Below are 112076 nucleotides of genomic sequence, written 5' to 3' on the forward strand. Positions count from 1 at the left end.
CCTCGACATCCCGAACCGCGATCACATGCGCGCGGTCGGCGACAAGGTCTACAAGACCGGCGTGCTGGAGTTCTTGTCACGGCGGGGGTGAGGGAGTGGTGGTGAGGCAGTGTGGTTGTTGCCCCGATTGTTTCGAGGTGTCTCATCACGAGGGTTGCCCCCTGGGGCGGAAATCAGGCGTCATTTCGAAGGAGATAGGGACGTCGGCAACAAGCTACGACCGGACTCGCCAGCAACCAGGCAGAAGAACTAACGGCGTTGGGTGCGGTGACTGGATCACGCGCCGACTTCCGCGTCAGCAGCACGGCTAGTTGACAGTTCTTTGCAAAAAAAACTAGTGTGATTGCGACGGTTCTCCTTCGGGAGATCAATAGGGAATACGGTGCGGGGGTCTCCCCCAACGCCGTGGCTGCCCCCGCAACTGTAAGCGGCGAGCCTTCGCCAAACGCCACTGGGCCCTGCGGGCTTGGGAAGGCGGCGACAGGCAACGACCCGCGAGCCAGGAGACCTGCCGTCAGTCGTGGTCACACGCGAGCACATTGGGCGGGGTGTCCTGGTGGGTGTGGAGCTGCCTTCCTCTCGAGGCAGAGGCCAAACTGCGTTCGCGGTGACGTGCCACGTTATCGCGAGTCCTGTTTATGACCTCCCATACGTTTTTCGCGCCACGGCATCGCCGTGTGTCGTTCCTTTCGGTTGCATTCTCCTGCCTCGTTCTGTCGACCGATGGCTGGGCACAGTCCGAAAGGCCGGGCCAAACACTTGACCCTGTGGTGGTACAGTCGCCGGCAAGGCCTCCGAACGCTCGCAGCACCCGCCGCAGCAGCGATGCAACGCGCGCCGCGCGCTCACGCCAACAACCAAGCGCATCGGCCGACGCGCGCGCTCCGGCGCTCAACCCGGCAGGCCCCGTGTTCGCCGCACCGACGCTCAACCTGACCGGCGCAAGCACGGCCGGCAGCCGCCTCGGCTTGACGCGGCTGCAGACGCCGGCCAGCGTGGAGGTGATCTCCGCTGAAACCATCGCCGAACGCGGCCAGCAGAACATCCTGGACGCGGTGACGCAAAACGCGACCGGGTTCACGGCGAGTCCGGCACCGGGCAACGGCGGCGTCTCCTTCAACACCCGCGGCTTCACGGGCCTTGGCTCCGTGATGACGCTGTACGACGGCACCCAGCTCTATATCGGCGCCGGGACGGTGACTTTTCCGTTCGACACGTGGTCGACAGAGCGCATCGAGGTACTGCGCGGCCCTGCCTCGGTGATGTACGGCGCGGGCGCGGTCGGCGGCGCCATCAACATCGTTTCGAAACTGCCTTCGTGGGTCCCTCGCAACCAGGCAGAAGTTTCGCTGGACAGCAACATGACCCGCCGGATCGCCGTGGACAGCGGTGGTCCGGTCAGCAAGGACGTCGCCTATCGCATCACCGCTTCCGGCAACATGTCAGACGGATGGGTCGATCGTGACAACACTTCGAATGTCGCGCTTCATGCCGTGGTGCAGATCAGGCAGAACGAGGACGTCACCTGGACGCTGTCGACGGACTACGGCGACCGCCACCCGTCGCGCTACTTCGGCACGCCGCTGATCAACGGCATGCTCAATGAATCCCTCCGCTTCAAGAACTACAACGTCAGCGACAGCCACATCCGCTACCAGGATAGCTGGAACCAGGCCAAGACCGAATGGCAGGTCGCCGATGGCATCTCGCTTCAGAATACACTGTACTATCTGAACTCCAAGCGGCACTGGAAGGACGTCGAAAGCTACGCCTATAATCCTGCCACCGGCCTCATCAACCGAACCAGTTATATCGAGATCTTTCACGATCAGCAGCAGGTCGGCAATCGCATGGACGCGAAATTCCGCGGCCATGTGCTGGGCATGGCCAACGAATTCTTGGCGGGCTTTGACGTCAACAGCATCAATTTCACCCATACCAACAACTCGCCTTATGGCGGCTCGTCATCCGTCAACCCGTACAGCTTCGTTCCCGGGGTGTTCAACAGTCCGAACCCCACGGTTCCCGGCTACGGCAGCGTGACCAACCAATACGCGCTGTTCGCCGAGAACCGGCTGTCGGTCACCGAGCAACTGTCTTTGATTGCCGGTATCCGCCAGGATGAGCCGACGATCACGCGCACCGACTATGTCACGCCCGCCAACAGCTTCGAGAAGTCGTTCTCCTCCACGACCTGGCGCGTCGGCGCGGTCTATACACCCGTCAAGGACCTCGCTTTCTATGGCCAATATGCCACGGCCGTCGATCCCGTCGGAGGACTGATCTCACTGTCATCGGCCAACAAGAGCTTCGAGCTAGCCACCGGCAGACAGATCGAAATCGGCGTCAAGCAATCGTTCTGGGGCGGACGCGGTGAATGGACTCTGGCCGGCTACGAGATCGTGAAGAACAACCTGCTGGCCCGCGATCCCAACATTCCGTCGCTGACCGTCCAGGTCGGCCAGCAATCATCGCGCGGTGTCGAAGCATCGGTCGGATTCCTGCTCGACTACGGCTGGCGTATCGATGCCAACACCGCCTTCCTGCGCGCGAAGTACGACGACTTCGTGCAGTCGGTCGGCGGCGTAGCCGTGAACTATGCTGGCAACGTGCCGGTCAACGTACCACAGACGGTCTCCAACATCTGGGCGACCTGGGCCTTCGCGCCGAACTGGTCGGCCCATGCGGGCGTGCAGGTCGTCGGCAAGACCTATGCGGACAATGCCAACACGATGACCCGTCCGGCCTATAACATCGTCAATGCCGGCGTGCAGTGGAAGCCCGATTTCAACACCACCGTGTCGTTCCGCGTCTACAATCTTTTCGATGAGATCTACACCACGTCGGGCGGCACGACACAGTGGCTGCTCGGCATGCCGCGCACGGCGCAAGTCGCAGTGAACGTCAAGTTCTGAACGTGGCACGCCCCTTGAGACGCGCACTCCGGCGGTGGCTGTATATCGGCCACCGCTGGGTCGGCATCGTCACATGCCTGTTTTTTGCCATGTGGTTCGTGTCCGGCGTGGTGATGATGTATGTCGCGTTTCCAGCTCTTTCCGACAAGGAAAGGCTGGCAGCGCTTCCCGACATTCAATGGGAGAAGGTGACGCTTTCGCCCGACGAAGCGATGAAGATCGCAGGCGCGACGCGCTACCCGCGCGATCTCCGGCTTTCCATGCTGGCGGACGAGCCGGTCTATCGGATCACCGGCTGGGACGGTCAACGGCAGGCGATCTCCGCAGCCGACGGCCGCGTCATCACAGAGGTTTCCGAACGGCAGGCACTCTCGGTCGCGCGACATCATCCCGCGAGCAGTTCGCCGCGACTCGAAGATATCATCGATCGCGACCAATGGAGCGTCACTGCCCGTTACGATCCGATGCGACCACTCTACCTCATTGCGCTCGGCGACGATGCCGGCACCAAGGTCTATGTCTCCTCACGGTCCGGCGAGATCGTGCTCGACACCAACCAGACCGAGCGCGTCTGGAATTGGCTCGGCTCGATTCCGCATTGGATCTATCCGACCGTGTTGCGCAAGGACGGGCCGCTGTGGCGTCTCGTCGTGCTTTGGATCTCCGGCATCTGCCTCATCGTTGGCGTCACCGGCATCTGGATCGGCATCCTGCGCGTGCGGCTGAAGCGGCGCTATGCGAGTGGCAGGATCACGCCCTATCGCGGTTGGATGGCCTGGCACCACGTCACGGGCCTGATCGCCGGCGCCTTCGTGCTGACCTGGACGTTCTCTGGCTGGCTTTCACTCAATCCCGGCGAATATTTCGCAAGCCGCAACACGGCGCGGGAGGTGCTGCAACGCTATGCTGGCCATGATGCGCCGACCATCGCGACGAGGCTGCCAACGCCGCAATATGCGAGGGTCGAGGCACGCTTTGTGTGGCTCGACGGCAAACCGATGATGATCGCCGCATCGCGTGACGGCATGCAAAGACCGCTGGATGCGGGAACCGGCCGGACTACGACCCTTCCGCAGGATCGTCTTTGGACCGCCGCAGCGAAGTTGCTGCCGCAAGCTCACCTCGCCGAGCGGCTGCTGCTCGAGGAATACGACTCCTATTGGTATGCGCATCATCACGACCGCGAGTTGCCGGTCTTGCGCGCGGTGTTCGATGACGACGCGAGAACATGGTTTCACATCAGCCCGATCACGGGCGACGTCCTTGGCCGCGTGGACAGCAGCCGTCGCACATATCGCTGGCTGTTCAACGCGCTGCACAGTTTTGATTTTTGGTTGCTTCTGACGTATCGACCGGCCTGGGACATCGTGGTGTGGTTGCTGTCGATCCTCGGGACCATCGTCTCGGTGAGCGGGGTCGTTGTCGGCTGGCGGTATCTGCGCAATTGAGAGGAATCGGGTCATCGGAAATGTTGGCTTCGAGTACAAGAAGCTTGCAGCGCGCCTGCAGTCTGCGAAAGCCCTTTGCCGGACTCTGATCTGCCGACGTGAGAGGCGGTTGAACACCAGGTCCTTCCTGGGTGTTCCTCTCGATGAATGCGATCGCTGACCTACGAAACCAAACGCTCATCGCCCTTTGACGTCATCGCCGAACCGCTTCCCCAGCGCCGCCAGCACCACAAACGTCGCGACCCACACCATCCGCGCGCCATAGCGGTCGTGCGGGCCCGAGATCACGCCACAGATGAAGGCGTTGCCGAGCAGCGCCAGTGTCACCGTTGTCGCCAGCAGCGTCAGGTCGTCGAGCCGGCGGTTCGCCAGCGCATGCGCGAGGAGCAAAACCAGCCCCAGCATCGAAACCAGCGCGACGGGAACATGCAGCCAGTTCACGGTGTCGAAATTGACACCCCAATGCTGCTGCCGCGCCGCGCGCATCGGCGCGGCCTGCGCGGGGATGTAGCGCTCGATGATGCCGCGGGTGTGCGGGATCCAGCCGTTGGTGCCTTCGCCGGTCGCGACATGCAGCAATTGCTGGCCCATCGCCCGTAGCGCCGCGCCGGCCTGCCAGGCCGGATAGTCCGCCAGCGAATGCACGACGATGTAGCCCATCTCCTCGTTCATGCCCTGGAAGCGGCCGAGCGTGTTGAACACGCTCTTGCCCCACAGGAACTCGTCGGCGCTCGCCGGAAGCTCGTTGCGATAGGGGCACAGTTTGTAACTCTCGCGCGGGCAGCGATCGTTAAGATAGCGCGCAACGATGCCGTCCTGCATCATGCGGCCGAAGGCGACGCCATAGCCGCCGGGCGTCCAGGTCCATTTGCCCGACAGCGCATAATTCGCCGACATCAGCATCAGGCCGCCCGCGACGATGGTGAGGCTCGCCTGCGCCAAGCCCGCCAGCGGAAGCCGAGGTCCGAGCAGTGGCCGCGCCATCCAGCCGGCAGCGCACAGGCCGAGCAGCACGCCGAGGGTTGCGCTGTGGGTCGCCGCCGCAAAGGCGGTGAAGACGAACAGCGCGATCTTTTCGAGCGCCGAGGTGCGGTGTGCTCCGATCACCAGCAGGAACATCGACAGCACCGACAGTCCCGCAAAGATGTCGGTGAGCAGCATGCTCGCGAGCCAGGGCAGGGCAGTCGACAGGATCAGGGCGAGGCTGATCGCGACGAAGCGGAACGTTTGCATCAGGCCCAGCACGCGCAAGGTCAGCTGCAACAGCCACAGCGTCGCCAGCGATTGGACCGCGAGATTGATCCAGAAGCCGAAGCTCTCTCCATAGTGCAGATAGATGCCGAACACGGTGGAGCGGCTCGGGACGAGATAGCCTTCGTACCAGCGCGCCAGATAGCCGCCCGTATCCCATTGCAACAGCGGATAGCCATTCCAGAATGCCGGCGCGATCATCAGGAGGGGCAGGGCCATTGCGGCCAGCCGCAGCCAAAAGGAAGCCGCGGCGCGCGTGCGCAATTGGTCGGTGGTGATGCTCAAATCTGCTTTGCCCCCGCTCGGATCATGCCCGCAATAACGGTTGGGGGAGAATTCACCAATAGTTTGACGCCGCCCGGCTTGAATTTGGCAAAACTCTGACCACTTTGAGCCGACGTTCCCATCCGAGGGGTGCAAGGCACTGTTCACTCTCAGGCAAGCCCGTCAGGACTTCGTCGCCTAGACTGTGCTATAGAGCCAGCAAAACCAGCCCATTCGAAAGAGCAGATCCATGGCAGTGCATCAGGTCAATCCGGGAGGAAAGCTCGCTTCGCTCGATCCGATCTGGGACCGGATCCGCAGCGAAGCGGAGGACATCGTCCGCCGTGAGCCGGAGCTTGCGACCTTCATCTATTCGGCGGTGCTGCATCACGGCCGACTGGAAGATTCGGTGGTCCACCGCGTCGCCGACCGGCTCGATCACTCCGCGCTGTCGGGCGACCTCGTGCGCCAGGCTTATATGGAGGCGCTGCGCGACGATCCTGATCTCGGCAACGCCTTCCGCGCGGATCTCGTCGCCGTCTACGACCGCGATCCCGCGACCTCGCGCTTCATCGATCCCTTGCTCTACTTCAAGGGCTTTCATGCCATCCAAACCCATCGCCTCGCGCATTGGCTCTATCTGAAGGGCCGCAAGGATTTCGCGTATTATCTGCAGAGCCGGTCGTCGGCGGTGTTCCAGACTGACATCAATCCCGCCGCGCGCATCGGCCGCGGCATCTTCCTCGACCACGCCACCGGCTTCGTCTGCGGTGAGACGGCGGTGATCGAGGACGATGTCTCGATCCTGCACGGCGTCACGCTCGGCGGCACCGGCAAGGAGAACGAGGACCGTCACCCGAAGATCCGCCATGGCGTCCTGATCGGCGCCGGCGCAAAGATCCTCGGCAACATCGAGATCGGCCATTGCGCGCGCATCGCGGCGGGCTCGGTCGTGGTCAAGCCGGTGCCGCACAACGTCACGGTTGCGGGCGTGCCCGCCAAGATCGTCGGCGAAGCCGGCTGCGCCGAGCCGTCGCGCACCATGGATCAGATGATCAACGCGATGGGGCTTTGAATCTTGCGAAAAGGGCGGATTTTCTGCCCTTTTTTCGTCCCCAAATTGTTTGGCAATTCATGCTGGCGGTTCGTTGCGTCTCGTCCTAAAACCCGCCGACCCATTTCGATCGGAGACTTGCCGTGGACGTCAAAGAAGTCAGAAAGCTGGACGCGTATCTGAAGCGCGTATTCGGCAATCCCAAGATCCGCGTCGTGCCGCGGCCGAAGAAAGACGATTCCGCCGAGGTCTATATCGGCGAGGAGTTCATCGGCGTGCTCTTCGTCGACGACGAGGACGACGACCGCTCGTTCCAGTTCCAAATGGCGATCCTCGAAGACGATCTCGTCGATCAGGAGTAGTTGTTCCTCGGCGCTCATGTCCCGGACGCACTGCAACGCTCTTGGCCTTGCAGTGCAGAGCCGGGACCCAGAATCTCTGCGAGCGCATCTCTGCAACATAGGCCCCGGCTCAGCAGCGCACCGTCGAAGAGACGCTGCGCTGCGTCCGGGGCACGCCGCAGATTGACGTGCGCTTTCTCCACACGTCATTGCGAGCGAAGCGAAGCAATCAAGGAATCTTTCCGTGGAGGGATTCAGAATTGCTTCCACCTCCGCCCAAAGCTTCCTCGGACAAGTCGCTGCGCACGCAATGACGAGCGCTGCTCCATCCTGCCATCATGCCCCTGTTTTGCCCGACGCATCAACCTGATTTCTAAAAACAGAAGCGCTGTGGAGCGCTTTTGAGATACCAAGTCGCGCCAAGCACTTGGCTACTGTGCATGGGGTTGTTTTCGCGGTTCGTTTTGAAAGGCACCAAGCCAGCCCGACCGCTCAGCCCTTCGGCCCGCGCAGCTGCGCCGTCAGCTTCTCCATCGCCTCCGCCACGTCGCGCCATTGCGACAGCCAGCTGCGCGGGAAGCGGAAGGTGAGGTCGGCGCCCCCGACGCGGCGCTCGGACAGGCACATGCCCGGGGTCGCCGCGTCGCGGGTGCAGCGCGCGGTCAGGGCGGGGCTGGTGGCGGAATAGAGATCCTCGCTGCCGTAGGGCGTGTCGCTGCGGAACATCCGCATCGTCAGGCCGTCCTCGGATTTCGTTGCGGCCGGGTCGAGATAGCGCGGATAGATCGTGGCCGTGCGCTGTTCGGGCGCGAGCGCATCGTGATGGGCCGCGATCGACAGGAAGATGCGGTCGATCGAGTGCACCGCTGCCTCCACCGTGTCAGCGGTGACGTGCTTGGGAGCGCCCGGCGGTTCCAGCGAGGGATAGAGGAAGTCGAGATCGATGCGCTCCTGCGGCCCGGAATGGCGCTGGATCTTCATCCGGATCGCCGTCACGGGCAGGTTGAACAGCGTGCCGCCGACGCTCACCGGCAGCTTGTCCGGGGCGTTGGCGCCGCGCGTGCCCCAGGTCGGCCACAAGAGATAGGCGACGAGCCCCACCGCGCAGGCCGCAGCGATGCCGCCGAGCACGATCGGGACGACGTGCGCGCGGGTGCGCGTCCGGGGAAAGCGAGGGGAGGCTGCCGAAAACACCGTCATGAGCTAGCGCAAGAGAGCCGGACGTCGGCCGCTGGCCGACGAATCAGCGGCGAATATGCCACGCGGCAGCGATTTGGCGGAGCGGTTCCCGCTGCGGGGCAAGGGGGAGGGCCCTGCGCAGGCCGGCGGGCGGCGTTAACCTTCCCTTAAGGATAATGTAGCGTTAACCCGCACTCTTTGTCACAGGAAGGCGGTGGCGTTGCGTAAGGGCGGACTTCCGATGACACCTGAAGCTCTCAATACCTTCTTTTCGATCTTTATCGGTTTCGCGCTCGCGGGCGCGCTCGTGAACGGATATCAGGCGTTCGCCCAGCGTCCCGCCGGCTTCGGGCTGCTGCAGGATGGCGTCGCGCCGAAGACCTTCGCGGCGGTGCCGTTCCTGGTGTTCGCAGCGCCCTTCATCATCATGCGCAACACCCTTCGCGGCATGCGAATGGAAAGCCGCCGCGCCGAGTTCGTGATGATGGCGACGGTCATCGCCGGCTTCTGGAGCATGATGAGCGGCACCTTCTTCCTGATGACGCTGCGCGCCGCCGGCGTGCTGGGCTGACGCCCGCCATTCGGCCCTTTGCGTCCAGGCTGCCGTTTCGCTATGCCAGGATCATCCTGACAGGAGACCCCCATGGCGATCTACGAGCTCGACGGGCAGGCGCCCGACCTTCCCGCCGACGGCAATTATTTCATCGCGGAGACCGCCACCGTGATCGGCCGGGTGCGCCTGAAGCCGGGCGCGAGCGTCTGGTTCGGCGCGGTGCTGCGCGGCGACAATGAGTGGATCGAGGTCGGCGAGGGCGCCAATGTCCAGGACGGCTCGACCTGCCACACCGATCTCGGCTTTCCGCTTCACATCGGCAGGAACTGCACCGTCGGCCACAACGTCATCCTGCACGGCTGCACCATCGAGGAGGGAGCGCTCGTCGGCATGGGCTCGATCGTGATGAACGGCGCCAAGATCGGCCGCAACAGCATCGTCGGTGCCGGCTCCGTCATCACCGAGGGCAAGGAGTTCCCCGAGCGCTCGCTGATTATCGGCTCGCCGGCGCGCGTGATCCGCACGCTTGACGACGCGCAAGTCCAGAAGATGGGAGGTGCGGCGAGGTTCTACGTGGCCAACGGTCCGCGGTTCAAGAAAGGCCTGAAGCGGATCGGTTGATCAGCGGCCTTCGGATTCGCTTGCTTCAATTGCGCCTGCAATCCGCTCGTGACCGGCTGCCCACAGTGCATGCTCGTCGCTGCCGTTCGAATACGGATTGGCCTCAGCCGGAATGTTGTCGCGCGCGGCGCGCTCGCCTTCGGCAAAGGGATCGCGATCGGTCATGGTGATTGGCCTCCTCGCAGTCAAGCTGATGTGAGGTCATTTGTTCCGGAACCGGTCTTCACCGCAGCGGTTGACCGCCAAAGGGAGAACTCCGATGGCCCGATCGTCCGCAACCGCTCCAATCAAGTCTCTGATCGTGATCCTCGCACTCGCAGCGATCCCGGCCGCATCGTTCGCGCAAGCGACCGGCGGCGTCGGCGGGTCGGCCGGAGGCCCTGCGGGATCGACCGGAGGTGTCGCCAACGCGCCGGCTCCGCCGCCCGGGACCAACAGCCTGGGCACGGCTCAATCGTCCGGCCCGGGCGCCGGAGTCACCACAGGCAGCGGCACAGGCGGAGCGGCCGATGCCACCGTCAACGCCGAGAACAAGCAGCTCGACAAGAAGATGAAGAGCATCTGCCGCGGTTGCTGACGCTCGCGCGGAAGTGAGACAGTGTGGCTGTCACGGATGCCCGACTGGCATTAGCTTGGTCCTGCTTTGAAGCGTGGAGCGTGTCCACGCGGAGGATCGAGTGATGTTACGGAAGATGATGATGGCGGCGCTGGCCGTCGCGGCTGTTGGACTAGCGGTGCCGCAATCGGCTGAGGCCCGGGGCTTCGGACATGGCGGCTGGGGCCACGGCGGTGGTTGGCGTGGCGGCGGTTGGGGGCATGGCGGCCATTGGCGTGGCGGGGGATTCTGGCCTGGAGTGGCCATCGGCGCGGGCATTGCCGGCGCCGGCCTCTACGGCGGCTATTATGAATATGGCTACGGCTACCCCTATTACGGTGGTCCGACCTATTATGGTACCGGCTATGATGATGGCTACGGTGGTTGCTACGTCGCCCGGAAGCGCGTGATGACGCCTGCGGGTTGGCGATACCGCAGCGTCGATGTCTGCGAGTGAGGCGGGAAGATCGGCCGGACTGACCAAAAAACAAGGCCGTTGACGCAGTATACCGTCAACGACCTTGCCAGCCCCGGACATTGAAATCGGCTCACGCCATCCGGTAACCGCGAGCATCGCGCGGAATCACACGGGGGAATGTGATCCAGTTCACAAGTCGGCAAATTAAAGCGGCGCTGAAGCCCGTGATCAGCCGCGTGAGCGCTTGCGCGCGCTGGCATTGACGCGGTGCCGCGCCGGTTTCCTGCGGTTAACTGAGGGCGTCTCGACCTCGGTGGGGCGTGCGCTGGCAAAGGATTGCCGCAAACCGTCGATGGACTCGTTCAATGCCGCGACCTGCTCGGACAGGCGTTTGGTGTCGGCCTGCTGCGCCGCCATCAGCCGTTTCATGGTCAAGAGCTGGTCTTGCACGACTTGGAGCTGATCGATCGATTCCTGCTGGGTCGCCTCCAGCCCCTTGGTCTTCTCGACGAGCTGCTCGGACGCCTGCGCCGCGCGGGCCTGGAGCTGCCGCGATGCCACCACCCGGTCGGCCTCCGGGGCCGCACCGGTATAGGCACGCCAGATCGCGATCGATGTCACGCCGGCGATCAGCAGGAGAAGGGCCGCGGCAGTCAGCGCGATCGGTTGCGCTCCAAGGCGAAGGAGCGGGTTGGACGGTGTGTCCTGGGCGAGATCGATCATCGCTGACAAAACCCAAATTGAAACTTGGTGAGTGGCGAAGACCGGCAACCCTTGGGCGGCCGGGGCGTCCCGAAAGCGTCAGGTTTCCGCAAGGAATGGGACCAAAAAGAGGCTAAAGGCAAAAAAACCAACAACTAGCGGGCTTTATCAGCCATCGAATGCCGTCAGAGACGCGGATCAGGGCTGAAACGGCGAAAACGGCCCGGAATACGTCTTTGGCCGCGGCACGGCGTAGGGGCCCAGCCGGGATGTCGTCAGCCCCAGCCGCACCAGTGATTCCGCCAGCGTGACGGCGGCGGCGACGCCGTCGACCACGGGCAGGCCATGCGCGGCGGCGAGCTCGCCGGCGAGATCGGCCATGCCGGCGCAGCCGAGCACGATGGCCTCGGCGCGGTCGTCGCGGATTGCGGCGGTGATCTCCGCCGAGATCTTGCCGACCGCGTAAGCGTTGCGCTCCTCGAGCGCGAGCACCGGGACCTCGGCGGCGCGGACGCGGGCGCAGCGCTCGGCGAGGCCGTATTTCCGCAAATTGTGCTCGATCGGAACGATGGAGACACCGAGCGTCGTCACCACGGCAAAGCGTGCGGCGATCAGGCTCGCCATGTGGAAGCCGGCTTCGCCGATGCCGATCACGGGAGCTTTCGCAACCGCGCGCGCGGCGTCGAGGCCGGTGTCGTCGAAGCAGGCGATGATGTGCGCATCCGCCCCGTCGCGATCGGCCTCGCGGATGCAGCCGAGCATGCCGGGCACGGCAAAGGCCTCGTCGTAAAATCCCTCGATCGAGACCGGCCCCATCGCCGGCTGGCGCGCGTCGATCACGGTGTCGGGCAGGGCGACGCTGCGCGCGGCAGCGGCGATCTTCGCCGTCATCGACGCGGTGGTGTTGGGATTGACGACGTGCAGGCGCATTTCGATCAGACCAGTCGCTTTAGACGAGCCCCTTGCCGGCGTCCGAACCCTTGGCCGCCTGCCGCTTGTTGAGCACGTGGATGGTGCCGAGCGCAAGCGTGATCACCGTGAACGAGACCGCCGAGATCACGGTGCCGAGAGCATAGATGTCGGGATTCGTGACGGTCGTGGTGAGCCCCTGAAGATCCAGCGGCAACGTATTCACCGCCCCGATCGCCTGGCTGGAGCGGGCGAGCTCGTCCCAGGAGAGCGTGAAGCCGAACAGCCCGATGCCGATCACGGACGGCAGGATGATCGGCAGCACGACGTGGCGGAAGGTTTGCCATGGCGTCGCGCCGAGATCGCGCGCGGCCTCCTCGAGCCTGGGATCGAAGCGGTTGAAGATCGCGAACATGATGAGCAGGCCGAACGGCAGCGTCCAGGTCAGATGCGCGCCGAGACCCGAGGTGAGCAGGCCCATCGAGGTTTCGAAATTCTCGTTCCAATGTGCCTTGATCAGATCGTCGATGATGCGGAATTCCAGGGAGATGCCGAGCGAGGTGATGATCGAGGGCACGATGAGGCTGGCGATCGCCGAGTAGAACAGGACGCTCTGCGCCTTGAATTTGCGGCGAAACGCCATGCCGGCGGCGACCGACAGCACGACGGTGACGATCATCACGATCACGCCGAGCAGCAGCGAGCGGCGGAAGGCCGCGCCGAGATCGACGATGCCAGTGCCCTGGAACAGCTTTGCGATCCAGAAGGTCGACACGCCGTTCATCGGAAAGGTGAGGCCGCCCTGCGGCCCCTGGAACGACAGCACGTAGATCGCGATCATCGGGCCGTAGAGGAAGAGCACATAGGCCGCGAAGAAGATCGCGAGCACGTAGAAAGAGCGCGGGCGTCCTTCCGTCATGCTCTAGAGCTCCTTCTTAATGTCGACGATGCGCGACATCATGGTGATGATCAGGAAGGTGATGACCAGCAGGATCACGGCGTTGGCCGCGGCGGCGGGGAATTGCAGCGCGTTGACCCGCGTCTCGATGATCTTGCCAGCGGCGGCGATCTGCTGGCCGCCCATCACGCCGATGGTGATGAAATCGCCCATCACGATGGTGATGACGAAGATCGAGCCGATCACGATGCCGGGTTTCGACAGCGGAATGATGACGTTGACGAGGGTCTGAAAGCCGCTCGCGCCGGCGTCATAGGCGGCCTCGATCAGCGATTTGTCGATGCGTATCATCGAGTTGAAGATCGGCACCACCATGAAGAAGGTGAAGAGATGGACCAGCGCCAGCACCACCGAGAATTCGGAGAACAGCAGCCATTCCACGGGGTGATTGATCAGCCCCGTCTTCATCAGGCCGGAGTTCACGAGGCCGTTGCGCCCGAGCAGCGGAATCCAGGCGATCATGCGGATCACGTTGGAAGTCCAGAACGGGATCGTGCAGAGCAGCGACAATCCCATTTGCCAGGTCTTGGACTTGACGTGGAAGGCGAGGAAGTAGGCGACCCAGAAGCCGATGAAGAGTGTGATGGCCCAGACCATGAAGCACAGCTTTAGCGTCTTCAGATAGGTCTTGCCGATGGTGCAGAGCTCGGGGAGCTGCGCGAGGCAGCCCTCGAAGGTGTCGGTGTAGCCGCGGCCGGAGAAGTGCGGCAGCAACTGGTATTCGTTGTAATCCCAGAACGAGACGATGACGACGAAGGCCAGCGGAATGAGGAAGAAGGCGAGAAACACCAGCATCATCGGCCCGGCCTGGAGCCAGGAGATGAAGGATGGCGACAGGCGCGTCGGCTTTGCCGCGCGCGCTGTGCCCGACCCCGGGATCAAGCCCGGGGATGCCTGTTGCAGGACTTCTTCCGACATGTCCGTTACGCCGCGATGAACTCATTCCATTTGCGGACCATGTAGTCGTTCTCGTCCATCACCGCGTTCCAGCAGGCGACGCCGCCCATGCGGTCCTCATAGGAGCCGCCGTCGCGCACCGCGCCGGCCTTCTCCAGCAGCGAGCCGTCGGGTGCCTTGATGTCCTTCTCGGCCGGCTTGCCTTCCATCCAATAGGCCCATTCGTAGGGCTCCATATGCGCCTTCGCGGTCGAGAGCACGGCGGAGTAGTAGCCCTGGCGGTTGAGATAGGCGCCGGCATAGCCGGACAGGAACCAGTTGACGAACTCGTAGGCCCATTCGAGCTTCGCACCCGAGACGCCCTTGGAGACGCAGAAGCCCGACGCCCAGGAACGATAGCCTTCCTTGAGCGGCTGGAAGGTGCAGGCGATGCCCATCGAGCGCACCTTCGTCACCGCCGGCGACCACATCGACTGGATCACGGTCTCGCCCGAGGCCATCAGGTTGACGCTCTCGTTGAAGTCCTTCCAGAACGCACGGAACTGGCCGGCCTTCTTGGCCTCGGTCATCACCTTCATGGTGAGATCGATCTCCTCCTTGGTCATGTTGCCCTTGTCGGCATATTTGTACTTGCCGGAGGCTTCCACGACCATCGCGGCGTCCATGATGCCGATCGAGGGGATGTTGAGGATCGAGGCCTTGCCCTTGAACTCGGGATTGAGCAGCTCGGACCATGAGCTGATCGGACGCTTGATCAGGTCGGGGCGGATGCCGAGCGTGTCGGCGTTGTAGACGGTCGGGATCAGCGTGACGAACTCGGTCGCCGACGTCGCGAACTTCTTGGAGTCCTTGCCTTCGAGATAGAGCACCTTCCAGGGCGCGGTGCCCTGGCCGCCGATCTTCTTGCCGCCGGGCGTCTCGCCTTTGGTGAAGACGGGCGTAATGTTGTCGAACTGCTTGATCTTCTTGGCGTCGAGCGCAAGGATGTTGCCCGAGGGCACGATCTTCTTCAGCGAGAAATATTCGGTGTCCAGCACGTCGAAAGAGTTCGGCTGGGTCATCACGCGCTTGGTGACGTCATCGGTGGTCGCGGTGATATACTCGATCTTGATGCCGGTGTCCTTCAGGCACTGCTTGGCGATGTCGTCGCCCTCGTTTACGGCGGTGCCGAGATAACGCAGCACCTTCGCATCGGCCGACTTCACGTAGGGAAAGCCGGTGATGGCGCCGGAGCCAGCGGCAAGGCTTGCGAGACCCGCGGTGCCCTTCAATAGCGTGCGGCGGCTGACGCCGGTCGTCCTGGTCGTCTCGGTCATTTCGCTCACTCCTCTGTGTTGCGCATTCTCTGTCGTGAAGGGCGCTATTGCAGACGTTGCGCCTTGCTGGGGTCCCAGGTGGCCAGCACGCGATCGCCCGGACGGAACGGATGGATGTCGAAGGCGGCCTCGGGAACGTGGGAGAACAGGGCGGTGCCGTCGTCGAGCGTGAGCGAGACGGCAATGTAGGAGCCCTGGTACTCGGTCTGGGTCAGCAGCGCCGGCGCGCCGAATGCGCCGTCAGCGAACGGCACGATGCCGAGCTGATCGGCGCGCACGGCGATGAGCTTGCCGGCGTCGCTGAGCACGTTGTGACCGCCGATGAAGCGCGCCACGAATTCCGTGCGCGGGTGGTGGAAGATGTCGCGGGCCGAGCCCTGCTGCTCGATGCGGCCGTGGTTCATCACCACGATGTGGTCGGCGAGCGCCATCGCCTCTTCCTGGCCGTGGGTGACCTGGATGAAGCTGATGCCGAGCTCACGCTGCAGGCGCTTCAACTCGCCGCGCATCTTCACCCGCAGGAAGGGGTCGAGCGCGGAGAGCGGCTCGTCGAGCAGGAGGATCTGCGGCTCGGTGATGAGCGCGCGGGCAAGCGCGACGCGCTGCTGCTGGCCGCCGGAGAGCTGCGCCGGGAGACGGCCCGCATATTGGCTCATCGCCACCAGCTCGAGCAGTTCGCCGGCGCGCTTGTGCCGTGTCGGCTTGTCGATGCCACGCATCTTCAAGGCGAAAGCGACATTGTCGATCACGGAAAGATGCGGAAACAGCGCGTAGGACTGGAACATCATCGCCGTGCCGCGCTCGGCCGGCGGCAGGTCGGTGACGTTCTGCACGCCGAGGATGATGTCGCCCGCGCTCACCGCCTCGTGGCCTGCGATCATGCGCAGGGTCGAAGTCTTGCCGCAGCCGGAGGGGCCGAGCAGGCAGCAATAGGTGCCGGCCGGGATCTTCAGGTTGACGTTATCGACCGCGAGCGTGGCGTCGTAGCGCTTGGTGACGGCGACCAGTTCGAGAGCGGCGGGAATGGCCATGGCGTGTCCCACAGGAGGGCGGTGCTTCCGGCCTCTCCCGCAAGGTCCGTGCCAACAGCTCTTGTCTGCCCGAATTCCCAAAACTGTACAGCGGAGTCAGATCGTTAGATCGAATCCGATCGATCCGGGGCGCCTGCCGGCTGTGCGGATACCTGCACACAAAATGTGCGAATATTGTATAAAGTTTCGCCTGTGATTGGATACAGGTCGTCGACTAACATCTGCATTCGAACGTTGCCGATGAGCCCCCGAACTCGACGCCTGCACCCATGGCTGCCAGAACCCGCCCCAGATCCGACGCGCCAGACTCCAGTGATCGCGTCAGCCGCATCAGGGAGGGCGTGACCGCCGCGATCCTGGAGCATCGCCTGCTGCCGGGGACGAAGCTCGGTGAGGACGAGATCGGCGACATCTATGGCGCGAGCCGTACGCTGGTTCGCACCGCGCTGCAGCAGCTCGCGCATGAGGGTATCGTCAACATCGAGAAGAATCGCGGCGCTTTCGTCGCGCGCCCGACACCCGCCGATGCGCGCGAGGTGTTCGAGGCGCGTCGCCTGATCGAGCCAACGATCGTGGATCATGCCATCGATGCCGTGTCGCCGGACTGGCTCGATCGTCTCCAGCAACATCTCGCCGAGGAGCGTCAGGCGGAGCTGCGCGGCGACGCGCGCGCCTCGGTCCGGCTCTCGGGTGAATTTCACAAGCTCGTCGCCGAGATGAGCGGCCACAGCATCTATCTCGGCTTCCTGAAGGAGCTGATCGCGCGCTCCTCGCTCATCATCCTGCTCTATCGTCGCCACGACACGCCGGCCTGCGGCACCGATCATCACGCAGGGATCGTCGCCGCCATCCGCAAGGGCGACAGGGAGGCCGCGCGCGCGCAGATGCTGTCGCATCTGACCGAGATCGAGGCCGAGCTGTTCCTGAAGGATCCGGCGGCCGATGAGCTTCGGCTCGCGGATGTGCTTGGCGTCTGACCCGAACGGAAATCGCAGCCGGAGCTGCGGCCCCGACTCAGTGGCTCAATTTACTTTCTGCGGCGAGCCGTCCCTCTGGGGTGATCTCGTAGTCGCCGTTTCGCTTTGTCATCAACCCTGACCTGACCATCTCACGCGCAAGCTGTACCGAGCAGACCGGATTGCTGCCTCCGGGGTAGTACAGCCTGTCGTTTCGGACCTGCAGGTGGCCGTACAGTTGGGCCTGCCGCAATGCCCTACGCATTCCAGGTGATGGATTTGCCATGCCGGTTTAAGCGCCGGTGCAGTGAAGGTTCCTAATGGACGTGGGGGACCCGCAATCGCGTTTCCCCTCGGCAGGGCAGGTAGGAACCGCCGTTCTGCTGCATCGTTCTTTTTCTAGGGAGCAGCGTCATGAACGTACGGGACGAGTATACGCGATCGCTCTGGATGGAAGTTCCGGTCGCAGAGGCTCAGGCGCTGTCGCAGACGGTCGGCGTAGACGTTGCCGTCATCGGATCCGGAATCGCCGGGCTGTCAGTTGCTTATGAACTCGCCAGCCGCGGACGTTCGGTCGCGGTACTCGATCGCGGCCGCATTGGCAGTGGGATGACGGCGCGCACCACGGCGCATCTGGCGACGGCGCTCGACGATGGCTATGACGAACTGGTCAGGGTACGCGGCCCCGATTGTGCGCGGCACTATCATCAAAGCGTCGAAGCGGCAATTGACCGCGCCGAGGCCATTCAGCGAGCCGAGGACTTCCACTGCGATTTTCGTAGGGTCGACGGCTACTGGTTGTTGGCGCGCGAAACGTCCGCATCTGAGCTGGATCAGGAATTTGATTGCTGTTGCCGGCTCGGGATCCCCGTCGAAAATTGCGTCGAGCGGACCGCATTCCATTCCGGAGGTCTGGTGCGTTCGTTGCGTTTTGCCCGCCAGGCGCGTCTGCACCCAACCAAATATCTCGCCGGGCTGGCCCGCGCGCTTCAGCGCCGCGGGGCGCAGCTCTATGCCGACACCTGCGTAGCGAACATCCGTCAGGAACGTGGCGACATGGTCGTGACGACCGCCTCGGGCCGCGAAGTCCACGCCGCAGACGTGGTCGTTGCGACGAACTCGCCCGTCAATGTGCAGGTGGCGATCCATACCAAGCAGGCGCCTTACCGCACCTATGCGCTCGCCGCCAAAATCCCGGCCGGTGCGATAGAGGATGCGCTGTACTGGGATACGCTCGACCCCTATCACTATGTCAGACTTCAGCCCTTCTCCGCGGACGAGGACTTCGTCATCATTGGCGGAGAAGATCACAAGTCCGGTGAAGCGGACGATGGCTCACTGCGCCTTGCCCTGCTCGAACGCTGGGCGCGCGAGCGATTACCGGCGCTGCGCGAGATAACTCATCGATGGTCCGGTCAGGTGCTGGAGCCGGCCGATTTCGTCGGCTTCATCGGCCGCAGCCCCGGCGAGGAGCACCTCTTTATCGTCAGCGGCGACTCCGGACAAGGCATCACGAATGGGCTCGTAGCGGGCATGTTGATTGCAGATCTCATCATGACTGGCGCGAGCCCATGGGAGGAGGTCTACGCCCCGGCACGGAAGATTCAGAAGAACATCGGCACGTTCATCAGCGAGAACATCACGCCGCTGAAGAATCTCGCCGAGTATCTGACGGCAAGTGAGATCGCGAGCGTCGAACGCCTGCGGCCCGGGGAGGGGCGCCTTGTCCGCAGCGGCCTGAAAAAGGTTGCGGCGTGCCGGGACCGGAACGGACATTTGCATCTGCGTTCGGCAAGCTGCACCCATCTCGGCTGTGTCGTGCACTGGAACGCGCTGGAGCAGTGCTGGGACTGCCCGTGTCACGGGTCGCAGTTTGCCCCCGACGGCACCGCGCTCAACGGCCCGGCTGTTTCGCCGCTCGGCGAGGCCGACAAGCCCGCCAATCTTGAAGCCGCGGAGTGAGCGGCGGTCTCCGCACCACCCTGACCGAGCCTGCGATCGTCGATCATGCCATCGCTCTATCGTCGCCAGGACACGCCGGCCTACGGCACCGATCATCACGCTGGCATCGTTGCCGCAATCCGCAAAGGCAACAGAGAGGCCGCGCGCGCAGATGCTGTCGCATCTGACCGAACTCAAGGCCGAGCTGTTCCTGAAGGATCCCGCCGTCGGCGAGCTGCGGGTCGCCGACGTCCTTGACGCGTAAGCGAAGCGCGTCCGCTGCCTACGGCAACGAAGATCCTTCGTTTCGTCTGACGATCTTTAGTACGAGTAGACCTGCGCCAAGCACCAGGAAGATAACGCCAAAGAAGGTCATGCTGCCGGATTCGAAGGTCACTCCGACCGCGGTCAGCAAGCATCCGACGACGATTGCGATGAGTCCGCCGAGCTTCTTGACCAGCAGGACACGTCCGTCACTCGCTTGTGCCACCATGTTGGGCCTCGTCCACTTGATGCGGGCTGCCGTAGCGTCTCTCTTCGCAGCCCGTTGCATGATCGTACTCCGGCGCGAGAGCAATGCAATCTGGCGTTGATGCCGACCTCTTTTGTCTTCCTACTTTAAATAGAGTTCGATGTATGCGCGACAGTGGGCCTTACGTATGTGCCAGAATTTCCCGGTGGACTTGCTCAGTCGTGCGTCTGTCATGGAAGTCGTATGGCAGAGTTGCAGAATCGCCTTATGGTTGCAAATTGACTTTGTGGGGTTTGCGGAATCAACTGGCTGGGAGCGTCGAGTTCTAGAACGGAGCCGACCTGCGTGGAATCCGTTCTACGGAGTAGTGCCATGGCGCGACCTCTGGCTGACGAACGAGAGACAGCTTACGTCTCGACTGGCCATCTGCCTGGTCCGGAAACGGTGCAGGCACTGGTGGCCGAGGCGCAGCGGCGCTTTCAATCAAACCGTGATGGGACCAATTCGCAGGTGTATCCCGCGCTCGCGCGCGTGCCCAGCGAGTTGTTCGGCGTCTGTGTCGTCGGAACCAGCGGTCGGGTCTATGGCGCCGGCGAAATCGACTACGAATTTTCAATCATGAGTGTGTCAAAGCCGTTCGTGTTCGCGCTGGTCTGCGAGACCATCGGACCGGAGGAAGCGCGCACCAGGCTCGGCGCAAATGCGACGGGGCTTCCGTTCAATTCGCTTGCGGCCATCGAGCAGGGCAGCGGCCGCACCAATCCCATGGTGAATGCTGGTGCAATTGCGACCACCAGCCTCACGCCCGGCGCCAATGCCGCGGCGCGGTGGGAGTTCATTCATGACGGACTGTCGCGCTTTGCCGGTCGTCAGCTGCCGCTCAATGAAGAGGTCTACGCATCGGCATCGGAGACCAATTTCCGTAACCGCAGCATTGCGCGGTTGCTGGAGAGCTATGACCGCATTTATTGCGACGCAAAGGAAGCGACGGACCTCTACACGAGGCAGTGCTCGCTCAACGTGAACGCCCGTGACCTCGCCGTGATGGGCGCGACACTGGCCGATGGTGGCGTCAATCCGGTAACGAAGCAGCGCGTGGTCGACGCTTCGGTCTGCCATTATGCGCTCGCCGTCATGATCACAGCCGGGCTCTACGAGACCTCGGGCGACTGGCTCTACGACATCGGCCTGCCTGGCAAGAGCGGGATCGGCGGCGGCATCGTCGCGGTATCTCCGGGCAAGGGCGGCTTCGGCACTTTCGCACCGCCGCTCGATGCCGCCGGCAACAGCGTGCGGGGACAGCTCGCAGCAAAGTTCCTGTCGCAGCGGCTGGGAATGGATCTGTTCGTGTCGAAACCGGAAGAATGATCGATGCCGGGAGGAGCGGCGGGCTCACAGCTGGGCCGGTCGCAACGCCGATTTGAGCCGGAGGACGTCATGGCGACCACGCAGACAATGTCGATGGGCACCGTCCACCAGGAAGAGCGTGCATCCTGGGTTCCCATGATCGCAATCGCGCTCGGCCAGATGATCATGTCGTTCAACGTGGCTTCGCTGCCGGTGGCCATGGGCGGCATGGTCGCCAGCTTTGGCGTCGCACCCACCACGGTCGCGACGGGTATCGTCGCCTATTCGATGCTGGTAGCCGGTTTCGTCATGCTCGGCGCCAAGCTCGCCCAGCGCTTTGGCGCGTTGCAGGTGTTCCGCGGCGCCGTCGTGCTGTTTTTCGTCTCACAGCTCATGATGACGTTCAGCCCGTCGGCCGCCGTCATGATCTCGGCGCAGGCGCTGTGCGGCGCCGCAGGTTCGGTCATCGTGCCCTCGCTGGTCGCTCTGATCGCAGAGAATTATGCCGGTCGCCAGCAGGCAACGGCGCTCGGCGCGCTTGGCTCGGCCCGCGCGGCAGCCGGCGTGCTCGCCTTTGTGGTCGGCGGCGTGCTTGGAACGTATATCGGCTGGCGACCAGCATTCGGCATTCTGATCGCTGCGTCCGCGATCGTGTTCCTGATGAGCTTCCGCCTGAAGCCTGATCGCGGCCGCCCCGATGTGCAGATCGATCTCGTCGGCGTGGCGCTCGCCGCGAGCGCGATCATCCTGATCAGCTTCGGCTTCAATAATCTGAACGGCTGGGGTCTCGCGGTGGCGACGCCGAACGCGCCGTTCGATCTGCTCGGGTTCTCACCTGCACCGGTCATGATCGTGCTCGGGGTCGTGCTCGGGCAGGCGTTTCTGCTGTGGACGCACCGGCGGCAGGCCGCCGGCAAGACGCCGCTGCTGGCGCTGGAGGTGATCGATTCGCCGGAGGAGCGCTGCGCGGTCTTCGCGCTGTTTGCTGTGGTCGCGCTGGAAGCTGCGTTGAACTTCACGGTGCCGCTCTACATCCAGATCGTGCAGGGGCGTTCGCCGCTTGCCACCGCAATCGCAATGATGCCTTTCAACCTCACTGTCTTCTTCTCGGCGATGCTGATCGTCAACGTCTACGAACGGCTGACGCCACGCCAGATCGGCCGCTATGGCTTTGCGCTTTGCACCATCGCGCTGGTCTGGCTCGCCTTCGTCGTGCGCAACGACTGGAGCGAGATTCCGGTTCTGTTCGGGCTCATCCTGTTCGGCATCGGCCAGGGCTCCCTGGTGACGCTGCTGTTCAATGTGCTGGTGACGGCCTCTCCAAAAGCGCTCGCTGGCGATGTCGGCTCCCTGCGTGGCACGACGCAAAACCTTGCCGCCGCAGTCGGGACCGCAGTGGCCGGTGCCCTTCTGGTCGGTCTCCTCAGTACCATCGCGCTCGGCAAGATCACGGCAAGCCCGGTCCTCACCCCCGAGCTTCAGGCCCAGGTCGATCTCGACAACATCACCTTCGTCAGCAACGACCGCCTGCGTAGCGTCCTGGAAGGCACACGCGCATCGCCGGAGCAGGTCGGGGAAGCCGTGCGCGTCAACACCGAGGCGCGCCTGCGTGCGCTCAAGATTGGGCTCCTCATCATGGCGGGTCTCTCGCTGATCGCAATCATCCCGGCGGGGCGGCTTCCAGCCTATCTGCCGGGCGAGATTCCGAGTGATGAGGCCGCCGCGAAGACCTGAGTTGAGAACAAGGAGCAGGGGATTGGTCAGGGAGAACTCCGGCTATGAAATCAATGCGTGAGGTGGATCGACGCGACGCGCTGCGCCATTTGTTCGGGGGCGTGATCCTGATGGGTGCGGGCGTGAGCCTGTGGCAGCGGGAGGCTTCGGCCCTGTCTGCGATGTCGCCAATCGATCTTCCCGTTCCAGCCAAACGCGAGCCCGCCGTCCGCAGCTTTGCGCAGCAGGATGCCCGTCCATTGCCCGGACCGGACCGTCGTCCACCGCATCGGCCGCCACACCGGCCGCCGCCTCGTCCGCCATCATGGCGTCGGCGGCGTCGACGCTGGGAGTGCTGGTGGCATCGTGGGCGCCGTCATTGCGGATGGCGCTGGAGATAAACGAGGAGGAATGTCATGACGACTTACGACCACAGCGCGCCGATCGGCGCGACCGGGCTGCCGCAACCACCCCGCTGGATCTGTGTGCTGCTGGGTCTCTTCATGGCGTTCGCCGGGCTGATGGTGCTGGGCGATATCGCGTTCTTCACCGTGGTCAGTGCGCTCTTCATCGGCTGGATGGCCATCGCCGCCGGCGCGTTCGAAATCTTTCACGCGTTCTGGACCAAAGGCTGGGGCGGCTTCGTCTGGCAGATCATACTCGGCATCCTCTACATTGCCTTCGGCATCATACTGGTCAGCCAGCCGCTGACGGGAGCGCTCCTGCTCACCTACGTGCTTGGCATTGCACTGCTGGTCTCGGGGCTCGTGCGCATCCTGATCGGGATCGGCAGGTGGAAGCAGGGAGGCGGGATCATGGTCGCCTCCGGGCTGTTCGGCGTTTTGGCGGGTCTCGTCATCCTCACCGGCTTTCCAATGACCGGGCTCTGGGTTCTGGGCTTGCTGCTGGGCATCGACCTTCTGTCCCACGGCATCGGATGGCTGACTTTTGCGTGGCTTCCTGTAGCCAAGCCTGCATAGCTGCGGAGATCGGCGATGTTGATCTGGAGGAAAGCGCGCTCGCGTGTCGCCACGCTGCTTGGCCTTGCCGGCGCGATCTTGGGGCTGCCGTCACCGTCACCGGCGCAGCACGATTCCGCAGTGCTGTTTCGGAACGTCCGGATTTTCGATGGCAAGAGTGGCTTGCTCTCCGGGCCGTCCAGCGTCCTGGTCCGGAACAAGATTATCGAGAAGATCTCGTCCGGCGACCTGACCGCCTCCAATCAGATCATCGACGGCGCGGGCCGCGTGTTGATGCCCGGGCTGATCGATGCGCATTGGCATACGATGCTGGTGCGTCCGACGCCGATGGCTGCGCTTGCGGGCGATATCGGTTACAACAATCTGCTTGCGGCGGCTGAGGCGACCGCGACGCTGATGCGCGGCTTCACCACCGTGCGCGACATGGGCGGGCCGAGCTTCGGGCTCAAGCAGGCGATCGACGAGGACCTTGTCGTCGGTCCCCGCATCTATCCGTCCGGCGCCATCATCACCGTCACCAGCGGTCACGGCGACTTCCGGCAGCTCTCCGATCTGCCGCGCACCATCGGCGGCATGCTCAGCCGCATGGAGCGGATCGGCGGCAGCATGGTTGCCGACAGCCCCGATGAGGTCCGCGTGCGCGCGCGCGAGCAGCTCATGCAGGGCGCTTCGCAGGTCAAGCTCACCGCGGGCGGCGGCGTCGCGTCGCCCTTCAGTCCGCTCGATGTCTCCACCTTCACCGAGCCGGAGCTGCGCGCGGCGGTCGAGGCCGCCGACAATTGGGGCACCTATGTCGTCACGCACGCTTACACGCCGGTCGCGATCCAGCGCTCGATCGCGGCCGGCGTCAGATGCATCGAGCACGGCCATCTCATGGACGAGGCGAGCGCGAAGCTGATCGCCGAGAAGGGAATCTGGCTCAGCACGCAGCCGTTCCTGGATCTGTCCGCCGCGGCTGGGTTGGGACCAGCGGAGCAGGATAAGCTGCGGCAGGTCGTTGCCGGCACCGACCGTGTCTATGCGCTGGCGAAAAAGTACCGCATCAAGACCGCGTTCGGCACCGACGTGCTGTTCTCGAAGGAGCTGGCGGACGAGCAGGGCTCGATGCTGGCCGCGTTGACGCGCTGGTACACGCCGGCCGAAGCGCTGACCATGGCAACGTCCACGAACGCGGAACTGCTGAGCCTCTCGGGCCCGCGAAATCCATACCCCGGCCGGCTCGGCGTGGTGGAGGAAGGCGCACTCGCGGACCTCTTGCTAGTCGACGGTAACCCGCTCGACGACATCAGGATCATCCAGGATCCCGCGAAGAATTTCGTGGTGATCATGAAGGATGGCAGGATCTACAAGAACACGCTCGCGCACTGACGCGCGGTCATGTTGGTTTCGAGCTCGGCGCGATTCGCTATCGATTCGATTGCCTGACGGTGGCGCCGCAACAATTTTAGCTCGTCGTGTCGCATCGCATTGTGACAACTTGTCCGATCCTGGCCCCTGGCGCGTCATGTGAATGCCGGGAAAGCTCGAGGCTACTGTTCAGCGCGGGCCAGTCCGGCTATATGCTGATGCTCGGTCATTGAACTGTCATGTTACCGTAGATGCTGAAATCAGACGCAGCGCCGCTTCGCAAGACACCGAGCGCGCAAGACGCCAATCCTGTTCCCAAGGACAACAAGAGAACGCAAGTCGCTGCGGGCTTCCTGAGGCAAATTGAGGACGGCGCGGAACCCGCGAATACCGAGGGCGCTGTGATTGATCAGACGCCATCGCAAGACGCGACCCCTCCGTCAACTCGGTGGGCCGCCACCGCAAAGCCCGCCGGCGAAATCGAGCTCAAGCTCATCGTCGATGCCGATCGCATGGCGCATTTCAACGCCGCGCCAGTCATCGCGGCGCATGCGCGCAACAAGGGCTCGCGGAAGCATCTGAAGTCCGTCTATTACGACACGCCCGAGCGGACGCTTCGGCGCAATGGCCTCAGCCTGCGGGTACGCCAGAGCGGGGCGCGCTTCGTGCAGACCGTGAAGACCGATGCCGCGGATGATCCGCTGCGTCGTGGCGAGTGGGAGGCGAGCGTGCCTTCGCTCGCGCCCGATCTTGCTTTGGCGATGCCCTTCGTCCCGGAGAAACTTCGCGGCGTTCTCGAAGCGCAGCCGCTCGAAGCCGTCTTCACCGCCGATATCCATCGCCACGCCCGGATCGTCGATTTGCCGTCGGGAACGGTGGAGGTCGCCTTCGACCGTGGCGGGCTGGCGGCCGGCGATCGGTCGATGCCGGTGAGCGAGATCGAGCTGGAGCTCAAGGATGGCAGCGCGAGCACGATCTACGAGATCGCGTTGCGGCTGGCCGAGCACGGGGTGGTGAAGCCGTCCATCCGCAGCAAGTCGGCGCGCGGCTTCGATCTGGCCATGGGCGCGCCGCCGACGGCCCGCCGTCCGCGAAAACTTCGCCTCGATCCTTCAGTCACGCTCGACGACGCCTTCGCGACGATCCTGCGCTCCTGCTTCCTGCATCTGCTGCAGTCGCTGCCGGCAGCAGAGGACGGCCGCAATCCGGAGGGCGTGCATCAACTCCGCGTCGCGCTGCGTCGGCTCCGGTCGGCGCTGGACCTGATGCGATCGGTCGGCACGCTCAGCAATCTCGATGCGGTGCGCTCGGAAGCCAAATGGCTGGCGCAGGATCTGTCCGCTGCGCGCGATTGGGACGTGTTCCAGCTCGAAACCCTGCCGACGATCGCGAAGGCCTGTCCTTCCGTCGCCGGCTTCGATGCGCTCGGCCGTGCTGCGGCCCAGCGGCAGTCCGCCGCCTATCGCAAGGCGCATCATGCGCTCGCCGATCGCCGCTGTGCACTGTTCCTGCTCGGCCTCGGCAATTGGATCGAGGCGCGGGGCTGGCGCAGCGATGTCCCTGCCGAAGATCTCGGCCGGCTCGCCGAGCCCGCGGTCGATTTTGCGCAGCGTATCCTGTCGGAGCAATATGCGAAGCTGCTCAAGCGGGGCCGCCGTTTCAAATCGCTTTCCGTGGAACAGCTGCATCGGGTGCGGCTCGCGACCAAGCGGCTGCGCTATCTCAGCGAGTTCCTGCTGCCGCTGTACGAGGATCGCAAATCCACCAAGCGCTTCTCGCGCCGGCTCGCCGCTCTGCAGGAGGAGCTCGGCGCCTTCAACGACATGGCGGTCACGGCATCGCTGCTCGATGGGCTCGATACCGAGCCCGACAGCGCCGTCGCCGCCGCTGCCATCGCCGGCTGGCAGGCGCACGCCTCGATCGGCGTCCAGTCGTCATTGCACGGCACGTGGCGTGATTTCACCGCCGCGCGGGTGCCGTGGGCGGCACAGGGCTGATAGCGCATCCCCGAAAAAGTTGCGGCCAGGCTTTGGGGGAAGCCTGGCCGCGCGCGAACCGGTCTGGGACGGGGAGGGGTGGGGATGTGACCGGGTCGCGTAACCTGTTGTCTCGTTCCTAATCTCTCGCGCTGGCGGTGGAGACCGCCGGCTTGGTATCGCCGAGCGAGACCCAGACGTTGGGATCGCTCTGCGACTGGCGCTTGACGAAGCGGTAGCCCGTCTCCGTCCAGGCCAGGACGTTCTCGTTCTGATTGTCGAGAACGAACTCGCCCTTGTCGGTTTTCACCGTCAGCACCGCGTGGCCTTCGCCCTTCTTGTCGCGCACGACGGTGATGAGCAGGGCCTCGCGCGGCCATCCGGCATCCATCAGCATCTTGCGCTTCAACAGCACGTAGTCTTCACAGTCGCCATAACCGTCGGTCGGCAGCGACCACTTCTCGATCACGCCCCAGTGCTCCTGATCGGTCAAAGGCTTCACGGTCTCGTTGACCCAGCGATTGACCTTGACGAGGTCGCGCCATGCCGCCTGCGACATCACGATGTCGCGTGCCTGCGTCGGCGCGCCCTTGCACTGGGCGGCGTTGTCCGCACAGAATTCGACCCAGCCGATCGGCGCACGCGTGGGGTCGCCGAGGCTCGCATAGAGCAGTCGGCTGTCGCCGGCCTGCGCTGCTGCGCTGATCCCGAAGAGCATGGCGGCCAGCGCCAGTCTCTTCCCCTGTCCCCTGAAATCAAACATTGCGGCCCCCGTTTCTTGTTGGGACCACATTTGACAGGGAGCATTTGAGTTGCCGCTAAGTCGGTCAAGTCAAGTCGAGACGAATACAAGTAAAAGGCGCGGCGAATTCGATCTATACTTGAATCGAATTCTCATAAAATTTGAAATGACTGCAATTGATTCAAATTTTATGCATTAACGCGCAGACGCTGGCGGAACCGTCGTTTGCGCGCAATTGCTCGCTTGCGTTAACTCGCATCGGGATGGCCGCAACGCACGAAAAAGGCGGCGTCCGCATCGCGGAGGCCGCCTTCGAGGCTTGAAATACAGAGATTTTGGTGCTCTCCGGCTTTACCGCGCGGTAACGCTCTCTTCGAGAGTCTCGATCGGCTGCTCATGCATGAACTCAAGCGCGAAGCCGTCTTCGAGGTTTCGGACCACGCGGCCCTGGACCCGGCCGAGGAAGACCGTCGATTTCAGCGGCGGGCGGTTTTCCGCGGCGATGGCAGCGCCCGACAGCGAGAGGTCGATGATGCGGCAGGTCATCTTGGTGCCGTCCTCGAGCGTCAGCACCGCGATCGGGTTGCGCGGCACGATACGGTCGTGGCGGCGGTCCTCGGGCAGGTTGAGGATGTCGCGGTTGGCGAGCCAGGTCAGCTGGGCCGCGAGCTTGTCGCGCTTGCGCGGCGTTGCGCCGATCGTCATGGCGAAGCCGTTGTCGATGATGCGGGTGATCTTGCCCTCGACCCGGCCGATATGGTCGAGATAGGCCACCACGCGGTCGCCGACATTGCCGATGCCGGGGGCGAGCAACGCGAGCCCGCCCGGCGACATGTTGATGACCTGGCAGGGGAATTCACGGCGGTCCGGCAGCATGTAACGGCCGAGCAGGTGTACTTTCACCCGCTGGAAACGCCGACGCTCCTCGGCGGCCGGAAGAAATTTTTTGTTCGCCAACGCCATTTTCAACACCCGACCCCCCGCCCGGGCGGAGTCGGCACGACCCTAAGGTGCATAGGGTTAATGCCGCGTTAGGATCGGGCGCGCCGCTCACGGACAGACACAATACGCTCGAAAAGCAACATCAGGGGCAGGCAGGCCAGCACCGTCAGTGCGCCGAGGTCGAACGCAGCTGCGGCCGTGCCGGCCGACTTGGCGAGCCGGCCCGCGAGAGCCGGCCCCAACATCATCGCGGCATAAAAGAGGGTGTAGAACACGCCCATCCCGAGGGCGCGCGTCTCCGGCGCAAGGACGCGGGCGGCGAGGCTCATCATCGGGCCGGCTGGAAGGCCGCCGGCCAGTCCGCCCAGGATCAGGATGGTGATCACGGCGTCGGATCGGCTCAGCCAGGCCAGCAGGGCGGCCACGACGAGGCTGGCCGCGATCGTCAGAACAAAGGGCTTGCCGCGATCGGCGAGGTAGCCACCGGCCGGTACCGATATCACTGACAGCCACATCACGACGCTGATCGCCGAGCCCGCCGCCGCGATGCTCCAGCCGCGCTCGGTCAGCAGCGTCGGGCCGAACGAGAAGATCATGGCAAAGGCAATATTATAAAGGCCCCAGATCATGCCCGCGACGATCACCGCCAGCAGGGCAAGAGCATCGGGCCAGCCGGAGGCGGCAGCGCCAACCGTTACCGCCGGGGGCGGCTGGTAGAACATGATCAGCGCAATACCGATTGCGGTCAGCACACCTGCTGCCAGGAACACCGCGCCTGCGCCATAGGCGGTGCCGATCGAAGGCAGCACCAGAAGCGAGATCCCAACGCCGACCGGCCAGGAATTGACGAAGATCGCCATCGCGGTCGCGATCTCCCTGCCGGCAAACCAGTCGGTGGCCATCTTGGTGAGCTGCACCGTCAGCAGCACGCCGCCGGCGCCCGAGGCCAGGCGGCCGGCTATCTGCCAGCCCCAGATGTCGGTTGTGGCCATGACCAGGCTGCCGGCCGTCATCAGCAAGAGCGCCAGGATCGTCGTCGGCTTGTCGCCGAGAGCCCGGCCGATCGCGCCGCTTGGCAATGCCAGCACGATGCCAGGCGTGAAATAGAGCCCGATCAGGATCCCGATGTCGGCAATCCCGACGCCGAAGCTCCCTTGCAGCAGCGGCGCGACCGCGGCCACGCTCTGAAATTGAAATGCGATGGTGAGGCGCACGACGAACAGGATTGCAAGAATGCTCCACCGATTGCGCAACGTGTCGTCTCCCCGGCCGCCGCTGCAAGCGTGCGGCGGAGACAGGCGGGTGTCAACCGGGCTTGCTTCGCTACGTCGGCTTCGCAGCGCGCAGTTGCAGCAGAAGAAGCAGCGCGAGCAGCACGGCGGCCGACAGGCCGAGCGACCAGTGGATGCCGATCGCGGCGCCGGACAGCCCGACGGTGATGCCGCTGAACGCCCGCATCCCGAGCCCGGCCATATTATAGAGACCGACGACGCGGCCGCGGATGTCGTGCGGCGCGTTCAGCTGCACCAGCGCCTGCGCCATGGTGTTGAACGAGAGCTCGAAGAAGCCGGCAAAGAACAACAGCACGATCGCGACAGGATAGATCCGCACCAGGGCGAAGCCGAGCAGCGCCACGCTCCAGAGCATCGCCAGCATGATCGCGGTGCGCGGGCTGCCCTTGAGGCGCCCCCAGGATTCCAGCGCGATGCCGGCCAACAGCGCGCCGGCCGCGTCCGCCGCGAGCAGCACGCTGTAGGAGACGCCGGGATCGCCATGACCGAGATCGCCGGCATAGCCTGGCATCTGGGCGTGATAGGCGTTGCCGATCATGAAGGAGGTCAGGCCGGCGAGCCACGTCATTGCCGACAGCACCGGCTGGGTGCCGATCGCGCGCATCGTCAGCACGATGTCGGCAAGGCCGCGCACCGCGAAGCGCCGCACCGCCACGCTGCTGTCGCGGACCGGTGCCCAGAACAGCCAGAGCAGCATCGGCAGATAGAACAGCGTGTTGAAGATGATGCCGTGCGACGTGCCGAGGGTCAGCATGATGACGCCGCCCACCGCAGGCCCGACCAGGATGCCGAGATAGCGCGCCATCGCGTTCAGCCGCACCGCGCTCGGCAGGTCCGCAGGCGCCACGAGATCGTAGAGCAGGAGCTGGTTCGGCGTCTGCCAGAGCACGCCGGCGCAGCCGTGAATCACCAGCAGCAGCATCGCGTGCCACATCTGGATGGTGTCGGTGATGAAGAAGAAGCCCCATCCGGCGGACGCCACGATGAACAGCAGCATGCCGAATTGGATAATGCGGCGCGGATCGAACCGGTCGGCGAGCCCGCCGACCGCGACCGAGAACAGCAGGAACGGCAGCCAGTGCGACAGCACGGCAAAGCCCGCCAGCGCCGGCGAATGGAATTTCTGGAACACCACCCAATAGCTGATCACATGCTCGATGTTGTCGGCCATCATCGCCAGCACATAGGCCGTGAACTGGAGCCGATACGGCACGGACCTCATGGCCGCGAACGAGCCGGACGCGACGACGGGATTTTGGGGAAGGGGGTTCAAGGGAGCACCAGGAAAGGATGTCATCCGGCCATACACGCTCGTTGATGAGCGCTCAAGACAATTGGATGGATGGGGTTATCTGCCATGCACTTCCCTACACACTCCACGTCATCCTGAGGTGCGAGCGAAGCGAGCCTCGAAGGATGGGCTACAATCCCCTTGGTCCATCCTTCGAGGCTCCCCTCGCGATGCCGATGCATCGCAAGGCTCGCACCTCAGGATGACGGTGGTGGTTGTGGCGCGCCGTAGTTCAACTGGAGCCAGCGTATCCGGGACCACCGTTCCGCTTTTCGTCTCCGCCTCCGCTAGTTGGGCTACGGCGACAAGCTCTTGTGCAGGTCACAAGATTATCCGCTACGATGCCCTATGGAACAGAGCAGCCTCTACGAGCGCCCGGATCTCTATGACTTGATGGCCCCGCGAGATGCAATCCTCGAACGCTTTTATGTCGAGATCGCGCGCGAAGGCGGCAACCGCGTCCTCGATCTTGCCTGCGGCAGCGGTCGCCTGACCATTCCGCTGGCGCAAGCCGGGCTCGAGGTCGTCGGAGCCGATCTGTCCCCGGCGATGCTGGAGAGCGCGCGCAATCAAGCCAGAGCGCACGCAGTCGAGCCCGGCTTCGTTCAGGCGGACATGCGCGATTTCGATCTCGGGGGGCGGACCTTCGAGACCATCATCGTCGCCATGAATTCGGTCCTGCACCTGCATAGCCTGGACGACTTCAAAGGCTTCTTCGGATCGGTCGGCAGACACCTGTCGCCGAACGGCAGGCTGGTGTTCGACGCGTTCTTGCCCGATATCGCCCTGCTCAACGCAGACCCCGACAAGCGCGAGTTGATCGGCACGGTCGTCCACGACGATCTCGGCATGATCACGGTCGAGGAGACCGCAAGATACGAGCCGCTCGCGCAGGTCAGGCATGTGGACTGGTACTGGTCGAGCGAGGCCGAGAAGGACTTTTGGCAGGTGAAATTGCCGATGCGCAGCATCTTCCCGCAGGAGATGCCATTGCTGATCGCTTCGGGCGGCTTGCGCCTCATCACGCGCTTTGGTGATTTCGACCGCGGTCCGCTGGCTGCGGGCAGCATGCGGCAGATCTGTCTCTGCGGTCTCTAGGCGAGCGACTTGGCATAGACGGCGTACGGCACCCCCAGAATATCGGGCGCATCCCGCACCCTCACGAATCCCATACGCAGATACATCGGCAGCGCGACCGTCATGATCGTCGTGGTATGCAGCGCAATCACCGGCGACTGGTCGCGCTCGGCGCGGCGAACGCATTCTTCCGTCAGTTGTCTGCCGATGCCCTTGCCGCGCGCGGCTGGATCGACCACCAGCATGCGGATGACCGGCCATGCCGGATCGAAGAAGGCCGGCTTCGGCGCTTGCGGTCCAACATAGGCCACAGCGCCGACGATCTCACCACTTTCTTCGGCGACGATGATCTCGCCGGCTTTTGAAAGCTCCGGCATCTTTGCGACATGGGTCGTAAACAAGGGCCAGTCGGAATAGTGCGGCTCGAACTCCGCGAACGCGGCCAGCGCGACGCGTACGATCGCTTCCGCATCTGTGGATCGAAAGTCACGCAGCATCGGCGTTGTCCTCGAACGTGGCCCGGACGAGCGTAGCAATCCGGGGGCGCTGCTCCCCGCATGTCGCTATGCTCTTGCGGGCGACGAGACTGCACCTTGGCACGACCGCGCATCTCACATACGCTTCGTCTCAGCCCGCACTATCAATCATAACAGACGGGCATCGAGGAAACAGCCATGCAACAGATCCGCGTCTGCACCCACGCCGGCCCCGGCACCGAGCCCGTCATCCGCACCGTGCCGTGGCCGAAAGTCGGTAAGAAGGCCGCGCTGATCAAGGTCGGCGCCTGCGGGGTCTGCGGCACCGATCTGCATATCCTGAAAGGACATTGGCCGAAGCCGCTGCCCTGGCCTTTCACGCTCGGCCACGAGATCGGTGGCGTCATCGTCGAATGCGGTGACGAGTTCACCGAGGATTTCATGAGCAAACCGCTCAAGGTTGGCTCCAAGGTGATGATCCCGCCGCTGATGCCGTGCGGCCATTGTTATTACTGCATTCATTATCCGCAGACTGCGAACAAGTGCCTGACGCCGGTCTATTACGGCCGCTATCTCGGCTTCGACAAGGCGCCGCACATGTGGGGTGGCTGGGCCGAATATGTCTATGTCGATCTCGAGATGCTGCCGGGCACCAAGATCTACAAGCTGCCGGACGACATGTCGCTGCGCTTGGGGGCACTGTCGGAGCCGCTGACCTCCTGCATCCGCGCCTTCAACCGCGCGACCCGCGCCGGCGGTTTCACCTGGGGCGATACGGTAGTGATCCAGGGCTCGGGCCCGATCGGCATTCTCGCCGTCGCGGCCGCCAAGGAGATGGGGGCAGGGCGCGTGATCTGCGTCGGCGCGCCGGAGGAGCCGCGGCTCAAGCTCGCGCGCGAGTTCGGCGCAGAGGCGACGGTGAACATCGAGGAGATCAAATCGCCGCAGGAGCGCATCGCGCGTGTGCGCGAGATCGTTGGCGGCTTCGGCGCCGATCTGGTGATGGACTGCTCGGGCCATCCGACCGCCGGACCCGAAGGCATCGAGATGCTGCGCGACGGCGGCACCTATGTCGAGATGGGCCAGTTCACCGACGCCGGCTCGATCGACACCTCCTGGCATCGCATCTGCACCAAGGACCTCAACGTGCTGGGGTCCTGGGGCTTCACCGGCAATGACCTGCCGCTCGGCGTCGACATGCTCTACCGCACCGCCGACAAATATCCCTGGCTGAAGATGCAGACGATCTATCCGTTCACGGAAGCGGGCGTCGCGCAGGCAGTCAAGGACGCGATGGCGATGAAGACGGTGAAGTCGACCATCGTGCCCTGGCCGGAGCTGGTGGAATGATGGCCTGTCGCGGGTGATCGTAGCCCGGATGAGCGAAGCGATATCCGGGGGTGCGTCGGATGAGGTTGTCCCGCATGTCGCTGCGCTCATGCGGCTTCGTGCAGGCATTTGCAACGAGGGCCACCATGAAAGATGAACCGGACGCGCGCGCTTGCTCTCCCTTCCGAGCCATCCGCGCGATCGACTACACCGTCATCTTCGTGCGCGACATGGCGGCGATGCGGCGTTTCTACGAGAACGTGCTTGCCTTGTCGCTGCAGCGCGAGCTGTCGCCGAACTGGATCGAATACGGCCTCGGCCCCAACACGCTGGCGCTGGCGAAGCCGGGCCGGACTGCGGCCGATGCCCCGACGCCTGAAGGCAGCGCCTCGCTGCAACTGGCCTTCAGGGTGTCTGCGTCCGAAGTCGATGCCTGCGCCGACGAGCTCCTGCGCCAGGGCGTGGTGCTGCTGTCGCCGCCGACGGACCAGCCCTTTGGTCATCGGACGCTGTTCTTCCGCGATCCCGACGGCAATCTGCTGGAGATCTACGCGGAGATCTGAAGGACGCTACGTCACGTATCCGGACAACATGGCCTGCGCCCATCTCGGGTGGTCGTTGGCGAGCGCACGTGCCGACGCGGCCTCCCAATCGTATTCGAGGGCGAGTAGTTCGACTTGCCAGCCCCTTCTTCCCTTCGTGATGATCGCGTAGCGGGCGTGAGGCGAGCGATATTCAAGCTTGGCCGCGACGGGAATGTCGGCGAATACCGGGCAGCCGACGCTCCCCGGATTGAGAACCAGGCAGTCGCCGGGGCCATGAACGACCGCCTGGCGGTGGCTATGACCACACAGCACCACGCGGGCCGCCGGCTCGCTTGCGAGACGCGCGGCCAGCACGTCGCGGTGTGCCGGCACATAGCGGCCGTCGTCCAGTATTTCCTCCAGCAAACACGTCGTATCGTCGTCGGGCGTGCCATGGCAGGCCACGACCCCATCGTCCAGCCGTAGTTGGGAAGGCAGGCTGTGGAGCGCGCGGCGCTGCTCTGCCGTCAACGCGTTGCGCGCGAACAGTCCTGCCGGCGAGAGCTTGTCGTCGGGAAACTCCTCGATCCAGCGATCATGGTTTCCGCGCACGGTCGGCAACGACAGCGACTGGAGAGCTTCGAAGGTTTCCTTTGGCCACAACGGGCTGGTGACGCAATCGCCGAGGTTGACCGTACGATCGACGGTGCGCGTCTTGATATCGGCCAGCACGGCCTCCAACGCGGCGAGATTGCCGTGGATATCGGAAATAACTGCCAGTCTCATCGTTGCGCTTTCCTATGTACCCAGGCCTGACGTGGCTCGGCGGCCGGCCGACCCAGCCGCACCGAGGTTAATCGAGGTGACTGCAAAAATCCGCTGCAACCTTGGCGCGGCACTCTCCACCAAGCCATGCATCACGGCACTGGCGATTTCCGGGCGCTTGGCGTAAAGAGCGCCCAGATCAAATCCAGCGTGCGGCCGGGCCGTTGCCGCGCACGCAGCTTTGGGCGCCTCGGCTCGCTGTGCCGCGCCTGAATTAACCAAGGTTTCCCATCTCGTGTCTCTTCCGGCCCTGACCCCGCCGCTCGCCCGCGCTTTGGCCGAGCGGAACTATGACTCACTGACGCCCGTCCAGCTCGCGGTGCTCGCCCACGAAGCCACCAGCCGCGACCTTCTGGTCTCGGCGCAGACCGGCTCCGGCAAGACCGTCGCCTATGGGCTGGCGATCGCCAGGAATTTGCTCGATGACGCCGAGCGCTTCGAGCAGGCCGCCGCGCCGCTTGCCCTGATCGTGGCGCCGACCCGCGAGCTCGCGCTTCAGGTGCAGCGCGAGCTTGCCTGGCTCTATGGGCATGCGGGCGGCCGCGTCGTCTCCTGCGTCGGCGGCATGGATCCGCGCCGCGAGCAGCGCGAGCTTGCGGCCGGTGCGCACATCGTCGTCGGCACGCCGGGCCGGCTCTGCGATCATTTGCGCCGCGGCCGGCTCGACATCTCGGAGCTGAAGGCAGTCGTTCTCGACGAGGCCGACGAGATGCTCAATCTCGGTTTCCGCGAGGACATGGAGTTCATCCTCGAGACCACGCCGGAGACGCGCCGCACCCTGCTGTTCTCGGCGACGTTCCCGCGCGGCATCGTCGCGCTGGCCAGGCAATATCAGCGCGACGCATTCCGCATCGAGGTTGCCGGCGACGAGGGCGGCCACGCCGACATCGAGTACCGCGCGATCCGCATCGCGCCCGGCGATGTCGAGCATGCCGTCGTCAACGTGCTGCGCTTCTACGAGGCGCCGAGTGCGCTGGTGTTCTGCAGCACGCGCGATGCCGTCAGGCATTTGCAGGCGGCGCTACTCGAGCGCGGCTTTTCCGTGGTCGCCCTGTCGGGCGAGCTGACGCAGAACGAGCGCACCATGGCGCTGCAGTCGCTGCGGGACGGACGTTCCCGCGTCTGCGTCGCGACCGACGTGGCCGCCCGCGGCATCGACCTGCCGAGCCTCGACCTCGTCATCCATGCCGATCTGCCCAATGACGCCGAGGTGATGCAGCACCGCTCCGGCCGCACGGGACGCGCGGGCCGCAAGGGCACCAGCGTTCTTCTCGTGCCGCCGGCACGGCGGCGGCGCGCCGAGCTGCTGCTCGATCTCGCTGGCGTCGAAGCCGCCTGGGACACCGCGCCGCAAGCCGAGGAGATCCGCAAGCTCGACCACGCCCGCATGAAGGACGTGCTGTTCACGGAGGAGACCACCGCCGACGATCTGGTGCTGGCGCAGGCGCTGTTGGCCGAGCGGTCGGCGGAGGACATCGCCGCTGCGCTGGCGCGGCTCTATCGGGCACGGCTGCCATCGCCCGAAGACATCATCGATCCCGGCGAACGCAGCGGCAAGCCGCGCGAGGATCGCGGTCGCGACAAATTTCGAGGTGCGGAAGACGAGGATCGTCCTGGCAAGTCGCGATCGAAGTCCGGCAAGGCATCGTCGAAGCACAATATGGCAGAGGGCAGCGTCTGGTTCCGCGCCGCGATCGGACGGCGCAAGAATGCGGAAGCGCGCTGGCTGCTGCCGATGATCTGCCGCCGCGGCGGCATCGACAAGCGCGACATCGGCGCCATCAAGATCATGGACACCACCACCGAGTTCGAGATTTCCGAGCGCGTCGCGGAGTCCTTCGCCGCCAGGATCAAGCGTCCGGACAAGGAAGACAGCATCCGCATCGAGCCGATGGCGGAGGCGCCGCAGCGGCAGGCGCCGTCGGAGGAGAGGTCATATACGCCCCGGCGCGAGAGCGCTGATGCCGATCGCCGCCCGCGTCGCGAAGATCGCGCACGCGACACGAAAGCATTCAAGCCGCGCGACAAGGCTCACGGCGAGCGCGGTCCGAGAGTCGACGAGGCTGCTTCCTTCGGAAGGAAGAACAAGCAGCGAAACAAGCAGGGCCACGCGGAGCCTTCAGTCACGCCATGGCCCATCAAGGGTGCGGGAGGCAAGAAGGCGAAGAAGAAGCGGCGCGGGTGAGCCTTGCCATCCAGCCCGGACGGCAATGATGCCGCCGGGTCGCACCGGCGACATCATCCCAGAATTCCGGCAGTGAGTTCAGCGGCCGCCGCCACCACCACCACCGCCACCTCCGCCGCCGCCACCACCGGCGTCATGCAGCACCGAATTGTAGCGCGGGTCGGTCTGCTTCATGTAGACGGGCGAGATATCGGGAGCGGTACGAGCGCGTCGTCCGCCCTGGTTCGGCACCTCGACCAGACCGGCACAGCCCTCGAAGAAGGCGAACTCGCAGCCGTAGGCCCGGTACTGCGTGGCGTTGGCACTGGTCGCGCTGAACGCGGCCGTCGCAGCGAATGCAATCAAAGCAGCTTTCGACAATGTGAGCTTCATGGACGTTCTCCAGTCTCGGTTCGGCGAGACCGGAACGGTCCGCACGCTTCTTCGACGGAGGCCGGCCGAAGCCGGTTCGAGCGAGCGGCTTCACGCCCGCGTGAGCCGCGACCGGGGAGGGCGTCACGTCGCAACGAGATCGCGCAGCATGTAGATCGCACCCTCGCCGTAGGAGACGAGCTTGACGCGCAATTCCGCATCCGCCGTCACGGCCCGAAAGCCGAGGCGCTCCCATAGCGGCTGCGTGGCATAGACCGAGACCAGCGCGAGCGCCGTGATGCCGGATGCGCGCGCGAGTTGCTCAATCCTCGCGATGTAGTCGCGTGCGACACCGCCGCGGGCGCCGGGCAGCACGGCGACATCGTGCACGTAGAAGCAGTCCGCATCGTCTGGCAGCCTAATGAGGAATCCGTCGAGCGGCGGAATTTGATATTGCCTCCAGGGATGGGCGAGCCCGTAGCCGACGATCGCTTCCTCCGCAGCGAGCACGTGGCAGCCATCGGGACAAAGCCGTATCTTCTCTGCGAGCACGTCAGGGCGTTCGAACAGATCGGGATGGATGCGCGCAGCGATCGCGCTGATCGCAGCAAGGTCGGATGCGCGCGCGGGACGCCAGTGCGGCTTGCTCATGTCGAACAAATCTTTACTGCCGCTATCGCGGATATTCCAGCTGTATCGCCACGAAATCGGCCGTGCGCGATCCATAGCGCGTCTCGATCGCGCGCAGCGTGTCGTCCAAGGCCTGCGCCGGCGGCGAGGTGACGGTATCCGGCAGCGTCTGCTGTGCCGGCCAGTCCGCGGCGATCCGCTCCGGCACGATGCCGAGACCTCCGCGGCTCGTCTGCGCCTGCGCCGTCGCGGCGAAGGTGAGGGCGCGCGAGCGATAGGTTCGCGACCACGCATCGGCAATCAGCGCGAGCGAGACCTCGTCGACGCCGGGCGTCAAGGCGATGCCGAGCTGCTCGCGGTTCCAGAACGCGAGCGTGTTGGCGATTGCGGTCAGCGCGAAGGGGCGCGTGAAGCTGAAGGCGTCGCTGCGATGGCGCGCATCCCACGCCGCAAGGCCGATGTCGCGGGCGACCGCCTCGGCCTTGGCCCGGCCGGCGATCGCCTCGATCAAGGTGAGGGCCATCGGCATGGATGCGGTGATGCCGGTGGTCGTCGCGACGCCCTGGTCGACGACCAGTCTGCGGTCCGGCGCATAGCGGATCGTCGCATGCTTCTGGAGGTCGCGCACGGAATACCAATGCGTGGTGGCCCGCTTGCCGTCGAGCAGCCCGGTATTGGCAACGACGGTGGCGCCGACGCAGACTCCGATCACGATCGCGCCTTTGCCGGCCTGGCTCCTGATCCATTGCAGGACCGTTGCGTCGTCGTCGCGGCTCATCGCGGGCACGATGACGTAGTCGGCGCCGTCCGGATGCGCCGCATCGAAGTCGGCAATTGTCGCGTGGGGCTGCACCTTGAGCGCAGGATAAAGCGTGACCGGCCCCGGCTGCGTTGCCAAGGTGAGGACGTCGGCGATGTCGGCGCGTGCGAGGATGCCGTAGGGCATGAGATAGTCGGTGGTCTCGCTCATGTCGTTGATGCCGACGATGGCGATCAAGGGGCGCTTTCGTTTCGGCGGTTTCAACGCGGCCAGCGTCGCCGCGGCTTCCTCGCTGGAGATCGCAGGCGCGGTTCCCGATGCCGGCGCGCCGGGCAGCAGAAGCAGCCATGTTCCGCCGATCGCGGCGAGCAGTGCCACGCCGCCGAGTACGGTCCAGCCCAGAATGCGCCAGCTCATGATGATGTCATCCGCTCGTCGTCTCACGCGGCGCGGAAGCTAGCCGCTCGCGACGACTTCAGGAATGACGCAAATCCGGCAAAAGCGGCCATGTCGCGCGGCGATCGACACGGTCGCCTGCGCTTTCGAAATTAGCGCAGCCCCTCATACACCATCAGCCCACGTGCGATCTGCAGTTTGCGGATTGCGCGCGGCAGCAGCTTCTCCGGCTGATGCAGATAGCGCCATGAGGTGAGGGTGAAGGCACTGAGCGTGCCGCATTCATCGTCGAACGGTGCGAGCACGCCGGTTACGCTAACGGGTGTGTGCGGGCGGGCGTTGAAGGGAAGCAGCAGCAGCTCGAGATGCGCCTTGCTGCCGTCCTCGCGCGCGGCGGTGAGGCCGGCGATCGCGCCCAGCGTCTCGTCGGCGACGATGGTGGTGATCTCCTCGATCTCGCCGCGGGTTTCCGGCGTGAACAGCGCCGCAAAGCTCCGGTCCTTGAGGTCGCCCCCGGCGAGCGCGCAGACCCGCGTGCCGGCCACGCGGAACGGGAAGCCGAGATTAAGCTCGCAGGACAGCACGAAGATGTCGCTGAGCAGATCGCGGACGGCAGCCGGGTCGATGTCGGCCCGATCAGGCGCCCGCGCGGTGCCACGCTTCTTGTCCCAATACGCGAAGAACGCGCGGCTCGACGGATGTTTCATGACTGAACGCTAACCCCGGGGTGCAACCCCACGGGACAAACCTGTCCCGCTTCAGTGCACCCGCGATCCCTTTGGTTGTTGTGCAGGAGGGGATTTGCAGCGTCCATGCCGCGGGCGTGTTTTAGGCCCCCTGGGAGCATTCTTTGCACCGTTAACGTTAAATTAACTATGCGCTTTGCGCCGCCGCCCCGCCTGCTATGGTGACCGCGGTCGCAAGCCCCGCCGGTTTTCCAGGTTCTCGGCGAGGCCTGTACACAGGGCGTCAAACAGTTTGGTCACGGGCCGCGGGGAGGGGTGGGGATACACCTTATTCCTTGGAGTACCGGAAGACCGACATGGACAGGCAGGGCTCCCCAGGGCCCTGCCTTTTCCTTTTGTGCACTTGCGCAGGGGCGGCAAAGGCGACTATCTCCAAGCATGTCGCTCCGATCGCGCTGAAAGCGAAGCTGCCTTGGATTCCCCGCCAAATTCTCCGCCGCAGGAGTCTCCGGATCTGCCGGCCGTCCATGACGAGCCTCCGCGCGAGCCGATCCTGACACTGCCGGCGGCGCTGACCGCCTATATTGTCCTGCTCGCGGTGATCCATCTGCGGGTGCTGCTGCCGCCGGAGCTCGAGAACTGGACCATCGACGTCTTCGGCTTCATTCCGAAGCGTTACGATTCCTCGCTGCTCAATCTGCAGATCCCGGGCGGGACGGGGGCGAAGGTCTGGACCTTCGTCACTTATTCGCTGCTACACGCCAATCTGACCCATCTCGGCTTCAACGTGCTGTGGCTGCTGCCGTTCGGCAGCGCGCTGGCGCGGCGGTTCGGCGTCGTCAGGTTCTTCGTGTTCATGGCGGTGACGGCGGCGGCCGGCGCGCTCGCCCATCTCGTCACCCATGAGCATGCGGTGGCGCCGATGATCGGCGCCTCAGCTTCGGTGTCCGGCGCAATGGCGGCAGCGATCCGCTTCGCATTCGCCCGCGGCAGCTTCCTGTCGTTCAGCCGCTCGGACGCCGATACCGCCGCGAAGGTTCCGGCGCTGCCGCTCTCGCGCGCGCTGCGCGACGGGCGCGTGGTCGGCTTTCTCGCAGTCTGGTTCGGCGTCAACATCATTTTCGGTCTCGGCGCGATCGGCGTCGATGCCGAGACAACGAGCGTGGCCTGGCAGGCGCATATCGGCGGCTTCTTCGCAGGGCTCCTGCTGTTCGCGCTGTTCGATCCCGTGCCGCGCGTGCGAAGCGATGCTGCGGATGCGTCATCACGCGACGTTTCAGACCATATTTGAAGCGGCGCTTGCGGCGTCGCCCGAATTCATCCATCATTCCCCGGAAGAATGTTCCGAAGCGGCAAGCCCATAGCGGCAGCGCTTCGCAAAGCGCACGAGCGTGAAACCGGCGCTGTAACTGTTAGTTGAAGACTCGCGAACAAGTCCGGACCGCCGCACGCGGACGGCTCCGATTCTGGGAGGCGACAATGACGGTACGTTCCATTCTCAATACCAAGGGCCATCAGATCATGAGCGTCGAGCCCGACGCCAAGTTGTCGGCCGCGGTCAAGCTGCTCGGCGAGAAGAAGATCGGTGCGGTGCTGGTGATGAACCAGAGCCGGCTCGAAGGCATCCTGTCCGAGCGCGACATCGTGCGCGTGCTCGGCGAGCGCGGCGCCAGCGTGCTGGACGAACCGGTTGCCCAGGTCATGACTCGCAAGGTCGTCACCTGCAAGGAGACCGATACGGTCGCCGAGCTCATGGAGACGATGACCACGGGCAAGTTCCGCCATCTGCCCGTGATCGACAACGGCAAGGTGGTGGGCCTGATCTCGATCGGCGACATCGTCAAGCGCCGCGTCCAGGAATACGAGTCCGAGCAGGAAGCCCTGCGCGACTACATCAAGACCGCCTGATCGGACCTCACTCCTGTGCGGTGGGCGCTGCCCCTTCAGGCGGCGGCGCCAGCACGTGGATCGCCTCCTGGATCGAGTCCAGCGCGCGCTCGGCGGCGCGCGTGCCGTGCGCGATCAGGTCCTCGGAGCGGTGGAAGTCGAACCAGCCGAACTGGCCGACGCGCGGTGTGATCAACAGGTCGGGCGGATCGCCGGCAAGGCGGGCGCGCGTGATGCGGTCCTGCATGATGTTGAAGGCATCCACCATCACCGAGGAGATGCCGGGCCGTCCGCCGCCGCCGAAGAACTCGCGCTTCATGGTCTTCTCGGGTGAGAAAAATCGCGGAAAGCGCCGCTTGGCAGTCGACACTTCGGGTACGACTGCCACTGGCGCGGGCATCGCACCGTGCGAATAGATCGTCGTGGAATGGGTGAAGATGTCGCTGGAAAGATTTGCGGCGATGACGATTTCGGCGCCGAGCGCGCGGGCGGCCGAGACCGGCACCGGATTGACCAGCGCGCCGTCGACCAGCCAACGGTCGCCGATCAGGACGGGCGCGAAGATGCCGGGCAGCGCATAGGAGGCGCGCATCGCATCGACCACGCGGCCGCGTGTCAGCCAGATCTCGTGGCCGGTGCGGACCTCGGTCGCCACGGCGGCGAACTTGATCGGGAGGTCCTCGATCAGGGCCTGTCCGACCGCCTCCTCGAGCCGGGTTGCCAATTTCTCGCCGCCGAGCAGGCCGGAGCCGTTGAGGCGGATATCGAGATAGCCGAGGATGTTGCGCATGCCCTGCAGGCTGCGCCCCCAATCTTCGAACGTATCCAGCCGGCCGGCCGCATGAAGTCCGCCGACCACGGCGCCGATGGAGGTGCCGACCACGACGTCGGGCACGATCCCATTGGCGATCAGAGTTCTGATGATCCCGATATGGGCAAAGCCGCGCGCCGCGCCACCGCCGAGGGCAAGGCCGATGACCGGCCGGCGGGTGGTGCCGAGCCCCACCTTCTCCCCCGCTTTTTCCCCGTTGGAGCCGTTCGCGCCCCGACCTTTCAAAATTTCCAGCACCGAAAAACTCTCCTGCCCGGGCCAGCCTCACACCAGAGTAGGCGCCGCACCTCCGCTCCGCCATAACGAGGGTGAAGCATGGTTTATACCGTTCGGGAAGCAGGGGGCAGCAGTGTGGCGACGGCTGGTCGTCCTCGGCCAATCACGCAGGCGGCAATCGGGTTCCCCAGAACCGTATTTCCTTGGGGGTTCCGAGGCTTGAATTTGCCGCGTTTTCGGTGAAAAGCAGGAGGCATGACACGCGGGGGTGACGGCATCATCGGATGGCGGCGCAGCGTTCGGCTGCTGCCGGCGCTGAGCCTTGCCGCCTGCCTCATGGTCTTGGGCCAGAGCGCCGCTCAGGCGCAGCTTTTCTCCGATCGTCCGCCGCCGGTGCCCCCTGCTTCGGTGCCCGATCCCGGCGCCGCCATCAATCTGGCCGCACCCTCCGGGCCGGGCGCCGGCCCTCCGAGCCTGCCGCCGACGCTGATGCAGCCGCTCTCGCCCAGCATGCCGCCGCCCGCGGTCACGACCGTACCGCCGGCCGCGCCGCTGAATGCAGCCGTGCCGGGCCAGGGCGTGCTGTCGCTGACCGCGAGATACGGCAAGGATTCGCCCGCTATCACCAGCGGCCTGGTCTGGCGCGTGTTCGCCGACCGTCCCGACGAGAACGGCACCTTCAAGCTGATCCGCGAGGACCGCAATGCCGCGCCCAACATCGTGCTGCCGCCGGGCAATTACGTCGTCCACGTCGCCTTCGGCCTCGTCAGCGCGGTGCGCACCGTCAGCCTGAAGGCGGAGACGGATCGCGAATCCTTCGTCCTGCCCGCCGGCGGCCTGCGCATCGAGGGCCGCGTCGGCACCAGCCGCATTCCGCAAAACCAGATCTCGTTCTCGATCTACAAGGGCAGCCAGTTCGAATCCGGCGAGCGCGCCTCGCTGGTGCCCAACGTCGCCGCCGGCGACGTCGTGCTCATCCCGGAAGGCACCTATTACATCGTCTCCAACTATGGCGACGCCAATTCGGTGGTGCGCTCGGACATCCGCGTCCAGGCCGGCAAGCTCACCGACGTCACCATCACCCACCGCGCCGCCGTGATCACGCTCAAGCTCGTCAGCGACAGGGGCGGCGAGGCGCTCGCCAACACCGCCTGGTCGGTGATCACCCCGGGCGGCGACGTCATCAAGGAATCGATCGGCGCCTTCCCGCGCGTCGTCCTCTCCGAAGGCGAATACCGCGCCATCGCCAAGAACGAAGGTAAAGTCTACGAGCGCGGCTTCAACGTCGTGAACGGCGTCGACGGCGAAGTCGAGGTTGTCGCGCGATAGACCTTCGGCAATGCCGCATGCCATGCGCCGCCTTTGCCTTCAGGCGCGATATCTCTCATCTGGCGCACGAACGATCTACCCCCAGTTACCTTCGTCGTCGCGTGTCGGGTGAGCGGATGCTCACCGTTTGCCGCTTCTTGTGTACCGCCTTGAATACGCTGTGAGCGCTATCAGGCTGCCGCGAAGGACTTGAACGAACACCGTTCGCGCCGTCTTATTCCAGCGCTCCGCGAGTTCGCCACGGCGGTGGAAGAGACCAATTTCCGATCATCAATTTTATTCTCTTTCCATCCTGCTGCGTTATATGTCGGGCATCCGTCTAACGGGGGAGGCCGGAGCAGGCGCGTGCCTTGCGAGACCGGCAGGAGCAGGGGACCTAGCCCGTCGGCATGTTCGAAGTGATCCTCACCAGGCGCAAGCGGTTCGGCTGGCGATGGCAAGTGTGCGGCCAGTCCGGCAAGGTCTTTGCCGACGGCTTCGAGCGCACCCGGCCGTCCGCCAAATATCAAGGCGAGCGCGCCTTGTTCTTCCTGTTGTCGCAGGCCTATCTGCACAACCGCTCCGCCGCCTCGAGCGAGGATTAGCGGCGTTCCTGCGCGCACATTCCCGTAGCCCGGGTGAGCGACTTGTCCGCCGTAGCTCAACGAGCGAAGGCGGAAGCGATACCCGGGACGCTGCCGGCAGAATCCCGGATGTCGCTGCGCTCATCCGGGCTACAAGACCTTGCGTTGCCCGCCGGGCAAAACACGCCAGTCGTAGGTCAACGGACACCGTCAAAAACATTCTTCTTTACCGAAATTCGGAAACGGCGTACGTATCGCCGCAACCCGGCCCAACGAAGAGGGGCGTATCGCGATCGTCACGAACGCGGGCCGGGCGGCGGTGGACGTGGGTCACACTGGCGCGAAAAGCTTCGCAGGGCGGGCAACCGTGAGCGAACGCGTCGCGTCAACGACGGGTGCGGTTCGCGTACGGTAAAATCGTGTCGTCCTGGCGCCCGGGGTCTGTGCGCCAAGTCTTGCGGTGATGTGGCGGCCCAACCGGGCGCGCGCATCAGCCATCCGCAAGGCGACGGGGGCAATAGTGCATCGCTCCCCAGGGAGAGCACGACATAAGCCGTAAAACCACTGCGCAGGGAAGGCCGGTTGCTTGGCTTCACCTGTATGCCGCTGTGCAATCTTGTAAAGCACACGCTTTCGCACAGTGGACCGTGGGTGCCCGGCCGGCACCCGGTCTTCCCAGCGCCCTTTTCAATCGAGGGTGAGGCATCGACGCAAAGCTCGGGCGAGATCAGCCGCGAGGCTGCGAAGGTATGTCTACAATCAAAGATGCGAACGATGAAGCGACCATGTCGCCCCATTCGCTCCGCTCGCAATGACGGCGGAGGTTTCCGTGCGCCAAACTCCACTCTCGTGCCCCGGACGCAGCGCAGCGTCTCTTCGACGGTGCGCTGCAGAGCCGGGGCCCATGCACCAGCCAGTCCTGCGGCGTCCTGGGTCCCGGCTCTGCGCAGCAACGCTTGCGCGTTGCAGCGCGCCCGGGACACGAGAAGTGATCGTCGCGATACACCGCGTCATCGCGCTCTGCGTGGCAGTTTGCACAACCGTCATAGTCTCTAACCCCCACTAACCAACGCCTGACTTAAAACTGTCATAATCACCGAACGGAACCCGCGTCTGCGTTGCTTTTACACGCCGTTAAGTGCCTCCGCATTGGATGCGCCGGGATAGTGCGTTGGGGACTGCCATGACTGCCGCGAAGAAAGTGTCGGGAAAACCGGCCGCCGAAATGTTCGATGACATCCCGGTGCTTCGGCGCAAATGGCGTGCCGCGTTGAAGCCCGGCGAACGGTTGCCGCGCTACGAGGACGTGATGCTCGGCAGCCTCGGTCGGCTCGCCGACCATATCGCGCTGCTCAGGGGTGAGGGCGCGCTCGAATTGTCGCGCAGCGGGCGTTACGTGCAGAAATGGCTCGGCGAGGAGCGCTGGGACAACTGTCGCCCGATTGCGCCACGGCGCTGACGGAAGCCGCTTCCATCGCGCTCGCAACGGGGCAGCCGCATCACGCGAGCGCGCATTGCGTGCGCGACGGCATGGTGAGGATCTACGATCTGCTGGCGCTGCCGACCGCCTCGCGCTGGGGCGCCACGCTGGTCGGCGCCTACGTCAACGAGCGCGGCACGCAATATAATCTGCTCGACGCGATATTCTCGGCGACGGACGACGCGGTCATCTCGCTGGCAACGCTGCGCGATGCCGCGGGCAGGCCGTTCGATCTCCAGATCGTGCACCACAATAGGAGCGCAGGCGCGCTGCTGAAGGCCGCGGCCGGAAGCCTGTTGTGGCGGCGGGTCCGTGAAGGCGATACGCTATTGGCTGCGCCCGAGGTGATGGAATTTCTGCTCGAGGCCGTCTCGGGCGGCCGCGGCGAACAGCTCGAGATCGAGAACGAGGGCCGCTACCTCAGGCTCAGCGCCATCGCCTTCGCCGACGTGGTCTCGCTGACGATCTCCGACGTCACCGCCTTGAAGCGGCGCGACGCCTCGTTCCGCCTGCTGTTCGACAACAACCCGATGCCGATGTGGGTGTTCGATGCCGAGACCAAGCATTTCCTCAGCGTCAACGACGCCGCGGTCCAGCATTACGGTTACAGCCGCGCCACCTTCCTGCGCATGAGGCTGCACGAGATCTGGCCCGAGGACGAGTGGGAGAGCCACGCCGAGGCGCTCGAGCGCGTTGGCGATTCCTATCATTCCTCGCGCAACTGGCGGCATTTGCGCGCCGACGGCAACGAGATCGAGGTGCTCACCTTCGGCCGCCGCGTCGCTTTCGGCGATCGCGACGGCTATCTGGTCGCGGTGGTCGACATCACCGAGCGGCGCAAGGCCGAGGCGCGGATCGCCCATATGGCCCATCATGACGGGCTCACCGACCTGCCGAACCGCGAACAATTCCAGGAGCGGTTGAAGCAGGCGCTGGACCAGGCCGGAGGAAAACGGGTCGGCGTGCTCTATATCGATCTCGACCTGTTCAAGAACATCAACGATTCCTTCGGCCATCCGGCGGGCGATCGCCTGCTCAAGCAGGTTGCCGAACGCCTCACCACCGCGGTCCGCGGTGCCAATCTCGCGGCCCGGCTCGGCGGCGACGAGTTTGCCGTCATCCTCGCGGCTGACGTCTCGCCGAACGAAGCCAGCGCTTGCGCGACCCTGCTGATCGACATGCTGAAGGCGCCCTACGACATCGACGGCCAGGAGATGGTGATCGGCGCCAGCATCGGCATCGCGCTGTCGCCGGGCGACGGCACGACGTCCGAGGAGCTGATGCGCAATGCCGACATGGCGCTGTACCGGGCCAAGTCCGACGGCGGCGGCATGCACCATTTCTTCGAGCGCGAGATGGACCTCCAGGCACAGAAGCGCCGCGACATGGAGCTCGATCTGCGCCGCGCCTTTGCCAATGGCGAGTTCGAGCTGCACTACCAGCCGCTGGTGTCGATTGCCTCGGATCGCATCTCCGGCTTCGAGTCGCTGCTGCGCTGGCGTCATCCGGAGAAGGGCATGATCTCGCCCGCCGAGTTCATTCCGGTCGCCGAGGACATCGGTCTGATCACCCAGCTCGGCGAATGGGTGCTGCGCGAGGCCTGCGCTGAGGCCGTCAAATGGCCGGCCGACGTCAAGGTCGCGGTCAATCTGTCGCCGGCGCAGTTCCGCAGCCGCAATCTGGTTCAAATCGTGATTTCGGCCCTGGCGCAGTCCGGCCTGTCGCCGCGGCGGCTCGAACTCGAGATCACCGAATCGATCTTCCTGGCGGAGACCGAGGCCAACCTCGCCATCCTGCATCAGCTGCGCGAGCTCGGCGTCGGCATTTCCATGGACGATTTCGGCACCGGCTATTCGAGTCTGAGCTATCTGCGCAGCTTCCCCTTCGACAAGATCAAGATCGACCGGTCCTTCGTCAAGGATCTGGCGCAGCGGCCCGATTGCAGCGCGATCGTGCGGGCGATCTCCGGTCTCGGCCGCAGCCTCAACATCACCACGACGGCGGAAGGCGTCGAGACCGAGGATCAGCTCGACTGGCTGCGCGCCGAAGGCTGCAACGAGGTGCAGGGCTTCCTGTTCAGCGCGGCGCGGCCCGCCGCCGAGATCGCAAAGCTGCTCGTCGATTTCGGCCAGCGCGCCTCACGGGCGGCGTAACGCTTCCGGGTAGCAGTCGTAGACCAGCGCCTTGAACGCGGGTGTGATGCGGCTGCGCTCGTTCTGGGTTTGCTGCATCATGAGGTAGACCATGTCGAGCTTGGGATCGACGCCGAAATAGGTGCCGCTGCCGCTGTCCCATTTCAGCTCGCCGAGCGAGCCCGGCGGCGGCGGTTTGGCGTTGCCGGGATCGGTTCGCACCGCAAGGCCGTAGCCATAGCCGAAGCCGTCACCCGGGAAATAGAAATAGTCGCGTCCGACGCCGGAGTCGGGGCCGATGTGATCGGTGGTCATGGCCTTGAATGCGGCAGGGCTCAGATAGCGCTTGCCCTCGAACTCGCCGCCGTTGAGCAGCATCTGCGAGAAGCGCTGATAATCGGTGATGGTCGAGAGCAGCCCGCCGCCACCGGACTGCCATTCGGGATGGCTGAGGCGCTCGCGTTCGGCAGCGAGCAGGATGAAGTCGCTCGGCAACGGCCGCGCCATCCGCGCCAGCTCGTCCTCCGTCGGCAGTGCGAATTTGGTGCTGCTCATGCCGAGCGGATCGAAGATGCGCTGTTTCAGGAACGCGTAGAGCGTCTGGCCCGAGATGATCTCGATGACGGCGCCGAGCACGTCGGTGGAATGGCCGTAGCGCCAGAGCGTTCCCGGCTGCCGCGCCAGCGGCAGCTTGGCGATGCGGTCGGCGAACTCCCTGTTGTTGAAGGGGCCCTCGAAAATGTTGGCGGCCTTATAGGCCTGCTCGACCCATTTGCCGCCGATATAGTCGTAGCTGATGCCCGAGGTGTGCCGCAGCAGATCCTCGATGTTGACGGGACGGACCGGCGGGACGAGGTCGAGCTCCAGCTTGCCGTCCGGCTTGGTGATCTCGAGGCCCACCTTGGTGTCGGCGAAGAGGGGGACGTATTTCGACACGGGGTCGGTCAGCGCGAGCTTGCCTTCGTCGATCAGCATCATCGCACCGAGGCACGTGATCGGCTTGGTCATCGAATGAATGGCGAAGATCGTGTCCGGCGTCATGGCAAGGTCGGTCGTGACGTCGCGTACGCCGAAGGTCTTGAGGTAGACCGGCTTGCCGTGCTGCTGGACCAAGATCACGGCGCCCGGCAGCCGGCCGCTTCCGACCTCGTTGTTGAAATAGGCGGTGATGCGATCGAGACCGTCGGGCGACGGGGCGGGGATGTTGGCGGCGGCGCGGCTTCGTCCCATCGAGCCGGCCAGCAGCGCGGCCCCGACCAGAAATTCACGGCGTCTCATCCGGGCTTCCTCCCTGGTCGGGAACAAAGCCGCAAGACGTCGGAGGCGTCAACAAGACTTCGATTAAAAGCGCGTCACGATTTCCGAAAGGAACGGTCGCGGACGGTCTTCGCTCGGCTTGGTCGGCGTGCCCACATGGATGAAGCCGGCGAGCTTTTCGTCCGGTTTGAGGCCGAGGCCATCGAGGACGTCGCGGTCGAAGGAGAACCAGCCGGTCAGCCAGCACGCGCCGTAGCCGAGGGCGGTTGCGGCCGTGACGATGTTCATGGCGCTGGCCCCCGCCGACAATTCCTGCTCGAAGGCCGGGACCTTCGGATGCGGCTTGGTGAAGCTGACGATGCCGATCACCAGCGGTGCGTCCATGAGGCGCTTGCGTTCGACCTCGACGTCGGCGGCAGGGGCGCCGGGATTCTTCCGGGCGAAGACCTTCGCGATCACCTCGCCGGCACGCTGGCGCGCGTCGCCCTCGAAAATGATGAAGCGCCAGGGCGCCAGCTTGCCATGATCGGGCACGCGCGCGCCGATGGTGAGGATCGTCTCGAGCTCGGCTGCGGAGGGGCCGGGCCCGGTCATCTCGCGCGGCTTGACCGAGCGGCGGGTCTTCAAGAGTTCGATGGCATCTCGCACTGCGTTATCCTCTTCAGCTGGTCGGCGGACGTGCAGACCCGAGATAGGCATGCACGCCCGCAACCGGAAGCGAGTTTAGACAGATTTCAGGGATCAGACGGCGCCGCGCGCCCGCCGGACGTCCGGCGGGGTCGCCTCGTCGAGCAGGGCGGTGATCGCCTCTACCGTCGTCATCACCTTCTGGCCGTCGCTGCCGAGGCGGCGGACCGAGACCGATTGCGTCTCAGCTTCCTTCTTGCCGACCACCAGCAGCGCCGGGATCTTGGCCAGCGAGTGCTCGCGGACCTTGTAGTTGATCTTCTCGTTGCGCAGGTCGATCTCGACCCGAAGGCCTGCGCGGCGCGCCTGCTCGACGACCTGCTTGGCGTAGTCGTCGGCCTCGGAGGTGATGGTGGTGACCACCACCTGCACCGGCGACAGCCAGAGCGGGAAGTTGCCGGCATAGTGCTCGATGAGGATGCCGATATAACGCTCCATCGAGCCGCAGATCGCGCGATGCACCATCACCGGCGGCTTCTTGCCACCGTCATGGTCGATGTAGAAGGCCCCGAACCGCTCCGGCAGGTTGAAGTCGACCTGCGTGGTGCCGCACTGCCAGTCGCGGCCGATGGCGTCGCGCAGCACATATTCGAACTTCGGCCCGTAGAAGGCGCCTTCGCCCGGATTGATCTCGGTCTTGATGTGGTTGTTCTGCGACTGGATCTCGCGCAGCACCGTCGCCATTACCCGCTCGGCGTGGTCCCACATCGCATCGGTGCCGACGCGCTTTTCCGGCCGGGTCGACAGCTTCACGGTGAGATCCCCGGTGAAGCCGAAGTCCGCATAGGTGGACAGGATCAGATCGTTGATCTTCAGGCATTCATCGGCGAGCTGGTCCTCGGTGCAGAAGACGTGCGCATCGTCCTGGGTGAAGCCGCGCACGCGCATCAACCCGTGCATGGCGCCGGAGGGCTCGTAGCGGTGCACCACTCCGAATTCGGCAAGGCGCAGCGGCAGGTCGCGATAGCTCTTCAGGCCGTGCTTGAAGATCTGCACATGACCGGGGCAGTTCATGGGCTTGAGCGCGAACCAGCGCTTGTCCTCGGCCTCGTCGCCGGCCGACTGCGCCGCGAACATGTTCTCGCGATACCAGCCCCAATGGCCCGAGGTCTCCCACAGCACCTTGTCCAGGATCTGGGGCGCGTTGACCTCGCTGTAGTCGCCGGTCAGACGCCGCCGCATATAGGCGATCAGCTGTTGGAAGATGGTCCAGCCCTTCGGGTGCCAGAACACGACGCCCGGACCTTCCTCCTGGAAATGGAAGAGGTCGAGCTCGCGCCCGAGCTTGCGATGGTCGCGCTTTTCGGCTTCCTCGATCTGCTTGAGGTAAGCGTCGAGGTCCTCCTGCTTGGCGAAGGCGGTGCCGTAGATGCGGGTCAGCATCGGATTGTTGCTGTCGCCGCGCCAATAGGCGCCGGCCACCTTCATCAGCTTGAAGGCGTTGCCGACCTTGCCGGTCGAGGTCATGTGCGGGCCGCGGCAGAGGTCGAACCAGTCGCCTTGGTAGTAGATCTTGATCGGCTCGTTGCCGGGAATGGCATCGACCAGCTCGACCTTGAAGGCCTCGCCCTTGTCGCGGAACACCTGCTTGGTCTTTTCGCGATCCCAGACTTCCTTGGTGAAGGGTTTGTCGCGCGCGATGATCTCGCGCATCTTCTTCTCGATCGCGGCAAAATCTTCCGGGGTGAACGGCTCGTTGCGGAAGAAGTCGTAATAGAAGCCGTTCTCGATCACCGGGCCGATGGTGACCTGGGTGCCGGGCCAGAGCGATTGCACGGCTTCGGCCAGCACGTGGGCGCAGTCGTGGCGGATCAATTCGAGCGCGCGGGGATCGTCGCGGTTGATCAGCTCGATCTTGGCATCGGCTTCGATGGGATCGTCGAGGTCGGCGATGACGCCGTCGAGCGCCATCGCGACCGTGCGCTTGGCCAGCGACGGCGAGATGCCCTTGGCGATCTCGAGGCCGGTGATGCTCTTGTCGTATTCGCGCCGGGCGCCGTCCGGGAAGGTGAGGGTGACTTTGGCGGCGGGGGTCACGGGCTTCAGATTGCTGAGGGAGTACTGGAAGCCGGATTCGGATTTGGGCTGATCGGTCATTGCTTTACTCCTGAGGCTCACTCCTGCGAACGAGCGCAGGTAAGCGGGAACGAGCGATATATCAGGCGATTCGGCCTGCGCAATCGGGCATTTCCAAGAAAATCCGCGCGCAATGCCGCCGCGCGCGCCAACTATTTCGCGAGGGGCCTTTCATTGGCTGAGCGCCCGCTTACATGCATTTGCATGGAAAAGCCCCGCGCTCCTCGGTTCGCGCCCACCGCCCTGATGCTCGGCAACATCGTCACCGGCTGCTCGGTGCTGGCGCCGGCGGGCATGCTGCCGGAATTGGCGAGCGGGCTCGACGTCAGCATCCATGCGGCCGGGCTGCTCATCACCTTCGGTGCGATCACGTTGTGCATCGGCTCGCCGCTGACGGCCTGGCTGACCAGCCGCATCGAACGGCGGACGCTGCTCACGACCACGTTGGCGGTGCTTGCCATCGGCAATCTCGCCTCGGCCTTCGCGCCCGACTATGCGAGCCTGCTCGCGATCCGTCTGGTGATGCTCGCGATCGGTGCGCTCTATACGCCGCAGGCCGCGGGCACGGCGGCGCTGATCGTGCCGGTGGAGCGGCGCGGCAGCACCATCGCCTACATCTTCCTCGGCTGGTCGCTCGCTGCGGCCGTCGGCCTGCCGCTGATCACTTTCATCGCCAGCCGCTATGGCTGGCGCGCCGCCTATGGCGGGATCGGAGCACTCGGCTGCATCAGCTTCCTGCTCTTGATGCTGCGTCTTCCGGTGGACCTGAAGGGCACGCCGGTGGACATCAAGACCTGGGCCGCGGTCGGCCGCAGCAAGACGATCCTGCTCCTGCTTGCGATCACCATGCTGCAAATGTCCGGACAGTTCGTGGTGTTCACCTATATGGGTCCGCTGCTCAACAAGCTGACCGGCGCCGGTCCCGATGCCATCGGCATGGTGTTCGCGCTCTACGGCATCTGCGGCTTCCTCGGCGTCGCCGTCGCGACCCGCATCGTCGACACCTCGGGCCCTTACCGCACCTCGCTGCTGTTCACCTCTCTGCTGCTTGCGGGCATCACGGGCTGGGCGCTCGGCGCCGGCACGTTGGTGTTGATGGCGGGCGCGGTCGCGGTCTGGGGCCTCGGCTTTGCCTCGACCAATTCGATGCAGCAGGTGCGGTTGGTCGCGGCCGCGCCGTCGCTGGCGTCGGCGACCGTCGCCCTCAACACGTCCGTCCTCTATATCGGTCAGGCGGTCGGCTCGGCCATCGGCGGGCTGCTGTTCGCCCGCGAGCTCCTGCACACGCTCGGCTTCGTCGCGGTCGGTTTCGTCGTGACGGCGCTGATCCTGGTGGTCCTGACCCGGCCCCGGCCGGCTGCTGCCGCGCTGGCCTGAATCCCGCGCTTTCCCGTGCGCAAGGTGCTTGGCAAACCGCGCGTGAGGGCGCTAGAAGGCCGGTGATGGGGACCAAAGAGAGTGGACTGAAATGAGGATGATTCTGGCGGTTGCCGCGGTGCTCTATTCAGCCTCCGCGTTCGCGCAAGCCGATAAGCCACCGATGGTGGGGGACAAGCCGCTGGTGCAGGTCAAGCCGAAAGGGACCAAAGAGGCTGCCGCCGCCCCGAAGGGCAAGCCGCAGTCGATCGCGGTGCGGCTCCAGGCCTGCCTCGAGATCGATGACGGCACCAAGGACCGTCTCAACTGCTACGACGCCGTGATTCCGCCGGCCCCGAAGCCGAAGCCGGCGAAGGCCAAGGGCTACGCCGATTGCCGTTTCTTCAAGGAAGAGGACGAGCGACTGGCCTGCTTCAACGGCTTTGCCGAGAGCATTCCGAAGCTGCCGAAGACCTGAGGTCGAGCAGGCTCGTGCTCGGCCGATACGGCCGAGCGATCGCGGCCGAAAGCATGACGCGGAAAGCTGCGTAGCGGTTTTCCGAAGAGATCATGCTCAAACGACAGGCCACAGCGCGATGACGATTCATCCAAGACTCATCGCGCTTAGCGGCTCGATGCGGATGGATTGGTGGAGGCGACGCGCGTCAGCGCGAGCGAAGGCGTCGCCGACATCTTCACCAGCACGTCCTTCAGCGGATCCCGCGTCCAGGCCCGCGTGACGTAGTCGCGATGGGTGATGCCTTCGCCGGTCTCCACGAACACGACGCTGCCGGGGCGCAACGGCCCGTCCATGTCCTCGGAGACGCTGATGCCCTTCTGCCGCAGCATGCTCATCAACTCGCGGTCGCGCCGCGCAGTGTAGCGCGTGTAGGCGCTGACGAAGAAGCCGGAGCGATGGCTTTCGATCCAGGAGGCGAACTTGTCCATTTCGCCGTAGACCGCGTCGAGCAACACGACGCCGCGGACTCGATCGCTGATGCCGCCGACCTCCAGGCTCCAGGCCGTCGGCAGGAAGCCACCGCTATAGCCGACGATCACGATCGGCATGGTGGCGAAGGCGCGCGCGCTGTTGGGATCGCCGGTGAGCCGGGCCAGATGGGCGGCCGACTCCTCCATGAAGCGCTTGAAGCCGCCCGCCTGCCAGAATTTTCCTGCGCTGGAATCGGCGGCGTCGACCGCCATCTGCGGCGCCAGCAGGATCGCATTGGCACCGGAATCGGTGATCTGTTTCGGCACCATCTGCCGGTCGCGCACGTCACGCTCCAGCGTCGCGCCATTGCCGTGGAAGAACACCACGATCACGCCGGGCTTGCGCACGTCGAAATGCTCGGGGATGTGCACCAGCACGCGGCTGTCATTGTAGGTTTCGTCCTGCCAGTAAACGCGCCCCGAATAGCTGCGGTGACCGCGGCGGTCGCCCTTGGAGATGTTGAGGAAGGGCGCGTCGGAGGCGGGGGTGTTGCCGAAATAGGGGAAGGCCGACGATTTCATGCTGACGAGCGTCGTCAGGTCCTCGCGCGGTGGACGCTTGTAGGGGAGCTGCGGTTCGAGCGAAGCCACCTTGTAGGGCGCCTGCTCGGGCTGCGGCTGCACGGCACGCTTGGGCGAGAAGTCCGACATCTGCCGCTGCAGAAAGCTCTCGCTCGTCGAGGGGAAACGCTCCCTAAACTGCGGGGCAGGGAAGCGATCCTCGAACGTGTCGGCGCTTGCCACCCGCGTATTCGTTTTGGCGACCACCTGGACATTGGCCTGCGAGTTCGCCGCGAGCGCCGCCGGATCGGGCGCCTTGCCGCATTGAGCCAGCGTCAGAGACAGCGGCACCAAGGCTGGGATCAGGCTGGCCCGGAGCAAACGACCACGCGCGCCGGACGTGGTCCGGCCGGCACGCGTGTCAGCTCTCGATTTCGGAACGGCCCCGACCATCCACCCATGACCCCGAAGTCACATCAAGTCACGTCCATCGGCATTTCTAGACAATTGAGCCGACTGGCGTTTAGGCGACGTTAAGCGTCCGGAGAAACCTCCCCACATCCGGAACGCTTAGGGGACCATGCAATCGTGTCGTGATTGTGGGGAAGGAGACGTCATTGTCCGGCGGCGGTGCAGGCTTCTTGCCCATAAAGGTGCCAAGATACCCGGCTGACTTGCCTCATTTAACCCTTGTTAACCCTGCTTGAATTGACTGGAGCAATCTGCACGATGGCTCCCACGAGGGGTGAGGCCTGAGGTTTGAGGACCCCGATGACGGCATCAGATGCGGGTACCGCGCCCTGGACCGGCCGGCTGACCGGAAGCGGGTCGGGGGTCTCCGTTCCCGTCGCAACCGCCATCGTCGTTGCCGACATGATTGGGGTCGGCGTCTTCACCAGCCTCGGTTTTCAGGTCAAGGACATTCCGTCCGGTTTCTCGATCCTGCTGCTCTGGACGGTCGGCGGCATTGTCGCCCTGTGCGGGGTGTTCTCCTACAGCGAATTGGGTGCGATGTTTCCGCGCTCGAGCGGCGAGTACAATTTCCTCGGCCGCGCCTATCATCCCGCTTTCGGCTTCCTCGCCGGCTGGGTGTCGGCGACGGTGGGGTTTGCGGCGCCGGTCGCGCTCGCGGCGATGGCGTTCGGCGAATACGCCAAATCGGTCGCGCCCGATCTGCCAGCGATCCCGCTCGCCATCGGGGTGGTGTGGCTGGTCTCGCTCGTGCAGCTGACCGGCGTCAGGCATTCCGCCACGTTCCAGCTGATCTCTACGATTCTGAAGGTGGTGCTGATCGTCGCCGTCCTGGTGGCCGGCTTCGTCATCGGCGTGCCGCAGCAGATCGCCTTTACGCCGCAGCCGGGCGATCTCGTCCACATCGTCAGCGCCCCCTTCGCGATCGGGCTCGTGTTCGTGATGTATTCGTTCTCGGGATGGAATGCCGCGACCTACATCATCGGCGAGATGAAGACGCCGCAGCGCAGCCTGCCGCGCGCGTTGCTCCTGGGCACGCTGATCGTGCTCGTTCTCTACGTCGCGCTGAACGCGGTGTTCCTTTATTCGACACCGGTTAGCGCGCTCGCCGGCCAGCTCGACGTCGCCAGCGTCGCCGGCAGCGCCATCTTCGGCGATCTGGGCGGCCGGATCGTCGGCGCCATGATCTGTGTCGGCCTGATCTCCTCGATCAGCGCGATGATGTGGATCGGCCCGCGCGTGATGATGACGATGGGGGAGGACATTCCGGCGCTCCGCGTATTCTCGAAGCGATCGATGAGTGGCGCGCCGGCCTATGCCATCCTGTTTCAGCTCGCCATCGCCAACCTGCTGCTGTTCACGCGCAGCTTCGAGGCGGTCCTCGACTTCATCCAGTTCGCGCTGCTGTTCTGCTCGTTCTTCACCGTCGCCGGGGTCATCAAGCTTCGCATCACGGATCCCGATCTTCCCAGGCCCTATCGCGCCTGGGGATACCCGTTCACGCCACTCGTTTTCCTGCTCGTGACCGCGTTCATGATGTACTACCTCTTGACCGAGCGACCGTTGCAGTCGCTGTCGGGGATGCTCGTCATGCTCTCGGGCCTGTTGATTTATGCTGTTTTCCGCAGGCGGCCGGTCGCCGTTGCCGCTTCACCACATCGCGAATAGAAATGGTCCGAGCCTTCAGAATTGCGACCGTCGCTCTTGCCCTGCTGGCAGCGGTCGTCTCGTCCACGCATGCGGCGGAGGTCACCTTCGACGACACCGCGCGCTTCCTTGCGGGCATGCAGCCTTCGGCGGACTCGCCGCTGCTGCCGCTCACCAGGGACCCCGCCTGGCAGCGGCACGCAAAATTCTTCGACGGCGCGTTCGCCCAGCTCGAGCAGCGGCAACTCTCGAAGATCCGCAGTTGGGCCGACGTCAATCTGGCCGCGCCCCGGCCGACCATGTTCTACTTGTTCAGCGGTCCGGATTTCCTCTACGCCAACACCTTCTATCCCAAGGCCAGCACCTATGTGCTCGGCGCGCTCGAGCCAGTGGGGGCCGTGCCCGACCTGACGCGGCTGCCACGCGGTTCGGTCGGCGCCGCGCTCTACAATGTCGAGCGCTCGCTCGGCTCGATCCTGAGCTTCTCGTTCTTCATCACCAAGCAGATGAAGGTCGACTTGAGCGCCAACCAGGTCAACGGCACGTTGCCGATTCTCTATGTCTTCCTCGCCCGTTCCGGCAAGACCATCCGCAACGTCGAGACGGTCGCGCTCGACGACAAGGGCGGGATGCATGTCGGCGGCGACAATCCGGGACGGAACGCGACGCGCGGCGTCCGTATCACCTTCGCCAGCAGCGAAGGGGAAGCGCGCACGCTGTACTATTTCTCGACCGACCTTTCCAATTCCGGGGCACGCGCGACCGGTTTCCTGAAATTCTGCGAGACGCTTGGCCCCGGCAACAGCCTGATCAAGAGCGCGTCCTATCTCCTGCATTCCGGCAATTTCACCGTCGCGCGCGACTGGCTGCTCGCCAACAGCGCCACCATCCTCCAGGACGATTCCGGCATTCCGCTCGCGAACTACAATGCGCGGCAATGGCGACTCTTCCCATTCGGTCGCTATCTCGGTCCGATCGATGAATTCCCCGGCCGCCACCAGGAGCGCTACGCCGAGCTGTTTAGGCGCGCCCAGCCGGTCGATTTCGGCGTCGGCTATCGCTGGCGCACGCACGAGTCGAACCTGCTGCTGTCGGTGAAGGTGCCGGGCAGCGAGGCTGCGCCGGCGGCGGAAGCCACCTCGTCCGCCGAGCCGCCGCCAAAGCCGCCGCGTCCGAAGCGGCTGCGCCCACCGGAGTCGATCCCGCCGCAGTCCGGACGGTCCTTCTGGTTTCGGTAGCTACCAGTGCACGCTCTGGCTCGGCACGATGAATGACGTCGTGCTCGGGGCTGTCGCAAGGCTCGTCGACAGGTACCAGCCGGAGCCGAGTATGAGGATCAGCAGGGCGATGATCGCGAGCAGATCGATGGTTCTGGGGTCGTGATGGCCCGCCCGACCGCGGCTGGGCCCAAGGCCGAAGGGAAAATGGGGGCTCATTTTCCAGCGCATTGTTGTTTCCTCCCTATGGGAGCAGCACATCAACGCGAGAGCAAATTTCCTGTTCCAGGAGAGGCAGCGATGCGCAAAGCACTGCAGCAGGCTCAGGATGAGTTGACCCCGCGCCAGCGGCCGTAGCGCCAGGGCAGATACCAGCGCGCGCCCTGCGGGGGTGTCAGCGGCACGTTGTCGATGCCGGATGTGCCGAAGGGATTGCAACGCAGCAGACGCGCCAGCGTCATCCATCCGCCGCCCCAGAGTCCGAACCGTTCGATCGCTTCGTCGCCGTAGACCGAGCAGGTCGGCAGGTGTCGGCAGTTGTAGCCGACGAGGGGCGACAGCGTGTGCCGATAGAGCCAGATCAGCGCACGACCGAATCTGCGCGGGAGCCGAAGTGCGCCCGCGACGGGAGTGGAACAGTGCTGGCAGACTGAATGCTTCATGTGCGCTTTGCTGCGATCGTAGGCGATGCATTGCTCGGTTCCGATGCAGGGAACAGCAAGCTGTTGTTTTCGCGCCATATTTTCCGTGCTTTTTGGGAGCACTGCAGCAAGTCCGTGTAGACGAGCTGTATTCCCCCGGATACCATTTTTATGACACTCGTGAAAACATACGACTGTATGATGGACTCATCGAGCGCGAAGCGGGGATAATCGCGCCAAATGGGCTTGGGGAAGGGATCAGTTTGAAACTTCTGACGTCGCTCAACCTTCGCGGCTGGTTGCTGGTGGGAACCGCCGTTTGTGGAGTCGCGCTGGCTGGTGCCGTCGCGACATTCGGGTCGTCGGCCCGGGCGGGTAGCGCTCTCGAAGAGCGCAAGCTGCCGATGAAGTTCAATTGGGTTGCCTGTGAGCCGAACTGCCGTGGCTGGGTCAGCGCGGTCGGCATCATCACCGCCGATACGCCGAAGGACTTCGAGGAGTTTTCCCGCGGACGCCAGCTCGGCGGTGCCACCGTGGTGCTCGATTCCAGCGGCGGTTCGGTCAATGATGCGATCACCCTCGGTCGGCGCTTCCGCAATCTCGGCCTCCTGACGACGGTCGGCATCAGCCTCCAGAACCGCGGCGGGCAAGGCGCCCGTCCGGCGGTCGCGCCCCAAGCCTATTGCGAATCCATGTGCGTGTTCCTGCTGCTGGCCGGCAAGAAGCGCTACGTGCCGGAAGCCGCTCACGTCCGGGTGCATCAGATCTGGATGGGCGATCGCGCCGACGATGCGAAGGCTGCGAGCTACAGCGCGCAGGACCTGATGATCGTGGAACGCGATATCGGCCGGCTCGCCAAATACACCTTCGACATGGGCGGCACCGGTGATCTCTTGTCGCTCGCGCTCAGCGTGCCGCCGTGGGAGGATCTGCACCGGCTCGACGCCGGCGAGCTCAAGCTCACCAACGTCGTGACGACGGATCTCGTGGCCGACGTCCTGCCGCACGTGGACATCTCAGCGCCGGCAGTGGCGGAGCTTGCACCGAAGACGCAGGCGAGGTTCGGCACGGAACCGGAGCAGGCGCAGCCTGCGAAATCGACCAAGACCGCGGAAGCCTTGGTGCCCACGGGCGGGGTGGCGGCCCCGGCTACACCAGCGCCGCAGAAGTAAGTTCTAAAATCTTGATCGTCGTTCCGGGGTGCGCAGCGCGAACCCGGAACCTCCCCCTGCAATCTCCGGATTCCGGGTTCGTCGCTTTGCAACACCCCGGAATGACGTGGGTGTTCAGCCCTGCGCTGCCGCCGGCTGCTTCGCCTTGGCTTCAATCTGACCGATGGCATCGACCACAGCGTCGAAGGTGAGCAGCGTCGAGGCATGCCGCGCCTTGTAGTCGCGGACCGGCTCGAGGAACTTGATCTCTTCCCATTTGCCTTCAGGAGGGGCGCCGTTCTCCTTCAGCATCTTGCGAACGGTTTCGCGTAACTCACGGAGTTCGCTCGCAGTCGAGCCGACCACGTGACTTGCCATGATGGATGAGGAGGCTTGTCCGAGTGCGCAGGCCTTCACGTCATGGGCGAAGTCGGTGACGGTGTCCCCGTTCATCTTGAGGTCGACCTTCACGGTCGAGCCGCACAGCTTGGAGTGGGCCGTGGCGGAGGCGTCGGGGGCCGACAGCCGTCCGAGGCGCGGAATATTCCCGGCCAGTTCGATGATCCGCTTGTTGTAGATGTCGTTCAGCATGTGATGGAGTCCAACACGTCCACGCCCGCTTCCGGGCCGGATCGGCCTTGGCGGGCGCCGTTCACGGTCCTATATAGGGACGGAACTGGCGGAAAAATAGTCCAGCGATGCGGCGGCAGTGATCCGGATGCTGCGCTGTCGACGTTGTGACTCAGGACCTTCCGCCGATCCTTGTTCTGTTCAGGCGTCCGGCGGCTTGCCGCCCCGTCTGCCGGTGACACTCCGGCCTTTGAGGCCGTCGAACGGAGTCGATATGGACGCTGCGATCCAATCCATCCGCCCCAACAAGCCCTCCGACCGGCAGCCCGAGAGCCGCCCGGCCGAGCTCGATCCCGCCGAATTCCTCGCGGCCGCCGTCCGCGCCGACCAGCCGCGCCCAGCCCGTGCCGAGGCGGAAGCGGCGGTGAAGACGCTGCTCGCCTATATCGGCGAGAACACCGAGCGCGAGGGCCTGCTCGATACGCCGCGCCGCGTGGTCGAGGCCTTCGACGAGCTCTATCAGGGCTATCACCAATGCCCGGCCGAGGTCCTGGACCGCACTTTCGGCGAGACCGCCGGCTATGATGATTTCGTCCTGGTGCGCGACATCGAGTTCACCTCGCAATGCGAGCATCACATGATGCCGTTCTACGGCAAGGCACATATCGCCTATACGCCGGTGGAGCGCGTCGTCGGCCTGTCCAAGCTCGCGCGGCTGACCGACATCTTCGCCCGCCGGCTCCAGACCCAGGAGCACCTGACGGCGCAGATCGCGGCTGCCATCGACGAGATCCTCAAGCCGCGCGGCGTTGCGGTGCTGATCGAGGCCGAGCATACCTGCATGTCGGTGCGCGGCGTCGCCAAGCATGGTGCCTCCACCTTCACCAGCCGCTTCACTGGCATGTTCCGCGACAATCCGGCGGAGCAGGCCCGTTTCCTGTCCCTGGTGCGAGGCCTCCAGCGCTGACCTCGCGCAGTTAGGCCCGCGAGGTCGCCTGTGTCCGCTCACTCCCATGAGATCGAGGAAGGGTTGTCCTTCCAGCCGCGCTTCGACGCCAGCGGCCTCGTGACCTGCGTCGCGACCGACGTCGCGACCGGCGACGTGCTCATGGTCGCCCACATGAACGAGGAGGCGCTGCGCAAGACGATTGCCACGGGCGAGGCCTGGTACTTCAGCCGCTCGCGCAATGCCTTGTGGCGAAAAGGTGAGACCTCAGGTCAGACCCAGCGCGTGGTCGAGATGCGCACCGATTGCGACCAGGACGCGGTCTGGATCCGCGTCGAGCAGATCGGCGCGGCCTGCCACACCGGGCGGCGGTCGTGCTTCTACCGCAAGGTCGAGGAAGCGGGCGGGGGAGCGAAGCTGGTCCTCGCCGATGCCGAGCGGCTGTTCGATCCCAGCGACGTCTATAAGAAATAGCTCTCCGTCATTCCGGGGCGCGCGCAGCGCGAGCTACGGTGCGCAATTGCGCACCTGAGAATCAATCGTGCGGCATCACGCGCGGTGGAATGGATTCCGGGCTCGCACCTACGGTGCGCCCCGGAATGACTCGGGGGAGGGGCCGAACACCCGTATTAACCCCGCATTAACCATACCTGTCCCACGGTAGACGACAGGGTGCCGAATTGCCGGCGCCGCTCAATGCCGCGCGGGGCGGGCACCTCATCATGTCGGTCGACAATTTCAGTGCGACGCGGACGGCGGGCCTCGATCCGACGCGCGCGCGCGTCGCCGGTGCCATCAAGCAGGCCTCGAACGTTTCCGGCGTCAGCTTCCAGTACATGCTGACCACGGCCAAGATGGAATCGGACTTCAATCCGACGGCCTCCGCCACCACCTCGTCCGCGCAGGGACTCTATCAGTTCATCGACCAGACCTGGCTCGGCACCGTGAAGGAGGCAGGTCCCCAACTCGGCTACGGCAACTACGCCGACGCCATCACCAGGACCTCGTCGGGCACCTACACCGTCGATGATCCCGTGAAGAAGCGCTCGATCATGAAGTTGCGCGATGATCCCGAGGCGGCATCGAGCATGGCCGCGGCGCTGACGCAGTCCAACAGCTTCAAGCTCACCGGCCTGCTCGGGCGCAGGCCGAGCGACAGCGAGCTCTACATGGCCCATTTCATGGGCGTTGGCGGCGCCGCGAAACTGATCGTCAATGCCGAGGACAATCCGCAGGCCGTCGGTGCGCGGCTGTTTCCCAACGCGGCCGCCGCCAACCGTTCGATCTTCTACGCCAGGGACGGTAGCGCCCGCAGCGTCTCGGAAGTCTATTCGGTACTGGATGCGCGCTACGCCAGCGCAGCAAACGCGAAATCGACGCGCAGCGCGATGGCGATGTATGGCGATACGCCCTCGACCACGCAGGTCGCGAGCGCCAGCGGCGTGCAGCCGACCGCGCCGGTGATCGACAACGCCGCCTATCTCCAGACCTTCCCGAATACGCGCGCGGCAACGCCCGTCAGCGCGACGGCGCCGACGAGCCTCGCCGACAATGCGCCGATCGCACCGGTATTTCGCTCGATCTACCAGCCCGGCGACGCCACCCAGCCGGTCTCGACCACCGTGCAGAAATTATGGGGCAACAACGCCTCACTGACATCAGTCGCCTCCGCGACGCCGGATGTCCGCCCGCCGCAACCGCTCGATCTCTTCAGCGATCGCAGCGGCACATTCTCGAGCTGATATTCTCAGCGAACAACCGCTCTCGTGGCCCGGACGCGCTGCATCGCGTACACACGTGGCGGGCTTTGTTCCCTTAACAAAACGTCAATGAAACCAGCCTGTTATGGTGAACGCTTTGTTAAGCGTCGTGGTTTATTTTGTGTTGCAGGTGACGAGCCGTCACCATTTTTCCGTTCGTTGTGTAAGCCGGAAGCAGCATGATTGTTCGGCAGTTCATCAATTGGATCAGGACGGCATCCGCCGGTGAGCGGGCCGAGGCGACGCGGGCATTGGCCCGGGCCTGGCTGATCTCAGACCTTTCTCACGACGATCGCCTTGCCGCCGAAGGCGCGCTTCTGATGCTGCTCGACGATCCCTCGCCCCTAGTGCGGCAGGCGATGGCCGAGGCGTTTGCGCGTAGCATGGATGCGCCGCCGGCGATCGTACGGGCGCTGTCGGCGGACCAGCCGACCGTCGCGCTCCCCGTGCTCGAACATTCTCCGCTCCTGATCGACGCCGATCTCGTCGACATCGTCGCGACCGGCAATGACGAGGTGCAATGCGCGGTCGCTCGTCGCATCGCGCTGCCCGTGTCGGTCTGCGCCGCCATCGCCGAGGTCGGCTGTGCGGCTGCGGCGCTGGAGCTCATCGAAAACCCCCACGCCGAGCTCGCCCCGTTCTCCTGGAATCGCATCGTCGAGCGTCACGGCCATCTCGCCGCGATCCGCGAGGCGATGCTGATGCTGGACGAGCTGCCGGCCGCAACGCGTGCGGCGCTGGTGGCCAAGCTGTCGGAGACGCTGGCCCAGTTCGTCGTCGCCCGCAACTGGCTGAGCGCCGACCGCGCCGAGCGTATCACGGTCGAGGCGCGCGACCGTTCAACCATGAACATCGCGGCGCGCTCGCGCGGCGAGGACATGCAGGGGCTGGTGCATCATCTGCGCGTCACCGGCCAGCTGACCGCTGGTCTCATTCTGCGCGCGTTGCTGTCGAGCAATCTCGACCTGTTCGATGCGGCGCTGGCCGAGCTCGCCGATGTGCCGCTGGCGCGCGTCTCGGCGCTGCTGCATGACCGCGGCGGCAATAGCCTGCACGCGTTGCTTCGCCGCGCCGGGTTGCCCGAGGCGACGTTCGCCGCATTCCAGGTTGCGCTGGATGCCTGCCACGAGCAGGGCTTCGTCGACAGCGACGATGGCGCGGCGCGGCTGCGCCGGCGCATGGTCGAGCGCGTGCTGACCCATTGCGAGACCGATCGCGGCGCCACCGAGCCGCTGATGGTCCTGCTCCGTCGCTTCGCCACCGAATCCGCGCGCGAAGAGGCGCGGCTGTTCTGCGACGAGCTGGTTGCCGATGATGCGATCGATCCGGTTTATGACGATCTGATCGCGGCGTGACGAGACGCCGTAGGGTGGGCAAAGGCGCGAAGCGCCGTGCCCACGATCTTCCGTGCAGTTCATGTTGATTGGTGGGCACGCTTCCGCTTTGCCCACCCTACGAATTCGGTTCGTGGCGATAGAGCGGGAATCCCAACTCCGTCATTGCGAGCGCAGCGAAGCAATCCAGAAATCCCGCCGCGGGAAAAGTCTGGATTGCTTCGCTGAGCTCGCAATGACGAGAGGAGAGAGCCTTGCTATTCCGCTGGGGCGATGCTCGGCGCCAGGATCACCTCGAGATGCTCGGGGCGGTCGCGGTTGACGTGGGCGAGATATTCGTCCGCGACCTTGCGCAGGCGCCGGCTGAGCTCGGCGGAGACGCTGATACTGTCGAGCCTGGTGTTCTCGTGCACGATGGCGAGGATCGCGTTGATGTGGTGCGTGAACAGCTCGGCCGGCACCTTCGAAAGGTCAGGCGCATGCTCGATGACGCGGCAAAGGCTCTCGGCGATTCCCGCTGCCGACGGGAAGCCGAACGTCGCCGCATCGCCCTTGATGTCGTGCGCGGCGTGAAACAGCTCGTCGCGCAGCGTCTTGCCGAAGCCATCCTGCTGCACGGCAGCCCAGGCAGCCGATAGTCTCTGAACCTCGATCGTCATCCAGTCCTTGAACTCGCCGGACAGGCCCGCCAGCGCCTGCTCGGCGCGGGCGACCGGATCGTCCATGTCCTTTTCCTCGACCCGGCGCAGAACCTTGCGCAGCGGATTGGGCTGCGTGATGACGTGATGCGTGGCGAAGGCCTTGACCTCGATGTCCTTTGCGTTGTTCTTCGCCATGATGCCTGCCTCGTCTGAAGACGTTGCGCTAGATGGAGGAGCGGGCCTTGTCGAGCAGCGAGGGCTGTTGCAGCACCTCGTGCTTTTCGCCGACGCGGCGCTCCGGGCCCATATAGGCGGAGTTGGTGTTGCGGCGCCGGTCCGGGCCGAAATAGGTCTTGGTCTTGATGAAGGGGCGGGGATTAGCGACCACGTTGAGGATGCGCTGATAGAGCCCCTTGGCCGAGATCGGCTTGGCCAGGAATTCGGTGACGCCGGCATCGCGCGCCACCGTCACGCGGCGCTTCTCGGAATGGCCGGTCAGCATGATGATCGGTGCGTAGGGATTGCCCTTCGATTCCGGCTGCCGGATCATCTGTGCGAGCTCGAGCCCGTCGAAGATGGGCATCGCCCAGTCGGTGATGACGATATCGGGCACGTAATGGCTGTACATTTCCAGCGCGGTGGCACCGTCCTCGGCCTCGTAAACCTCGCGTGCGCCGAACGAATGCAGCAGCGTCCGCAGGATGCGGCGCATGTGCGGATTGTCGTCGCAGACGAGAAAGCGCAGCTTGTTGAAGTCGATACGAAACATGACGCCCGGGCCAAAGCGGTCAACCTTCGTTAACCATATCGTGCCGGGGGTTAACGAAGGGTTGCGAACGGGCTTTGGGAGGGGTTGGCCGGCGGGCTCAGTAGCCGAACTGCTCGCGCAGGATCCGCTCTTCCAGGCTGTGGCCGGGGTCGAACAACATCCGCATCGAAATGCTCTTGTCCGAGAGCACCTCGACCCGCCGAACCCTGCGCACTTCCTCGTGGTCGGCGACCGCGGCGACGGGACGCTTGTCGTCTTCCAGCACCTCGATCACGACATAGGCGGTATTGGGCAGCAGGGCGCCGCGCCAGCGCCGCGGCCGGAAGGCGCTGATCGGTGTCAATGCCAGCAGGGCGGCGTTGATCGGCAGGATCGGGCCTTGGGCAGAGAGGTTGTAGGCCGTCGAGCCTGCGGGCGTCGCCACGATGATGCCGTCGGCGATCAGCTCGGGCATGCGCTCGCGCTCGTCGATCAGGATCCGCAGGCGGGCCGCCTGGGACGTCTGGCGGAACAGGTAGACCTCGTTGATGGCGTGGTGCAGGTGAACGCGGTCGTTGACGTCGGTCGCGCGCATCAGGAGCGGATTGATCTCGGATTCATGCGCGGTCTCGAGCCGTTGGCGCAGATCGTGCGTCGAGTACTCGTTCATCAGGAAGCCGACCGTGCCGCGGTGCATGCCGTAGATCGGCTTTCCGGTACGCATGTGGTGGTGCAGCGTCTGGAGCATCAGCCCGTCGCCGCCGAGCGCGACCACGACGTCGGCCTCGTCAGGATCGCAATTGCCATATTGCCCGGTGAGCTGGCCGAAAGCGGCCTGGGCCTCGCTGCTCGGGCTGGCGACGAAGGCAATCTTGTCGTATCGCGAGGACTTGGTCATGGCTTCCCAGGCAGGTGCCGCTGGCTCGAGTAAGTTCCGCCGCGCTCGTCTATACGAGGTGGGCTGCCATTGTCGAGGACGACCACCGTTCAAGGCAAATGGCGACCGCCGGATCCCGGGAGAAATCCAGGGCGTTTCGAGCCTGATCGGGCTCGATCCCCCAAACCGTCGCAATTCCGCGCTATCTTCCCGTCCTCACCGGCTCTCCCAGCCGGCAGGGAGAACGATCATGGCCACCAATCTGCCGATGCTCTGCCGCGCGACCCTGGTGCTGGCGGTGTCGGCCTTGATGTTCTCAGGATTTGCGCACGCGGACGATCCGCAGCCGCGCGCCGAGACGACGGCGCCGACCGGACAGAAAGGCGGACGCGGCAGCGCAGCGCAAAGTTCATCCTCGACCGCCGAGCTGCATCGTCTGCCGCCGGATTCCACCACGAAGCAGACGCTCGATCTGCCCGGCCGCACCCTCAATTTCGCCGCCACTGCGGGCTCGATCCGCGTGTTCGACGGCAAGGGCGAGCCGCTCGCCGACATCGCTTACACATCCTACGCGCTCGATGGGGCCGACCGCGCCACGCGCCCGGTTACGTTCCTGTTCAACGGCGGGCCGGGCGCGTCCTCGGCCTGGCTCCAGTTCGGCGCCGCGGGACCCTGGCGGCTGCCGTTCGATGGCGACTCGTTGTCGCCATCGGCCTCGCCCGAGGTGAAGCCGAACGCCGAGACCTGGCTCGACTTCACCGACCTCGTCTTCATCGATCCGGTCAGCACCGGCTACAGCCGGTTCGTTGCCAGCGGCGAGGACGCGCGCAAGTCGTTCTATTCCGTCGACGGCGACGCCAATGCGATCGCGCTCGTGATCCGGCGTTGGCTCGAGAAGCACGATCGGCTGGTCTCGCCCAAATACGTCGCGGGCGAGAGCTATGGCGGCATTCGCGGACCGAAGGTCGTACGCCAGTTGCAGCTCCAGCACGGTGTGGGCGTCAGGGGGCTGATCCTGGTCTCGCCGCTGTTCGACTTCCGCGAGTTCACCGGCACGAGCCTCCTGCAATATGTCGCGACGCTGCCGAGCTATGTCGCGGTGGCGCGCGAGGCCAAGGGTCCGGTCAAGCGCGCCGATCTCGCCGATGTCGAGGCTTACGCGCGCGGTGAATTCCTGGCCGACCTCGTCAAGGGCGAGGCGGACAAGGAGGCGACCAATCGCCTCGCCGACAAGGTCGCCGAGCTCACCGGGATCGACCAGGCCGTGAGCCGCCGGCTCGCCGGCCGTTTCGACGTCGGCGAATTCCGCCGCGAATTCGATCGCAAGAACGGCAAGGTGACGGGACGTTACGATGGTTCCGTGCGCGGCTTCGATCCCTATCCGGATTCCAGCAGCTCACGCTTCGGCGATCCTTCCGGCGATGCGCTCCAGGCGCCGCTGACGAGCGCGGCGGTCGATGTGCTCACGCGCAAGCTCAACTGGCGGCCGGACGGCTCCTATGAAGTGCTGAACGGCTCCGTGGAAGGCCATTGGGATTTCGGCCGCGGCATCAACCCGCCGCAATCGGTGTCGGAGCTGCGCCAGATCCTCGCCACCGATGCGAAGCTGAACGTGCTGGTCACGCACGGCCTGTTCGATCTCGCCACGCCCTATTTCGGATCCAAGCGGGTGCTCGATCAGTTGCCGGCCTTTGCGACCCAGCGCGTGAAATTCGTGGTCTATCCCGGCGGCCACATGTTCTATTCGCGCGACGGCTCACGGCAGGTGCTGCGGAACGAGGTAGAAACTCTCATTCGGGAATAGGCCGCCGCTTGCGCGGCGGGTACCGGCGCGCGATCTCGCGCGACACGACACGCTCCGGCTTCACATTGGCACCTGCGATCCAGATGCTACCGACCTTGCCGCGCTTGTCGCGCACGCGGCGGACGGGCTCGCCGTGGCTGGAATAGCCGGCAGCCCAGGCGAGCTTGCCGGTGTCGCGGCCGGTGACCTCGATCTCGGCGGCATCCATGAAGGGGTTGTTGAATTGCGGGTTGGCGACGAGCACGCGGTTGCCCGCAGGCACGAGATCGCTGGCCCCCCAGATCGTCCACCAGCGGCCGGTCCAGTCGCGCGTGCGCCGGTCCGGCGCGCCGCGGGTGTTGAAGACGCGCAGGATCTGCATCGCGCCGTCCATCCAGAACGGTGCCGCGCCGTCGATGGAGTTGCTGAGGATGCTGATCGCAAGCTCGCAAGAAGGTATGGCGCAGGTCCGGGAAATATAGCCCTGGAATCCGCCGCTATGGCCGAACCAGTCCCAGCCGTCGGTCTTGCCGGCATTGACGCCGAGGCCGTAATAGCCCTCGAAGCTCTGCGGGATGCGCCAATGGTGGCGCGTCATCTCGCGGCGGCTCGCGGCCATGAGCACGCTCTTCTTCGCATTGGGCGCAAGCTGCGCGAAGAAGCGGGCGGTATCGCCGGCGGTCGCAACGAAGCCCGCAGCAGATGCCATGGTCTGCGCGGGATTGTCGCCGGGGATCACGCATCGCTCGCCGAACGGCAGCTTTCGGGTATGGCCGCGCGCGAACGGCGTGCCTTTGGCAAGCGGTGCATTGGGCTCGGTCTCACGCAAGCCGGTCGGCTCGATGATCTCGCGCTTGATCCAGACCGGGTAGGGCTCCTTGGTCACGGCTTCGATCACGAGGCCGATCAGGGCAAAGCCGTGATTGGAATATTTGAAGCGCGTGCCGGGCTCGATCGCGGTCGGCAGCTTCAATTCGGCGAGCAACTCCTCCGCGTTCAGATACGGACGATTGTCGATGAACTGGCCGGAATCGGCGCCGTCGCGCGTCAATCCCGCGCTGTGCGAGAGCACCTGCGCGATCGTCGTCTCGGCGACGCGCGGATTGAGGCCGCCGACATATTGACCGATGGGGTCGTCGAGCCGGAGCTTGCGTTGCTCGCGCAGCTTCATGATGCCGGCGGAGGTGAAGCTCTTCGAGTGCGAGGCGATGCGGAAACGATGACGCGGGGTGAGCTTCTCGCCCGTGTCGAGATCGGCGAGGCCGAACGCATGCTCGGCGACGACCTCACCGCGATGGGCGAAGGCGACAATGACACCCGGCTGCTGCAACGTCCTCTGTTGGTATTCGATCCATGAGCCGATGTAGTCGATCGCGGATCGCAGCCACTTGTCCATTGCGCACCAATTTGCGGGGAAGGTGCGCGAAGCTAGCCGAGAAAGCGGAGCGGGCACAACCCAAAGGTTGTGCCCGCTCGTTCGAACGCAACGAGGCGATCGTCAGTAGACGAGCGTCGCGCCGGTCGGCTTGTCGAGCGCAGCGGCGAGCGAGCGGTACTCGGAGCTGCCGGTGCCGGCGAGCGAGGCGATCTTGTTCAGGTGATATTGCGCCTGTTCGCGGTTGCCCTGCTCGAGCTGCCAGAGGCCGTAATACTGCCAGGTGCGGACGTGGTTCGGATCGTCCTTCAGCGCCAGCTCGTAATAGGCCTTCGACGACTGGTAGTCGCCGAGCTTGCGATAGGAGTAGCCAATCAAATTGGCGACATCGGCGACGTCGTCGCGCTTGAGCGATTTCAGCTGGTCGATCGCGCCCGTGTAGTCGTGGCGGTCATAGATCGCGGTGTAGGCGGTGCGATAGGCCGCCAGGAATTTGGGATCGCTGATGGACGAGCTCTTCTTCTTCCCCTTCTTGGTCGAGCTGTCCGACTTCGGTGGCGGCGAGGGTTCGTCGCTGCCGGCGGCATAGGCGCTGGTCAGCATCGGCCCAGCCGCCAGCGCCATCGAGACCAGTCCCGGCACCAGAAGCATTGAGAGTCTGCGCATTGATGTTCTCCCGTATGGAACGTGGCGATCCTACACGATTGCCCGAAGACCGGAACACCCATGGGGCCAAAACATTCCCGCTTCGCACGATCTATTCGCCCCGTGGCGGATGACAAACTTGTCATCGAGATGAACGGAAGCCTGCAATGGCCTTCAGAACGGGTTCAGTGCGCGGCCCCTAGGCTCCCACCCACGATCGAAGGGGTAGGCAAGAGGGCGCCGCTTCGAGATCCTTCCAAGAGAGGAGACCTACCATGTTGAAGACCATTTCCGCAGCCTTGCTCGCAGCCTCCGTGATCGCAGCCCCGGCCTTCGCGGCTGAGACTGGCAAGACCACCACGACCGCACCGGCGATCAAGGCGGACCAGAGCCAGACCAAGGCGGCGACCACTGCGGTCAAGCCCGAGGCCGGCATCAAGGCCGACGCCAAGGGCTCTGACATCAAGGGCTCCGACGTCAAGGCCGATGCCAAGGTCGACAGCAAGTCGAATGCGATGAACGCCAACGCCGCCGCGAAGCCCGACGAGCACAAGGCCGCAGGCAAGCATCGCCATGAGGACAAGCAGGTCTCCGAAAAGCAGTCGCAGAAGGCGCAGCCGGACGTGACCAAGCCGGCAACGACCGACAAGCGCAACTGAGACTGATCCCGCGCGGCGGCATCCCTGGCATTGCCCTGCCGCCGCGTGTGGAATTCAGGCCCGGTCCGCTCGCCACGTCTGGCGGCGGGCCGGTGCGCTGTTGCGTCGCTGGAGGCGAATTCCCTTCGCGCAGGCTTGGAGCTAAGAACGTCTTCGAGTCTGATCGAGCGGAGAGCGGGGCCTGTGGGGCGACTGGCGAGATGTGCGGTGATATTGGCGTTGCCGTTGGCGCTCGCGGCCTGTTTCGGCAGCGACACTGACCGGCCGTCGCTGTGGGGTGGGGGTCAAGCCGGAGGGCCGCAGCCGTTTCCCGATAATTTCCGCAGCGACACGCTCGCCCTGATGCGGACCTATCTCAACAACCCGGTCGGCGTGCGCGAGGCCAGCATGGCCGAGCCGGTGCAGCGCGAGGTTGGCGGGCGCCAGTTCTACGTGAGCTGTCTGCACTTCACCCCGCGCGAGACCGACGGCAGCTACAAGGGCATGCGCGAGCGGGCGGTGATCTTCGTCAACGGGCGGGCCGATCGGGTGGTCGATCGCACCAATGAGCTCTGTGCCGGCGCGGTTTACGCAGCCTTTCCGGAACTGGAAAAGATGACGCGGTAGCGCAAAGCCCGGCTTCATTCCCTCGTGCTACGACAGACCGCGCCGGAGCCGCTGGATCACATTTTGGCGAGCTTTGAACTGGGTGATTTGGCCTTGCGACAAATCGTTACGGCAGGCCTCGCGCTGACGAAAAAATAGTCGGGGCAGGCGGCAGGACGGAACAAAATCGCGTTGTTGCCGCCCCGTCACAGTAACGAACGATCAACGTTCCGGCATCGCCGCGAAGCAACCCAATTCAGGCCACGTTGTTTCCTGAGTGTCGTTTATGAAAGAACGGGGATGACTATGAGAAAGATTTTGCTGGGCGCAGTCGCTCTGCTGGCGCTGGCCGGACCGGTCGCAGCCGCCGACATGCAGCCGCGCCCTTACACCAAGGCGCCGGCCTATACGCCGCCGCAGGTGATTTACAATTGGACCGGTTTCTACATCGGCGGCCATGTCGGCGGCGCTTTCGCCGGCGACAGCAGCTTCCAGTCGAGCGACGCCCGCTTCCTCGGCGGCGTGCAAGGTGGCTTCGATTACCAGTTCGCACCCAACTGGGTGGTGGGTATCGAGGCTCAGTATTCCTGGTTGCCGACCAACAACAACGGTGTCACCTTCCCGCTGGGCACGCAGGTGACGTCCAACACCGACCAACTCGGCTCCGTGACTGGCCGCATCGGCTACACTTGGGGACCGACGCTGCTCTATGCCAAGGGTGGTTATGCTTGGCGCAATAATGGCCTGGGCGTGAACATCGCAGGCGTGCCTCAGGCCTTCACCACCACCGGCAATAGCAAGGACGGCTACACCGTCGGCGCCGGCCTCGAATACATGTTCGCGCCGAACTGGTCGGCCAAGGCCGAGTACCAGTATTACAATTTTGGCAGCACGACCTTCACCTCGGGTCCCGCGGACATCGTCGGTGTCCGCGGCCGGGAGGACGAGCATACCGCCAAGGTTGGCGTGAACTACCGCTTCGGATGGGGCGGTCCGGCGGCCTCGCGCTACTGACCGACGCCAACCTCCACGATCTGACAAAGGCCGGCTTCCCGCCGGCCTTTCGTTTGCCGGACGCTTGTGACCCGGCGCGTGTTTGCTTTGCGTGAACCATCTGGCGCGTCATTTGCTTGCAAACGATGCTGGCGCGCCTTCTCACGCGCGTCATGGGGGCCGGGGTAAAGTAAAAATAATTTTTGCGATTTACGGAACTCGCGCTCCGGAACGCGTTATATGAGAATTACCGGGCTGGTGGGACGACGGACATGCGTATCTTGGTGTCGGCAGTGGTATTTTCGTGCTCCCTCTGCTTGCCGTGCTCTGCACAGACAATCCTCAAATCCGAGCCGCTGATGCTGGCGCCCTATGAGGTGGCCTTCGTCAAGGACGACTCCTGTCCCTCGGGCAAGGTGATGAAGGTCACCGGGGCGATCCGCGGGCTGCATCGCCGCAAGGCCTGCGTGCCGATGCCGGGGGAGCAGGCCTCGCTCGTGGCCGCCACGCCCTGAGCGCCTTCCGGTTTCGTGCCGGAAATCAGGAATTCAGCTCGAGCTCCATCCGCGATTGCTGGTCGGCCTCAGCCTTGTTCTGGGCGGGGTCCTCGCCCTGCGCCGCTTGGCACGGTGCAATCTGGTAGTCATTGTCGAGCACCCGGCGCGGTCCTGTCCGCTCACCGTCCGCGATCACGTCCACGACGAGACCGCTCCGCTGCGCGAGCTTCCAGACGTCGGATTCGCTTGGATAGGCCTTGCTGATCTGGGCGTCGTTGCAGAACAGGGCGTAGGGCATGTCTTCCCGCTCCAGGAAAGCGGTTTAACGAGTTCGCGGGGGAAGGAGTTCCGGCCTGCGGCCCGATCACGGGGCCGTGATCAATCGCCCCGCCCTTGAGTCCTTAACGAGTCCTGAATCCTGGAAAAAAGAATCCCTGGGACTCGCCGGCCGGAATCAGCGGATGTTTTTGGCCATGACGAGCGACCTGGAAACCTCCTGCGGGCACATGCTCCTGCCCCTGACGCTGGCGCTGTTTGGCGCCTGCGCGGCCAATTTGTGGCTGGTTTGGTCCTGGCTGTAAGCCCCTGGCCCTGGCCGGAGCCTGCCTCAATCTTCGGCCGGCGGACGGGCAGAGGGGTTGTGGATCGCGGCACGCAGTTTGGTCAGGGTGGCCGCGCAATATTCCTCCCGCTCGCGCTCGAATCGCTCCTGATGTTTGCGGAAATTGGCGATCCGGGCCTGCATCTCGCTGCGGAAATCGCCGATGGCTCGCGCTGGCGGGGCTTGAGGCTGCGGAGAGGGCTGCGGCGGCTCGATCTCGACCGTGACCGTCTTGAGGGTGACGGCCTCGACGGCGACGAGCTCGTCGCTTGCCCTAGGTGAATCCGGCGGCGCGCCCGGCTGAAGGACGTGATCCGTCTTGCCGGTTACCGATTGGACGAAGGCCATGGTTTGCGCGATCAGCGCGTCGCGTTCTCTAATCCACTTCATGATCCACCTCAGGCGCGCCCATTCCAGCAAACCGGCTGCATGGAATCAAGATTTGTCCGCAAGGCATTGCATATTTTTCCCGATCGGCCGACAGTGATCGGATGGATGCCGAAGACGAACGGGTGGACGAAGCGGAGGGCCTGAGGCTCATCCGCGCGTTCCTGTCGCTGCCGCCCGACAAGCGTGCGGAGGTGATCGCGTTCGCTGAGGGATTGGCGCGTGTCCATGGCCGGCCCGAGAAGGGTACGGAGACCTCGCCGACGTAAGCGCTATCGCTGCCGCGGATTGACGTTGGGCTCGAACGGCGCGCCGACGACCCGAACCGGCGTCTGGGCGGTGGCGTCGATCGCCATGCGCTGGGCAACCTGCTGTGCCGGACCGGGTGCTGCCGCCGGTTCGAACAGGGCAACCGTGCCGGCCACGGCGCCACAGCACAGCGTCACCGTTGCCAGCAGAAACATGTTTCGGTTTTCTTCCCGGATCCGCATGGGTCGGAAACGAACGGCGCACGCCTTGGTTCCGATCCGGCCCGATCGGAACAGCCCGCCTCCGAGACCGCCCCGAAGTGAGGAATGATCCGCGACTGGCTGAACGATCATATCGGAAGGCTTTGGCGGGGCCGTGTGCGCTGGATGCATTTGCGCGGGCGTATGTCCGCACTCCTATGCGACCTACAGCGCCAGCAGAAATCCCATTGCGATTGTGAACAGCATGGCCGTCATCACGATGGCCGTAGCCGCACCGGCGACGATCCTGGCTTTCTCTTTGCCCGTGGTGGAGCGCATCTTATGCTCATGCTACCTCAGGGTCCCGTATTTCCACATCATGGAGTGGCAGAAGCCGGCCTGAGGTCGATGCCGGCGAGCTCGGAGACGCCGGCGTCTGTACAGTGCAAGCGCGACGGAATCTTGCTGTGAGCTTTGCCAGATGATCACCCATCGTCCTCCCGTGCTCGCCCACGAGCGTTTCCTCGCCGACCGCGAGAATTTCGCGGGCCTCGATCTCGCCGCCCGTTTTGAGCGGATCGAGCGGACCAATCTTTGGGGTGCTTCGACGTCGGTCTCCGGCCTCGGTTCGGAAGATCCGGCGACCGCCGCGATCCGGGAAGCGCTTCCACCGCTGCTACAACGACTCGGCGCGCGCTCGCTGCTCGATGCGCCCTGCGGTGATGCCGGCTGGATCGGCCGCATGAAGCTCGATGTCGATTACACCGGCATCGACATCGTGCCGTCGCTGATCGAAGCGAACAACTAGCGCGCGTCTCGCGACCAACTGTCCGGCCGGTTTCTCGTGGCCGACATCACGCGCGATGCGCTGCCGCGTGCCGGCGTCATTCTCTGCCGGGACTGTCTGGTGCATCTGAGCTTTGCCAACATCGCTCGCGCGCCTGCGCAATTCCGGATGAGCGGCGCGCGCTTCCTGCTGGTCACCACCTTTCCCGAATGGCAGGACAATCGGGATTGCGAGGACGGCGATTGGCGTGCGCTGAACATGGCGAAGGCGCCATTCGACTGGCCGGCGCCGCTCGCGCTGATCAACGAGCGTTGCGAGGAGGGTGGCGGCGGCTGGCGCGACAAGAGCTTGGGGCTGTGGCAGCTGGATCAATTGCCGGATGCGAGATGATTGCGCTCGAAATAGCGATGCGCTGAAGACGCGAACTCGCGCGTAAAGCTGGTGCCGGCTGAGGGGATTGAACCCCCGACCTTCGGTTTACAAAACCGCTGCTCTACCGCTGAGCTAAGCCGGCGACGCCTGGGATGCAGGACAGGGCTCGGCTTGCGCCGGAGCTTTCTGCCCGTGCGCGCCGCAATACCAGACTTGATTGGAAAGTGCCAGAACCGCGAAGTTGCCCTCGCAAGACATGAATCAGGCGGCCTTGCGGGCCGCCTGATGTATCGCGCTCGATAATGGGCCGCTTACTGGCAGATGTGTCGGCGGCCGTCTGCGCCCTTGAACCAGGTGCCGGGCGTGCAGACGAACCCGTTGCGCTCGGCATAGCTGCGTCTGTCCCAACCACGATTGTCCCAGCCGCGGTCGTCCCACGATCGGTCGTAGGCGTAGCTGTTGTCCAAGCCGCGGAACGGAGCGGTTGCGATCGCGCCGGCGGTGCCGATTGCGGCGCCGGCTACACCGGTCGCGACATCGGTCGGCCAGAAGCCCGTGCGGCTCCTGTTCCAGTCGTTATTCCAGTCGCCGCTATTGGCCTGGCGATAGGCCGCACGGCGGTTGCGGTAATTGCTGTCGGTGTAGGGATTCCCCGGTCCGAGGTTCTGGCAGTTGGCGTTGGGGAATTGCGCCGAGCAGCGGCCGGGGTTGGTGACCACCGCCTGCGCCATGGCAGAGCCTGCCAACATGGTTGCCGCAATCGCAGTAGCCCCGAGAAGTTTGATGTTCATGGTTGTTGGCTCCCGTCTTGAATTGACCGGGGCTTAAACGCTGACGACGCCGGACGTTCCGGTGAAACCGGCCATTTTTTCGCCCTTCCAAGGTCAAACGGATGTGAGCATGCGGGGTGGTTCCGACGACAAGTCGGCTGCCGTTAACGCTTCGCTAGTTCGCTTGGCAGCATTTGAGCAGCGCGCAATCCTTGCACATTAGGCTTACCGGAAATTGGCGAGCAGGCCTTAACCCTCTCTGCGCTGCGATCGGATAGGTTGCCGCCGGATCACCGGGGTTTTCCTCATGCGCGTTGTGGCGCTCGCCGCCTTCCTGATCGGACTGCCCGCGACGGCGCTTGCCGGCGGCTTCGAGATCGTCGTTCCCGGCCGTCCGGGCGTGCCGATCATCATCAACAACATCGACGCTTCCTACGCCGTGGTCGAAGGCACCTGGGGCCTGGGCAAGAACCAGCAGGTGCAGCCGACGATCTATGGCGGGCGCTATATCGCCGAGCGGCAGCCCGACGACGTCAGCCATTATTATCCGACGCTGGGCCTGCGGCCCGGCTACGGCCGGCTCGAGGTCGAGCCGCCCGCGAACCGCAAACTGCCCAAGCCTGCCGAGAGCTATCACCAGAGCTGGGGCGCGTCGTCCGCGCCGTTGCCGGCGCAGATGGACCCGCCGGTCGATCCGCCGGCTGTGATCTACGCGCCCGAGTTCAACGAGCGTCCGCGACCGCCGCGACCGCGGCCGCGCACAGAGATACCCGGCAGGCCGCCGGGTTGAGAAACGTGAAAATCCAAAAAACGGAAATCAACAGGAGAGAGTTATGCGTCAAATGATTTCGGGACTGGTCGCGGCGGCTGCCGTGATGTTCGCCGCCACCGCGCCCGCCGCGGCCTGCGGCTTCACTACGTGCGCGCCGGTCGCGCCGGTCTATTCCGGCTGCAACAACGGCTGCGGCGGCTATGGATATGGATATGGTTATGGCGCCTTTGCGCGTCTCGCTGAGCCGACCACACAGTACTACTACGTCAACCAGGGGCCGACCTATACCGGCCCGGGCGCCTTCGCCCCTTATCCGACCTACCGTGAAGACGCGGTCGTCGCGCCCGCCAATTACGGCTACGGCTATCGCGCTCGCGGCTACGGTTATCGTGCCGCCGTCGCTCCGTATCATCGCCCGTATTTCCGTCCCTATCGCTACGGCTACGGCCCGCGCTACGGCTATCTGCCGCGCGTCCATTACGGCCATGCTGCGAGATACGGCTACGCCCATCGCCACGCGCCGCACTATTACGGCGGCCACCGCGTGCTGCGCCGCTATTACTGATCGCTGATCGGTTCAGCCGACGAGACGCCCGTTCGCGCGATGCGGACGGGCGTTTTGTTTTCTGGATTCGATCATAATGGCGACAGCCCGCCTACGCCTACCGCGTGGCAGCCTTCGCTCACTTCGCGCAATGATGTTGTGAGAGGTTTGCTTGTCTCAGTCCGTCTTCGCCCTACGGGCTTCGCCGGACACCACGCTTCACCTTTCGGCTATCACGTGGCTGCGCCACGCGTAGCCCGAAGGGTGAAGCGTGGTGGGGGAGGCAGGACTCGAACCTGCGAAGCCATGAGGCGGCTGATTTACAGTCAGCTCCCTTTGCCACTCGGGACACTCCCCCGCTCGACGGCAGCACAATCGGGCCGGACCTTGCCGGCGGACCGAAGACGGCCATGGAACGTGAAGGCCGCGGCAACCCGGATCGGGGCGCGACCGGGCGCGTTTATGGGCGAAGCAGTGGGGCAAAGTCAACCGAGGCGAACAGCTAAAATCGCCCCCGAAGGCACCCAAATTGCCATATTCCGGCGCCCATGACACAAGCGAGCGCATGAAGGATCGAAAATTCGGCCCCAAGGGGCCTCGCGGCGGGGCTAAGCCCTTCAACAGGCCCGGGAAATCGGCGGGCCGCGCGGCCTGGCGCGAGCGCGATTCGCAACCCGATGGGCCCGTCATTCTCTATGGCTGGCACACCGTCACGATGGCGCTTGCCAACCCGCAGCGGCGGATCCGCAAGCTGACGCTGACTGAGAACGCGGCGAGGCGGCTTGCGGAAGAAAACATCGCAACCCGCATCGCGCCCGAGATCGTTCGGCCCCAGGAGATCGACCGTCTGCTGTCGCCCGACGCCGTGCACCAGGGGCCTGCTGGCGGAGGCCGATGCCCTGCCGTCGCCCGACATCGAGACCTTGAAGCAGGAAGGCATGGTGCTGGTGCTCGACCAGATCACCGATCCGCACAATGTCGGTGCGATCCTGCGCTCGGCCGCGGCGTTCGCGGTGAAGGCGATCGTCACCACCGCGCGCCACAGCCCGGAAGCCACCGGCGTGCTCGCGAAAGCCGCCTCCGGGGCGCTCGAGCTTGTGCCCATGATCACCGTCCAAAACCTCGCCCGCGCGCTCACCGCGCTGAACGAGCGCGGCTTCCAGACCGTGGGGCTCGACAGCGAGGGCAGCGAGGACCTCAGCAACGTCGCGTTGCGTGAGCCGCTGGCGCTGGTGCTCGGCGCCGAAGGCAAGGGCCTCCGGCAATTGACCCGCGAGACCTGCAGCGTCGTGGCGCGGCTCGACATGCCCGGCGAGATCAAGAGCCTCAACGTGTCCAACGCCGCCGTGCTGTCGCTCTATGTCGGCGCGAGCCGGCTCGGGCTGATGAAGCCCGGCGCGGCGTCGTAGACCGAAGGCTGGCTTTACCCCAGCATCTCCCGCACCATTGGCACCACCTTGCGCCCATAAAGCTCGATGCTGCGCATCAGCTTCTCGTGCGGCAAGGGGCCAGCCGAGTACTTCAGCTGGAAGCGCGAGATGCCAAGCGCCTTTGCCGTCTTGACGATCTTGCGCGCAACGGTCTCCGGCGAGCCGACATAGAGCGAGCCGCGCTCGGCCTCGCTCACGAACTCGTCGCGGCCCATCGGCGGCCAGCCGCGCTCCTTGCCGATGCGGTCGCGCATGGCCTTGTAGTCGGGCCACAGCTCTTCGCGCGCCTGTTCGTCGGTCTCGGCGACATAGCCGGGCGAATGCACGCCGATCGGCTGCGCGGTGCGGCCGAATTCCTTGAACGCGCGGTAATAGAGCTCGACAAAGGGTGCGAAGCGCGCGGGATCGCCGCCGATGATGGCGAGCATCAGCGGCAGGTCGTAATGCGCGGCGCGGACAACTGATTGCGGGCTGCCGCCGACGCCGATCCAGGTCTTCAGCCTGCCGTTCTCCACCGGCGGATAGACCAGCTGATCGCGCAGGGGCGGACGCAGCTTGCCTTCCCAGCTCACCGGCTGCTGCGGCAGCAGGGCCGCGAACAGGTCGAGCTTCTCCTCGAACAGCTCCTCGTATTTGCGCAGGTCGAAGCCGAACAGTGGAAAGGACTCGGTGAACGAGCCGCGGCCGAGGATGACCTCGGCGCGCCCGTTCGAGAGCGCATCGAGCGTCGCAAAGCGCTGGAAGACGCGGATCGGATCGTCCGAGCTCAGCACCGTCACGGCCGAGCCGAGCTGGATGCGCTTGGTACGCGCCGCGATGGCTGCGAGCACGGTCTCGGGCGAGGAGATCGCGAAATCGCCGCGGTGATGCTCGCCGAGCCCGATGAAGTCGAGGCCGAGCTCGTCGGCGAGCACGGCTTCGTCGACGACGTTGCGGATCACCTGCGCATGGGGAAGCAGGGCGCCGGAAGCGTCCTTGGTGACGTCGCCAAAGGTATCCAGTCCGAATTCGAGCGGTGCGGTCATCGATCAGGTCTCTGTGGGATGATCGGACAGACTTAAGGGATTGCGGCCACCCAACAAGGCGGCTTTCGGAAATGCTCGGTTTCCGTTTGTGAATGCTACCGCGCGATCCGCACCACCATCTTGCCGAGCGCAGCGCGCGTCTGCATCGCCTTGAACGCTTCGCGAAAATCTTCCAACGCGAAGATTTGGCCGACCACGGGCTTCAGCTGGCCATCGGCGAGCCAGCCCGTCAGCTCCGACATCAGGCGCTTCTGCAACTCGGGCTCGCGCACGCCAATCTGCGCGAGGTCGACGCCGAGCAAGGCGCCGCCCTTCAGCAGCGGCAGATTGAACGGCAGTGCGGGAATGGAGCCTCCAGCAAAGCCGACCACGAGGTGGCGTCCGCGCCAGGCGATCGATCGAAACGCCTGCACCGAGATCTCGCCGCCGACGGGGTCGAAGATCACGTCGGCGCCATGCCCGCCCGTCAGCTCCTTGAGCATGTCGCGCCAGCCGGCCTGCGTATAGTCGATGACTGCGTCGGCGCCATGCGCCTGCGCGAACTCGCGCTTCTCCGGCGTCGATGCCGCCGCGATCACGCGGGCGCCGAGCAGCTTGCCGATCTGGACGGCTGCGATGCCGGTGCCGCCGGCGGCGCCCAGCACCAGAAGCTGCTCGCCTGCGACCAGCGAGGCGCGCCCGCTCAGCGCGTAGAGCGCGGTCAGATAGTTGGCGCGAAACGACGCTGCGACCTCGGGCGCGACGCCGTCCGGCAGCGGATGCAGTGCCTCAGGCTTGACGACAATCTCTTCAGCAAGCGCGCCCGACCGCGTCATCCCCATCACGCGCATGCCGGGCTGGTAGCCGCCCGGTGCGCCGGGCGCGTCCGTCACCACCCCCGCGAACTCCGTCCCGGGAATGAAGGGCAGGGGGTCCTTGGTCTGGTAGCGGCCCTCGATCTTCAAACCGTCGACGAAGCCGATGCCGGCAGCCTCGATCCTGATGCGCAACTGCCCGGGCCCCGCGCGCGGAGACGGAACGTCCTTCAATTCAATCTGATCGATGGGAGCATATTGCTCGACGACGACGGCTTTCATGTCGGACCTCTGCTGTTCCGGTCATCCTGACAGGTCGCGACGACGGCCTCTTGTGTCTACCGCCACATCCCGCGCATCTTCGCGCCGATGTCGATCTTCGGGCCCTGCGCCGCAGCACGTGCCCCGGCCGCCGCGGCCTTCGGCCAGGCGGCGCGCTCGAACAGGTAGACCAGCTGCTCCGGAATGAAGCGGGTGCGCGAGGCGTAGACGTGGCGGTCGCCCTTGGCGGCCTGGCCGTGGACGAAGAAGCGCTGCGGGACGACGAGGTGGAGATCGTCCTTGGCGCGTGTCATCGCGACATAGAGCAGGCGGCGCTCCTCCTCGAGCTCGGCGCTGGTGCCGGCGCCGAGATCGGACGGCATGCAGCCGTCGACGACGTTGAGCACGAACACCGACTTCCACTCCTGGCCCTTGGCCGAATGGATGGTGGACAAGATCAGGTAGTCCTCGTCGCGCAAGGGCGGACCGGATTTGTCGCTGGTCGCATCCGGCGGATCGAGCGTGAGCTCGGTCAGGAATTTCTCGCGCGAGGCATAGCCGCTGGCGATCTGCTCGAGCTGCATCAGATCGGCGCGGCGCGTTTCGGAATCCTCGTGGATGCGATCGAGATGCGGCTCGTACCACAGACGTACGCGCTCGAGATCGGCCGGCCATTCCGAGTAGCGCAGATTTTGGGTCGTGCGGACGAAGTCGGTCCAATCCGCGCCGCTACGCGCCGGCACCGGAAGCTGGCCGAGCGCGGCAAGCGGATCGGTGCTCTCGGCCATCTGATCGAGCACGCGCTGCGCGGTCGCGGGGCCGATGCCGGGCAAGAGATGCAGGATGCGGAATCCGGCGACACGGTCGCGCGGGTTTTCGGCGAACCGCAGCAGCGCCAGCACGTCCTTGACGTGAGCTGCGTCGAGGAATTTCAGCCCGCCGAACTTCACGAAGGGGATGTTGCGCCGGGTCAGCTCGATCTCCAGCGAACCGGAATGCGAGGACGTCCGGAACAGCACCGCCTGGTGCTTCAAGAGCGCACCTTGCTCGCGGTTCGCCAGCACCTCCTCGACGATGTAGTGGGCCTGGTCGGCCTCGCCGTGCACAGTGACGAGCTGCGGCTTCCGCCCAGAGGTGCGATCGGTCCAGAGATTTTTCGTGAAGCGCTCGCGGGCCAGGCCGATGACGCCGTTGGCGGCGGCAAGTACGGCTTGCGTCGAGCGGTAATTGCGGTCGAGCGTGATCATCTCGGCGCGCGGCGAGAAACTCTGCGGAAAATCCAGGATGTTGCGCACAGTGGCAGCGCGGAACGAATAGATCGACTGGGCGTCGTCGCCGACCACGGTGAGGCCGCGGCCATCGGGCTTGAGCGCGAGCAGGATCGAGGATTGCAGGCGGTTGGTGTCCTGGTATTCGTCGACCAGCACGTGGTCGAAGCGGCCGCCGATCTCTTCGGCGATCAGCGCGTCGCTCATCATCTGCGACCAGTAGAGCAGCAAATCGTCGTAGTCGAGCACGTGCTGAGCCTGCTTGGCCTCGACATAGGCCGCGAACAGGCCCTTCAGCTCGGCGGCCCACCCTGCACACCAGGGATAGTGCACCCCTAACACCTTCTCGATCTCCATCTCGGCGTTGACACAGCGCGAGTAGATCGACAGGCACGTGCCCTTGGCCGGAAAACGGCTCTCGGTCTTCGACAGGCCGCGCTCGTGCCGGACCAGATTCATCAAGTCGGCGGAATCCTCGCGGTCATGAATGGTGAAGGCGGGATCGACGCCGATCCGCTCGGCATATTCCCGCAGGAGCCGCGCGCCGATGCCGTGGAAGGTGCCAGCCCAGGTCAGCGCATCGCGCATGATCGCGGCGTTGTTCTCACCGAGCACCTTTCGCGCGATACGCTCGACCCGGCCGGCCATCTCGGCCGCGGCGCGGCGGGAGAACGTCATCAGCAGGATGCGACGCGGATCGGCGCCTGCCACGATCAGATGGGCGACGCGGTGGGCGAGGGTGTTGGTCTTGCCGGAGCCGGCGCCGGCAATGACGAGCAGGGGGGCGCCCACGGTTCCTCCTCCGGCCACGCCATGCTCGACGGCGCGGCGCTGCTCCGCATTGAGCGTGTCCAGATATGTCGCCACGAATCGCCCCGGTGAAAGGCTGAGAGTCGGCGATCCCGTCGCGAATCGCAATGCAGCTGGACGAAACCGAGGTTAGGATTTAGGGGGAGGGACGGCCCGAAAGTTCCAGCCCGAAGAGTGCGCGCCCCGATATGACCGAGCTCAAGCCCGACCTGTTCGAGATGCGGCGGCTGGAGTCGCTCAGCAACACCATTTTTGGTGTCGCCATGACGCTTCTGGCCTACGACCTGCCCAAGGCCGCGGTCTTCAGCGCCGCGCCCGACTGGCACGATCTCGCCCGAGTCTATTCCGGAAAGCTTGCCGGTTTTGCGCTCAGCTTCATCATCGCCGGGGTGTTCTGGATCAGCCATCACCGCCGGCTGGCGCGCCAGCCCGTCGGCAGCCGCGGCATGGTGGTCCTCAACCTGTTCTTCCTGCTCTCGATCGTGCTGCTGCCGGTGACCAACGGCCTCTACACCAATTTCGCCATGAGCAGCGCGGTCTCGGTGCTCTATGGCCTGCACCTGACCGCGATCGCCGGTCTCAATGCCTGGCTGTGGTGGACGATCCTGCGCGGCTGGGGCCGCGAGATCATGGCCTCGATGTTTCCGCTGTTGGTGTTCATCCCGGGCACGATCGTTGCGGCATTCGCCCCGCAGATCGCGCCCTTCGTGTGGTTCATCGCCTTCGGTGGGCTCCTGATCCAACGCTTCTACGTCGCGCCGAACCCATCGGCCGGCACGTAAAGCTTGACCGGGCGGATTTCGTAGACCGCCGTCGGATTGACCGCACGCAGCTTCCGCGCCGCCGCGATCGCCTCCTCCTCGGTGCTGCATTCCATCAGATGGAAGCCCAGAAGCTGCTCCTTGGTCTCGGCAAACGGACCGTCCAGCACTATGCCCGCACCGGGGCCGCGCAGGGTACGGGCCTTTCGGGTCTCATCCAGGCGGGCGGCAGGTCCGAACTGTCCGCTGGCCCTCAGGGGCGCCTGAACCTCGATGACTTTGGCGACGACCGCGGCATCTTGCTCCGGCGTCCAGGACAAGACCTCGTCTTCCACGTGATAGGCCAGGATGGCGTAGAGCATCGTCACCTCTTCTTTTTCTGGACAGATCCCAAGGACGTAGCACGGCCGCTCGTGCCGACAATCCCGACCAAAATATTGCGCCGCCGGCAAGCGACGAAACAGTCTTGAAACCCGATTGCGGCCTTGCCTTTCGAACGCGGCCGGAACTGGCGGCGACTGATGACCACAACAACAAGGTTCGCGCTGGAGGCGGCAATGTCGGGTCACACCATCAAGACCGTTTGCAAGATCATCTGCGACGCGCGGCGGGCGGGGCTATCGGAGCCGGCCGATCTGCACGACCAGACCGGCCATCACCGCTATTACGGCAGCTCGGCCGAGAACGGCGGCGAGCGGATCGTGGAGAGCCGGCGCGGCAAACGCGCGCGCGTGTTCGGTATCTTCGGCTTCTGAAGCCATCCGCAGGGCCGCGGCTCAACAATGGAAATCCTGCAAATATCGCCCGCGGCAATGCCGTTCCTGCTCTCGCTGGCAAGCCGGACCGCCAAGGTGATCGCACCGTGCCTGCTCGCCAGCATCTTCACGGTGGTCCTCGGCGCGGAACCTCAGCGTGCCGTCACGGCCTGGTGCGCCGGTATGCTGATCGCCGCCGTCGCCCTGCGCGAGCGGCTGCGCACGAGTCTAAGTGGGCGAGCGGCTCATCCTCAAAACGAAAAGGCGCGGCGGGAAGACCCCCGTCGCGCCCGATTTCTTGCTCGCTGGTCCAGGGCTGAGAGCGCCCCGATGCCAAGCCCTTGGTCTAGAGCTTAGCGGGCGATCCCAGCGAGGTGACAGCGCTTGAGATAAGACACTGGATCACCTCCTTTCGTTGGTTTCGGGAGATTTCAATATAGGTTGCAATGCCCCTGCTGTTAAGGGGAGGCGGGCCGGCCGGAACCGAAGCCTTTCCTCGGGCCAACGAGGCGCCGAAAACTCGCCGTCGCGGCAGTTGAGACCGCCGTCCGGCCGTGTTAGGGAGCCCCTGATGCGGGTGTAGCTCAATGGTAGAGCAGCAGCCTTCCAAGCTGAATACGAGGGTTCGATTCCCTTCACCCGCTCCAATGTTTTCAACGGCTTAGCCTGTGATCGCTTGTCGCTCCGACAAGCCCGCGCACTCCCGTTTTTACAAGCCCCACTTTGCTGTCGCTGGCTTTGCCAAGCGTTGATGCGCTTCATTTGCGCATCCTGCTTGGCCTCGTCATGGGCTCGCAGATCGTGCGCCATCGCCGCAGGCGATGACCACTGACCATGCATCCTTCATTGAGCGCATCTCCGTCGGCCTGAGTGCGCTTGCCCTCAGTCGTCCCGCCATGGCGACCGAACGGCAACGCAGGCTTCAAACCTGCAGCTCAGTAATCTTTGTCGTGATGCGCTAGACCTGAGTACGCATTCACCACTGCCGAGCTTGGGCAGGTTGCTGCAAAACATGCGCAAGATCAGAACGTCGGTCGGGCGCGGCTGTTTGATCGTGTCGAGCTCTGCCATCGGCTGCAGGCTAAGCGTCTTGCCCGTGGCATCGAAGTGTTAGGCTTGCTGCGGCGGTGTTAGAGTCGCTCGACGAATCCAGCCTCATTGTGACGCAGCGCGACCTGCTTCAATCGGAGGAGGCTAACTCATTCGCGACGGCATCATCAATCGCAACGTCGAAGCCCGGACGGCGAGCGAGCGATGCGAGCGAAGCCTGTTCTGATCAGCGCAACACGCTGCATAGATTTGCTGCATGGCGATATGAATTGGAGCAGTCTGCGCTGCAATAACGCGCTTGACTTCGCTTTCGATCTCAACGACCGTATCGTCCAAGCGTTGGGCAGCTCAGCCCGTCAACGCGACGAGTTCAAACCATTTCCAACACCACGCGCTGCGCGTGTTCGGTTGGCGGCGAGGGCGCCCTCGGCTTAACGGCCGGCGGGCGCTTTTTGTTTTTGGATCGAGTGATGGCACGGACGCGATATCGTATCGGTGTGATGTTCTCGACGACGGGCTCGTACAGTGTCGTCGCGCGTTCGATGCTCAACGGAGCGCTGCTGGCGTTCAATGAGATGAACGCCGGCTCCGAGACGATCACGCTGGAGCCGGTCGTGGTCAATCCCAACGGCGATCTCGCCGGCTACCGCTCGCTTAGCCTGGACTTGCTCAACTCCGGGATCCGTCACGTCGTCGGCTGCTACACCTCCTCGAGCCGCAAGGAGGTCATTCCCTGCTTCGAGAAATTTGACGGCATGCTCTGGTATCCGTCGCACTACGAAGGGTTCGAGAGCTCCGACAACGTCGTCTATACCGGCGCCGCGCCAAATCAGCACGTGCTTCCGCTGGTGGACTATCTCGCCACGCGCGTCGGCAAGCGCGCCTTCTGCGTCGGCTCCAATTACATCTGGGCGTGGGAGAACAACCGCATCTTCCGCGAGGCGCTCGCCGCACGCGGCGGCACCGTGCTCGCCGAGCGTTACCTCTCGGTCGGAGATACCGAGGTCGAGCAAGTCGTGGCGGCGATCATCGACCAACGGCCCGACTTCGTCTTCAACAATCTGATCGGCACCAGCGCCTACGCCTTCTTCCGCGCGTTCCGCGCCGCCTGCCGCGCGCGCGGCATCGACCAGGCTGCGGAGATCCCGGTGGCGAGCTGCACGCTGTCGGAGCCGGAATTGCCGGAGATCGGCCTCGATGCCGTCGATGGGCATCTGTCGTCGAGCGTCTATTTCTCCTCGCTGAACTCCCCTGAAAATGCCGCCTTCATCGCCGCCTATACGCGATCCTTTCCTGATGGACCGGTGACGTCCGCCGATGCCGAAGCCTCCTACATCGCCGTCAAGCTGCTCGCGGCGGCCTTGTCGCAGGCCGGCACCGACGACGCCCGCACGGTGCGGGCCGCGGTTGCGGACCAGCGGCTGCGTGCGCCGCAAGGGGAGGTCCGTATCGACCGGCAGACCCTTCACGCCTGGCTCACGCCGCGGATCGGCCGCTCTTCTGCCGACGGGCAATTCGAGGTGCTGCTGGAATCGCGCGAGCCGATCGCGCCCGATCCTTATCTCGTCCAGTCGTCGCCGCGCTTTGCCAGCGCGATGCGCTCTCCGCTGTTGAAGGTGGTGCAATCATGAGCTCCCGACTGCTACAGAACTTCAAGGGCGGCCGCGCGATCGTCGTCACGAGGCGAGGCGGATGGGAGAGCACGCTTGAAACCACGCTGGCCAAGCTCGGCGTCTCCACCGAATATCCTGAAATCGTCGACGGCCGCGCCCGGATCGACGTCTCCAGCCTGCAGGCCGATCGCGACATCCTGTTCGTCGACGGTGATCTCGAAGGCGCGGTCGCGCTCGAGGTCAACCCGGCCTCGCGGCTGCCGCCGGTGCCGGTGATAGGTCTCGTCGGCGTCGAGGCGCCGAGCCGGCTGAAGGCGCTGGTCAACCTCGGAGCCACCTCGTTCCTGCGCAAGCCGGTGCATGGCGGCGCGGTTTACACGTCCCTGTTCATGGGCATCAACCAGTTCCTGCTGCGCGCCGAAATGTACGAGCGCCTGCAGGGCCTCGAAGAGCGTCGCCGCGGCCGCCGCGCGGTGATCCGGGCGGTCGTCCTGCTGATGCAGCAGGATGGTCTCGACGAGGAAGGTGCCTATTCCCAGCTCCGTCGCGACAGCATGCGCGCGCGGCAGAACATGGAACTCTATTGCGAGGAGTTTCTGAGCAAGCGGGCGAAGCCGCCCGATACGTCCGGCCGCACGACCGGCATCACGCTGCAAGGCGGCAAGAAGCAGGCCATCTAGGAGAAGCATCATGAGCAAGTCTGTATTGCGAGGGCTGCGCGCCGCAGCCCTCACGGGGACGCTTGTCCTCGGATCATCCCTTGGATCACAGGCGGGAGCGGCCGAGAACTCGATCAAGCTCGGCGTGCTGGAGGATCAGTCCGGCGACTTCGCCGCGGCCACCATCGGCAAGGTTCACGCCATCCAGCTCGCTGCGGAAGAGATCAACAAGGCTGGCGGCATCATGGGCCGGCCACTGGAGCTCGTCACCTACGACACCCAGTCCGACAACACCCGCTATCAGGAATTCATGCGGCGCGTGCTCCAGCGCGACAAGGTCGACGTCGTGTTCGCGGGCTTCTCCTCGGCCTCGCGCGAGGCATATCGTCCGATCGTCGACCAGTTCAACGGCTTCGCCTTCTACAACAACCAGTATGAAGGCGGCGTCTGCGATGGCCACATGATCGTCACCGGCGCCGTGCCGGAGCAGCAGTTCTCGACCCTGATCCCCTACATGATGGAGAAGTACGGCAAGAACGTCTACACGCTCGCCGCCGACTACAATTTCGGCCAGATCTCGGCTGAATGGGTGCGCAAGATCGTCAAGGAGAACGGTGGCAAGATGGCCGGTGAGGAGTTCATCCCGCTCGGCGTGTCGCAATTCTCCCAGAGCATCCAGAACATCCAGAAGGCGAAGCCCGACTTCGTGGTCACCCTGCTGGTCGGCACCGCGCAGGCTTCCTATTACGAGCAGGCGGCGTCCGCCAACGTCAACCTGCCGATGGCATCCTCGGTCAATGTCGGGCAGGGCTACGAGCACAAGCGCTTCAAGCCGCCGAGCCTGAAGGACATGTACGTCACGACCAACTACATCGAGGAGATCGACTCGCCCAAGAGCAAGGAGTTCTACGCCAAGTTCAAGGCGAAATTCCCGAGCGAGCCCTATGTGAACCAGGAGGCGGAGAACTCCTACCTCGCCGTCTACCTCTACAAGCAGATGGTGGAGCGCGCGAAATCGACCAAGCGCGAGGAGATCCGCAAGGTGATCGCGCTGGGTGACGTCTGCATGGACGCCCCCGAGGGCAAGGTCTGCATCGACCCGAAGAGCCAGCACATGTCGCATACGATCTATCTCGCCAAGGTCGGCGCCGATCACTCGATCTCCTTCCCGAAGACCTGGGAAGACATCAAGCCGTACTGGCTGGGTGAGGCCGGCTGCGATCTCACGAAGAAGGATCCGATGGCCCAGTACACGCCGTCGAATCCGCCGCCGAAACCCTGACCGGCGGCTGATCGCTCCGGCGCTTCCGGCACCAGCGTTGCCGGCGCGCCGGGGCGATCACGGACATCTTCACGGCGTCTTCCCTCAAATTGGTTAGTTCATGGACATCGCGACCCATCTCTTCTCGGCACTCTATCAATTCGGGGACGCCTTCGCGTTTCTGGTGCTCTCGGCCTGCGGGCTCGCGGTGATCTTCGGCATGATGGGCGTGATCAATCTGGCCCATGGCGAATTCATCATGTGCGGCGCCTACGTCACCGCCGCGACCGTGCATGCGGGCGTGCCGCTGCCGTTGGGAATTCTGGCCGGCACCCTGGTGTCGGCGCTGGTCGGCGTCGTGGTGGAGCTCGCGGTGATCCGCCATCTCTACGACCGGCCGCTCGATACCATCGTCGCCACCTGGGGGCTCAGCCTGATCGCGACCCAGGGCACGCTGATCATGGTCGGCTCGACCATGGCCGGCGTCGGCACGCCGTTCGGCAGCTTCCAGGTCGGCGACTACTCCTATTCGATTTATCGCATCGTGCTGTTCTGTGCCGCGCTCGGCGTGCTCGCCGCGCTCTACGCGCTGTTCAACTGGACCCGCTTCGGCGTGCTGGCACGCGCCACCATCCAGGTGCCCCACATGGCGGCCGCGCTCGGCGTCGATACGCGCCTGATCTACAGCCTGACCTTCGCCTGCGGGGCGGGACTCGCCGGTCTTGCCGGCGGGCTCTACGCGCCGACCATGACGCTGGTGCCGACCATGGGCGCGACCTTCATCATGGAGGCTTTCGTCACCGTGGTGATCGGCGGCGCCGACGTCTTCCTCGGCACGGCGCCGGCCGGCGCCGTGCTCGCGGTGGTGAAGTCCGTGATGACCTCGTGGCAGGGCCAGCTGTTCGGCCAGATCGGCCTGCTGGTCGCCGTCATCATCGTCGTCCGGGTGTTGCCGAAAGGCATTTCCGGCTTCGTGCTGCGTGAGCGCACCTGACGGAGTGATGGCGTCGTGACCGGTCTCCGCGCAATGTTCCGCCGTCTCGAAGGCCCCCAGACCGTCGGTCGCGGTCCGGCCTTCTGGGGCCTGTTCGCACTCGTGCTCGCCGTCGCGTTCGCTTATCCGCTGTTCAGCGACGGCTACACGGTCGGCAACACCGTCTATTTCTTCGTCTGGGTGTTCATTGCGCTCAGCCTGTGCCTGATCTGGGGCTATGGCGGCTCGCTCTCCTTCGGCCAGACCGCCTTCTTCGGGATCGCGGGCTATGGCTACGGCATCCTCACCATCAATTTCGGCTCGGCTTACGGCTTCACACTGCTCGCGCTGCTGATCGCGGTGGCGATCGCCGCGCTGTTCGCGGTGCTGCTCGGCTATTTCATGTTCTTCGGCCGCATCGCCGGCGTCTTTCTCGGCATCGTCACGCTCGCCGTCACCTTGATGCTCGAGCGTTTCATGGCGCAGACCGCGGGACCGGAATGGCGCATCGGAGCAGCGCGCCTCAACGGCTTCAACGGCATGAGCGCGATGCCGCCCTTGACCATCCCCTGGCCCGGCGAGCCGATCGTTCTGTTCGCTGATGTCGGACTCTACTATTTCGTGCTCGGCCTGCTGGTCTTGGTCTATCTGGCCTTGCGCATCCTGATGAACTCGTCGTTCGGCAACGTCATCGTCGCGATCCGTGAGAACCCGGAAAGGGCGGAGATGCTGGGCTACGACGTGCGCAAGTACCAGCTCATCACCTTCGTCATCGGTGCCGCGCTCGCAGGGCTCTCCGGCGTGCTCTACACGGTGTGGGGCCAGTACATCACGCCCTCCAGCATGGGCATGACGGCCGCGGCGCTGCCGCTGATCTGGGTCGCCGTCGGCGGCCGCAGCGATCTGACGTCGACCGTGATCGGCACGCTGGTGGTGCTCGCCGCATTCCAGGCGCTCACGATCTACGGCAGCCAATACGCGCTGGTCTTCATGGGCGTGCTGCTGGTGCTCACGGTCCTGATTGCTCCGAACGGCCTCGTGCTCGGGCTGATGCATTGGCTCGGTCGCCTTGCGGCCCGTTTTACGCAGAGGGCCGGCTGATGTCGCTGCTCGAGCTGCGCAAGCTGAACAAGCATTTCGGTGGCCTGCATGTCACCAACTCCGTCGATCTCACGCTGCAGGCCGGCGAGATCCATTGCCTGATCGGCCCGAACGGGGCCGGCAAGAGCACGCTGTTCCGCCTGATCCTCGGCGAGCATCATCCCGGCAGCGGCGACATTGTCTTCGCCGGAGAGAACATCACGGCGCTGAAATCCTTTGCGCGGATCCACCGCGGTCTCTCGGTCAAGTTCCAGGTGCCCGGCGTTTTCAAGGGCCTGTCGGTCCTTCAGAATCTGGAGATCGCCTTGCAGATTCGGCATCGCGGAGCGGAACTCGAGGCAGAGATCGACCGGCTGCTGAGCTTCCTCGGCCTAGAATCAGAGCAAGAGCAGACGGCCGGCAATCTCAGCCACGGCCAGAAGCAATGGCTCGAAATCGGCATGGCAGTCAGCCTGAAGCCACGCCTTCTGCTGCTGGACGAGCCCACTGCCGGCATGTCGCCGGAGGAAACCCACCTGACCGGCGAAATGGTGCAGCGGCTCAATGCCGAGGGCATGACGGTGCTGGCGATCGAGCACGACATGGCCTTCGTGCGGCAGGTTGCGCATCGCGTCACCGTGCTGCATCTTGGCCAGGTCTTCGCGCAAGGCTCGATCGACGAGATCGTGGCCGACGAACGCGTCGCGGCGATCTATCTGGGGCAGGCCCATGCTTGATGTGCCGCGCAAGGAAGTGATCCTCGCAACGCTGGGCCTGCGTGCCGGCTATGGCGGCAAGCCGGTGCTGCAGGGCCTCGAGATCGAGGTGCGGCAAGGGGAGATCGTCGCCGTCATCGGCCGCAACGGCGTCGGCAAGTCCACGCTGATGAAGAGCCTGATCGGCCTCGTGCCGGTGATGAGCGGCTCGATCGTCTATCGCGGCGAGGCGGTGGAGTTACTTCCCGCGCACAGGCGGGCGCGTCTCGGCATGGGCTATGTGCCGCAAGGGCGCGACGTGTTTCCGCGGCTGACCGTGGGCGAGAACGTCGCGGTCGGCGCGGCGATCAAGGGCGGCGGCATTCCCGAGGCGGGCCGGCGCAAGATCGTCGAGGCCTTTCCAATCCTGGAAGAGCGCTGGCATCAGCGCGCCGGCACCATGTCCGGCGGCCAGCAGCAGCAACTCGCGATCGGACGCGTGTTGATCGCCGACCCCAACCTCATCCTGCTCGACGAGCCCTCGGAGGGCATCCAGCCCAACATCGTCCAGGACATCGCACGCAACATGGTCGAGCTCAATCGCAGGACCGGCGTGACCATCATCCTGGTCGAGCAAAACCTCGACATGATCCGCGCCATGGCGCAGCGTTGCTACGTCATGGACAAGGGGCGCATCGTCGCCAATCTCGATCGGGCGGCGCTCGACGACGCGGCCGAGATGCGCCGTCATCTTGCGGTTTGAAGACTGAAAGCCAACGACAGAAGGAGAAAAGCAAATGTCCTGGCAGAAAGACTCCATCATGGCCCGCAAGGGCGTGGCCAAAGGCGAGCGGCGCAGGGAGCACACCATCACGGAAAGCGAGCAGGGCAAGTACCATTATGTCTACGGTCCCTACGTGCAACCGGTGCTGACCGTCGATCCCGGCGCCGTGGTCTCCGCGGAGACGCATGACGCGTTCGAGGGCGCCATCAAGAAGGAGACCGACAGTCCGTCGAAAATCCTCAACTTCCCGTTCCTCAATCCGCAGAACGGACCGATCCACGTCAACGGCGCCGAGAAGGGCGATACGCTCGCCGTCTATATCGAGAGCATCGTGCCGCGCGGGCCGCAGCCGCGCGGCACCACGGTGATCATGCCGGAGTTCGGTGGCCTCGTCAGTACGGGCAACACCGCGCTGCTCAATCCGGCGCTGCCCGAGCGCGTCAAGAAGCTCGAGATCGACGCCAAGACCGGCACCAAATGGAACGATGAGATCACGCTGCCTTATGAGCCCTTCATCGGCACGATCGGCACCTCGCCGGAGATCGAGGCGATCTCCTCGCTGGTTCCGGATTACTATGGCGGCAACATGGACCTGCCGGATGTCGGCGTCGGCGCCGTCATCTACCTGCCGGTCAACACCAAGGGCGCGCTGCTTTATCTTGGCGATTGCCATGCCGCGCAGGGCGATGGCGAGCTCTGCGGCGTCGCCATCGAGCATCCGACCGTGACAACGGTCCAGGTCGACCTCATCAAGAACTGGACCATCGCCTGGCCGCGTCTGGAAACCAAGGACTTCATCATGACAATCGGCTCGGCCCGACCGATGGAGGACGCCGCGCGCATCGCTTATCGCGAACTGTGCCGCTGGATGGCGGCCGATTACGGCTTTGAAGAAATCGACGCCTATATGCTGCTGACCCAGGCCGGCCGTGTCAGGCTCGGCAACATGGTCGATCCCAAATACACCTTGGGCGCCTCCATCAAGAAGTCCTATCTCGGTTGAGGCAGGCCGGATCATGTCCCCCGTTCACAAGGTCGCCGCCATCCAGTTCGAGCCGATCATGTTCGAGAAGGAGCGCAACGTCGCGCGTCTGCTCGAGCTCTGCGAGCAGGCGGCGGCGGCCGGCGCAAGGCTCATCGTCACGCCGGAGATGGGAACGACTGGCTATTGCTGGTTCGACCGGGCCGAGGTCGCGCCGTTCGTCGAGACGATCCCGGGGCCGACAACGAACCGTTTCGCCTCGCTGGCGCGCAGGCATGATTGCTACATCGTCGTCGGCATGCCCGAGGTCGATGACGACAACATCTACTTCAACACCGCCGTCCTGATCGGGCCCGATGGTGTCGTCGGCCGTCACCGCAAGACGCATCCTTACATCTCCGAGCCGAAATGGGCCGCGGCGGGCGATCTGCACAATCAGGTGTTCGAGACGCCGATCGGGCGGATCGCATTGCTGATCTGCATGGACATTCATTTCGTCGAAACCGCACGGCTGATGGCGCTGGGCGGCGCCGACGTCATCTGCCACATCTCGAACTGGCTGGCGGAGCGCACGCCGGCACCTTACTGGATCAGCCGCGCCTTCGAGAACGGCTGCTACGTCATCGAGAGCAACCGATGGGGGCTCGAACGCACGGTGCAGTTCAGCGGCGGGAGCTGCGTGATCGCGCCGGACGGGCAGGTCACGGCCGTGCTGGACAAGGGCGACGGCGTCCTGATGTCCGAGATCAATCTCAACGCCGCGCGCGCGCGTCGGGTGCTCGGCGAAAGGGTGTTCGCACAGCGGCGGCCGGAGCTCTATCCGGAGCTGCTCACCGACACGTTCAGCTGGAAACCGCGCGATTTCTTCGGTCTTTATGGCCACGAGCCGTGGCCGGCCGGCAAGACGTCGAGGGTCAGCGTCGCGCAGTTTGCACCCGCCGATGATGTCAGCCAAAATCTTCAGAAGATCTCGGTGCTCGCGCGCGCGGCCAGCGCCGAAGGCGCGGAGCTCGTCGTCTTCCCGGAGCTCGCTCTGACCGGCCTGGCCGATCCCCCAGGAACGGCGCAAGCGGTCCCGGGATCGGCGACCGACAGTCTTGGCCAACTCGCCGAGGAGCTCGACCTCTATCTCGTCTGTGGCCTCGCCGAGCGCGATGGCGATCTCATCTACAACAGCGCCTGCCTCGTCACCCCGGATGGCGACATCTCGGTCTATCGCAAGACGCATCTCACCGCCGACGAGCGGAGCTGGGTGACCGCCGGCGACGGTTGGACCGTCGTCGATACGCCGATCGGCCGCATCGGGCTGTTGATCGGTCACGACGCCGCGTTTCCGGAAGCGGGCCGGGTGCTGGCGCTGCGCGGCTGCGATCTCGTCGCCTGTCCCGCCGCCATCAAGGGACGCTTCAGTTCGTCGCATCCTGGCACACAGGTCGAACAGCCGAAGCCGATTCCGACCGGCCCGGATCCGCTCCACTGGCATCATTTCCGTGTTCGGGCCGGCGAAAACAATCTGTTCTTCGCCTTCGCCAATGTCGTCGATCCCGAACGTGGCTATCCCGGGCTGAGCGGCGTATTCGGCCCCGACACGTTCGCGTTCCCGCGACGGGAGGCGATCGCGGCCGGCGGCGCGGGTCTTGCAACCGCGCTGGTCGACACCACCAATCTCGACAGTGTCTATCCGACCAATGTCGTGCGGCGAAAGGACCTGGTGTCGATGCGCATGCCGCACAGCTATCGCGGATTGGTCAAAGTGGTGGCAAACAACTACTGAACCGAGAAGAGGAGACGACCATGGATCTGGGACTCAAGGGCGCAAAAGTTCTCGTCACGGGCAGCACCAAGGGCATCGGCCGCGCGATCGCCGAGACCTTTGCCGCCGAGGGCGCCGACGTCGGCGTGTGCTCGCGCAATCTGGCCGAGGTCGAAAGCACGGTCGCTGCGCTCAAGGCCAAGGGCGTCGCAGCCTATGGCGGCGCAGTCGACGTCGCCGATGCGGCGGTTCTGAACTCCTGGGTCGGCGATATGGCCTCGAAGCTCGGCGGCGTCGATGTCGTCGTCGCCAATGTCAGCGCGCTGGCGATCGGACAGGACGACGAAAGCTGGCAGAAGGAGTTCTCGACCGACATGATGGGCACGGTCCGGCTGGTCAACGCGGCCATGCCGTATCTGGAAAAGAGCAAGGCCGGCGCGATCGTCACCATCTCCAGCGTCTCAGGGCGCGAGGTTGATTTCGCGGCCGGCCCTTACGGCACTTTCAAGGCGGCGATCATCCATTACACCCAAGGGCTCGCCAATCAGCTCGCGGGGAAGGGCATCCGCGCCAATTCGGTCTCGCCGGGCAACACCTATTTCGAGGGTGGGGTCTGGAACATGATCAAGGACAACAATCCAGAGCTCTACAAGACGGCCTTGGCGCTCAATCCGACGGGCCGGATGGGCACGCCGCAGGAAATGGCCAACGCCGTGGTGTTTCTCGCCAGCGGCGCGGCGAGCTTCATCACCGGGACGAACCTCGTCGTCGACGGCGCATTGACGCGCGGCGTCCAGTTCTAGCGAGGGCGCGATCGCAGGGACACACGGTCTACCGATCGGCGTCCTGGTCCTGGCGCGTCGTGGCAACCCCCGACTGTGCCACCGAGTTGCGATGCCGCTTACGGGGCCGGTTGTCAGATGATACTGGCCGAACTAACAATATACGACATGGGGGTGGGGGACACGTCACGTCGATGAGCCATCCACGATCAGGGGGGATCTTCGAGCTTGCAAGTCGCTGCGTTCCCGTCCGACCGCGCTGAAGAAATCCTCGTGTCGGCTTCCAGGCTCTTTGCCCGCCATAGCTATGCCAATGTGACGATGGAGCAGGTCGCAGCGTCCGTTCGATCGGTGCCGGGCGCGCTGTACCATTATTTCCGAGACAAGGATGATCTGATCTATCACTGCTATCTCCGCGGCCTTGCAATCTACAGGCACGAAATGGAGACAGCGGCCGAACCCGGTATCGATGGGCTCGAGGTCGTCAGACGCTTTATCCGTGCCCGGCTGCGGTTTGACGGCCAGCGCATGATCCTGTTTTCCGACATCGATGCGCTGGCTGCAGATTACAGCGATGACGTGCACACCAGGCGATGGCAGAATGCCGTTCTGCTGGCGGATATTTTGAGGCGAGGCGTGGCCGACGGCTCGATCGCTTGCGACGAGCCGCTCCTGACGGCTGTGGCGCTCATCTCAATCCTGGACTGGGTCCCGTTCTGGCTCTCCGAGCGCGACTACTACACGCGCGAGCAAGCGATCGATGCGATCGATGATGTCATCACGCATGGTGTTTATCGGCGTGAGATCGCCTTACCGGACATGCCTGAGGCGCCGAGCCTGGAGCCGTTTCTCGAGGCTCGCTCAAAACTGAACAAACGCGCGGCAAAGCTGGACAGGATGCTCTCGATTGCCTCGGACAGTTTCAATCGACGGGGAGCGCTGGGCACGTCTCTTGAGAGCATCGCGGCGGATGCCGGCATGACCCGAGCCGGCATCTACTATCACTTCAGCGAAAAGGAGAGCCTCTTATTAGCCTGCCTGCAAAGAGGGTTGGTCGGCGAGATCGGCATTCGGGAACATTTGCAAGATCAGGGGCTCGGAGCGTTCGATCACATGGTGCAGAGGGTTCGCTTGCTGTTGATGCTGCACGACACCCCGTGCGGCCCAAAAGCGACCTATCACAACATCAACTACCTCAGCGAGGTAGACCGGAAACACTTCGTCACACAGGTGCTCGCAACAATCGGACACGACCAGAACAACCATCAGCGCTGGATCGAAGAGGGACTCTTCCGAAAGGTTGACACGCACTTCGCAGAACGTGTTTTGACGGGTATGAGCCATTGGTACCCGATCTGGTTCAGAACTGAGCGCGGCTGGTCAGCGATGCAGATTGCCGATCATTTCTCGCGGCTATTCCTCGCAGGGCTCAAGCCGCGTCGCCGCTCGGCCTGAAGACATAGCTCGCCGGCAGCCCGCCGCGAAAAGTTGACTTGGATTTCAATATTCGGGAGGGTGCGACAATCTTAATGTTCACGACCTAATTGCGGCTTGCATCAAAACTTTACACAGTATTCAATATTTGAGATAGCAGAGGTGGCGCGACCGAAGTTGTAAGGCAGCTTCGATCGCCAAGGAACAAGAACATCCAAAAGGGAGAAAGCCAGGATGCACAGGCTCGTAATTGCTGCGGCGGCAGCGCTGACGGTGCTCGGCGGCACGGCATTCGCGCAGGAAACCATCAAGATCGGCTACATCGATCCGCTCTCCGGCGGCGGCGCCAGCGTTGGCGAAGGCGGCTTAAAGACGTTCCAGTATCTGGCCGACGAGATCAATGCCAAGGGCGGCATCCTCGGCCGCAAGATCGAGATTCTGCCCCTCGACAACAAGACCAATCCGCAGGAGAGCCTGGTGCAGGCGCAGAAGGCGATCGACGCCGGCGCCCGCTACATCACGCAGGGCAACGGCTCGTCGGTGGCCGCCGCGCTGTCCGATTTCGTCACCAAGAACAACACGCGCAATCCCGGCAAGGAAGTCCTGTACTTCAACTATGCCGCTGTCGATCCGAGCCTGACCAATGAAAAGTGCAGCTTCTGGCATTTCCGCTGGGATGCCAGCTCCGACATCAAGATGGAAGCGCTCACCAGCTATATGAAGGATGTCCCCGCGATCAAGAAGGTGTACCTGATCAATCAGGACTATTCCTTCGGCCAGTCGGTGCGCGCCGATGCGCGCAAGATGCTGGGCGCCAAGCGGCCGGACATCCAGATCGTCGGCGACGAACTGCATCCGCTGCTGAAGATCACCGACTTCTCGCCCTACATCGCGAAGATCAAGGCTTCGGGCGCCGACAGCGTCGTGACCGGCAATTGGGGCCAGGACATCGCATTGCTGCTCAAGGCAGCTGCGGACGCCGGCCTCAAGGTCAATTGGTACACCTACTACGCCGGCGGTGCCGGTGGTCCGACCGCGATCAAGCAGACGGGCCTCGACCATCAGGTGTTCCAGATCACGGAAGGCTTTGCCAATTCCGGCCACCAGCCGGCAATGGACTTCGAGAAGACCTTCCGCGCCAAGGTCAACATGTCGCTGTGGTATCCGCGCGCGGTCAACGAGATGCGCATGTTCAAGGCCGCGGCCGAGAAGGCCAACTCGCTTGACCCCGTGAAGGTCGCGGCTGCCCTCGAGGATCTCAAATTCGAGGTGCTGGACGGTGGCGAGGGCTTCATGCGCAAGGACGATCACCAGTTCTTCCAGCCGATCTACATCTCCTCGTTCGGCAAGCTCGCTGCAAACGAGCCGTTCGACGAGGAAGGCACCGGCTGGGGATGGCACCTGGTCTCGAAGGTCGATACTTCCAAGACGACCGTTCCCACCACCTGCAAGATGACCCGGCCGTAAGCTGGAGTAGCTTCGCCTTCCCGCGGCCGATGGAGGCCGCGGGAATGGTTGAGGTTCGCGTACGGGACCGACAAATTTGCCGAGGCCTCTTCGGTCTCGGCTAGAGGTTTGAATGCTGTGCTTGAACTGATCGTTATATCGACACTGAACGGTCTGCTGTTCGGCATGCTGCTGTTCCTGCTGTCGAGCGGCCTGACCGTCATCTTCAGCATGATGGGCGTGCTCAACTTCGCCCACGCCAGCTTCTACATGCTCGGCGCCTTCTTCGGCTTCCAGCTCACCAAATGGATCGGCTTCTGGCCGGCGCTGCTGCTGGCACCCCTGCTCGTCGGCGCGATCGGCATGGCGGTCGAGCGCTACGGCCTGCGCAACACGCACAAGCACGGCCACGTCGCGGAGCTGCTCCTAACTTTCGGTCTCGCCTTCGCGATCGAGGAAATCGTCGCGATGATGTGGGGCAGGAGTCCGGTCGATTACCGCGTGCCGGCGTTGCTCGACTTTCCGGCCTTCACGATCTTCTCGACCAATTATCCCGCCTACAAGATCTTCATGCTGGCCGTGTCGATCCTGATATTCATCGTGCTGCTGATGGTGCTCAAGCGCACGCGGGTCGGCCTGATCGTTCAGGCCGCGCTGACGCATCCCCACATGGTCGGGCATCTCGGTCACAATGTCGGACGCATCTTCATGCTGGTGTTCGGCGTCGGCAGCGCGCTGGCGGGAATTGCCGGCGTAATCGCCGGTCCGGCGCTGGTCACCCAGTCCGATATGGCCGCGGCATTGGGGCCGATCCTGTTCGTGGTCATCGTGTTCGGTGGCCTCGGCTCCTTGCCGGGAGCCTTCGTCGCTTCGCTCGTCATCGGCCTGGTGCAGACCTTCGCGGTCGCGCTGAACGGTTCGCTCGCGAGTGCCTTCGGCCCGCTCGATCCGTCGATGGGCCCCTCCGTTCTCACCGACATCTGGAACGTCACGATCGCCCAGGTGGCGCCGATCGTGCCGTACCTCCTGCTGGTGATCATTCTGATTGTGCGCCCCATGGGCCTGATGGGGACGCGCGAAACATGAGCGCCACGACGACTCCCGCATCGAAGGTTGCAGACAAGCCCGCCGGCGATGCCTTGCGCTTTTACGGCGTCTGGCTCGTCGGTATCGCTGCGTTGATCGTGCTGCCGATGATCTTCTCCTCCGGCGGCTCGCTCACGTCCTTCAGCCTGATCGGCATCGCGATCGTCTTCGCGCTGTCCTACAACATCCTGCTCGGCCAAACAGGCCTCTTGTCGTTCGGCCATGCGGTGCATTACGGGCTCGGCGGCTTTGCGGCCTGCCATGTGATGAATGCGGTGGTTTCGCACGGCTGGCCGATCCCGTTGCCGTTCATCCCGCTGTTCGGCGGTCTCGGCGGTCTCGCTTTCGCGATGATCATCGGCTGGGTGATGACAAAGCGCGCCGGCACCGTGTTCTCGATGATCTCGCTCGGCATTGCCGAACTGGTGGCATCCTCCTCGCTGATTCTGCGTTCCGTGTTCGGCGGCGAGTCCGGAGTCTCGACCGACCGCACGGCTCTGCCGAAAATGTTCGGCTGGACCTTCGGCCCGCAGCTTCAGGTTTACTACCTGATCGCGTTCTGGCTGGTGATCTCCGCGATCGCGATGTACGCGCTGACGCGGACGCCGCTGGGCCGCATCAGCAACGCGGTGCGCGACAATCCCGAGCGCGTTCAGTTCATCGGCTATGATCCCCATGTGGTCCGCTACATCGCTTTCTGCTTTGCCGGCTTCTTCGCCGGCGTCGCCGGGGGACTGGCTGCGATCAACTTCGAGATCGCCAATTCGGCCTATCTGGGCGCGATCCAGTCCGGCCTCGTCCTGTTCTCGACCTTCATCGGCGGCGTCGCATTCTTCTTTGGCCCGATCCTCGGCGCGATCCTCGTGACTTATCTGCAGCTTGGGCTGACCAGCGTCACGGGCGTGTGGCAGCTCTATTTCGGCATTATCTTCATCGGCATCGTGATGCTGTCCCCGGGCGGGATTGCCGGGCTGGTCATGATGCACCGGCCGCTGGCTCGTGCCGGAACTCTGCCGACACTGATTCCGTCGTACCTCGTCGCAGCGGTGCCGACCCTCGCGCTGGCCTGCGGCGTGATCCTGACGATCGAGTCGATCGCGCGCACGCATAGCGGCCAGGGCAGTCCGATCAACCTGTTCGGCGTTGCCTTCAGCCCGGCGTCGCCAGTGACGTGGGCGAGTGCGGCGCTTCTCGTCTTCGGCGGCTTCTTCTTGGCGCGCCTGAGCTGGCGGCGGGTCGCCGATGCTTGGGACCGTGCGGCGACGGTCGCGCGCGACCGGGGGTACCTGGCATGACGGCAGCCATCGAGGTCCGCGCTGTCGAGAAGCGCTTCGGCAATGTCGGCATCATCCGCGATCTCAATCTCAGCGTCGCGCAAGGCGAGCGTCATGCCATCATCGGTCCGAACGGCGCCGGCAAATCCACGACGTTCAACCTGATCAGCGGCCATATCAAACCGACCTCGGGTGAGGTGAGGCTCAATGGCGATGTGATCTCAGATCTGAGGCCGTTCGAGATCAACAGGCGCGGCCTGTCGCGGTCGTTCCAGGTCACCAATGTGTTCGCGCGCATGTCGGTTTGGGAGAACGTCCGTTGTGCCGTGCTGTGGGCGACGGGGCATCGCTACGCGTTCTGGAAGAACGTCGACAGCCTGCCTGAGGTGCGCGAACGCACGGCGCAGATCCTCGACGACATCCATCTCACGCATCGGCGCGATGTTCCGGCGGGCTTATTGACCTACGCCGAGCAGCGCGAACTCGAGATCGGTATCACCATCGCCAGCGGTGCCACCGTGGTGATGCTGGACGAGCCGACCGCCGGCATGAGCCATGCCGAGACCGATCGTGCGGTGTCGCTGATCCGGCGCCTGACCGAGGGCAAGACCCTCGTCATCGTCGAGCACGACATGAGCGTCGTGTTCGGCCTCGCCGATCGTATCTCCGTGCTGGTCTACGGCCACATCATCGCCTCGGGCACGCCGGAGGAGATCCGGCGCGATCCGAAGGTCAAGGAAGCCTATCTCGGCGAGGAAGCGCACTGATGCTCGAGGTCAGGGATCTGCACGCCTATTACGGCAAGAGCCACATTCTCCAGGGCGTCGACCTCGATGTCGCCGCGGGCGAGGTCGTGAGCCTGCTTGGCCGCAATGGTGTCGGGCGCTCGACCACGGTCAAGGCGATCATGGGCGAGGTCGCACCGCAAGGCACGATCCGCTTCAAAGGCAAGGACATCGCCGGGCTGCCCAGCTACAGGATCGCGCGTCTCGGGCTCGGCTATGTGCCGGAGCATCGGGACATCTTTCCGGGTCTGACCGTTCGCCAGAACCTGCTCCTCGGCATCAAGGACACGCGACGTCCCGGCAAATGGCAGCTCCAGGATATGCTCGACATGTTTCCCAATCTCGCCGCGCGGGCCGACACGGAGGCGGGGGTGCTGTCCGGCGGCGAAAAGCAGATGCTCACGACCTGCCGCACGCTGATGGGCGATCCGGACCTGATCATGATCGACGAGCCGACCGAGGGCCTGGCGCCGCTCATCGTCCAGCAGGTTGGTGATCTGATCGCACGCATTGCGCAAGCCGGCGTCGCCATTCTCCTCGTCGAGCAGAAGCTGTCGATTGCGATGAAGATCTCGAACCGCGTCTACGTCATGGGACACGGCCGTGTGGTTTTCGAAGGTACGCCCGAGCAACTGAAGTCAAACGCCGAAGTTCGCGCGCAATGGTTGGAAGTGTGAGAACGGGCGTATCTACCGGTCGATGCAGAGTTCGAATTGTTTGGCGGCTCTGATTTGGTCTCTCTATCGTCTCGCACATGGCCGGCCAAAGCTTTCGTTCGGCTCAATCCCTCCGCTGGTTGAGATAGCGAAGCGCAAGCTTGATGAAATTGTGCACGACCATCGACGTCTCGTCCTTCCTGAACACCAGAAACACGTCTGCCGTGGGCGGTGAGGGCCTGATCGGGCGGAAGACGATGTCGGTGGTCGTGAACCGTGCAATCGACTGCGGCACGAGCGCCACGCCGAAGCCTGCGGCAATCAGGCTCGGGATCGACTGGGCGTCGACGACCTGCTGGGACACTTTTGGGAGAAAGCCGGCGTCGACACAGCATGTCTGCACGTAGCGGGCGAAATGGGAGCTGTTCGGATCCAGCACGACGTGCTCCTCGGCGGCGAGATCGCCGAGGGCGATGCGCTTGCGTTGCGCCAGCCGATGGCTGCGGGGCACGGCGAGAACGACCTCTTCGCGCCATGCCAGCTTGCTGGAGAGGTCGCGCTCGGCAGGGGTGCCGCGAATGAGGCAGATGTTGGTGGTGCGGTTGAGGAGCGCTGCGATCTGCAGCGCCGGCGCCTGCTCATGCACCGTCATTCTCACCTGCGGAGCAACTTTCCGGTAGGCTGCGAGCAACTCGGCCAGGCGACCGCGCAGGATGGAGCCGGTCGCTCCGACGTCCAGCGTCCCGACCAGGCCCGCGCCGATCGACCGGACCTCGTCTTCGGTGACCTTGACCTGTTGCAGAATCGCGCGCCCGCGCACCAGCATGGCGTCACCGGCCTGCGTCAGCTCGACCTTGCGGCTGGTCCGGTAGAGGAGCTGAGTCCCGAGCTCGGCTTCAAGCGCCTGGATGTGCTGGCTGAGCGGCGGCTGCGAGAGGTTCAGCCGCCGGGCGGCGAGGGTGAAGCTGCGCTCCTCGGCGACCGCGACGAAATACCGGAGCTGGCGCAGATCCATAGCGAAACCCTATCAATGGTGTCGTTCTATATATTGGACTTGGCAGCGCGTCTGGTCAACGAATGACGATGGAGGCTGCTTGCGTGCTGCCGCACCGAATGGCTCCGTCCGCGGCGACCTCGTTTTCGCCGCCAACGACAAGAATGGCAAAGGCTCAAGGCCGACCAAGCCAAGCAGATGCAAGCCCAGCGCGCGAGGAAAGCCATGCCCAGGATTTTCAAATCACTCTTCTTCCAGGTGGTCGTCGCCCTCGCGGCCGGCATTGCGCTGGGCATGGTCTATCCCGACACGGCCTTGCAGATGAAGCCGCTCGGCGACGGCTTCATCAAGCTCATCAAGATGCTGGTGCCCGTCATCGTGTTCTGCGTGGTGGTGCAAGGCATATCCGCGGCCGGTGATCTTTCGAAGGTCGGAAGGGTCGGCATTCGCGCGCTGCTCTATTTCGAAGTCGTCACCACCATCTCCCTGGTGTTCGGCATCGCGCTCGCCTACTACTTCCAGCCCGGCGCCGGAATGAACATCGACCCGCGGACGCTGGACGCCAAGGCGCTCAGCGGCTTCAGCCAGACCGCGGCGCAGGTCGCTGGCGGCGGCGTCTCCGAATTTCTGATGAAACTCATCCCCTCGACCATGGTCGGCGCCTTCAGCTCCGGGGACGTGCTCCAGGTGCTGATCGTCTCGATCATGTTCGGTTGCGCCATGTCGTTGTGCGGCGAGCGCGCGAGGCCGGTCGTCGAATTCGTCGAGCGGGTGAACGAGATCATCTTCAAGATGATGAACTTCGTCGTCCGCCTCGCGCCGATCGGCGTCTTCGGTGCGATCGCCTTCACGGTCGGCAAATACGGCATCGGCTCGCTCAAGCAGCTCGGGGGGCTCGTTGCCCTGTTCTATCTGGCGGTGTTCTTCTTCGTGGTCGTCGTGCTCGGAGCGATCATGCGGCTCTCGGGCTTCAGCCTGTTCAAGCTGCTGGTCTATCTGCGTGAAGAGCTGATGATCGTTCTCGGCACGGCCGCAGGCGACAGTGTGCTGCCGCAGACCATGCGCAAGCTCGAACAGCTCGGGATCAAGCGCTCGACGGTCGGTCTGGTCATCCCGACCGGGTACTCGTTCAATCTCGATGCCTTCTCGATCTATTTGACCCTGGCCGCGGTCTTCATTGCGCAGGCGACCAACACGCCGCTCGCCACCGGCGATCTGCTGGCGATCCTCGGCGTCGCATTGCTCACCTCGAAGGGGGCGCATGGCGTGCCGGGCTCGGCCATCGTCGTCCTCGCGGCGACGCTGGCCGCCATTCCGGCCATCCCGGCGATCGGACTGGTGCTGATCCTGTCGGTGGACTGGTTCATCGGCATCGCCCGTGCGCTCGGCAACTATGTCGGAAACTGCGTTGCTACCGTCGTCGTCGCCTCGTGGGAGGGGGACCTCGATCGCGCCAAGGCGCGTCGCATCCTCGATGGTGAGATCGTTCCTCCGAGCGAGCCTCTTCAGATCGACCCGGCCGGTGCGAACGCGCCCGTCGCGGGTCTGCAACCGTCCTGAACGCGGAGGCATCGATGACGACACTCTCGATCGAGCCCTTGACGAAGCAGGCCTTCGCGCCGTTCGGCGAGGTCGTCGAAACGGCAGGGGCGACGCCGCTGTCGATCAACCAAGGCTATGCCGCGCGCTACAACGAACTCGCCAATATCGATGTCGGCGCGGAAGGCGGACAGGTCAACATCAGCTGGTTCATCGCCTCTGCGCGGCCCGCGCCGATCGCCATTCGCATGATGGAGCGCCATCCCCTCGGAAGCCAGCTGTTCATGCCGCTGAACGGACAGGACTGGCTGGTCGTCGTTTGCGCGAACCCGCGCGACCTCTCGAGCTACCGGGCGTTCGCGGCCAACGGCAAGCAGGGCGTGAATTATTCCCGAAACTGCTGGCACCACCCGCTGCTGGTCCTGAAGGACGCAAGCTCGTTCCTCGTGGTCGATCGAAAGGGTGGTGGCGACAATCTCGAAGAATATTGGCTGGACGAGATCATCCAGCTCGATCCCGGCACAGCCGCAGGCTGACCCCGGTAACCACGAGGCTTATTGATGTCATCGCAAACCTATCACATCCCACAGGGTGGCCTTCCGCCCCAGACCGATCTTCTGAGCGGCCGGGCCGTCTTCACGAATGCCTACGCGGTCATCCCGAGCGGCGTGCAGCGAGACATCGTCGTCAGCCATCTGCCGCACTGGGACGGCACGCGCCTCTGGGTGCTGGCGAGACCGCTCTCCGGATTCGCCGAGACGTTTTCTCATTACCTCATGGACATCGCGCCCGGTGGCGGAAGTGAAATTCCCGAGCCCGACAAGGATGCCGAGGGGGCGTTGTTCGTCGTCGGCGGAAACCTCGTCCTCAAATTGGCGGGCAAAGAGCGTGAGCTCAAGCCCGGTGGCTTCGCCTATCTGCCGCCCGGTTGCGCCTGGAGCCTTCGTAACCGCGGCGAGACGCCGGCGCAGCTGCACTGGATCCGCAAACTGTATCAACGCGTGCCCGGATTGGCCGAGCCCGATGTGATCGTGACCAACGCAGACTCGGTCGAACCAGTATCGATGCCGGGCACCGAGGGGCGATGGGCAACCACGCGCTTCATCGATCCCGCCGACATGCGGCACGACATGCACATCAACATCGTCACGTTCGAGCCGGGTGCGACGATCCCCTTCGCAGAGACGCATGTCATGGAGCACGGACTATACGTCCTCGAGGGCAAGGCCGTGTACCGTCTCAACCGAGACTGGGTCGAGGTCGAGGCCGGCGACTATATGTGGCTGCGCGCCTTCTGCCCGCAGGCCTGCTACGCCGGCGGCCCCGGCCGGTTTCGCTATCTGCTCTACAAGGACGTCAACCGGCACATGAATCTGCGGCAGGGACCTCCGCTGATCTGACCCCCCAGCAATCCGCCCGTGCCATCGAGCGGTTGCAGGAACCATCACCCCACGCGTGAGTTGGCCGGTCGGGCAGGGCGAAAGTCATACGAGGCCAACCGTGAAAGACGACGTGCGCGTGCATTCCACGGCGCAAATCGCGGGTCATCCGATTCATCCGATGCTGGTGCCGATCCCGATCGCGTGCTTCTTCGGCGCGCTCTTGACCGACATCGCCTATGTCGCCAGCGCCGAGATCATGTGGGCGGATTTTTCCGCCTGGCTTCTGGTCGTCGGCGTCGTCTTCGGCGTGCTCGCGGCGATCGCGGGCCTGACTGATTTCTTCGGCAACCGCATGGTGCGGGCGCAGCCGCCGGGCTGGCCGCATCTGATTGGCAATGCCGTGGCGCTGATCCTGGCGATCTTCAACTTGATGATCCACATGCGCGATGGCTGGACCTCGGTGTGGCCGACCGGGCTCGTGCTTTCGGTGGTCACCGTTTTGATCCTGCCCGTCACCGGCTGGCTCGGCTGGGCCATGGTCTATCGTCACGGCGTGGGAGTTGCGCGATGAACGCTTCGATTGTCCGCGCGCTGTCGTGCACTGCGTTGCTGTGTCTGGCCGGCTGCAACGACGGCAGCGGCGATCCCAACGCGCAAATCGGCCCCAATCCGGTGCTGCCGGAATTCCAGCAATATCTGATGCCGCCGATCCACATCGCCCGCATCGTCGGCTGGAAGAAGGACGAGGCGCCCACCGTCGCACCGGGCCTGCAGGCCAAGGCGTTCGCGACCGGCTTGCAGCATCCGCGCTTTCTCTACGTGCTGCCCAATGGCGACGTGCTGGTGGCGGAGTCCAAGGCACCGAAGGGCGCTCCGATCAAGCGTCCCAAGGAATTCGTGATGGGCTACATCGAGTCCTGGGCGACATCGGGCGGCGGCGACACCGGGCCGGGTAACCGCATCACGCTGCTGCGTGACAACAATGGCGACGGCGTGCCGGATACGCGGAGCGTCTTCCTCGACCATCTCAACTCGCCGTTCGGCGTCGCGCTGGTCGGCAACGATCTCTACGTCGCCAACACCGACGCGATCGTCAGATATCCCTATACCGAGGGCGATACCAGGATCACCGCGCCCGGAACGGTGCTCACGCCCCTGCCGGGCGGGCCGATCAATCATCACTGGACCAAGAGCCTCGTTGCCAGCCCCGACGGCTCGAAGCTCTATGCCGGGGTCGGCTCCAACAGCAACATCGCCGAGAACGGTATGGAGGCCGAGCACAACCGCGCCGCCATCCTCGAGATCGACCGCTCCAGCGGCCGCTGGCGGGTGTTCGCGAGCGGCCTGCGCAACCCGAACGGCCTCAGCTTCGAGCCGCAGACCGGCGCGCTGTGGACGGTGGTGAACGAGCGCGACGAGATCGGTCCGGATCTCGTGCCCGACTACATGACCTCGGTGAAGGACGGCGGCTTCTACGGCTGGCCTTACAGCTATTGGGGCCAGCACGTCGATCCTCGCGCGAAGCCGGAGCGGCCCGACCTCGTCGCCAAGGCGATCGTGCCGGATTATGCGCTGAGCTCGCATGTGGCTCCGCTCGGCATGGCATTTTACGCCGGCACCAGCCTGCCGAGCGACTATCGGGGCGGTGCCTTCGTCGGCGAGCATGGCAGCTGGAACCGGCAGGCGCTGAACGGCTACAAGGTCGTGTTCGTGCCGTTTGCGGACGGCAAGCCGAGCGGACCGGCGCGGGATGTCGTGACCGGCTTCCTCAACAGCGACAATCAGGCGCGCGGACGCCCCGTCGGCGTCGCCATCGACAAGACCGGCGCGCTGCTGGTTGCCGACGACAGCGGCAACACGGTGTGGCGGGTCAGCGCGACGCACCCGCAGCTGACGCAACGTTAAGCCCGCCGGCGCGTTATCGGGCAGACGGTTTCTGAACGCCAAGGAGTTGGACAATGGGCCTTGCTCAATACGCCATCGTGCCGGTGCAGGACGAGTGGGGCGTGCTGCATGACGGCGACGTCAAGAGCAGATATGCCACCAAGGAAGCCGCCTTCGAGTCGGCGGTCGCCGCGGCGTCGCTTGCCTTACGTGAGGGCCACGAAGTCCATGTCAGCGTGCCCGGCCGCGAAGCTGGTGAGAACGCCCTCGGCATCAAGAGCCGGACCGCGGAACAGTTGTGACGAAGGAGGCTGCGATGACCAAGCCCCGTGAGCCGAACGGTGTCGAGCCACCCCATTCCGAAGAGGATATGCAGCGAGAGCAGCTCGGGCCGCGCGGCGTCCCCGGCGCGCCTGACCCGGCCAGGATGACGCCGCAGCGCGACAAGAAGACCCCGAAACATATCGAGCCCGGCCACACATCCTAAAGCGCGCGTGCTCTGCGGCTGACGCCGCGGTGCCATTCGGGACCGTCATTTCCGTGACCTGAACTGCGGGTAAGACCGACTTGCCGGCGCATTCTGCGCCCGCCGGGCAGGCGATATTTGGAATGCGGTTCTTGAAATCTGACGGCAGGCTCATCGGGGTCCTGCTGGTGCTTGCCATCACTCAACTCATCGGCTGGGGCACGATCGGGCTTCCCGCGATCGTCGGCCGTGAGATGGCGGCGGATCTGGGCATGAGCCGGCCGGCCGTGTTCGCCGGGACTTCGGTGCTTTATGTCACCATGGGGCTGTGTGCACCCTGGCTTGCCAAGGCGTTCGCGCGGCATGGCGCGCGCAAGGTCATGATGATCGGGACGATCGTCGCCGTGCCCGGATTCGTTCTTCTGTTCTTCGCGCGCGAGCCGATGCTTTACTTCGCCGCCTGGATCGTCTTTGGCCTGGCGGGCAGCGCCACGCTCTCGACCGGCGCCTATATCATGCTGAACGAGGTCGCGGGGCAGAGCGCCAGGAGCGCCATCGGCGCGCTCATGCTGGTGACCGGACTGTCCAGCAGCATCTTCTGGCCGACGACGTCGTTTCTCAGCGGTCATCTCGGCTGGCGTGGAACGTGCCTCGTCTATGCCGCAATGCTGCTTCTCGTGTCGCTTCCGCTCTATCCGTTCGCAGCACCCCGCCGGACCGTGCCAACGCAGGACGGCGCCACGCCGGCAAAGCACGTGGACGTGCCCCGGACTCCGCGGAGCACGTTCGGCCTCGTCGTTTGTGCGATTACCCTCAATGCGTTCGTTTCATTTGGTCTCAGCGCCGTGTTCGTCGAATTGTTGCGTGCCGAGGGGCTTGCGCCCGCGCAAGCCATTGCCTTCGGCTCGATGCTCGGTGTGATCCAGGTCAGCGCGCGCGGGCTCGACTTCCTCGGCGGCGGGCGTTGGGACGGCATCACGACCGGCCTCGTCGCCGGGACGGCGCTGCCCGTTGCCATGCTGCTCCTGATGCTGAGCGAGGGCACGACCTGGGTGGTCGCGGTCTTCATCCTGCTCTACGGCGCCGGCAGTGGCGCGATGGCGGTGGCGCGGGCGACGATCCCGCTGGTGTTCTACGATCAGGCCGAGTTCGCCAAGGCAATGTCGATGATCGCGC

At 64.5% G+C, this 112076-nt stretch carries 109 protein-coding genes, 3 tRNA genes, 4 pseudogenes and 1 riboswitch (1 of these 117 cut by a window edge); of the genes and pseudogenes, 72 read left to right on the forward strand and 44 right to left on the reverse strand.

All coding sequences use genetic code 11. The features are described from left to right. From SE91_RS37585 to SE91_RS10425, 3 genes and pseudogenes are all read left to right on the forward strand, one after another. Positions 1 to 91: pseudogene (locus tag SE91_RS37585) on the forward strand (alpha/beta fold hydrolase); the annotation flags it as partial. A gap of 241 nt (positions 92 to 332) precedes the next feature. After that, positions 333 to 530, forward strand: a riboswitch (cobalamin riboswitch). Positions 531 to 908: 378 nt separating this feature from the next. Then, positions 909 to 2915, forward strand: coding sequence for a TonB-dependent receptor (locus tag SE91_RS10420; protein WP_349540742.1), 2007 nt, complete (start codon positions 909 to 911; stop codon positions 2913 to 2915). Positions 2916 to 2929: 14 nt separating this feature from the next. Beyond that, positions 2930 to 4363: a PepSY domain-containing protein gene (locus SE91_RS10425; protein ID WP_236840744.1), complete on the forward strand. Its 1434-nt coding sequence runs from the start codon at positions 2930 to 2932 to the stop codon at positions 4361 to 4363. Positions 4364 to 4540: 177 nt separating this feature from the next. Here SE91_RS10425 and SE91_RS10430 read toward each other — a convergent pair whose 3' ends face one another. Continuing rightward, positions 4541 to 5899, reverse strand: a complete 1359-nt coding sequence (locus tag SE91_RS10430) for a hypothetical protein (protein WP_061847552.1) — start codon at positions 5897 to 5899, stop codon at positions 4541 to 4543. Between the two features lie 229 nt (positions 5900 to 6128). Between SE91_RS10430 and cysE the strand changes: the two genes are divergently transcribed. Both cysE and SE91_RS10440 read left to right on the forward strand, forming a co-directional pair. Next, entirely contained in the window at positions 6129 to 6953 is an 825-nt protein-coding gene (cysE, locus tag SE91_RS10435) for a serine O-acetyltransferase (protein ID WP_060736440.1), read from the forward strand. Positions 6954 to 7075: 122 nt separating this feature from the next. Further along, positions 7076 to 7294 carry a DUF3126 family protein gene (locus tag SE91_RS10440; RefSeq protein ID WP_007602550.1) on the forward strand — a complete coding sequence of 73 codons (219 nt, stop codon included), beginning with the start codon at positions 7076 to 7078 and terminating at the stop codon, positions 7292 to 7294. Positions 7295 to 7765: 471 nt separating this feature from the next. Here SE91_RS10440 and SE91_RS10445 read toward each other — a convergent pair whose 3' ends face one another. After that, positions 7766 to 8473 carry a hypothetical protein gene (locus SE91_RS10445; protein WP_061847553.1) on the reverse strand — a complete coding sequence of 236 codons (708 nt, stop codon included), beginning with the start codon at positions 8471 to 8473 and terminating at the stop codon, positions 7766 to 7768. Between the two features lie 220 nt (positions 8474 to 8693). Here SE91_RS10445 and SE91_RS10450 point away from each other — a divergent pair, with 220 nt between their 5' ends. Both SE91_RS10450 and SE91_RS10455 read left to right on the forward strand, forming a co-directional pair. After that, positions 8694 to 9023 carry a DUF6949 family protein gene (locus SE91_RS10450; protein ID WP_008562714.1) on the forward strand — a complete coding sequence of 110 codons (330 nt, stop codon included), beginning with the start codon at positions 8694 to 8696 and terminating at the stop codon, positions 9021 to 9023. 72 nt (positions 9024 to 9095) lie between these two features. Next, complete coding sequence (locus SE91_RS10455) at positions 9096 to 9626, forward strand: gamma carbonic anhydrase family protein (RefSeq protein WP_061847554.1); 531 nt, start codon at positions 9096 to 9098, stop codon at positions 9624 to 9626. On the opposite strand, the gene SE91_RS36995 is transcribed toward SE91_RS10455, so the two are convergent. Further along, positions 9627 to 9791, reverse strand: a complete 165-nt coding sequence (locus tag SE91_RS36995) for a hypothetical protein (RefSeq protein WP_197489453.1) — start codon at positions 9789 to 9791, stop codon at positions 9627 to 9629. Between the two features lie 94 nt (positions 9792 to 9885). Between SE91_RS36995 and SE91_RS10460 the strand changes: the two genes are divergently transcribed. Continuing rightward, the gene (locus SE91_RS10460) at positions 9886 to 10203 is read left to right on the forward strand and encodes a hypothetical protein (RefSeq protein ID WP_061847555.1); all 318 of its coding nucleotides are present in this window, start codon (positions 9886 to 9888) and stop codon (positions 10201 to 10203) included. 103 nt (positions 10204 to 10306) lie between these two features. After that, a complete protein-coding gene (locus SE91_RS10465) occupies positions 10307 to 10678 on the forward strand; it encodes a hypothetical protein (protein WP_061847556.1) in 372 nt (123 codons plus the stop codon). Positions 10679 to 10867: 189 nt separating this feature from the next. Here SE91_RS10465 and SE91_RS10470 read toward each other — a convergent pair whose 3' ends face one another. From SE91_RS10470 to SE91_RS10495, 6 genes are all read right to left on the reverse strand, one after another. After that, positions 10868 to 11362: a hypothetical protein gene (locus tag SE91_RS10470; protein ID WP_061847557.1), complete on the reverse strand. Its 495-nt coding sequence runs from the start codon at positions 11360 to 11362 to the stop codon at positions 10868 to 10870. Positions 11363 to 11539: 177 nt separating this feature from the next. Beyond that, positions 11540 to 12271 carry an aspartate/glutamate racemase family protein gene (locus tag SE91_RS10475; protein ID WP_061847558.1) on the reverse strand — a complete coding sequence of 244 codons (732 nt, stop codon included), beginning with the start codon at positions 12269 to 12271 and terminating at the stop codon, positions 11540 to 11542. Positions 12272 to 12290: 19 nt separating this feature from the next. Next, positions 12291 to 13169, reverse strand: a complete 879-nt coding sequence (locus SE91_RS10480) for an ABC transporter permease (RefSeq protein WP_061847559.1) — start codon at positions 13167 to 13169, stop codon at positions 12291 to 12293. Positions 13170 to 13172: 3 nt separating this feature from the next. Beyond that, the gene (locus SE91_RS10485) at positions 13173 to 14126 is read right to left on the reverse strand and encodes an ABC transporter permease (RefSeq protein ID WP_082813704.1); all 954 of its coding nucleotides are present in this window, start codon (positions 14124 to 14126) and stop codon (positions 13173 to 13175) included. A gap of 5 nt (positions 14127 to 14131) precedes the next feature. Then, complete coding sequence (locus tag SE91_RS10490) at positions 14132 to 15421, reverse strand: ABC transporter substrate-binding protein (RefSeq protein ID WP_061847560.1); 1290 nt, start codon at positions 15419 to 15421, stop codon at positions 14132 to 14134. 44 nt (positions 15422 to 15465) lie between these two features. Then, positions 15466 to 16452 carry an ABC transporter ATP-binding protein gene (locus SE91_RS10495; protein WP_061847561.1) on the reverse strand — a complete coding sequence of 329 codons (987 nt, stop codon included), beginning with the start codon at positions 16450 to 16452 and terminating at the stop codon, positions 15466 to 15468. A 269-nt stretch (positions 16453 to 16721) separates the two neighbouring features. On the opposite strand from SE91_RS10495, the gene SE91_RS10500 reads away from it, so the two are divergent. Beyond that, the gene (locus tag SE91_RS10500; RefSeq protein WP_061847562.1) at positions 16722 to 17429 is read left to right on the forward strand and encodes a GntR family transcriptional regulator; all 708 of its coding nucleotides are present in this window, start codon (positions 16722 to 16724) and stop codon (positions 17427 to 17429) included. Between the two features lie 393 nt (positions 17430 to 17822). After that, positions 17823 to 19370, forward strand: a complete 1548-nt coding sequence (locus tag SE91_RS10505) for an FAD-dependent oxidoreductase (RefSeq protein ID WP_061847563.1) — start codon at positions 17823 to 17825, stop codon at positions 19368 to 19370. A gap of 262 nt (positions 19371 to 19632) precedes the next feature. Here SE91_RS10505 and SE91_RS10510 read toward each other — a convergent pair whose 3' ends face one another. Further along, positions 19633 to 19842: a hypothetical protein gene (locus tag SE91_RS10510; RefSeq protein ID WP_060737797.1), complete on the reverse strand. Its 210-nt coding sequence runs from the start codon at positions 19840 to 19842 to the stop codon at positions 19633 to 19635. Between the two features lie 351 nt (positions 19843 to 20193). Here SE91_RS10510 and glsA point away from each other — a divergent pair, with 351 nt between their 5' ends. From glsA to SE91_RS10535, 5 genes are all read left to right on the forward strand, one after another. Next, a complete protein-coding gene (gene glsA, locus SE91_RS10515) occupies positions 20194 to 21189 on the forward strand; it encodes a glutaminase A (RefSeq protein WP_061847564.1) in 996 nt (331 codons plus the stop codon). A 69-nt stretch (positions 21190 to 21258) separates the two neighbouring features. Then, positions 21259 to 22902 (forward strand): MFS transporter, encoded by a 1644-nt coding sequence (locus SE91_RS10520; protein WP_236840741.1) that lies wholly within the window; start codon positions 21259 to 21261, stop codon positions 22900 to 22902. Between the two features lie 395 nt (positions 22903 to 23297). After that, on the forward strand, positions 23298 to 23861 hold the full coding sequence (locus tag SE91_RS10525; protein ID WP_008562632.1) for an HdeD family acid-resistance protein: 564 nt from the start codon (positions 23298 to 23300) through the stop codon (positions 23859 to 23861). Positions 23862 to 23876: 15 nt separating this feature from the next. Next, entirely contained in the window at positions 23877 to 25229 is a 1353-nt protein-coding gene (locus tag SE91_RS10530; RefSeq protein ID WP_061847565.1) for a metal-dependent hydrolase family protein, read from the forward strand. Positions 25230 to 25459: 230 nt separating this feature from the next. Next, positions 25460 to 27205 (forward strand): CYTH and CHAD domain-containing protein, encoded by a 1746-nt coding sequence (locus SE91_RS10535; protein WP_061847566.1) that lies wholly within the window; start codon positions 25460 to 25462, stop codon positions 27203 to 27205. Positions 27206 to 27323: 118 nt separating this feature from the next. Here the strand turns inward: SE91_RS10535 and SE91_RS10540 are convergent, their stop codons facing one another. The 4 genes from SE91_RS10540 to SE91_RS10555 all read right to left on the reverse strand — a co-directional run bounded on the left by SE91_RS10540 (position 27324) and on the right by SE91_RS10555 (position 31433). Next, on the reverse strand, positions 27324 to 27947 hold the full coding sequence (locus tag SE91_RS10540) for a transglutaminase-like cysteine peptidase (protein WP_061847567.1): 624 nt from the start codon (positions 27945 to 27947) through the stop codon (positions 27324 to 27326). 330 nt (positions 27948 to 28277) lie between these two features. Beyond that, on the reverse strand, positions 28278 to 28889 hold the full coding sequence (locus SE91_RS10545) for a PilZ domain-containing protein (RefSeq protein ID WP_008565596.1): 612 nt from the start codon (positions 28887 to 28889) through the stop codon (positions 28278 to 28280). Between the two features lie 68 nt (positions 28890 to 28957). Then, positions 28958 to 30121 carry an MFS transporter gene (locus SE91_RS10550; protein ID WP_061847568.1) on the reverse strand — a complete coding sequence of 388 codons (1164 nt, stop codon included), beginning with the start codon at positions 30119 to 30121 and terminating at the stop codon, positions 28958 to 28960. 70 nt (positions 30122 to 30191) lie between these two features. Then, complete coding sequence (locus SE91_RS10555; protein ID WP_283806228.1) at positions 30192 to 31433, reverse strand: MFS transporter; 1242 nt, start codon at positions 31431 to 31433, stop codon at positions 30192 to 30194. 366 nt (positions 31434 to 31799) lie between these two features. On the opposite strand from SE91_RS10555, the gene SE91_RS10560 reads away from it, so the two are divergent. Further along, positions 31800 to 32549 carry a class I SAM-dependent methyltransferase gene (locus tag SE91_RS10560; RefSeq protein ID WP_061847570.1) on the forward strand — a complete coding sequence of 250 codons (750 nt, stop codon included), beginning with the start codon at positions 31800 to 31802 and terminating at the stop codon, positions 32547 to 32549. Here the strand turns inward: SE91_RS10560 and SE91_RS10565 are convergent. Continuing rightward, on the reverse strand, positions 32546 to 33025 hold the full coding sequence (locus SE91_RS10565; RefSeq protein ID WP_061847571.1) for a GNAT family N-acetyltransferase: 480 nt from the start codon (positions 33023 to 33025) through the stop codon (positions 32546 to 32548). The two genes, SE91_RS10560 and SE91_RS10565, sit on opposite strands and share 4 nt — an antisense overlap. A gap of 177 nt (positions 33026 to 33202) precedes the next feature. Between SE91_RS10565 and SE91_RS10570 the strand changes: the two genes are divergently transcribed. Together SE91_RS10570 and SE91_RS10575 are read left to right on the forward strand one after the other, a co-directional pair. Further along, positions 33203 to 34354, forward strand: a complete 1152-nt coding sequence (locus SE91_RS10570) for a zinc-binding dehydrogenase (RefSeq protein ID WP_061847572.1) — start codon at positions 33203 to 33205, stop codon at positions 34352 to 34354. Positions 34355 to 34479: 125 nt separating this feature from the next. After that, on the forward strand, positions 34480 to 34896 hold the full coding sequence (locus SE91_RS10575; protein WP_060737794.1) for a VOC family protein: 417 nt from the start codon (positions 34480 to 34482) through the stop codon (positions 34894 to 34896). Between the two features lie 6 nt (positions 34897 to 34902). Here SE91_RS10575 and SE91_RS10580 read toward each other — a convergent pair whose 3' ends face one another. Beyond that, complete coding sequence (locus tag SE91_RS10580) at positions 34903 to 35643, reverse strand: metallophosphoesterase family protein (protein WP_061847573.1); 741 nt, start codon at positions 35641 to 35643, stop codon at positions 34903 to 34905. Between the two features lie 274 nt (positions 35644 to 35917). On the opposite strand from SE91_RS10580, the gene SE91_RS10585 reads away from it, so the two are divergent. Continuing rightward, positions 35918 to 37867: a DEAD/DEAH box helicase gene (locus SE91_RS10585; protein ID WP_061847574.1), complete on the forward strand. Its 1950-nt coding sequence runs from the start codon at positions 35918 to 35920 to the stop codon at positions 37865 to 37867. Between the two features lie 78 nt (positions 37868 to 37945). Here the strand turns inward: SE91_RS10585 and SE91_RS10590 are convergent, their stop codons facing one another. The 4 genes from SE91_RS10590 to SE91_RS10605 all read right to left on the reverse strand — a co-directional run bounded on the left by SE91_RS10590 (position 37946) and on the right by SE91_RS10605 (position 40711). Continuing rightward, positions 37946 to 38239, reverse strand: coding sequence for a hypothetical protein (locus SE91_RS10590; protein ID WP_061847575.1), 294 nt, complete (start codon positions 38237 to 38239; stop codon positions 37946 to 37948). Positions 38240 to 38362: 123 nt separating this feature from the next. After that, positions 38363 to 38869 carry a GNAT family N-acetyltransferase gene (locus SE91_RS10595; protein ID WP_061847576.1) on the reverse strand — a complete coding sequence of 169 codons (507 nt, stop codon included), beginning with the start codon at positions 38867 to 38869 and terminating at the stop codon, positions 38363 to 38365. Between the two features lie 22 nt (positions 38870 to 38891). Beyond that, positions 38892 to 40025 carry a DJ-1/PfpI family protein gene (locus SE91_RS10600; RefSeq protein ID WP_061847577.1) on the reverse strand — a complete coding sequence of 378 codons (1134 nt, stop codon included), beginning with the start codon at positions 40023 to 40025 and terminating at the stop codon, positions 38892 to 38894. A 131-nt stretch (positions 40026 to 40156) separates the two neighbouring features. Beyond that, positions 40157 to 40711, reverse strand: a complete 555-nt coding sequence (locus SE91_RS10605; RefSeq protein ID WP_061847578.1) for a PAS domain-containing protein — start codon at positions 40709 to 40711, stop codon at positions 40157 to 40159. 451 nt (positions 40712 to 41162) lie between these two features. On the opposite strand from SE91_RS10605, the gene SE91_RS10610 reads away from it, so the two are divergent. Continuing rightward, the gene (locus SE91_RS10610) at positions 41163 to 41981 is read left to right on the forward strand and encodes a rhomboid family intramembrane serine protease (RefSeq protein ID WP_061847579.1); all 819 of its coding nucleotides are present in this window, start codon (positions 41163 to 41165) and stop codon (positions 41979 to 41981) included. A 188-nt stretch (positions 41982 to 42169) separates the two neighbouring features. Then, positions 42170 to 42598: a CBS domain-containing protein gene (locus SE91_RS10615; protein ID WP_008549846.1), complete on the forward strand. Its 429-nt coding sequence runs from the start codon at positions 42170 to 42172 to the stop codon at positions 42596 to 42598. A 7-nt stretch (positions 42599 to 42605) separates the two neighbouring features. Here SE91_RS10615 and SE91_RS10620 read toward each other — a convergent pair whose 3' ends face one another. Further along, positions 42606 to 43646: a patatin-like phospholipase family protein gene (locus SE91_RS10620; protein WP_060736423.1), complete on the reverse strand. Its 1041-nt coding sequence runs from the start codon at positions 43644 to 43646 to the stop codon at positions 42606 to 42608. 234 nt (positions 43647 to 43880) lie between these two features. Here SE91_RS10620 and SE91_RS10625 point away from each other — a divergent pair, with 234 nt between their 5' ends. The 3 genes and pseudogenes from SE91_RS10625 to SE91_RS10635 all read left to right on the forward strand — a co-directional run bounded on the left by SE91_RS10625 (position 43881) and on the right by SE91_RS10635 (position 49150). Next, positions 43881 to 44954, forward strand: coding sequence for an RgsD C-terminal domain-containing protein (locus tag SE91_RS10625; RefSeq protein ID WP_008549843.1), 1074 nt, complete (start codon positions 43881 to 43883; stop codon positions 44952 to 44954). A 389-nt stretch (positions 44955 to 45343) separates the two neighbouring features. Then, positions 45344 to 45538, forward strand: a complete 195-nt coding sequence (locus tag SE91_RS37000; RefSeq protein ID WP_008549840.1) for a hypothetical protein — start codon at positions 45344 to 45346, stop codon at positions 45536 to 45538. A 1162-nt stretch (positions 45539 to 46700) separates the two neighbouring features. Beyond that, a pseudogene (locus tag SE91_RS10635) lies at positions 46701 to 49150 on the forward strand (putative bifunctional diguanylate cyclase/phosphodiesterase). On the opposite strand, the gene SE91_RS10640 reads toward SE91_RS10635, so the two are convergent. From SE91_RS10640 to thrS, 3 genes are all read right to left on the reverse strand, one after another. Then, the gene (locus SE91_RS10640; RefSeq protein WP_061847580.1) at positions 49136 to 50407 is read right to left on the reverse strand and encodes a serine hydrolase domain-containing protein; all 1272 of its coding nucleotides are present in this window, start codon (positions 50405 to 50407) and stop codon (positions 49136 to 49138) included. The pseudogene SE91_RS10635 and the gene SE91_RS10640 overlap by 15 nt on opposite strands. A gap of 63 nt (positions 50408 to 50470) precedes the next feature. Further along, positions 50471 to 51034 carry a nitroreductase family protein gene (locus tag SE91_RS10645; protein ID WP_060736421.1) on the reverse strand — a complete coding sequence of 188 codons (564 nt, stop codon included), beginning with the start codon at positions 51032 to 51034 and terminating at the stop codon, positions 50471 to 50473. 93 nt (positions 51035 to 51127) lie between these two features. Next, a complete protein-coding gene (thrS, locus tag SE91_RS10650) occupies positions 51128 to 53170 on the reverse strand; it encodes a threonine--tRNA ligase (RefSeq protein ID WP_061847581.1) in 2043 nt (680 codons plus the stop codon). A gap of 183 nt (positions 53171 to 53353) precedes the next feature. Between thrS and SE91_RS10655 the strand changes: the two genes are divergently transcribed. Both SE91_RS10655 and SE91_RS10660 read left to right on the forward strand, forming a co-directional pair. After that, the gene (locus SE91_RS10655) at positions 53354 to 54526 is read left to right on the forward strand and encodes an MFS transporter (RefSeq protein WP_061847582.1); all 1173 of its coding nucleotides are present in this window, start codon (positions 53354 to 53356) and stop codon (positions 54524 to 54526) included. A 91-nt stretch (positions 54527 to 54617) separates the two neighbouring features. Further along, entirely contained in the window at positions 54618 to 54983 is a 366-nt protein-coding gene (locus SE91_RS10660; protein WP_060736419.1) for a hypothetical protein, read from the forward strand. A 146-nt stretch (positions 54984 to 55129) separates the two neighbouring features. On the opposite strand, the gene SE91_RS10665 is transcribed toward SE91_RS10660, so the two are convergent. After that, positions 55130 to 56449, reverse strand: a complete 1320-nt coding sequence (locus SE91_RS10665) for an alpha/beta hydrolase (RefSeq protein WP_061847583.1) — start codon at positions 56447 to 56449, stop codon at positions 55130 to 55132. Positions 56450 to 56767: 318 nt separating this feature from the next. Between SE91_RS10665 and SE91_RS10670 the strand changes: the two genes are divergently transcribed. Together SE91_RS10670 and SE91_RS10675 are read left to right on the forward strand one after the other, a co-directional pair. Further along, the gene (locus SE91_RS10670; protein WP_061847584.1) at positions 56768 to 58135 is read left to right on the forward strand and encodes an APC family permease; all 1368 of its coding nucleotides are present in this window, start codon (positions 56768 to 56770) and stop codon (positions 58133 to 58135) included. A 2-nt stretch (positions 58136 to 58137) separates the two neighbouring features. Then, positions 58138 to 59352, forward strand: coding sequence for a hypothetical protein (locus SE91_RS10675; RefSeq protein ID WP_061847585.1), 1215 nt, complete (start codon positions 58138 to 58140; stop codon positions 59350 to 59352). Here the strand turns inward: SE91_RS10675 and SE91_RS10680 are convergent, their stop codons facing one another. Beyond that, on the reverse strand, positions 59353 to 59562 hold the full coding sequence (locus SE91_RS10680) for a hypothetical protein (RefSeq protein WP_061851081.1): 210 nt from the start codon (positions 59560 to 59562) through the stop codon (positions 59353 to 59355). A 92-nt stretch (positions 59563 to 59654) separates the two neighbouring features. Next, complete coding sequence (gene yidD, locus SE91_RS10685) at positions 59655 to 59993, reverse strand: membrane protein insertion efficiency factor YidD (RefSeq protein ID WP_061851082.1); 339 nt, start codon at positions 59991 to 59993, stop codon at positions 59655 to 59657. 242 nt (positions 59994 to 60235) lie between these two features. On the opposite strand from yidD, the gene SE91_RS10690 reads away from it, so the two are divergent. Then, complete coding sequence (locus SE91_RS10690; protein WP_008549781.1) at positions 60236 to 61144, forward strand: COG3904 family protein; 909 nt, start codon at positions 60236 to 60238, stop codon at positions 61142 to 61144. Positions 61145 to 61258: 114 nt separating this feature from the next. Here SE91_RS10690 and SE91_RS10695 read toward each other — a convergent pair whose 3' ends face one another. Beyond that, on the reverse strand, positions 61259 to 61714 hold the full coding sequence (locus tag SE91_RS10695) for an iron-sulfur cluster assembly scaffold protein (RefSeq protein ID WP_061847586.1): 456 nt from the start codon (positions 61712 to 61714) through the stop codon (positions 61259 to 61261). A gap of 253 nt (positions 61715 to 61967) precedes the next feature. Between SE91_RS10695 and folE the strand changes: the two genes are divergently transcribed. The 4 genes from folE (at position 61968) to SE91_RS10715 (ending at position 65754) form a co-directional block, all read left to right on the forward strand. Further along, positions 61968 to 62660: a GTP cyclohydrolase I FolE gene (folE, locus tag SE91_RS10700; protein WP_061847587.1), complete on the forward strand. Its 693-nt coding sequence runs from the start codon at positions 61968 to 61970 to the stop codon at positions 62658 to 62660. Between the two features lie 30 nt (positions 62661 to 62690). Continuing rightward, positions 62691 to 63113: a phosphoribosyl-AMP cyclohydrolase gene (hisI, locus tag SE91_RS10705; RefSeq protein ID WP_061847588.1), complete on the forward strand. Its 423-nt coding sequence runs from the start codon at positions 62691 to 62693 to the stop codon at positions 63111 to 63113. Positions 63114 to 63361: 248 nt separating this feature from the next. Next, complete coding sequence (locus SE91_RS10710) at positions 63362 to 64381, forward strand: transglycosylase SLT domain-containing protein (RefSeq protein ID WP_245318424.1); 1020 nt, start codon at positions 63362 to 63364, stop codon at positions 64379 to 64381. 197 nt (positions 64382 to 64578) lie between these two features. Next, positions 64579 to 65754 carry a DUF2336 domain-containing protein gene (locus SE91_RS10715; RefSeq protein ID WP_060736413.1) on the forward strand — a complete coding sequence of 392 codons (1176 nt, stop codon included), beginning with the start codon at positions 64579 to 64581 and terminating at the stop codon, positions 65752 to 65754. 236 nt (positions 65755 to 65990) lie between these two features. Here the strand turns inward: SE91_RS10715 and SE91_RS10720 are convergent, their stop codons facing one another. The 3 genes from SE91_RS10720 to SE91_RS10730 form a co-directional block, all read right to left on the reverse strand. Then, positions 65991 to 66569 carry an Hpt domain-containing protein gene (locus tag SE91_RS10720; protein ID WP_061847590.1) on the reverse strand — a complete coding sequence of 193 codons (579 nt, stop codon included), beginning with the start codon at positions 66567 to 66569 and terminating at the stop codon, positions 65991 to 65993. A 28-nt stretch (positions 66570 to 66597) separates the two neighbouring features. Then, on the reverse strand, positions 66598 to 67143 hold the full coding sequence (locus tag SE91_RS10725) for a response regulator (RefSeq protein WP_008549760.1): 546 nt from the start codon (positions 67141 to 67143) through the stop codon (positions 66598 to 66600). A 97-nt stretch (positions 67144 to 67240) separates the two neighbouring features. Continuing rightward, a complete protein-coding gene (locus tag SE91_RS10730) occupies positions 67241 to 68020 on the reverse strand; it encodes an NAD kinase (RefSeq protein WP_008549758.1) in 780 nt (259 codons plus the stop codon). A gap of 229 nt (positions 68021 to 68249) precedes the next feature. Between SE91_RS10730 and SE91_RS10735 the strand changes: the two genes are divergently transcribed. After that, positions 68250 to 69803, forward strand: coding sequence for a S10 family peptidase (locus SE91_RS10735; RefSeq protein ID WP_061847591.1), 1554 nt, complete (start codon positions 68250 to 68252; stop codon positions 69801 to 69803). Here SE91_RS10735 and SE91_RS10740 read toward each other — a convergent pair. Together SE91_RS10740 and SE91_RS10745 are read right to left on the reverse strand one after the other, a co-directional pair. Next, complete coding sequence (locus tag SE91_RS10740) at positions 69790 to 71178, reverse strand: serine hydrolase domain-containing protein (RefSeq protein ID WP_061847592.1); 1389 nt, start codon at positions 71176 to 71178, stop codon at positions 69790 to 69792. The two genes, SE91_RS10735 and SE91_RS10740, sit on opposite strands and share 14 nt — an antisense overlap. Before the next feature lie 102 nt (positions 71179 to 71280). Next, complete coding sequence (locus SE91_RS10745) at positions 71281 to 71823, reverse strand: tetratricopeptide repeat protein (RefSeq protein ID WP_061847593.1); 543 nt, start codon at positions 71821 to 71823, stop codon at positions 71281 to 71283. Between the two features lie 254 nt (positions 71824 to 72077). Between SE91_RS10745 and SE91_RS10750 the strand changes: the two genes are divergently transcribed. The 4 genes from SE91_RS10750 (at position 72078) to SE91_RS10765 (ending at position 74554) form a co-directional block, all read left to right on the forward strand. Further along, positions 72078 to 72461: a His-rich protein BRANT gene (locus tag SE91_RS10750; protein WP_061847594.1), complete on the forward strand. Its 384-nt coding sequence runs from the start codon at positions 72078 to 72080 to the stop codon at positions 72459 to 72461. Between the two features lie 183 nt (positions 72462 to 72644). Further along, complete coding sequence (locus tag SE91_RS10755; protein WP_193409734.1) at positions 72645 to 73067, forward strand: hypothetical protein; 423 nt, start codon at positions 72645 to 72647, stop codon at positions 73065 to 73067. A gap of 285 nt (positions 73068 to 73352) precedes the next feature. Then, positions 73353 to 74060: an outer membrane protein gene (locus tag SE91_RS10760; RefSeq protein ID WP_061847595.1), complete on the forward strand. Its 708-nt coding sequence runs from the start codon at positions 73353 to 73355 to the stop codon at positions 74058 to 74060. A gap of 251 nt (positions 74061 to 74311) precedes the next feature. Next, on the forward strand, positions 74312 to 74554 hold the full coding sequence (locus tag SE91_RS10765) for a DUF6719 family protein (protein ID WP_061847596.1): 243 nt from the start codon (positions 74312 to 74314) through the stop codon (positions 74552 to 74554). A gap of 25 nt (positions 74555 to 74579) precedes the next feature. On the opposite strand, the gene SE91_RS10770 is transcribed toward SE91_RS10765, so the two are convergent. Further along, positions 74580 to 74834: a hypothetical protein gene (locus SE91_RS10770; protein ID WP_061847597.1), complete on the reverse strand. Its 255-nt coding sequence runs from the start codon at positions 74832 to 74834 to the stop codon at positions 74580 to 74582. A 76-nt stretch (positions 74835 to 74910) separates the two neighbouring features. On the opposite strand from SE91_RS10770, the gene SE91_RS36155 reads away from it, so the two are divergent. Then, entirely contained in the window at positions 74911 to 75117 is a 207-nt protein-coding gene (locus tag SE91_RS36155; RefSeq protein ID WP_156489569.1) for a hypothetical protein, read from the forward strand. A 26-nt stretch (positions 75118 to 75143) separates the two neighbouring features. Here SE91_RS36155 and SE91_RS10775 read toward each other — a convergent pair whose 3' ends face one another. Continuing rightward, the gene (locus SE91_RS10775; RefSeq protein ID WP_061851083.1) at positions 75144 to 75527 is read right to left on the reverse strand and encodes a hypothetical protein; all 384 of its coding nucleotides are present in this window, start codon (positions 75525 to 75527) and stop codon (positions 75144 to 75146) included. Positions 75528 to 75628: 101 nt separating this feature from the next. Between SE91_RS10775 and SE91_RS37005 the strand changes: the two genes are divergently transcribed. Beyond that, complete coding sequence (locus SE91_RS37005) at positions 75629 to 75793, forward strand: hypothetical protein (RefSeq protein WP_008549730.1); 165 nt, start codon at positions 75629 to 75631, stop codon at positions 75791 to 75793. Positions 75794 to 75796: 3 nt separating this feature from the next. Here SE91_RS37005 and SE91_RS10780 read toward each other — a convergent pair whose 3' ends face one another. Then, positions 75797 to 75988, reverse strand: a complete 192-nt coding sequence (locus SE91_RS10780) for a hypothetical protein (RefSeq protein WP_245318426.1) — start codon at positions 75986 to 75988, stop codon at positions 75797 to 75799. A 466-nt stretch (positions 75989 to 76454) separates the two neighbouring features. Between SE91_RS10780 and SE91_RS10785 the strand changes: the two are divergent. Next, a pseudogene (locus SE91_RS10785) lies at positions 76455 to 77150 on the forward strand (class I SAM-dependent methyltransferase). Between the two features lie 49 nt (positions 77151 to 77199). Here the strand turns inward: SE91_RS10785 and SE91_RS10790 are convergent. Together SE91_RS10790 and SE91_RS10795 are read right to left on the reverse strand one after the other, a co-directional pair. Then, positions 77200 to 77274: transfer RNA gene (locus SE91_RS10790), tRNA-Thr, on the reverse strand. A gap of 169 nt (positions 77275 to 77443) precedes the next feature. Then, on the reverse strand, positions 77444 to 77923 hold the full coding sequence (locus SE91_RS10795) for a hypothetical protein (protein WP_061847599.1): 480 nt from the start codon (positions 77921 to 77923) through the stop codon (positions 77444 to 77446). Between the two features lie 286 nt (positions 77924 to 78209). Between SE91_RS10795 and SE91_RS10800 the strand changes: the two genes are divergently transcribed. Together SE91_RS10800 and SE91_RS10805 are read left to right on the forward strand one after the other, a co-directional pair. Continuing rightward, on the forward strand, positions 78210 to 78692 hold the full coding sequence (locus tag SE91_RS10800; protein WP_061847600.1) for a hypothetical protein: 483 nt from the start codon (positions 78210 to 78212) through the stop codon (positions 78690 to 78692). A gap of 43 nt (positions 78693 to 78735) precedes the next feature. After that, positions 78736 to 79239, forward strand: coding sequence for a hypothetical protein (locus SE91_RS10805; protein ID WP_061847601.1), 504 nt, complete (start codon positions 78736 to 78738; stop codon positions 79237 to 79239). A 251-nt stretch (positions 79240 to 79490) separates the two neighbouring features. Here SE91_RS10805 and SE91_RS10810 read toward each other — a convergent pair. Continuing rightward, positions 79491 to 79576: transfer RNA gene (locus SE91_RS10810), tRNA-Tyr, on the reverse strand. A gap of 207 nt (positions 79577 to 79783) precedes the next feature. On the opposite strand from SE91_RS10810, the pseudogene rlmB reads away from it, so the two are divergent. After that, positions 79784 to 80627, forward strand: a pseudogene (gene rlmB, locus SE91_RS10815) (23S rRNA (guanosine(2251)-2'-O)-methyltransferase RlmB). A 14-nt stretch (positions 80628 to 80641) separates the two neighbouring features. On the opposite strand, the gene SE91_RS10820 reads toward rlmB, so the two are convergent. The 3 genes from SE91_RS10820 to SE91_RS10830 form a co-directional block, all read right to left on the reverse strand. After that, on the reverse strand, positions 80642 to 81673 hold the full coding sequence (locus SE91_RS10820; protein ID WP_060736400.1) for an LLM class flavin-dependent oxidoreductase: 1032 nt from the start codon (positions 81671 to 81673) through the stop codon (positions 80642 to 80644). 95 nt (positions 81674 to 81768) lie between these two features. Beyond that, positions 81769 to 82749 carry an NADPH:quinone oxidoreductase family protein gene (locus tag SE91_RS10825; protein ID WP_061847602.1) on the reverse strand — a complete coding sequence of 327 codons (981 nt, stop codon included), beginning with the start codon at positions 82747 to 82749 and terminating at the stop codon, positions 81769 to 81771. 56 nt (positions 82750 to 82805) lie between these two features. After that, entirely contained in the window at positions 82806 to 84863 is a 2058-nt protein-coding gene (locus tag SE91_RS10830) for an ATP-dependent helicase (RefSeq protein WP_061847603.1), read from the reverse strand. Between the two features lie 131 nt (positions 84864 to 84994). On the opposite strand from SE91_RS10830, the gene SE91_RS10835 reads away from it, so the two are divergent. Next, entirely contained in the window at positions 84995 to 85588 is a 594-nt protein-coding gene (locus tag SE91_RS10835; RefSeq protein WP_008549627.1) for a TMEM175 family protein, read from the forward strand. On the opposite strand, the gene SE91_RS10840 is transcribed toward SE91_RS10835, so the two are convergent. After that, positions 85555 to 85929 carry a YciI family protein gene (locus SE91_RS10840; RefSeq protein WP_061847604.1) on the reverse strand — a complete coding sequence of 125 codons (375 nt, stop codon included), beginning with the start codon at positions 85927 to 85929 and terminating at the stop codon, positions 85555 to 85557. The genes SE91_RS10835 and SE91_RS10840 overlap by 34 nt on opposite strands. 159 nt (positions 85930 to 86088) lie before the next feature. On the opposite strand from SE91_RS10840, the gene SE91_RS10845 reads away from it, so the two are divergent. The 18 genes from SE91_RS10845 to SE91_RS10935 all read left to right on the forward strand — a co-directional run bounded on the left by SE91_RS10845 (position 86089) and on the right by SE91_RS10935 (position 104656). After that, on the forward strand, positions 86089 to 86322 hold the full coding sequence (locus SE91_RS10845) for a hypothetical protein (protein WP_245318428.1): 234 nt from the start codon (positions 86089 to 86091) through the stop codon (positions 86320 to 86322). A gap of 573 nt (positions 86323 to 86895) precedes the next feature. Then, positions 86896 to 86969, forward strand: a tRNA-Gly gene (locus tag SE91_RS10855). 873 nt (positions 86970 to 87842) lie between these two features. Beyond that, positions 87843 to 89003: a transporter substrate-binding domain-containing protein gene (locus tag SE91_RS10860; RefSeq protein ID WP_061847605.1), complete on the forward strand. Its 1161-nt coding sequence runs from the start codon at positions 87843 to 87845 to the stop codon at positions 89001 to 89003. After that, positions 89000 to 89665 carry an ANTAR domain-containing response regulator gene (locus tag SE91_RS10865; RefSeq protein WP_008549605.1) on the forward strand — a complete coding sequence of 222 codons (666 nt, stop codon included), beginning with the start codon at positions 89000 to 89002 and terminating at the stop codon, positions 89663 to 89665. The genes SE91_RS10860 and SE91_RS10865 overlap by 4 nt, the downstream gene beginning before the upstream one ends. Positions 89666 to 89675: 10 nt before the next feature. Next, the gene (locus tag SE91_RS10870; RefSeq protein WP_061847606.1) at positions 89676 to 90926 is read left to right on the forward strand and encodes an urea ABC transporter substrate-binding protein; all 1251 of its coding nucleotides are present in this window, start codon (positions 89676 to 89678) and stop codon (positions 90924 to 90926) included. A gap of 100 nt (positions 90927 to 91026) precedes the next feature. Next, complete coding sequence (locus tag SE91_RS10875) at positions 91027 to 91899, forward strand: ABC transporter permease subunit (RefSeq protein WP_008549601.1); 873 nt, start codon at positions 91027 to 91029, stop codon at positions 91897 to 91899. A gap of 33 nt (positions 91900 to 91932) precedes the next feature. Continuing rightward, positions 91933 to 92979, forward strand: coding sequence for a branched-chain amino acid ABC transporter permease (locus SE91_RS10880; protein ID WP_502687174.1), 1047 nt, complete (start codon positions 91933 to 91935; stop codon positions 92977 to 92979). Continuing rightward, on the forward strand, positions 92979 to 93695 hold the full coding sequence (locus tag SE91_RS10885; RefSeq protein WP_061847608.1) for an ABC transporter ATP-binding protein: 717 nt from the start codon (positions 92979 to 92981) through the stop codon (positions 93693 to 93695). The genes SE91_RS10880 and SE91_RS10885 overlap by 1 nt, the downstream gene beginning before the upstream one ends. Next, positions 93688 to 94416 carry an ABC transporter ATP-binding protein gene (locus SE91_RS10890; protein ID WP_061847609.1) on the forward strand — a complete coding sequence of 243 codons (729 nt, stop codon included), beginning with the start codon at positions 93688 to 93690 and terminating at the stop codon, positions 94414 to 94416. The genes SE91_RS10885 and SE91_RS10890 overlap by 8 nt, the downstream gene beginning before the upstream one ends. 34 nt (positions 94417 to 94450) lie before the next feature. Further along, entirely contained in the window at positions 94451 to 95440 is a 990-nt protein-coding gene (locus tag SE91_RS10895) for an acetamidase/formamidase family protein (protein ID WP_061847610.1), read from the forward strand. Positions 95441 to 95453: 13 nt separating this feature from the next. Further along, positions 95454 to 97193, forward strand: coding sequence for a nitrilase-related carbon-nitrogen hydrolase (locus SE91_RS10900; RefSeq protein WP_061847611.1), 1740 nt, complete (start codon positions 95454 to 95456; stop codon positions 97191 to 97193). A gap of 20 nt (positions 97194 to 97213) precedes the next feature. Next, on the forward strand, positions 97214 to 97975 hold the full coding sequence (locus SE91_RS10905; protein ID WP_061847612.1) for an SDR family NAD(P)-dependent oxidoreductase: 762 nt from the start codon (positions 97214 to 97216) through the stop codon (positions 97973 to 97975). Positions 97976 to 98182: 207 nt separating this feature from the next. Then, entirely contained in the window at positions 98183 to 99409 is a 1227-nt protein-coding gene (locus tag SE91_RS10910; protein ID WP_082813706.1) for a TetR/AcrR family transcriptional regulator, read from the forward strand. 213 nt (positions 99410 to 99622) lie between these two features. Then, the gene (locus SE91_RS10915) at positions 99623 to 100855 is read left to right on the forward strand and encodes a branched-chain amino acid ABC transporter substrate-binding protein (protein ID WP_060736395.1); all 1233 of its coding nucleotides are present in this window, start codon (positions 99623 to 99625) and stop codon (positions 100853 to 100855) included. Positions 100856 to 100972: 117 nt separating this feature from the next. Further along, on the forward strand, positions 100973 to 101920 hold the full coding sequence (locus SE91_RS10920; RefSeq protein ID WP_061851086.1) for a branched-chain amino acid ABC transporter permease: 948 nt from the start codon (positions 100973 to 100975) through the stop codon (positions 101918 to 101920). Beyond that, positions 101917 to 103215: a branched-chain amino acid ABC transporter permease gene (locus tag SE91_RS10925; RefSeq protein WP_061847613.1), complete on the forward strand. Its 1299-nt coding sequence runs from the start codon at positions 101917 to 101919 to the stop codon at positions 103213 to 103215. Before SE91_RS10920 ends, SE91_RS10925 begins: the two co-directional genes overlap by 4 nt. After that, a complete protein-coding gene (locus SE91_RS10930; protein WP_061847614.1) occupies positions 103212 to 103961 on the forward strand; it encodes an ABC transporter ATP-binding protein in 750 nt (249 codons plus the stop codon). Before SE91_RS10925 ends, SE91_RS10930 begins: the two co-directional genes overlap by 4 nt. Beyond that, positions 103961 to 104656 carry an ABC transporter ATP-binding protein gene (locus SE91_RS10935; protein ID WP_061847615.1) on the forward strand — a complete coding sequence of 232 codons (696 nt, stop codon included), beginning with the start codon at positions 103961 to 103963 and terminating at the stop codon, positions 104654 to 104656. The genes SE91_RS10930 and SE91_RS10935 overlap by 1 nt, the downstream gene beginning before the upstream one ends. A 103-nt stretch (positions 104657 to 104759) precedes the next feature. Here SE91_RS10935 and SE91_RS10940 read toward each other — a convergent pair whose 3' ends face one another. Next, positions 104760 to 105650, reverse strand: coding sequence for a LysR substrate-binding domain-containing protein (locus SE91_RS10940; protein WP_061847616.1), 891 nt, complete (start codon positions 105648 to 105650; stop codon positions 104760 to 104762). A 204-nt stretch (positions 105651 to 105854) separates the two neighbouring features. On the opposite strand from SE91_RS10940, the gene dctA reads away from it, so the two are divergent. The 8 genes from dctA to SE91_RS10980 all read left to right on the forward strand — a co-directional run. Continuing rightward, positions 105855 to 107189 carry a C4-dicarboxylate transporter DctA gene (dctA, locus tag SE91_RS10945; protein ID WP_063921349.1) on the forward strand — a complete coding sequence of 445 codons (1335 nt, stop codon included), beginning with the start codon at positions 105855 to 105857 and terminating at the stop codon, positions 107187 to 107189. Positions 107190 to 107203: 14 nt separating this feature from the next. Continuing rightward, a complete protein-coding gene (locus SE91_RS10950; RefSeq protein ID WP_061847618.1) occupies positions 107204 to 107704 on the forward strand; it encodes an ureidoglycolate lyase in 501 nt (166 codons plus the stop codon). Between the two features lie 24 nt (positions 107705 to 107728). Beyond that, a complete protein-coding gene (locus tag SE91_RS10955; protein ID WP_008549529.1) occupies positions 107729 to 108568 on the forward strand; it encodes a bifunctional allantoicase/(S)-ureidoglycine aminohydrolase in 840 nt (279 codons plus the stop codon). Positions 108569 to 108668: 100 nt separating this feature from the next. Then, complete coding sequence (locus SE91_RS10960; RefSeq protein WP_061847619.1) at positions 108669 to 109121, forward strand: DUF2231 domain-containing protein; 453 nt, start codon at positions 108669 to 108671, stop codon at positions 109119 to 109121. Continuing rightward, positions 109118 to 110455 (forward strand): PQQ-dependent sugar dehydrogenase, encoded by a 1338-nt coding sequence (locus SE91_RS10965; RefSeq protein WP_061847620.1) that lies wholly within the window; start codon positions 109118 to 109120, stop codon positions 110453 to 110455. The genes SE91_RS10960 and SE91_RS10965 overlap by 4 nt, the downstream gene beginning before the upstream one ends. Before the next feature lie 53 nt (positions 110456 to 110508). Then, the gene (locus tag SE91_RS10970; RefSeq protein WP_008549523.1) at positions 110509 to 110736 is read left to right on the forward strand and encodes a hypothetical protein; all 228 of its coding nucleotides are present in this window, start codon (positions 110509 to 110511) and stop codon (positions 110734 to 110736) included. Between the two features lie 14 nt (positions 110737 to 110750). After that, a complete protein-coding gene (locus SE91_RS37010) occupies positions 110751 to 110921 on the forward strand; it encodes a hypothetical protein (RefSeq protein WP_193409733.1) in 171 nt (56 codons plus the stop codon). Between the two features lie 122 nt (positions 110922 to 111043). Further along, positions 111044 to 112076, forward strand: partial view of an MFS transporter gene (locus SE91_RS10980; protein WP_061847621.1) — the 5' portion only. It continues 170 nt past the right edge of the window; 1033 of the gene's 1203 nt are visible here — the first part of the coding sequence; its start codon is at positions 111044 to 111046; the stop codon falls past the right edge of the window.

The organism is Bradyrhizobium sp. DOA1, assembly GCF_001593325.1.
Classification (GTDB): Bacteria; Pseudomonadota; Alphaproteobacteria; order Rhizobiales; family Xanthobacteraceae; genus Bradyrhizobium.

What these genes read in the sequence shown, in the direction of transcription:
- cysE (WP_060736440.1), top strand. Translation starts at nt 6,129, where the DNA reads ATGGCAGTGCATCAGGTCAATCCGGGAGGAAAGCTCGCTTCGCTCGAT.
- SE91_RS10445 (WP_061847553.1), bottom strand. Translation starts at nt 8,473, where the DNA reads ATGACGGTGTTTTCGGCAGCCTCCCCTCGCTTTCCCCGGACGCGCACC.
- SE91_RS10450 (WP_008562714.1), top strand. Translation starts at nt 8,694, where the DNA reads ATGACACCTGAAGCTCTCAATACCTTCTTTTCGATCTTTATCGGTTTC.
- SE91_RS10455 (WP_061847554.1), top strand. Translation starts at nt 9,096, where the DNA reads ATGGCGATCTACGAGCTCGACGGGCAGGCGCCCGACCTTCCCGCCGAC.
- SE91_RS36995 (WP_197489453.1), bottom strand. Translation starts at nt 9,791, where the DNA reads ATGACCGATCGCGATCCCTTTGCCGAAGGCGAGCGCGCCGCGCGCGAC.
- SE91_RS10460 (WP_061847555.1), top strand. Translation starts at nt 9,886, where the DNA reads ATGGCCCGATCGTCCGCAACCGCTCCAATCAAGTCTCTGATCGTGATC.
- SE91_RS10465 (WP_061847556.1), top strand. Translation starts at nt 10,307, where the DNA reads ATGTTACGGAAGATGATGATGGCGGCGCTGGCCGTCGCGGCTGTTGGA.
- SE91_RS10470 (WP_061847557.1), bottom strand. Translation starts at nt 11,362, where the DNA reads ATGATCGATCTCGCCCAGGACACACCGTCCAACCCGCTCCTTCGCCTT.
- SE91_RS10475 (WP_061847558.1), bottom strand. Translation starts at nt 12,271, where the DNA reads ATGCGCCTGCACGTCGTCAATCCCAACACCACCGCGTCGATGACGGCG.
- SE91_RS10480 (WP_061847559.1), bottom strand. Translation starts at nt 13,169, where the DNA reads ATGACGGAAGGACGCCCGCGCTCTTTCTACGTGCTCGCGATCTTCTTC.
- SE91_RS10485 (WP_082813704.1), bottom strand. Translation starts at nt 14,126, where the DNA reads ATGTCGGAAGAAGTCCTGCAACAGGCATCCCCGGGCTTGATCCCGGGG.
- SE91_RS10490 (WP_061847560.1), bottom strand. Translation starts at nt 15,421, where the DNA reads ATGACCGAGACGACCAGGACGACCGGCGTCAGCCGCCGCACGCTATTG.
- SE91_RS10495 (WP_061847561.1), bottom strand. Translation starts at nt 16,452, where the DNA reads ATGGCCATTCCCGCCGCTCTCGAACTGGTCGCCGTCACCAAGCGCTAC.
- SE91_RS10500 (WP_061847562.1), top strand. Translation starts at nt 16,722, where the DNA reads ATGGCTGCCAGAACCCGCCCCAGATCCGACGCGCCAGACTCCAGTGAT.
- SE91_RS10505 (WP_061847563.1), top strand. Translation starts at nt 17,823, where the DNA reads ATGAACGTACGGGACGAGTATACGCGATCGCTCTGGATGGAAGTTCCG.
- SE91_RS10510 (WP_060737797.1), bottom strand. Translation starts at nt 19,842, where the DNA reads ATGGTGGCACAAGCGAGTGACGGACGTGTCCTGCTGGTCAAGAAGCTC.
- glsA (WP_061847564.1), top strand. Translation starts at nt 20,194, where the DNA reads ATGGCGCGACCTCTGGCTGACGAACGAGAGACAGCTTACGTCTCGACT.
- SE91_RS10520 (WP_236840741.1), top strand. Translation starts at nt 21,259, where the DNA reads ATGGCGACCACGCAGACAATGTCGATGGGCACCGTCCACCAGGAAGAG.
- SE91_RS10525 (WP_008562632.1), top strand. Translation starts at nt 23,298, where the DNA reads ATGACGACTTACGACCACAGCGCGCCGATCGGCGCGACCGGGCTGCCG.
- SE91_RS10530 (WP_061847565.1), top strand. Translation starts at nt 23,877, where the DNA reads ATGTTGATCTGGAGGAAAGCGCGCTCGCGTGTCGCCACGCTGCTTGGC.
- SE91_RS10535 (WP_061847566.1), top strand. Translation starts at nt 25,460, where the DNA reads ATGCTGAAATCAGACGCAGCGCCGCTTCGCAAGACACCGAGCGCGCAA.
- SE91_RS10540 (WP_061847567.1), bottom strand. Translation starts at nt 27,947, where the DNA reads ATGTTTGATTTCAGGGGACAGGGGAAGAGACTGGCGCTGGCCGCCATG.
- SE91_RS10545 (WP_008565596.1), bottom strand. Translation starts at nt 28,889, where the DNA reads ATGGCGTTGGCGAACAAAAAATTTCTTCCGGCCGCCGAGGAGCGTCGG.
- SE91_RS10560 (WP_061847570.1), top strand. Translation starts at nt 31,800, where the DNA reads ATGGAACAGAGCAGCCTCTACGAGCGCCCGGATCTCTATGACTTGATG.
- SE91_RS10565 (WP_061847571.1), bottom strand. Translation starts at nt 33,025, where the DNA reads ATGCTGCGTGACTTTCGATCCACAGATGCGGAAGCGATCGTACGCGTC.
- SE91_RS10570 (WP_061847572.1), top strand. Translation starts at nt 33,203, where the DNA reads ATGCAACAGATCCGCGTCTGCACCCACGCCGGCCCCGGCACCGAGCCC.
- SE91_RS10575 (WP_060737794.1), top strand. Translation starts at nt 34,480, where the DNA reads ATGAAAGATGAACCGGACGCGCGCGCTTGCTCTCCCTTCCGAGCCATC.
- SE91_RS10580 (WP_061847573.1), bottom strand. Translation starts at nt 35,643, where the DNA reads ATGAGACTGGCAGTTATTTCCGATATCCACGGCAATCTCGCCGCGTTG.
- SE91_RS10590 (WP_061847575.1), bottom strand. Translation starts at nt 38,239, where the DNA reads ATGAAGCTCACATTGTCGAAAGCTGCTTTGATTGCATTCGCTGCGACG.
- SE91_RS10595 (WP_061847576.1), bottom strand. Translation starts at nt 38,869, where the DNA reads ATGAGCAAGCCGCACTGGCGTCCCGCGCGCGCATCCGACCTTGCTGCG.
- SE91_RS10600 (WP_061847577.1), bottom strand. Translation starts at nt 40,025, where the DNA reads ATGAGCTGGCGCATTCTGGGCTGGACCGTACTCGGCGGCGTGGCACTG.
- SE91_RS10605 (WP_061847578.1), bottom strand. Translation starts at nt 40,711, where the DNA reads ATGAAACATCCGTCGAGCCGCGCGTTCTTCGCGTATTGGGACAAGAAG.
- SE91_RS10615 (WP_008549846.1), top strand. Translation starts at nt 42,170, where the DNA reads ATGACGGTACGTTCCATTCTCAATACCAAGGGCCATCAGATCATGAGC.
- SE91_RS10625 (WP_008549843.1), top strand. Translation starts at nt 43,881, where the DNA reads ATGACACGCGGGGGTGACGGCATCATCGGATGGCGGCGCAGCGTTCGG.
- SE91_RS37000 (WP_008549840.1), top strand. Translation starts at nt 45,344, where the DNA reads ATGTTCGAAGTGATCCTCACCAGGCGCAAGCGGTTCGGCTGGCGATGG.
- SE91_RS10640 (WP_061847580.1), bottom strand. Translation starts at nt 50,407, where the DNA reads ATGAGACGCCGTGAATTTCTGGTCGGGGCCGCGCTGCTGGCCGGCTCG.
- thrS (WP_061847581.1), bottom strand. Translation starts at nt 53,170, where the DNA reads ATGACCGATCAGCCCAAATCCGAATCCGGCTTCCAGTACTCCCTCAGC.
- SE91_RS10655 (WP_061847582.1), top strand. Translation starts at nt 53,354, where the DNA reads ATGGAAAAGCCCCGCGCTCCTCGGTTCGCGCCCACCGCCCTGATGCTC.
- SE91_RS10660 (WP_060736419.1), top strand. Translation starts at nt 54,618, where the DNA reads ATGAGGATGATTCTGGCGGTTGCCGCGGTGCTCTATTCAGCCTCCGCG.
- SE91_RS10665 (WP_061847583.1), bottom strand. Translation starts at nt 56,449, where the DNA reads ATGGTCGGGGCCGTTCCGAAATCGAGAGCTGACACGCGTGCCGGCCGG.
- SE91_RS10670 (WP_061847584.1), top strand. Translation starts at nt 56,768, where the DNA reads ATGACGGCATCAGATGCGGGTACCGCGCCCTGGACCGGCCGGCTGACC.
- SE91_RS10675 (WP_061847585.1), top strand. Translation starts at nt 58,138, where the DNA reads ATGGTCCGAGCCTTCAGAATTGCGACCGTCGCTCTTGCCCTGCTGGCA.
- SE91_RS10680 (WP_061851081.1), bottom strand. Translation starts at nt 59,562, where the DNA reads ATGCGCTGGAAAATGAGCCCCCATTTTCCCTTCGGCCTTGGGCCCAGC.
- yidD (WP_061851082.1), bottom strand. Translation starts at nt 59,993, where the DNA reads ATGAAGCATTCAGTCTGCCAGCACTGTTCCACTCCCGTCGCGGGCGCA.
- SE91_RS10695 (WP_061847586.1), bottom strand. Translation starts at nt 61,714, where the DNA reads ATGCTGAACGACATCTACAACAAGCGGATCATCGAACTGGCCGGGAAT.
- folE (WP_061847587.1), top strand. Translation starts at nt 61,968, where the DNA reads ATGGACGCTGCGATCCAATCCATCCGCCCCAACAAGCCCTCCGACCGG.
- SE91_RS10710 (WP_245318424.1), top strand. Translation starts at nt 63,362, where the DNA reads ATGTCGGTCGACAATTTCAGTGCGACGCGGACGGCGGGCCTCGATCCG.
- SE91_RS10715 (WP_060736413.1), top strand. Translation starts at nt 64,579, where the DNA reads ATGATTGTTCGGCAGTTCATCAATTGGATCAGGACGGCATCCGCCGGT.
- SE91_RS10720 (WP_061847590.1), bottom strand. Translation starts at nt 66,569, where the DNA reads ATGGCGAAGAACAACGCAAAGGACATCGAGGTCAAGGCCTTCGCCACG.
- SE91_RS10725 (WP_008549760.1), bottom strand. Translation starts at nt 67,143, where the DNA reads ATGTTTCGTATCGACTTCAACAAGCTGCGCTTTCTCGTCTGCGACGAC.
- SE91_RS10730 (WP_008549758.1), bottom strand. Translation starts at nt 68,020, where the DNA reads ATGACCAAGTCCTCGCGATACGACAAGATTGCCTTCGTCGCCAGCCCG.
- SE91_RS10735 (WP_061847591.1), top strand. Translation starts at nt 68,250, where the DNA reads ATGGCCACCAATCTGCCGATGCTCTGCCGCGCGACCCTGGTGCTGGCG.
- SE91_RS10740 (WP_061847592.1), bottom strand. Translation starts at nt 71,178, where the DNA reads ATGGACAAGTGGCTGCGATCCGCGATCGACTACATCGGCTCATGGATC.
- SE91_RS10745 (WP_061847593.1), bottom strand. Translation starts at nt 71,823, where the DNA reads ATGCGCAGACTCTCAATGCTTCTGGTGCCGGGACTGGTCTCGATGGCG.
- SE91_RS10750 (WP_061847594.1), top strand. Translation starts at nt 72,078, where the DNA reads ATGTTGAAGACCATTTCCGCAGCCTTGCTCGCAGCCTCCGTGATCGCA.
- SE91_RS10760 (WP_061847595.1), top strand. Translation starts at nt 73,353, where the DNA reads ATGAGAAAGATTTTGCTGGGCGCAGTCGCTCTGCTGGCGCTGGCCGGA.
- SE91_RS10765 (WP_061847596.1), top strand. Translation starts at nt 74,312, where the DNA reads ATGCGTATCTTGGTGTCGGCAGTGGTATTTTCGTGCTCCCTCTGCTTG.
- SE91_RS10770 (WP_061847597.1), bottom strand. Translation starts at nt 74,834, where the DNA reads ATGCCCTACGCCCTGTTCTGCAACGACGCCCAGATCAGCAAGGCCTAT.
- SE91_RS10775 (WP_061851083.1), bottom strand. Translation starts at nt 75,527, where the DNA reads ATGAAGTGGATTAGAGAACGCGACGCGCTGATCGCGCAAACCATGGCC.
- SE91_RS37005 (WP_008549730.1), top strand. Translation starts at nt 75,629, where the DNA reads ATGGATGCCGAAGACGAACGGGTGGACGAAGCGGAGGGCCTGAGGCTC.
- SE91_RS10780 (WP_245318426.1), bottom strand. Translation starts at nt 75,988, where the DNA reads ATGTTTCTGCTGGCAACGGTGACGCTGTGCTGTGGCGCCGTGGCCGGC.
- SE91_RS10795 (WP_061847599.1), bottom strand. Translation starts at nt 77,923, where the DNA reads ATGAACATCAAACTTCTCGGGGCTACTGCGATTGCGGCAACCATGTTG.
- SE91_RS10800 (WP_061847600.1), top strand. Translation starts at nt 78,210, where the DNA reads ATGCGCGTTGTGGCGCTCGCCGCCTTCCTGATCGGACTGCCCGCGACG.
- SE91_RS10805 (WP_061847601.1), top strand. Translation starts at nt 78,736, where the DNA reads ATGCGTCAAATGATTTCGGGACTGGTCGCGGCGGCTGCCGTGATGTTC.
- SE91_RS10820 (WP_060736400.1), bottom strand. Translation starts at nt 81,673, where the DNA reads ATGACCGCACCGCTCGAATTCGGACTGGATACCTTTGGCGACGTCACC.
- SE91_RS10825 (WP_061847602.1), bottom strand. Translation starts at nt 82,749, where the DNA reads ATGAAAGCCGTCGTCGTCGAGCAATATGCTCCCATCGATCAGATTGAA.
- SE91_RS10835 (WP_008549627.1), top strand. Translation starts at nt 84,995, where the DNA reads ATGACCGAGCTCAAGCCCGACCTGTTCGAGATGCGGCGGCTGGAGTCG.
- SE91_RS10840 (WP_061847604.1), bottom strand. Translation starts at nt 85,929, where the DNA reads ATGCTCTACGCCATCCTGGCCTATCACGTGGAAGACGAGGTCTTGTCC.
- SE91_RS10845 (WP_245318428.1), top strand. Translation starts at nt 86,089, where the DNA reads ATGACCACAACAACAAGGTTCGCGCTGGAGGCGGCAATGTCGGGTCAC.
- SE91_RS10860 (WP_061847605.1), top strand. Translation starts at nt 87,843, where the DNA reads ATGGCACGGACGCGATATCGTATCGGTGTGATGTTCTCGACGACGGGC.
- SE91_RS10865 (WP_008549605.1), top strand. Translation starts at nt 89,000, where the DNA reads ATGAGCTCCCGACTGCTACAGAACTTCAAGGGCGGCCGCGCGATCGTC.
- SE91_RS10870 (WP_061847606.1), top strand. Translation starts at nt 89,676, where the DNA reads ATGAGCAAGTCTGTATTGCGAGGGCTGCGCGCCGCAGCCCTCACGGGG.
- SE91_RS10875 (WP_008549601.1), top strand. Translation starts at nt 91,027, where the DNA reads ATGGACATCGCGACCCATCTCTTCTCGGCACTCTATCAATTCGGGGAC.
- SE91_RS10880 (WP_502687174.1), top strand. Translation starts at nt 91,933, where the DNA reads ATGTTCCGCCGTCTCGAAGGCCCCCAGACCGTCGGTCGCGGTCCGGCC.
- SE91_RS10885 (WP_061847608.1), top strand. Translation starts at nt 92,979, where the DNA reads ATGTCGCTGCTCGAGCTGCGCAAGCTGAACAAGCATTTCGGTGGCCTG.
- SE91_RS10890 (WP_061847609.1), top strand. Translation starts at nt 93,688, where the DNA reads ATGCTTGATGTGCCGCGCAAGGAAGTGATCCTCGCAACGCTGGGCCTG.
- SE91_RS10895 (WP_061847610.1), top strand. Translation starts at nt 94,451, where the DNA reads ATGTCCTGGCAGAAAGACTCCATCATGGCCCGCAAGGGCGTGGCCAAA.
- SE91_RS10900 (WP_061847611.1), top strand. Translation starts at nt 95,454, where the DNA reads ATGTCCCCCGTTCACAAGGTCGCCGCCATCCAGTTCGAGCCGATCATG.
- SE91_RS10905 (WP_061847612.1), top strand. Translation starts at nt 97,214, where the DNA reads ATGGATCTGGGACTCAAGGGCGCAAAAGTTCTCGTCACGGGCAGCACC.
- SE91_RS10915 (WP_060736395.1), top strand. Translation starts at nt 99,623, where the DNA reads ATGCACAGGCTCGTAATTGCTGCGGCGGCAGCGCTGACGGTGCTCGGC.
- SE91_RS10925 (WP_061847613.1), top strand. Translation starts at nt 101,917, where the DNA reads ATGAGCGCCACGACGACTCCCGCATCGAAGGTTGCAGACAAGCCCGCC.
- SE91_RS10930 (WP_061847614.1), top strand. Translation starts at nt 103,212, where the DNA reads ATGACGGCAGCCATCGAGGTCCGCGCTGTCGAGAAGCGCTTCGGCAAT.
- SE91_RS10935 (WP_061847615.1), top strand. Translation starts at nt 103,961, where the DNA reads ATGCTCGAGGTCAGGGATCTGCACGCCTATTACGGCAAGAGCCACATT.
- SE91_RS10940 (WP_061847616.1), bottom strand. Translation starts at nt 105,650, where the DNA reads ATGGATCTGCGCCAGCTCCGGTATTTCGTCGCGGTCGCCGAGGAGCGC.
- dctA (WP_063921349.1), top strand. Translation starts at nt 105,855, where the DNA reads ATGCCCAGGATTTTCAAATCACTCTTCTTCCAGGTGGTCGTCGCCCTC.
- SE91_RS10950 (WP_061847618.1), top strand. Translation starts at nt 107,204, where the DNA reads ATGACGACACTCTCGATCGAGCCCTTGACGAAGCAGGCCTTCGCGCCG.
- SE91_RS10955 (WP_008549529.1), top strand. Translation starts at nt 107,729, where the DNA reads ATGTCATCGCAAACCTATCACATCCCACAGGGTGGCCTTCCGCCCCAG.
- SE91_RS10965 (WP_061847620.1), top strand. Translation starts at nt 109,118, where the DNA reads ATGAACGCTTCGATTGTCCGCGCGCTGTCGTGCACTGCGTTGCTGTGT.
- SE91_RS10970 (WP_008549523.1), top strand. Translation starts at nt 110,509, where the DNA reads ATGGGCCTTGCTCAATACGCCATCGTGCCGGTGCAGGACGAGTGGGGC.
- SE91_RS37010 (WP_193409733.1), top strand. Translation starts at nt 110,751, where the DNA reads ATGACCAAGCCCCGTGAGCCGAACGGTGTCGAGCCACCCCATTCCGAA.